At 37.6% G+C, this 107,193-nt stretch carries 107 protein-coding genes and 1 pseudogene; 72 read left to right on the forward strand and 36 right to left on the reverse strand.

Annotation, left to right across the window (positions count from 1 at the left end):
- The first annotated feature begins 47 nt into the window (after positions 1-47).
- The 4 genes and pseudogenes from hfq to AAV97_RS08110 all read left to right on the forward strand — a co-directional run bounded on the left by hfq (position 48) and on the right by AAV97_RS08110 (position 7,938).
- A complete protein-coding gene (hfq, locus tag AAV97_RS08095) occupies positions 48-560 on the forward strand; it encodes an RNA chaperone Hfq (RefSeq protein ID WP_046760348.1) in 513 nt (170 codons plus the stop codon).
- A 562-nt stretch (positions 561-1,122) separates the two neighbouring features.
- A complete protein-coding gene (tssI, locus tag AAV97_RS21575) occupies positions 1,123-6,339 on the forward strand; it encodes a type VI secretion system tip protein TssI/VgrG (protein WP_046760301.1) in 5,217 nt (1,738 codons plus the stop codon).
- Positions 6,339-7,106 (forward strand): hypothetical protein, encoded by a 768-nt coding sequence (locus tag AAV97_RS08105; protein WP_046760302.1) that lies wholly within the window; start codon positions 6,339-6,341, stop codon positions 7,104-7,106. The genes tssI and AAV97_RS08105 overlap by 1 nt, the downstream gene beginning before the upstream one ends.
- Positions 7,106-7,938: pseudogene (locus AAV97_RS08110) on the forward strand (hypothetical protein). Before AAV97_RS08105 ends, AAV97_RS08110 begins: the two are co-directional and overlap by 1 nt.
- Positions 7,939-8,188: 250 nt before the next feature.
- Here AAV97_RS08110 and AAV97_RS08115 read toward each other — a convergent pair.
- Positions 8,189-9,505, reverse strand: coding sequence for a peptidylprolyl isomerase (locus tag AAV97_RS08115; RefSeq protein WP_046760304.1), 1,317 nt, complete (start codon positions 9,503-9,505; stop codon positions 8,189-8,191).
- The gene (locus AAV97_RS08120) at positions 9,505-11,970 is read right to left on the reverse strand and encodes an LPS-assembly protein LptD (RefSeq protein WP_046760305.1); all 2,466 of its coding nucleotides are present in this window, start codon (positions 11,968-11,970) and stop codon (positions 9,505-9,507) included. The genes AAV97_RS08115 and AAV97_RS08120 overlap by 1 nt, the downstream gene beginning before the upstream one ends.
- Positions 11,971-12,089: 119 nt before the next feature.
- On the opposite strand from AAV97_RS08120, the gene AAV97_RS08125 reads away from it, so the two are divergent.
- The 27 genes from AAV97_RS08125 to AAV97_RS08255 all read left to right on the forward strand — a co-directional run bounded on the left by AAV97_RS08125 (position 12,090) and on the right by AAV97_RS08255 (position 33,408).
- On the forward strand, positions 12,090-13,106 hold the full coding sequence (locus AAV97_RS08125; RefSeq protein ID WP_046760306.1) for an aminoglycoside phosphotransferase family protein: 1,017 nt from the start codon (positions 12,090-12,092) through the stop codon (positions 13,104-13,106).
- Complete coding sequence (gene murU / locus AAV97_RS08130; protein ID WP_046760307.1) at positions 13,103-13,792, forward strand: N-acetylmuramate alpha-1-phosphate uridylyltransferase MurU; 690 nt, start codon at positions 13,103-13,105, stop codon at positions 13,790-13,792. Before AAV97_RS08125 ends, murU begins: the two co-directional genes overlap by 4 nt.
- Positions 13,793-13,878: 86 nt before the next feature.
- On the forward strand, positions 13,879-14,511 hold the full coding sequence (gene rsmG / locus AAV97_RS08135) for a 16S rRNA (guanine(527)-N(7))-methyltransferase RsmG (protein WP_004831002.1): 633 nt from the start codon (positions 13,879-13,881) through the stop codon (positions 14,509-14,511).
- Positions 14,512-14,535: 24 nt separating this feature from the next.
- Complete coding sequence (locus AAV97_RS08140; protein ID WP_004831001.1) at positions 14,536-15,318, forward strand: ParA family protein; 783 nt, start codon at positions 14,536-14,538, stop codon at positions 15,316-15,318.
- Positions 15,315-16,205 carry a ParB/RepB/Spo0J family partition protein gene (locus AAV97_RS08145; RefSeq protein ID WP_004831000.1) on the forward strand — a complete coding sequence of 297 codons (891 nt, stop codon included), beginning with the start codon at positions 15,315-15,317 and terminating at the stop codon, positions 16,203-16,205. The genes AAV97_RS08140 and AAV97_RS08145 overlap by 4 nt, the downstream gene beginning before the upstream one ends.
- A gap of 34 nt (positions 16,206-16,239) precedes the next feature.
- Complete coding sequence (locus AAV97_RS08150; RefSeq protein ID WP_004830999.1) at positions 16,240-16,872, forward strand: MotA/TolQ/ExbB proton channel family protein; 633 nt, start codon at positions 16,240-16,242, stop codon at positions 16,870-16,872.
- Between the two features lie 20 nt (positions 16,873-16,892).
- Positions 16,893-17,315 (forward strand): ExbD/TolR family protein, encoded by a 423-nt coding sequence (locus tag AAV97_RS08155; protein ID WP_004830997.1) that lies wholly within the window; start codon positions 16,893-16,895, stop codon positions 17,313-17,315.
- 3 nt (positions 17,316-17,318) lie between these two features.
- Positions 17,319-19,049: a lipid A export permease/ATP-binding protein MsbA gene (gene msbA, locus AAV97_RS08160; RefSeq protein ID WP_046760308.1), complete on the forward strand. Its 1,731-nt coding sequence runs from the start codon at positions 17,319-17,321 to the stop codon at positions 19,047-19,049.
- Between the two features lie 3 nt (positions 19,050-19,052).
- On the forward strand, positions 19,053-20,069 hold the full coding sequence (gene lpxK, locus AAV97_RS08165) for a tetraacyldisaccharide 4'-kinase (protein ID WP_046760309.1): 1,017 nt from the start codon (positions 19,053-19,055) through the stop codon (positions 20,067-20,069).
- 4 nt (positions 20,070-20,073) lie between these two features.
- Entirely contained in the window at positions 20,074-20,835 is a 762-nt protein-coding gene (kdsB, locus tag AAV97_RS08170; protein WP_046760310.1) for a 3-deoxy-manno-octulosonate cytidylyltransferase, read from the forward strand.
- 37 nt (positions 20,836-20,872) lie between these two features.
- On the forward strand, positions 20,873-21,853 hold the full coding sequence (locus AAV97_RS08175; protein WP_005029261.1) for a DNA polymerase III, delta' subunit: 981 nt from the start codon (positions 20,873-20,875) through the stop codon (positions 21,851-21,853).
- A 26-nt stretch (positions 21,854-21,879) separates the two neighbouring features.
- Positions 21,880-22,221: a PilZ domain-containing protein gene (locus AAV97_RS08180; RefSeq protein ID WP_004830992.1), complete on the forward strand. Its 342-nt coding sequence runs from the start codon at positions 21,880-21,882 to the stop codon at positions 22,219-22,221.
- A 27-nt stretch (positions 22,222-22,248) separates the two neighbouring features.
- The gene (locus tag AAV97_RS08185; RefSeq protein WP_046760311.1) at positions 22,249-23,022 is read left to right on the forward strand and encodes a TatD family hydrolase; all 774 of its coding nucleotides are present in this window, start codon (positions 22,249-22,251) and stop codon (positions 23,020-23,022) included.
- 84 nt (positions 23,023-23,106) lie between these two features.
- A complete protein-coding gene (locus tag AAV97_RS08190; protein ID WP_004830990.1) occupies positions 23,107-23,721 on the forward strand; it encodes a TetR/AcrR family transcriptional regulator in 615 nt (204 codons plus the stop codon).
- Between the two features lie 5 nt (positions 23,722-23,726).
- On the forward strand, positions 23,727-24,293 hold the full coding sequence (locus AAV97_RS08195; RefSeq protein ID WP_009586651.1) for a prepilin-type N-terminal cleavage/methylation domain-containing protein: 567 nt from the start codon (positions 23,727-23,729) through the stop codon (positions 24,291-24,293).
- Positions 24,280-24,663 carry a type II secretion system minor pseudopilin GspI gene (gspI, locus tag AAV97_RS08200; protein ID WP_009586653.1) on the forward strand — a complete coding sequence of 128 codons (384 nt, stop codon included), beginning with the start codon at positions 24,280-24,282 and terminating at the stop codon, positions 24,661-24,663. Before AAV97_RS08195 ends, gspI begins: the two co-directional genes overlap by 14 nt.
- Before the next feature lie 2 nt (positions 24,664-24,665).
- Entirely contained in the window at positions 24,666-25,319 is a 654-nt protein-coding gene (gene gspJ, locus AAV97_RS08205; RefSeq protein WP_081409729.1) for a type II secretion system minor pseudopilin GspJ, read from the forward strand.
- Positions 25,312-26,283: a type II secretion system minor pseudopilin GspK gene (gene gspK, locus AAV97_RS08210; protein WP_004830985.1), complete on the forward strand. Its 972-nt coding sequence runs from the start codon at positions 25,312-25,314 to the stop codon at positions 26,281-26,283. Before gspJ ends, gspK begins: the two co-directional genes overlap by 8 nt.
- 225 nt (positions 26,284-26,508) lie before the next feature.
- Entirely contained in the window at positions 26,509-27,105 is a 597-nt protein-coding gene (locus tag AAV97_RS08215; RefSeq protein WP_005029250.1) for a 6-pyruvoyl trahydropterin synthase family protein, read from the forward strand.
- A 74-nt stretch (positions 27,106-27,179) separates the two neighbouring features.
- The gene (gene ung, locus AAV97_RS08220; protein ID WP_004830983.1) at positions 27,180-27,893 is read left to right on the forward strand and encodes a uracil-DNA glycosylase; all 714 of its coding nucleotides are present in this window, start codon (positions 27,180-27,182) and stop codon (positions 27,891-27,893) included.
- Complete coding sequence (locus AAV97_RS08225) at positions 27,890-29,011, forward strand: enoyl-CoA hydratase/isomerase family protein (protein ID WP_004830982.1); 1,122 nt, start codon at positions 27,890-27,892, stop codon at positions 29,009-29,011. The genes ung and AAV97_RS08225 overlap by 4 nt, the downstream gene beginning before the upstream one ends.
- A gap of 6 nt (positions 29,012-29,017) precedes the next feature.
- Positions 29,018-29,542 (forward strand): tRNA adenosine(34) deaminase TadA, encoded by a 525-nt coding sequence (gene tadA, locus AAV97_RS08230; RefSeq protein ID WP_009586640.1) that lies wholly within the window; start codon positions 29,018-29,020, stop codon positions 29,540-29,542.
- A gap of 86 nt (positions 29,543-29,628) precedes the next feature.
- The gene (locus AAV97_RS08235; protein ID WP_004830980.1) at positions 29,629-30,063 is read left to right on the forward strand and encodes an SRPBCC family protein; all 435 of its coding nucleotides are present in this window, start codon (positions 29,629-29,631) and stop codon (positions 30,061-30,063) included.
- Between the two features lie 11 nt (positions 30,064-30,074).
- The gene (gene cmk / locus AAV97_RS08240) at positions 30,075-30,764 is read left to right on the forward strand and encodes a (d)CMP kinase (protein ID WP_046760312.1); all 690 of its coding nucleotides are present in this window, start codon (positions 30,075-30,077) and stop codon (positions 30,762-30,764) included.
- Between the two features lie 118 nt (positions 30,765-30,882).
- Positions 30,883-32,559 (forward strand): 30S ribosomal protein S1, encoded by a 1,677-nt coding sequence (rpsA, locus tag AAV97_RS08245; RefSeq protein WP_004830978.1) that lies wholly within the window; start codon positions 30,883-30,885, stop codon positions 32,557-32,559.
- A gap of 159 nt (positions 32,560-32,718) precedes the next feature.
- A complete protein-coding gene (locus tag AAV97_RS08250; RefSeq protein WP_004720793.1) occupies positions 32,719-33,021 on the forward strand; it encodes an integration host factor subunit beta in 303 nt (100 codons plus the stop codon).
- Between the two features lie 21 nt (positions 33,022-33,042).
- Positions 33,043-33,408 (forward strand): lipopolysaccharide assembly protein LapA domain-containing protein, encoded by a 366-nt coding sequence (locus tag AAV97_RS08255; RefSeq protein ID WP_004830977.1) that lies wholly within the window; start codon positions 33,043-33,045, stop codon positions 33,406-33,408.
- Positions 33,409-33,493: 85 nt separating this feature from the next.
- On the opposite strand, the gene AAV97_RS08260 is transcribed toward AAV97_RS08255, so the two are convergent.
- Positions 33,494-33,811, reverse strand: coding sequence for an AzlD domain-containing protein (locus AAV97_RS08260; RefSeq protein ID WP_005029240.1), 318 nt, complete (start codon positions 33,809-33,811; stop codon positions 33,494-33,496).
- A gap of 1 nt (position 33,812) precedes the next feature.
- Positions 33,813-34,475: an AzlC family ABC transporter permease gene (locus AAV97_RS08265; protein WP_046760313.1), complete on the reverse strand. Its 663-nt coding sequence runs from the start codon at positions 34,473-34,475 to the stop codon at positions 33,813-33,815.
- Positions 34,476-34,592: 117 nt separating this feature from the next.
- On the opposite strand from AAV97_RS08265, the gene AAV97_RS08270 reads away from it, so the two are divergent.
- Together AAV97_RS08270 and pyrF are read left to right on the forward strand one after the other, a co-directional pair.
- Positions 34,593-35,141: a helix-turn-helix domain-containing protein gene (locus AAV97_RS08270; RefSeq protein ID WP_004830974.1), complete on the forward strand. Its 549-nt coding sequence runs from the start codon at positions 34,593-34,595 to the stop codon at positions 35,139-35,141.
- Between the two features lie 103 nt (positions 35,142-35,244).
- Entirely contained in the window at positions 35,245-35,925 is a 681-nt protein-coding gene (gene pyrF, locus AAV97_RS08275; RefSeq protein ID WP_004830973.1) for an orotidine-5'-phosphate decarboxylase, read from the forward strand.
- A gap of 105 nt (positions 35,926-36,030) precedes the next feature.
- Here the strand turns inward: pyrF and AAV97_RS08280 are convergent, their stop codons facing one another.
- Together AAV97_RS08280 and AAV97_RS08285 are read right to left on the reverse strand one after the other, a co-directional pair.
- Positions 36,031-36,939 (reverse strand): lysine exporter LysO family protein, encoded by a 909-nt coding sequence (locus AAV97_RS08280; protein ID WP_004830971.1) that lies wholly within the window; start codon positions 36,937-36,939, stop codon positions 36,031-36,033.
- 86 nt (positions 36,940-37,025) lie between these two features.
- Entirely contained in the window at positions 37,026-38,543 is a 1,518-nt protein-coding gene (locus AAV97_RS08285; protein ID WP_046760314.1) for a flavin-containing monooxygenase, read from the reverse strand.
- A 154-nt stretch (positions 38,544-38,697) separates the two neighbouring features.
- On the opposite strand from AAV97_RS08285, the gene AAV97_RS08290 reads away from it, so the two are divergent.
- On the forward strand, positions 38,698-39,708 hold the full coding sequence (locus AAV97_RS08290; protein WP_046760315.1) for an AraC family transcriptional regulator: 1,011 nt from the start codon (positions 38,698-38,700) through the stop codon (positions 39,706-39,708).
- Positions 39,709-39,816: 108 nt separating this feature from the next.
- On the forward strand, positions 39,817-40,971 hold the full coding sequence (zapE, locus tag AAV97_RS08295; protein ID WP_046760316.1) for a cell division protein ZapE: 1,155 nt from the start codon (positions 39,817-39,819) through the stop codon (positions 40,969-40,971).
- A gap of 498 nt (positions 40,972-41,469) precedes the next feature.
- On the opposite strand, the gene AAV97_RS08300 is transcribed toward zapE, so the two are convergent.
- Complete coding sequence (locus tag AAV97_RS08300) at positions 41,470-42,822, reverse strand: TrkH family potassium uptake protein (RefSeq protein ID WP_046760317.1); 1,353 nt, start codon at positions 42,820-42,822, stop codon at positions 41,470-41,472.
- 8 nt (positions 42,823-42,830) lie between these two features.
- Positions 42,831-43,481, reverse strand: coding sequence for a potassium channel family protein (locus AAV97_RS08305; RefSeq protein ID WP_004830966.1), 651 nt, complete (start codon positions 43,479-43,481; stop codon positions 42,831-42,833).
- Positions 43,482-43,715: 234 nt separating this feature from the next.
- On the opposite strand from AAV97_RS08305, the gene AAV97_RS08310 reads away from it, so the two are divergent.
- Both AAV97_RS08310 and AAV97_RS08315 read left to right on the forward strand, forming a co-directional pair.
- On the forward strand, positions 43,716-44,261 hold the full coding sequence (locus tag AAV97_RS08310) for a hypothetical protein (RefSeq protein ID WP_046760318.1): 546 nt from the start codon (positions 43,716-43,718) through the stop codon (positions 44,259-44,261).
- A gap of 51 nt (positions 44,262-44,312) precedes the next feature.
- Positions 44,313-44,810 (forward strand): hypothetical protein, encoded by a 498-nt coding sequence (locus tag AAV97_RS08315; RefSeq protein ID WP_046760319.1) that lies wholly within the window; start codon positions 44,313-44,315, stop codon positions 44,808-44,810.
- Positions 44,811-45,081: 271 nt separating this feature from the next.
- Here AAV97_RS08315 and ilvA read toward each other — a convergent pair whose 3' ends face one another.
- Positions 45,082-46,620, reverse strand: a complete 1,539-nt coding sequence (gene ilvA, locus AAV97_RS08320; protein WP_004830962.1) for a threonine ammonia-lyase, biosynthetic — start codon at positions 46,618-46,620, stop codon at positions 45,082-45,084.
- Positions 46,621-46,735: 115 nt separating this feature from the next.
- Here ilvA and rpiA point away from each other — a divergent pair, with 115 nt between their 5' ends.
- The 5 genes from rpiA (at position 46,736) to AAV97_RS08345 (ending at position 49,498) form a co-directional block, all read left to right on the forward strand.
- Positions 46,736-47,407 carry a ribose-5-phosphate isomerase RpiA gene (gene rpiA, locus AAV97_RS08325; protein ID WP_004830961.1) on the forward strand — a complete coding sequence of 224 codons (672 nt, stop codon included), beginning with the start codon at positions 46,736-46,738 and terminating at the stop codon, positions 47,405-47,407.
- Positions 47,408-47,492: 85 nt separating this feature from the next.
- Positions 47,493-48,167, forward strand: a complete 675-nt coding sequence (locus tag AAV97_RS08330) for a M48 family metallopeptidase (RefSeq protein ID WP_046760320.1) — start codon at positions 47,493-47,495, stop codon at positions 48,165-48,167.
- A 52-nt stretch (positions 48,168-48,219) separates the two neighbouring features.
- The gene (locus tag AAV97_RS08335; protein ID WP_046760321.1) at positions 48,220-48,576 is read left to right on the forward strand and encodes a glyoxalase superfamily protein; all 357 of its coding nucleotides are present in this window, start codon (positions 48,220-48,222) and stop codon (positions 48,574-48,576) included.
- A 31-nt stretch (positions 48,577-48,607) separates the two neighbouring features.
- On the forward strand, positions 48,608-49,021 hold the full coding sequence (locus AAV97_RS08340) for a bleomycin resistance protein (RefSeq protein ID WP_004830958.1): 414 nt from the start codon (positions 48,608-48,610) through the stop codon (positions 49,019-49,021).
- Between the two features lie 42 nt (positions 49,022-49,063).
- Positions 49,064-49,498 (forward strand): GNAT family N-acetyltransferase, encoded by a 435-nt coding sequence (locus AAV97_RS08345; RefSeq protein ID WP_228129472.1) that lies wholly within the window; start codon positions 49,064-49,066, stop codon positions 49,496-49,498.
- Here AAV97_RS08345 and AAV97_RS08350 read toward each other — a convergent pair.
- Together AAV97_RS08350 and AAV97_RS08355 are read right to left on the reverse strand one after the other, a co-directional pair.
- A complete protein-coding gene (locus tag AAV97_RS08350; RefSeq protein ID WP_046760322.1) occupies positions 49,488-50,309 on the reverse strand; it encodes an alpha/beta fold hydrolase in 822 nt (273 codons plus the stop codon). The genes AAV97_RS08345 and AAV97_RS08350 overlap by 11 nt on opposite strands.
- Before the next feature lie 4 nt (positions 50,310-50,313).
- Positions 50,314-51,066, reverse strand: a complete 753-nt coding sequence (locus tag AAV97_RS08355; RefSeq protein ID WP_046760323.1) for a hypothetical protein — start codon at positions 51,064-51,066, stop codon at positions 50,314-50,316.
- A gap of 451 nt (positions 51,067-51,517) precedes the next feature.
- Between AAV97_RS08355 and AAV97_RS08360 the strand changes: the two genes are divergently transcribed.
- The 5 genes from AAV97_RS08360 to clpA all read left to right on the forward strand — a co-directional run bounded on the left by AAV97_RS08360 (position 51,518) and on the right by clpA (position 57,338).
- Positions 51,518-52,600 (forward strand): sensor domain-containing diguanylate cyclase, encoded by a 1,083-nt coding sequence (locus tag AAV97_RS08360; RefSeq protein ID WP_046760324.1) that lies wholly within the window; start codon positions 51,518-51,520, stop codon positions 52,598-52,600.
- 140 nt (positions 52,601-52,740) lie between these two features.
- Positions 52,741-53,790: an N-acetyl-gamma-glutamyl-phosphate reductase gene (argC, locus tag AAV97_RS08365; protein WP_046760325.1), complete on the forward strand. Its 1,050-nt coding sequence runs from the start codon at positions 52,741-52,743 to the stop codon at positions 53,788-53,790.
- A gap of 80 nt (positions 53,791-53,870) precedes the next feature.
- A complete protein-coding gene (locus tag AAV97_RS08370) occupies positions 53,871-54,614 on the forward strand; it encodes a DUF6776 family protein (protein WP_004830952.1) in 744 nt (247 codons plus the stop codon).
- Between the two features lie 21 nt (positions 54,615-54,635).
- The gene (gene clpS, locus AAV97_RS08375; protein WP_004830950.1) at positions 54,636-55,052 is read left to right on the forward strand and encodes an ATP-dependent Clp protease adapter ClpS; all 417 of its coding nucleotides are present in this window, start codon (positions 54,636-54,638) and stop codon (positions 55,050-55,052) included.
- Between the two features lie 9 nt (positions 55,053-55,061).
- Positions 55,062-57,338, forward strand: coding sequence for an ATP-dependent Clp protease ATP-binding subunit ClpA (gene clpA / locus AAV97_RS08380; protein WP_004830949.1), 2,277 nt, complete (start codon positions 55,062-55,064; stop codon positions 57,336-57,338).
- A 55-nt stretch (positions 57,339-57,393) separates the two neighbouring features.
- Here the strand turns inward: clpA and AAV97_RS08385 are convergent, their stop codons facing one another.
- Positions 57,394-58,320: an alpha/beta hydrolase gene (locus AAV97_RS08385; protein ID WP_046760326.1), complete on the reverse strand. Its 927-nt coding sequence runs from the start codon at positions 58,318-58,320 to the stop codon at positions 57,394-57,396.
- Positions 58,321-58,537: 217 nt separating this feature from the next.
- Between AAV97_RS08385 and AAV97_RS08390 the strand changes: the two genes are divergently transcribed.
- Entirely contained in the window at positions 58,538-58,891 is a 354-nt protein-coding gene (locus AAV97_RS08390; RefSeq protein ID WP_009585019.1) for a YnfA family protein, read from the forward strand.
- 28 nt (positions 58,892-58,919) lie between these two features.
- On the opposite strand, the gene AAV97_RS08395 is transcribed toward AAV97_RS08390, so the two are convergent.
- The 5 genes from AAV97_RS08395 to AAV97_RS08415 form a co-directional block, all read right to left on the reverse strand.
- Positions 58,920-59,981: a tetratricopeptide repeat protein gene (locus AAV97_RS08395; protein ID WP_046760327.1), complete on the reverse strand. Its 1,062-nt coding sequence runs from the start codon at positions 59,979-59,981 to the stop codon at positions 58,920-58,922.
- Between the two features lie 127 nt (positions 59,982-60,108).
- A complete protein-coding gene (locus AAV97_RS08400) occupies positions 60,109-60,339 on the reverse strand; it encodes a hypothetical protein (RefSeq protein WP_004830945.1) in 231 nt (76 codons plus the stop codon).
- A gap of 242 nt (positions 60,340-60,581) precedes the next feature.
- Positions 60,582-61,664, reverse strand: a complete 1,083-nt coding sequence (gene trmA / locus AAV97_RS08405; protein ID WP_046760328.1) for a tRNA (uridine(54)-C5)-methyltransferase TrmA — start codon at positions 61,662-61,664, stop codon at positions 60,582-60,584.
- Between the two features lie 153 nt (positions 61,665-61,817).
- Complete coding sequence (locus tag AAV97_RS08410; RefSeq protein ID WP_004830943.1) at positions 61,818-62,717, reverse strand: LysR family transcriptional regulator; 900 nt, start codon at positions 62,715-62,717, stop codon at positions 61,818-61,820.
- A 79-nt stretch (positions 62,718-62,796) separates the two neighbouring features.
- On the reverse strand, positions 62,797-63,225 hold the full coding sequence (locus tag AAV97_RS08415) for an HD domain-containing protein (protein ID WP_004830942.1): 429 nt from the start codon (positions 63,223-63,225) through the stop codon (positions 62,797-62,799).
- 135 nt (positions 63,226-63,360) lie between these two features.
- On the opposite strand from AAV97_RS08415, the gene AAV97_RS08420 reads away from it, so the two are divergent.
- Complete coding sequence (locus AAV97_RS08420; RefSeq protein WP_046760329.1) at positions 63,361-63,696, forward strand: hypothetical protein; 336 nt, start codon at positions 63,361-63,363, stop codon at positions 63,694-63,696.
- A gap of 41 nt (positions 63,697-63,737) precedes the next feature.
- Here AAV97_RS08420 and AAV97_RS08425 read toward each other — a convergent pair whose 3' ends face one another.
- Positions 63,738-64,691, reverse strand: coding sequence for a LysR substrate-binding domain-containing protein (locus AAV97_RS08425; protein WP_005029191.1), 954 nt, complete (start codon positions 64,689-64,691; stop codon positions 63,738-63,740).
- 308 nt (positions 64,692-64,999) lie between these two features.
- On the opposite strand from AAV97_RS08425, the gene AAV97_RS08430 reads away from it, so the two are divergent.
- The 3 genes from AAV97_RS08430 to AAV97_RS08440 all read left to right on the forward strand — a co-directional run bounded on the left by AAV97_RS08430 (position 65,000) and on the right by AAV97_RS08440 (position 69,144).
- Positions 65,000-66,223: an acyl-CoA dehydrogenase gene (locus AAV97_RS08430; RefSeq protein ID WP_046760330.1), complete on the forward strand. Its 1,224-nt coding sequence runs from the start codon at positions 65,000-65,002 to the stop codon at positions 66,221-66,223.
- A 253-nt stretch (positions 66,224-66,476) separates the two neighbouring features.
- Positions 66,477-67,793 (forward strand): MFS transporter, encoded by a 1,317-nt coding sequence (locus AAV97_RS08435; RefSeq protein ID WP_046760331.1) that lies wholly within the window; start codon positions 66,477-66,479, stop codon positions 67,791-67,793.
- Positions 67,794-67,914: 121 nt separating this feature from the next.
- Positions 67,915-69,144: a CaiB/BaiF CoA transferase family protein gene (locus tag AAV97_RS08440; RefSeq protein ID WP_046760332.1), complete on the forward strand. Its 1,230-nt coding sequence runs from the start codon at positions 67,915-67,917 to the stop codon at positions 69,142-69,144.
- A gap of 144 nt (positions 69,145-69,288) precedes the next feature.
- On the opposite strand, the gene ppk1 is transcribed toward AAV97_RS08440, so the two are convergent.
- From ppk1 to AAV97_RS08465, 5 genes are all read right to left on the reverse strand, one after another.
- Positions 69,289-71,394 carry a polyphosphate kinase 1 gene (gene ppk1 / locus AAV97_RS08445; RefSeq protein WP_046760333.1) on the reverse strand — a complete coding sequence of 702 codons (2,106 nt, stop codon included), beginning with the start codon at positions 71,392-71,394 and terminating at the stop codon, positions 69,289-69,291.
- A 201-nt stretch (positions 71,395-71,595) separates the two neighbouring features.
- Positions 71,596-72,066: a hypothetical protein gene (locus AAV97_RS08450; RefSeq protein WP_009585008.1), complete on the reverse strand. Its 471-nt coding sequence runs from the start codon at positions 72,064-72,066 to the stop codon at positions 71,596-71,598.
- A gap of 105 nt (positions 72,067-72,171) precedes the next feature.
- The gene (locus AAV97_RS08455; RefSeq protein WP_009585014.1) at positions 72,172-73,266 is read right to left on the reverse strand and encodes a hypothetical protein; all 1,095 of its coding nucleotides are present in this window, start codon (positions 73,264-73,266) and stop codon (positions 72,172-72,174) included.
- 218 nt (positions 73,267-73,484) lie between these two features.
- Positions 73,485-74,405 carry an ornithine carbamoyltransferase gene (gene argF, locus AAV97_RS08460; RefSeq protein WP_004830931.1) on the reverse strand — a complete coding sequence of 307 codons (921 nt, stop codon included), beginning with the start codon at positions 74,403-74,405 and terminating at the stop codon, positions 73,485-73,487.
- 124 nt (positions 74,406-74,529) lie between these two features.
- Complete coding sequence (locus AAV97_RS08465) at positions 74,530-75,183, reverse strand: TetR/AcrR family transcriptional regulator (protein WP_005029173.1); 654 nt, start codon at positions 75,181-75,183, stop codon at positions 74,530-74,532.
- Between the two features lie 236 nt (positions 75,184-75,419).
- On the opposite strand from AAV97_RS08465, the gene prpB reads away from it, so the two are divergent.
- Both prpB and prpC read left to right on the forward strand, forming a co-directional pair.
- Complete coding sequence (gene prpB / locus AAV97_RS08470) at positions 75,420-76,304, forward strand: methylisocitrate lyase (RefSeq protein ID WP_004830929.1); 885 nt, start codon at positions 75,420-75,422, stop codon at positions 76,302-76,304.
- 4 nt (positions 76,305-76,308) lie between these two features.
- On the forward strand, positions 76,309-77,445 hold the full coding sequence (prpC, locus tag AAV97_RS08475) for a 2-methylcitrate synthase (RefSeq protein WP_004830928.1): 1,137 nt from the start codon (positions 76,309-76,311) through the stop codon (positions 77,443-77,445).
- A 60-nt stretch (positions 77,446-77,505) separates the two neighbouring features.
- On the opposite strand, the gene AAV97_RS08480 is transcribed toward prpC, so the two are convergent.
- The 3 genes from AAV97_RS08480 to AAV97_RS08490 all read right to left on the reverse strand — a co-directional run bounded on the left by AAV97_RS08480 (position 77,506) and on the right by AAV97_RS08490 (position 79,741).
- Positions 77,506-78,141, reverse strand: a complete 636-nt coding sequence (locus AAV97_RS08480; protein WP_046760334.1) for an isochorismatase family protein — start codon at positions 78,139-78,141, stop codon at positions 77,506-77,508.
- A 378-nt stretch (positions 78,142-78,519) separates the two neighbouring features.
- Complete coding sequence (locus tag AAV97_RS08485; RefSeq protein WP_046760350.1) at positions 78,520-79,107, reverse strand: hypothetical protein; 588 nt, start codon at positions 79,105-79,107, stop codon at positions 78,520-78,522.
- Between the two features lie 10 nt (positions 79,108-79,117).
- Entirely contained in the window at positions 79,118-79,741 is a 624-nt protein-coding gene (locus tag AAV97_RS08490; protein ID WP_046760351.1) for a hypothetical protein, read from the reverse strand.
- Between the two features lie 434 nt (positions 79,742-80,175).
- On the opposite strand from AAV97_RS08490, the gene AAV97_RS08495 reads away from it, so the two are divergent.
- Positions 80,176-81,480, forward strand: coding sequence for a hypothetical protein (locus AAV97_RS08495; protein WP_046760335.1), 1,305 nt, complete (start codon positions 80,176-80,178; stop codon positions 81,478-81,480).
- A gap of 34 nt (positions 81,481-81,514) precedes the next feature.
- Here AAV97_RS08495 and AAV97_RS08500 read toward each other — a convergent pair whose 3' ends face one another.
- The gene (locus AAV97_RS08500) at positions 81,515-83,185 is read right to left on the reverse strand and encodes an FMN-binding glutamate synthase family protein (RefSeq protein ID WP_004830921.1); all 1,671 of its coding nucleotides are present in this window, start codon (positions 83,183-83,185) and stop codon (positions 81,515-81,517) included.
- A gap of 186 nt (positions 83,186-83,371) precedes the next feature.
- On the opposite strand from AAV97_RS08500, the gene AAV97_RS08505 reads away from it, so the two are divergent.
- Positions 83,372-83,587 (forward strand): hypothetical protein, encoded by a 216-nt coding sequence (locus AAV97_RS08505; RefSeq protein WP_042087111.1) that lies wholly within the window; start codon positions 83,372-83,374, stop codon positions 83,585-83,587.
- 88 nt (positions 83,588-83,675) lie between these two features.
- Here AAV97_RS08505 and AAV97_RS08510 read toward each other — a convergent pair whose 3' ends face one another.
- From AAV97_RS08510 to AAV97_RS08520, 3 genes are all read right to left on the reverse strand, one after another.
- Positions 83,676-84,839: a cupin domain-containing protein gene (locus tag AAV97_RS08510; RefSeq protein ID WP_046760336.1), complete on the reverse strand. Its 1,164-nt coding sequence runs from the start codon at positions 84,837-84,839 to the stop codon at positions 83,676-83,678.
- A gap of 425 nt (positions 84,840-85,264) precedes the next feature.
- Positions 85,265-85,858 (reverse strand): Maf family protein, encoded by a 594-nt coding sequence (locus AAV97_RS08515; RefSeq protein WP_046760337.1) that lies wholly within the window; start codon positions 85,856-85,858, stop codon positions 85,265-85,267.
- 20 nt (positions 85,859-85,878) lie between these two features.
- Positions 85,879-86,262: a DUF2237 family protein gene (locus AAV97_RS08520; RefSeq protein WP_004720680.1), complete on the reverse strand. Its 384-nt coding sequence runs from the start codon at positions 86,260-86,262 to the stop codon at positions 85,879-85,881.
- Positions 86,263-86,401: 139 nt separating this feature from the next.
- Here AAV97_RS08520 and AAV97_RS08525 point away from each other — a divergent pair, with 139 nt between their 5' ends.
- From AAV97_RS08525 to AAV97_RS08545, 5 genes are all read left to right on the forward strand, one after another.
- On the forward strand, positions 86,402-87,589 hold the full coding sequence (locus AAV97_RS08525; protein WP_046760338.1) for a phosphoglycerate kinase: 1,188 nt from the start codon (positions 86,402-86,404) through the stop codon (positions 87,587-87,589).
- A gap of 147 nt (positions 87,590-87,736) precedes the next feature.
- On the forward strand, positions 87,737-88,015 hold the full coding sequence (locus AAV97_RS08530) for a hypothetical protein (RefSeq protein ID WP_046760339.1): 279 nt from the start codon (positions 87,737-87,739) through the stop codon (positions 88,013-88,015).
- A 128-nt stretch (positions 88,016-88,143) separates the two neighbouring features.
- Complete coding sequence (gene fba, locus AAV97_RS08535; RefSeq protein WP_004830911.1) at positions 88,144-89,181, forward strand: class II fructose-bisphosphate aldolase; 1,038 nt, start codon at positions 88,144-88,146, stop codon at positions 89,179-89,181.
- Positions 89,182-89,315: 134 nt separating this feature from the next.
- Positions 89,316-90,167 (forward strand): DMT family transporter, encoded by an 852-nt coding sequence (locus AAV97_RS08540; RefSeq protein ID WP_046760340.1) that lies wholly within the window; start codon positions 89,316-89,318, stop codon positions 90,165-90,167.
- 195 nt (positions 90,168-90,362) lie between these two features.
- Positions 90,363-90,962, forward strand: coding sequence for a GNAT family N-acetyltransferase (locus tag AAV97_RS08545; protein WP_042087097.1), 600 nt, complete (start codon positions 90,363-90,365; stop codon positions 90,960-90,962).
- A gap of 55 nt (positions 90,963-91,017) precedes the next feature.
- On the opposite strand, the gene AAV97_RS08550 is transcribed toward AAV97_RS08545, so the two are convergent.
- The 5 genes from AAV97_RS08550 to AAV97_RS08570 all read right to left on the reverse strand — a co-directional run bounded on the left by AAV97_RS08550 (position 91,018) and on the right by AAV97_RS08570 (position 94,880).
- Positions 91,018-91,560, reverse strand: a complete 543-nt coding sequence (locus AAV97_RS08550) for a CbrC family protein (RefSeq protein WP_009584983.1) — start codon at positions 91,558-91,560, stop codon at positions 91,018-91,020.
- 38 nt (positions 91,561-91,598) lie between these two features.
- Positions 91,599-92,639: a helix-turn-helix domain-containing protein gene (locus AAV97_RS08555; protein ID WP_046760341.1), complete on the reverse strand. Its 1,041-nt coding sequence runs from the start codon at positions 92,637-92,639 to the stop codon at positions 91,599-91,601.
- 199 nt (positions 92,640-92,838) lie between these two features.
- Positions 92,839-93,477 carry a DUF4304 domain-containing protein gene (locus AAV97_RS08560; protein WP_009584998.1) on the reverse strand — a complete coding sequence of 213 codons (639 nt, stop codon included), beginning with the start codon at positions 93,475-93,477 and terminating at the stop codon, positions 92,839-92,841.
- 41 nt (positions 93,478-93,518) lie between these two features.
- Positions 93,519-94,202, reverse strand: coding sequence for a hypothetical protein (locus tag AAV97_RS08565; RefSeq protein WP_046760342.1), 684 nt, complete (start codon positions 94,200-94,202; stop codon positions 93,519-93,521).
- A 27-nt stretch (positions 94,203-94,229) separates the two neighbouring features.
- Positions 94,230-94,880 (reverse strand): hypothetical protein, encoded by a 651-nt coding sequence (locus AAV97_RS08570; protein WP_005029131.1) that lies wholly within the window; start codon positions 94,878-94,880, stop codon positions 94,230-94,232.
- A 102-nt stretch (positions 94,881-94,982) separates the two neighbouring features.
- On the opposite strand from AAV97_RS08570, the gene ispF reads away from it, so the two are divergent.
- A complete protein-coding gene (ispF, locus tag AAV97_RS08575; RefSeq protein ID WP_004830903.1) occupies positions 94,983-95,477 on the forward strand; it encodes a 2-C-methyl-D-erythritol 2,4-cyclodiphosphate synthase in 495 nt (164 codons plus the stop codon).
- Between the two features lie 327 nt (positions 95,478-95,804).
- Here ispF and rpsT read toward each other — a convergent pair whose 3' ends face one another.
- The gene (gene rpsT, locus AAV97_RS08580) at positions 95,805-96,071 is read right to left on the reverse strand and encodes a 30S ribosomal protein S20 (RefSeq protein ID WP_004720657.1); all 267 of its coding nucleotides are present in this window, start codon (positions 96,069-96,071) and stop codon (positions 95,805-95,807) included.
- 213 nt (positions 96,072-96,284) lie between these two features.
- Here rpsT and AAV97_RS08585 point away from each other — a divergent pair, with 213 nt between their 5' ends.
- The 10 genes from AAV97_RS08585 (at position 96,285) to AAV97_RS08630 (ending at position 107,064) form a co-directional block, all read left to right on the forward strand.
- On the forward strand, positions 96,285-96,947 hold the full coding sequence (locus AAV97_RS08585; RefSeq protein WP_009584994.1) for an NADH(P)-binding protein, PF13460 family: 663 nt from the start codon (positions 96,285-96,287) through the stop codon (positions 96,945-96,947).
- Positions 96,948-96,962: 15 nt separating this feature from the next.
- Complete coding sequence (gene rraA, locus AAV97_RS08590; protein WP_004830901.1) at positions 96,963-97,475, forward strand: ribonuclease E activity regulator RraA; 513 nt, start codon at positions 96,963-96,965, stop codon at positions 97,473-97,475.
- A gap of 43 nt (positions 97,476-97,518) precedes the next feature.
- The gene (locus AAV97_RS08595) at positions 97,519-98,313 is read left to right on the forward strand and encodes a glutathione S-transferase N-terminal domain-containing protein (RefSeq protein WP_046760343.1); all 795 of its coding nucleotides are present in this window, start codon (positions 97,519-97,521) and stop codon (positions 98,311-98,313) included.
- Between the two features lie 42 nt (positions 98,314-98,355).
- Positions 98,356-98,838, forward strand: coding sequence for a DUF6678 family protein (locus AAV97_RS08600; protein ID WP_046760344.1), 483 nt, complete (start codon positions 98,356-98,358; stop codon positions 98,836-98,838).
- A 200-nt stretch (positions 98,839-99,038) separates the two neighbouring features.
- Positions 99,039-99,980, forward strand: coding sequence for a Dyp-type peroxidase (locus tag AAV97_RS08605; RefSeq protein ID WP_046760345.1), 942 nt, complete (start codon positions 99,039-99,041; stop codon positions 99,978-99,980).
- 111 nt (positions 99,981-100,091) lie between these two features.
- Positions 100,092-100,448, forward strand: a complete 357-nt coding sequence (locus AAV97_RS08610; RefSeq protein ID WP_004830897.1) for a hypothetical protein — start codon at positions 100,092-100,094, stop codon at positions 100,446-100,448.
- A 402-nt stretch (positions 100,449-100,850) separates the two neighbouring features.
- Entirely contained in the window at positions 100,851-101,378 is a 528-nt protein-coding gene (locus tag AAV97_RS08615; RefSeq protein ID WP_046760346.1) for a hypothetical protein, read from the forward strand.
- A 66-nt stretch (positions 101,379-101,444) separates the two neighbouring features.
- Positions 101,445-104,906, forward strand: coding sequence for a transcription-repair coupling factor (gene mfd, locus AAV97_RS08620; RefSeq protein WP_046760347.1), 3,462 nt, complete (start codon positions 101,445-101,447; stop codon positions 104,904-104,906).
- Between the two features lie 229 nt (positions 104,907-105,135).
- Positions 105,136-105,570: an HIT domain-containing protein gene (locus tag AAV97_RS08625; RefSeq protein WP_004830893.1), complete on the forward strand. Its 435-nt coding sequence runs from the start codon at positions 105,136-105,138 to the stop codon at positions 105,568-105,570.
- A gap of 57 nt (positions 105,571-105,627) precedes the next feature.
- Positions 105,628-107,064 (forward strand): adenylate/guanylate cyclase domain-containing protein, encoded by a 1,437-nt coding sequence (locus AAV97_RS08630; RefSeq protein WP_004830892.1) that lies wholly within the window; start codon positions 105,628-105,630, stop codon positions 107,062-107,064.
- The last annotated feature ends 129 nt before the right edge of the window (positions 107,065-107,193 follow it).

The following is a 107,193-nucleotide window of genomic DNA, read 5'->3' on the forward strand; positions in this document are numbered from 1 at the left end:
TAAAGGCAGTTTTTGCGCTGATTTTAAATTTTTTTTTGGAGTATAAAATGTCTAAAGGTCAAACTTTACAAGATCCGTTCTTAAATTCTCTCCGTAAAGAACGTATTCCGGTTTCTATCTTTCTTGTAAACGGTATCAAATTACAAGGTCACATTGAATCTTTTGACCAGTATGTTGTTTTGTTGAAAAACACTGTAAGCCAAATGGTTTATAAGCATGCGATTTCTACTGTTGTACCTGCACGTAATCCACGTCCTGCTGGTGCTCCTGCTGGTGCTCAAGGCGCTGCTGGTGGTTTCGGTGGTGAAGCTGGTGGCTTCGGTGGTCAAGCTGGTGGTTTCGGTGGTCGAGGTGGCTGCGGTGGTCAAGGTGGCTTCGGTGGTCAAGGTGGCTTCGGCGGTCAAGGTGGCTGCGGCGGTCAAGGTGGCTTCGGTGGTCAACAAGGTGGCTTTGGTGGTCAAGGTGGCTTCGGCGGTCAAGGTGGCTTTGGTGGTCAAGGTTCTGACTTTGGCGGCGAAGGTAAATTTGAAGATTCACAAGAAGATGAAAACAATCGTTAATTTCTAAATGTAGAAATTGATTGTGAAAAAGAGACTGTTTTAACAGTCTCTTGATGCATTAAAAAAAACCGCAATATGATTGAATATTAATCATTTTGCGGTTTTTTATTTAGCGATTACTATTAGGGGCTGTAAATTAAATTTTGGCTCATGATTGTACTAAAATGTAGATTTTAATAATCATTTCATCATAATAAATTTAGAAATAGTTAAATATTCTGATCCTTAATAGCCTATGAACTTTATATTTTTTATATAAAGTATTAGAAGATTTTGGTCATTTATTTATTTGCACTTTTAAATGATTGATCATCTTTTTTATCGTGAAGCGGCATGAAAGTCATCATGTTGAGCGAAGATATCTGAGTAAAAATAAAGCGTTGCTTTGTTTGCTGTGAAAGAATGCAGTTTAATTACTTTCAAGTGTACTATTCTTATAAACTTATAAAAAAACCTGAAACACAAGGTGATATAGAAAATTATTTAGATAAAATTAAATATGGACAAAATATGATCTTTTTTGTAGAGTGTCTTTTAATTTAGAACAACTACACAATAACTCATGTTTAATAATATTTATTTTGCTTTGGAAAAATTGGGTCTTACTGCTCAAAAGCGTGCTATCCATGTGTCTTTTTCAAATACTGATCTTCATCAACTGGTATTTTTACAACGTGTTGATGGGATACATGCCATCAATGATGGGATGAACTTACAACTGATTTGTCTATCTACGCTGAACGATATTGCATTAAAACGCTTTATTGGCTGTCGTGTAGCCATTGATGTGGTCAATGATCGCTCCGAAATCAATCGTATTTCAGGAATTGTCACCAAAGCTGAGGTGGGTGCCTCAGATGGTGCTTTGACGATTTATCGCCTCACGGTTGAAGATCCAACCGCACTATGGAAACAGCGTAGAAACTCGCGCGTATTTATGAATATGTCTGCTTTACAGGTAGTCGAAGTTATATTTAATGAATGGCGAGACAGATCTCCACTGTTTGCTTCAAGTTTAACTTTGGATAAAAGCGGTCTAACTAAAGATTACGATGTCAGACCCTTCATTATGCAGAATAATGAACGAGATATAGATCTTATTCAAAGGCTTCTAGCATCGGAAGGCGTGACCAGTTTAATTGATGAAGCACAGCTTAAAGTCTCTCATTTTAATGAACCCATCCAGCCTCAAAAGCTTCGATTGATTGATGACAATACTCAATACGAAAGTTTAGAACGACGCACGATCCGCTTTCATCGAAGTTCATCTGTAGAGACTCGCGATTCGATTATCAATTTTACAGGACAACGTTCACTTCAACCGACGTCTGTACATATTCAACGTTGGCAAGCCGAGGTGTTGGAGATAGAAGAAGGCGCAGGTAATGTTTTAAGCAAATACAAGCAGAGTGAAAACTATGACAATGCCAGTCTAGCTTTAGAACAAGTATGGCACTTTAGCCCTGCATGGACTCAAGACTTAAATGGAGAAGATGGTGCAACGCCATCAGGCAACAGTCAGATCGAACGCTTTAACCAAAACCTCAGCAACTACTACGATGCCCAAGCCAAACAATTTATCGCAACTTCAACGGTACGAGATGCGCAGGTGGGTTATCACTTTGAGCTTGACCAACATCCAAGTTTAGAGCTAAAAGATGTTGCTGATCGGCAATTTCTGATCATCTCCAAAACCTTTTATCACCAAAATAACTTACCGAAAGACTTGAGCCATCAAGTCGAAGCACTCATCCGAGAAAGCCAATGGCAACGCACCCATCTCACCGTGAACAACAGCGAAGAACGCCAAGCCAATCAGTTGGTGCTACAACGACGTAATATTACGGTTGTTCCTGAATATAATCCCTTAACTCAAAGACCCGCAGCCCATCCAATGCGAGCGAGAGTGGTTGGTCCAAGTGGAGAAGAAATTCATGTGGATGAATGGGGACGCATCAAGGTTCGCTTCCTCTTTACCCGCAATGAAGACCACAGCCATGATGGTGGTGCAGGCGCGAACGACAATGATACCGACTCAGCTTGGGTCGATGTACTCACGACGTGGGCAGGTGAAGGCTATGGAGCACGCTTCTTACCGCGTATTGGAGAGTTGGTCGTGGTTGACTTCTTTGCGGGTGATATTGATAGACCTTTTGTGATGGGACGTATTCATGAAGGATACCGTTATCCAACCAAGTTTGATGACAAAGGCAAGTTACCAGATACCAAAAAGTTGGCAGGGATTAAAAGTCGAGAATACAAAGGCAATGGTTATAATCAATTACGTTTTGATGATACCAACAACCAGATCAGTAGTCAGTTACACAGCAGTCATGGCGCAACCCAACTGAATCTTGGCAATCTCAGCCATCCGAAAGAAACAGAGGCGAGTGAAGGGCGAGGAGAAGGCTTTGAGTTAAGAACAGATCAATGGGGCGCAATACGTGCAGGACAAGGCTTACTGCTGAGTACCCATGCACAAGATGGGGCATCAGGTAATCATCTAGATACAACCGAAGCCAAAAGTCAGTTAGAAAATAGTCTAGAGAATGCCAAAGCCTTAAGTGAAGTTGCCAAGCATCAACAAACTGATCCTTTGGAAGTTTTAAATAATTTAAAATACTTCCTTAATCAAATAGAAAAAGGTGAAAAAGACAAAGCTGATGCATTTAAACAAGCTTTAATGCTACTGGCTTCACCAAACTCTATCGCAATGTCGACCAATAGCGACCTTCATCTTTCAGCAGATGGGCAAATCAGCCAGAGCGCAGGCAACAGTATAAATCTGAGTAGCCAAAAGAATCTTATAGCACATGCAAAAAACAAGATCAGTTTATTTGCTGCGCAAGAAGGTGCAAGACTTTATGCTGCAAAAGGCAAGGTTGAAATAAAAGCGCATAGTGATGGTGCAGATTTGATTGCGCGTAAAGGTATTCAAATTATTTCGACTGAAGATACGATTTATATGATCAGTCCTAAAGAAATTGTATTTCGTGCGGATACATCTGAATTAAGACTGAATGGCTCAGGTATTTTTTCGACCACGCCAGGCTTGTTTGAAGTTAAATCTGGACAGCAGAAACTTAGCTCTGGGATGAAAGTGAGTGCTGGATTAACTTTGTTGCCGATCGTAAATTTTGCACCAGATCAGCCATTACCGACGCTAAAAAGTACCTATGCCCATGACCAACTTGTTGTATTGGCAAAGACCTTCTCTCAAGAAAGTTTTGTCAGTTTGGTTGCACCAATCTTTGGTTTTGATATTCCAGACAGTTTGTATTTAGCCCTGAAAACTGACTTGGAGAATGGTCTAATTCAACCGCCTGAACATACGGTGGTTGCTAAAAGTATCAACGGTCACGCAGCTGGGTTTAATCATCAGGACAAGAAAATCTATCTTGCTGCTGATACAGTGTTATCTGCGCTAGAAAATGACAGTAATTTGGAAAGACTTTATACAGTGCTTTTACATGAGTATGGGCATTACATCGATGATCATTTACGAATCAGTAGCAACTATTCATTAGACAATAGCTTTAATCTGTATGTGATTGTCAAAGGCAATGTGTTGGAAGAAATCGCGAAGAATTTTAATACCACTGTTGAAGAATTATGTTCACTTAATCAAATTTCTGACCCTAATCTTATTTATATTGGTGATATTTTAAAAATACCGGTAAAAATAGAAAAACTAGCACCTGATGCACCACGAGATGAAGGTGCGGTTTATGCATATAATTTAGGTCAGTTGACAGAAGGAAAAGACAAAGGTGTAAATACTGAGTTTGAGTTTGCAGAAATAAGCTCTGAAAAGTTTTCAGGAAAGCTGAAAATCACCCCAACATCGGGGAAAAGAGCCGCAAGAATGCATGCTGATTTCGAGTCGCAAATGGATGAAGTGGTAGATGTCCAATATGAATACTTTGGTGCAGGTGAAGGTAAGTTTTCTAAACAAACTAAAATACTGGCAAATAGGGGAACCATAGACCCCAAAACAGGTAAATATATTAAAAAAGATGACAATAAAGGTGTGCGGATTGAACATGGGCACCAATCTATTGAAAAAGAAGCTATTGGAGAAGATAACCCAAAAGGTGAAATATTTAATCGACTTACAGTTAATGCAATTTATGCAGGAAATTGGTTAAGAGATCATTCCCAACTGGTCTGTGGGGCTGTGCTGAATACAAGCATTGATGTTGCGATAGATAATCAAGGTAAAATTACTACCATAAAACCAACACGTAAGTTAATTTCCAATATATTGGCAGTCTTGGCGTATGATCATTTTTTTGATGAAAATGTCGCAAGTGATTTAATTAGATTAAAAAAGTACGAAAAAAGTGATAGCTATTCTTCAAAATACCGTTCTATCATGCAAGTAATTCTAAAAAAGGGAAATTACAGTAATTTAAGTGAAAAAAATCAGAGGCGTTATAAAGCGTTAGCTTTGAAGGCTTATTTACCTGAAAGCTCTTTACCACATCGTTTATTTCGTGATCTAAGAGGAAAAGATGGCGAGCGTATATTAGGTGTTTATCGTTTTGAAGAACATATCGACAATCCTTTTGGTGCTGATATTTATACCCATATAGACAAAGAATTAAACCCTAAACCGAATGATAAAACCTTTCAAACCAACAGTGATCAGAAATCTGCACAATTTAATTTAAAAAATTATATCGCTGACAATACCCCAAATAATATGCGTGATTCGGCATTTCCAACAGCATTAGAGTATATGTTGGGACAGTTAGAAGAAAGCATGAAACAAAGCAGTAGCTCGGATGCGCCTTTGCGGCATTTGGGCAATGCCTTTCATGTCTTGGAAGATTTTTTTTCACACAGTAATTTTGTTGAAATTACACTGATTAAGCATGGTTATACTGATGTTAGACACAATGTATTAAGAAAAAATAATTTTAGTCGCTATGAACAAATTCCTTTGGTGACAGGAACTTTTGACTCTTGGGATACCTTTGCCAGTATTGGTGGTACTTTGGCGAAGATGATTGATCCACTTAAAGAGTGGAGTGAATATAAAGGAATGGTCTCTGGCGAACGTAGTTTTTCTGATTTGATTATTCAAGAATTTATTTTTACCCTTGATGCGGTGTCTAAAGATAAGAATTTAACCAAAATTTGGTTTCGATACTTAGAGTTAAGGGATGAAATTTGTGCTTTATATGAAGCAGGTTATGTTGATTTGCTAAAAAAAGCAGCAAAAACCATCAGTGAGTTTAAAAAGCAAACCGCACTATTAGAAACACTGGTCACTTCACTGTTTAAATTTTTATTCAAATTTGGCGTGAATAATGTTTTAAAACACTCACATGAGATTGTGAGTGTAAAACAAGGGGTAAATCCTGTGATTCATGGTGATAACCCAAGTCATACACAATTGGGGAAAGACGAAGCACGAAACCCCTTACACTTACTTGCTGCCAATTTAGCGATTATTGCGGTACGTGATGTCGGGACAAAATGGAGGGATTGGTCTAAAAAGCCAACTGCGACAAATAAACAAGCGGTATTAGATACGGCAAAAAGTTATTTTAGACATCCAAGCCGTTGTAATTGGATGGATGAAAGCGTTAAACAATGGGCAAGACAAAATAAGGACAAAGTCAATCAGGCTAGTGATGGCATGCTGCAAAAAGGTTGGGATACGACCCGACAGGGTGCGTATAAAGGTGCTAAAGCGGCGCAAGAAAAAATTGATGAAGCAGCAGAATCGGTCCAAAAAGGTTTAGATATGATCAAGGGTGGGAAAAAGTAATGCATATATTTCAAAAAAAACTAGCGCTATTTCTCCCCCTTTTACTGTGTATCAGTTGTAGTAATGGTCAGTCTACGACAAAGCAAGATGCTGATAAAGAAGGTTTTATAAAGAAAATAAATCCACAACATCAGTTTAAGGTCCATGGTTGTGCGATTAATTATAATGGTACGGATTTATATATGAGTTCAGGCGTTGAGCCATGGCTTAAAGCATTAGGTAAAAACTATCGGGTTGTCGAAAGTGTAGATCCAATTAATCGAATTAATATTTATATATATGATGATATCGGTGTTCGTTTGGTTGAACGAATAGCGGATAAACAAATCGATAGTTTTAGGTTTCGTTTAGAGCGCCCATCACATGATATTCGTAAAGAAACAGATGCAGAAATCGAAGAAGAGTTAAAAAAACCAGATACTGAGCAAGTTAGAAGTATATTTAAAGATGCCATCGAGGTGGATGGTGTACTCGTGGGTGCTTATCCTATGCATGATGAGATCAGGGATAAGTTTCGTGCAGAAACAGGGGTGAGTTATAACTTTACAGCGGACTGTAATGACAATCAACAAGGTAAATATTTTTATATTGAGCTAAGTACCAGTTTTAATGATCCTGAAGTGATTGATCATATGTATTTTTATAATTATTTTGACATAATTAGTGATGAAGAAAAAGAAAGACAACGGAAAGAGTTTTGTGAAGGTCCGGATAGAGATGATCCTATTATTGGGGGAGGATGTGAAAATTATCCTTTAAAAAAATAATGCATATATTTCAAAAAAAACTAGCGCTATTTCTCCCCCTTTTACTGTGCATTAACTGTGCATTAGTTGTAGTAATGATCAGTCTTCGACAAAACAAGACGTTGAAACAGAAGGTTTTATAAAGAAAATAAATCCACAACATCAGTTTAAGGTCCATGGCTGTGCGATTAATTATAATGGTACGGATTTATATATGAGTTCAGGCGTTGAGCCATGGCTTAAAGCTTTAGGTAAAAACTATCGGGTTGTCGAAACTGTAGATCCAATTAATCGAATTAATCTCTATATTTATGATGATATCGGCGTAAGTTTAATGGAGCGCCAAGTAGATAAGAAGATATCAATGTTTGGATTTTACTTACCGAATCCAGCACATTCTATAGATTTAATTGAAACACCACAAAGTATCGAAAATAAGAAACTTATAGGTGATGAATCACCAAAAAAAAGATTCCAAGATGCAATAAGTATTAACGATATTTTGGTTGGCGCGTATCCCATGCATGATGAGATAAGAAGTTTGTTTCGTGCCAAGACCAGTGTGAGTTATGCCTATACCGCTGATTGTACTGAAGAACAAAAAGATAAAGGTGAATTGTTTTATGTAGACCTAGGTACTTCGTTCAATGAACCAGAAGTGATTGATAATCTATATTTTTATAATTATTTTGACATCATGACTTTGGAACAAAAGAAACAATTGTACCGTAGAACTGATGAAAATGGACGAGAAATTTGTGATGAATATTTTGACATACCAAAAATGAAAATTGTTCCGAGATATTGTACGCAAGAAGAATTAGACGATGAAAAGAAACAACAGTCAAAATAAAGGAAAAGAAGCCCCTATTTAATTAAGGCGTTCACATTGGCATTTATATGGGCATGGTAAGGTAGGAAGAAATCAGCGCTATGATTTCAAGATTTTACCTTTAACCATGATTGGTGGTTATCCAAAGAGTTAGATTTCATGATTCAGTAAGAAGTCTGTTTTAGCCACTGTAGGCAAACTTTATTTCACAGAATTGATTTTTCTTATGGCATAAAAAAACCAGTGCAAAGCACTGGTTTTTATTTGATACTTAATTTTGACTTTTCTTTGGATCTAAACTTGGATCTTTAATTTCAATATAAGTATTGGCACGCAACTCTCTTAACCAACTGTCATATTCTGATTCAAATTGGCGTTCCCCTAAAATTTGACGAGCCATACGTTTTTGATATTCAGAAGTCATATCTTGTTGACGTTTGCCAGTGACTTGCAGGATATGCCAACCAAATTGGGTTTCGAATGGCTTGCTGATTTCGTTGACTGTCGCGCTTTGCATCATTTTATCAAATTCAGGAACCATCATCCCTGGGCTGACCCATCCTAAACTACCACCATCACGTGCTGAACCAGGGTCATTCGAATATGTTGATGCAAGTGTTGCAAAATCTTCACCCGCTTTGAGACGGTTATAGATACTCTCAATCATTTGTTTAGCGTTTTCAGGGCTAACTACTTCGGAAGTTTTAATGAGAATATGACGAGTTTCAAACTGTGGAACAAGTGCTTTTTGCTCATTTGATTTCTTTTCAAGTAGTTTTAAAACATGAATACCATCTTTCGCTTGGACCAACTCAGTGGTTTGTCCTGGTTCAAGAGAGCTTACTCGGGCAGCAAGTTCAGTTGGGATTTCTGAAAGTGGGCGAAAGCCCATGTCCGCACCATCTACTTTGATTTGAGCCGTGCTGAATTTTTTCTCTAAACTTTTTACATCATCTGTGCCTTTTAAATCAGTACGAACAGATTTGGCAACTGCCTCAAGTTCATCCGCAGGGGCATTACCTGATATACGCATATGTAGGACATGTGCTTGGCTTCCAACAGCAGCTTGACCTTCAGGTGATTTTAAAAAGTTTTCAACATCAAGATCGGTAATTTTAATACGAGACATGACTTGTTGTTGACTGAGACGCTGAATCAATAAATCTTCGGAAACACGATCACGTAATAATTCATATGTTCCGGGTGCAACGCTATCTAGTTTTTGTTGGAAAGCTTCTAAAGAATTAGAGCCGGACTGTTGAGCGACTTTAAGAACAGCTTCATTTAAGCTTTTTTCATCAGCTTTTAAACCATATTTTTTAACTTGCTCAAGTTGTGCGTCATGGGTGATGAGCTGATTGAGCACTTGCTGTTGCAAAATAATTTGCGGCGGGAGTTCTTTTTTTTGTGCTTGGAACTTATGTGCAGCTTCAGCAACGCCTTGGTCTAAATCGCTTTTTAAAATTGCTGTAGAACCAACAATGGCAATGATTTGATCTTTAGGTGCTGCATAAACCGATAACGATGTAGAGATGAGTAAAGCTAAGGTTGATGCTTTAAATAGTTCTTTAAATTTTTGCGTCTTCATTAATGAGTCCAAGATTGATTAGCTTTATCAAAACCTAAAATACGATTTTGAAGTAATGAACTTAACTTGTTGTTCAAACCACCTAGTCCTTTGAGTGTGATTTCAGCCATAACTGCGCGTTTTGGCTTGGTATCTGGGAGAGAAACATCATCTAGATCATTGAAGTAAGAACGACCATAGACCGAAATTCCCCAACAACAAGATTCATAATTCACACCTAATAGATATTCGCGTGCAACATGGTTGTCAAGGTCATATTGAACATGACCCATAATACGCCAGTTATCTTTTACTGGTTGTATAAATGATGCAACTGCTTGATCGTATTCTCGTTGGCGATCAGGGAGGTTGTTTCTATAAAAATATCCAACGTTGTATAAATTTCCTTTTTCACCTGTGTAATACATTTGGAAGTCATGTTGTGCACTATCGCCATTGGACATCCAAGCTGAATTGGTGCTTACAGTAAAGTTTTGCGAAAGCTGACTCGAAATGCTGATCACAGGACCAGTGTGTTTTTCTTTATCCAACTCATCTGTATTGTTGAGTAAAGTAACTTTACGATCATCAAAATAATAACTTTGTCCAATACTGGCTCTTAAGCGTTCTAAACCAACCGTATCAAATAGACTATAACTTACCCCGAGTGACAAGAAGTTGTTATCTTCTAGGCGGTCATGACCGTAAAAACGGTAAGGGCTAAACAATTGATCATAACTGATTGATGCACTAGTCGAATCAAAGTTTGGATAACCCGTTTGATTTTTATACGGTGCATAAGCATAGAATGCGCGAGGAGTAATGGTTTGAAGGAACTTACCATCTTTTTCAAAGGTTAGCCCAGTGTCCAAAGTAAACTGAGGAACAACCACAGATTTATTTTTTGAATCTTGACTTTGGTTGTTGAGATTCAATTGATCCACTGTGGTTTGGTCATAGAATGTATTTAAACTACGGACAGAAACTTCTGGAATGACGAATGACCACGGATTACGGAAGTTATAACGTGTCGCAAACTGATTATACAAACGTGTACCGCTAGGTTGGTTGCTGTAATCAGCATCATTAATATCTTTTTTGAAATATGCAGTATCGTTGTTAAATTCGTATTCCCAGCCTTGATAATCGCCACCTACATAATTGAGTAGAAACTGCGGTAGACGAGCATAAGGTCTGTCTACATCTTTGACTGTTTTATCTAAGGTTTGGAAATCTTCAACTTTTAATTGAGCTTTTAAACCAGGAATACCGTGGTTGTAGTTGAGTTCCCAAGCGCGTCGTTGATTCAGTTCGGTACGCGAGTTTGGATTGCTGTCTAAGTCCGAAAAAAAGTCTTTATCAGACACATAGTTATATTCTAGATTGGTCGACCATTGTTTATCGATATTCCATCTATGTAGGAAATGTAAGTCCTTACGATCTTCATCATCGTAGCCACGATCTGAAGGCAAGTAACTCCCCCAAATACTACCCGCACCAAAATTCTCGGTTAAATAACGGAATTCGCCTTGAGCCATTAGACCACGGTCTGTAATGAGTCGAGGAGTGATGGTCGCATCATAATTCGGTGCTAAGTTTAAATAAACTGGAACCGCAAGTTCAAAGCCACCGTCGTTGGTAAACCCGAAGTTTGGACTAATGATGCCCGTGGTACGACGATCATCAATTGGGAAATTGAAGTAAGGAACAGCAAATACAGGAACATCTTTTACATATAATTTGGTACCACGCGTTACACCGCGCCCAGTTTCTTGATCGAGCTCAATCTTATTGGCTTGGATTTTCCAAGTTGGTTTCTGGTCAGGTGGGCATGTACTATAACTGGCATTTTCTAGTACGATATTTGTTGGTGATGTTCTTTCAATTTTTGCTGCATGACCATGCGCATGTGTTATTTCAGCAATATAAAAACTATTGTTTAATTGCCCAGTTTCATCTTTTAGGTTGTAATCAATCTGATCGCTTTGCGCAATGATACCGCCTTGCGCCATTTGTACATTGCCTTTTGCTTTTGCAAAAGTTTGTGTTTTATCAATGGTTACTTCATCTGCGCGAATCATTCGCCCAGATTGATCAATCATGACATCTCCAGACAACACAGAGTCGCCATTTGGATTGTAATAGGCTTGATCAGCAGTAATGACAGATGAAGCTTCTTGAGGGTCAACTGTTTTTGCCTGAGTGCTAAATGGAGTAACCCAAACCCCTTCACAGTAGCGATTACTTGCATTGTTTTCATCACGTACTTGTGCTTCAGGCGCGTTTTTGTCTACATAGTATTGTTCAAAAAAGTTTTGACCAGGGTAACTCTCTTTAATCGTAGCATTTAATTGCTTGTTATTCACTTTGGAGACAGCTGCTTCAGAAACAGAGGTTGTCGATTCAGCATAGCTGGATACAGAACTTCCACAAAGAAGTGTCAAAATAGCAGTCGCTAAAGGATTAAATTTAAACTGATGCTTCATTTGTCTCATTAACCAAATATGCTAATCGCAATTAATTATTGTCGCATCATAGAGAAAAAGTTGATAAGTAGCTACACTTAGCACTTCAAAAATTCAGCCTGAATTAGATTAAATTGCAAATGAATACACAACGTGAACACTTGATACAAACATGGATAACATCTGTACTCAGTTCAGATCAATTTGAAATCAATTTTTTAGCAGGCGATGCGAGTTTCCGTCGTTATGCACGAATTACTTTGAATAATAAAACATTTATGCTGATGGATGCACCTCCTGAGAAGGAAGATTGTCGTCCTTTTGTTGCGATTGATGAATTCTTTGACTCAAATGGTGTCAGAGTTCCGCATATTGTCGCAAAAGATCTACAACAAGGTCTGTTATTGCTTGAAGATTTTGGTGATGTTCTGCTGTCTACACAATTAAATGAACAAACAGTAGACGCACATTATGCGCAAAGTTTTAAACAGTTGGTGCAATTGCAATCAATTGAAGGTAAAGCGCATTTACCCGTATATGCTTATGAAAAGTTAATTTCAGAAATGGAGTTGTTGACGGATTGGTTATTGCCTGCTTTAAACATTCAAGTGAGTCAAGAAGAGCAAGCTTTAATCAAACGAACTTTTGCAATATTGGCAAATGCTGCTTTGGCACAGCCACAAGTGATCGTTCACCGAGACTTTCATAGTCGCAACTTGATGATTCTTGAAGGTGAGGTTGAACAGGGTATCATCGATTTCCAAGATGCTGTGATTGGTGCGGATACCTATGATTTGATTTCGATTACCCGTGATGCTTATGTGCAATGGAATCCTGAACGTGTGTATTCATGGTTTAAAATGTTCTATGCGCTTTTACCTGAATCAGCGAAACATGAGCGTAGTTTTGAGCAGTTTAAACAAGATGCCGATTTGATGGCAATTCAGCGTCATATCAAAATTTTGGGTATTTTTGTGCGTTTATTTGAGCGTGATGGAAAATCAGGTTATCTCAAAGATTTACCGCGCGTAATGTGGTATTTACTGGAAGAGTCTAAACCGTATGCGGAATTGCAACCGTTTATGAACTTTATACATACAAGAGTTTTGCCTAAATTTGAAGACAAATATGGCAAATATGAGGTGGTTGCAGCATGAAAGCAATGATTTTAGCTGCAGGGTTAGGCAATAGAATGCGTCCTTTAACCTTATATAAGCCAAAACCTTTATTGGAAGTGGGAGGCAAAGCACTTATTGTTTGGCATATTGAAAAATTAAAAAAAATAGGTGTGACTGAAATTATCATTAACTCTGCATGGTTGGCAGATATTTTGATTGGTACATTAGGAGATGGTGCTCAGTTTGGTGTAACAATTCGCTGGACCAGAGAGGATGAGGGTTTGGAAACCGCAGGAGGCATTATTAATGCTTTGCCTTTGTTGGGCGACGAGCCTTTTATTTTAATCAATGGTGATGTTTGGACCACATTTGATTTCTCTGCCTTACTTGATGTGAAACTTGATAAAGATTTAGCACATTTGGTTTTTGTTACAAATCCTGAACAGCATCCTGAGGGTGATTTCACTTTGTTAAATGGTCGAGCTTATACTTTTGAACAAGAACAGCTTGGAGAAAATTTAACCTATAGTGGTGTCGCTATCATCAATCCTAAAATGTTTGATGGTTTGGAACATGGTAAACGACCATTGGCTCCATTGCTCAAACAAGGCATGTTGGATGGCATGATTTCTGCAGAAAAGATGCAAGCGGCATGGGTTGATGTAGGGACTCCTGAGCGTTTAACCGCCTTAGATTTGCAAATTAGACAGGGTGTATATGCTTAACTGCATATTAACTCATCGTTAACTACTGTTCCACGAGCTAGAAATCGGTATACTTTCAGCTAATTTTTTAGAGATGTTATTCGATCATGCATCCATTTTTTCAAGAGTTAAAGCAAGGTAGCTTAAAGCTTGGCTTAGAACTGACTGATGAAGCTTTAGAATTGTTGTTGCGTTATCAAGATGCACTCGTCCTGTGGAACAAAGCATATAACTTAACCGCAATTCGTGATCCTAAAGAAATGTTGGTTAAACACTTGTTGGATAGTCTAAGTATTTTAAATGATTTACCTCAAGGTCGTTTGTTAGATATCGGAACAGGTGGTGGTATGCCTGGGATGATTATTGCATTGTGTCAGCCAGCGCGTCAGTGCGTGTTGCTTGATTCGAATGGTAAGAAAATTCGTTTTCTGAAACAGTTTATTGCAGATTTAAAATTAAAAAATGTTGTTGCGGTGCAGACGCGCGTAGAAAATGAAGACAGTATCAATGACCTTGGGCAGTTTGATGTGATTACCAGTCGTGCATTTGCTTCATTGACTGATTTTGTCGCTGCCTCAAAACCTTATATGCATGAGAAAAGCATTATTGCTTCAATGAAAGGATTAGTGCCTACAGAAGAAGTGGATGCACTGAAAGATCATTGGCAATGTGATATTGTAGAACTGCATGTGCCGCGACTGGATGAACAACGTCATTTACTTTTATTAAAACAGATCTAAAACAGACAAAGGATTGGGGTTACCATGGCTCAAATTATTGCTATCGCAAACCAAAAAGGTGGCGTCGGTAAAACCACAACAGCCGTAAATTTGGCTGCCTCTTTGGCAGTATTGAAAAAGCGTGTTTTATTGGTCGATATGGACTCTCAAGGCAATGCCACAATGGGGTCTGGAATTCAAAAAAATGATTTATTGTATTCAGTTACTGATGTGTTGCTGAGTGAAGTTCCAATTGAAACAGCGATTACTAAAGCTGAAGTCGGTTACAAAGTTTTAGGTTCAAATCGTGATTTGGCTGGTGTAGAGCTGGCAATTGCAGAACAAGAAGGGCGTGAATTTATTTTACGTAATGCTTTGCAACAGATTGAAAAAGACTTTGATTACATTATTGTCGATTGCGCTCCAAGTCTCAGTTTGATTACAGTAAATGCACTGGCTGCAGTTGATGCTGTCATTATTCCAATGCAATGTGAGTATTATGCACTGGAAGGTCTTGCAGATTTGACACAAACCATCGATAAAATTCAACAAGCGCTGAACCCTGAGTTGGAAATCATTGGGGTGCTTCGAACCATGTATGATGCACGTAATGCATTGACTCGTGATGTTTCTGCCGAACTTGAACAGTATTTTGGCAAAAAACTTTATGATACAGTGATTCCGCGTAATGTGCGTTTGGCTGAAGCGCCAGCACATGGTTTGCCGATTATTTATTTTGAGAAAAGCTCTAAAGGTGCAATTGCATATTTAAATTTAGCAGCTGAAATGTTGAAAAAGAGTAAAGTGAAAAAAGGAAATAAAGCATGACCGTTAAAAAAAGAGGCTTGGCTAAAGGTCGTGGCTTAGATGCATTATTAGGTTCAATCCAAAAAGAAAAATTACAGCTTGAAGTTCAAGCTTTGGATCATGGTCAGTTAAAACAGATTGATGTCAATCAATTAAAACGTGGTGCATATCAGCCGCGTCGCTTTATTGATGAGCAAGACCTACAAGAGCTTGCGGCTTCGATTAAAAAACACGGTGTTATGCAGCCGATAGTGATTCGTCCAATTGAGAGTGCTGAAACACCTTATGAAATTATTGCGGGTGAGCGACGTTGGCGAGCTGCACAGTTAGCGGGTTTAACAGAAATCCCCGCAATTGTTCGTGATTTGACTGATCAAGTTGCGATTGCATTGGCATTGATCGAAAACATTCAACGTCAAGATCTTAATCCTGTAGATCAAGCTTTGGCTTTACAGCGTTTCCATGATGAATTTGGTCTAAGCCATCAAGAAATTGCGGATACAGTAGGTAAGGCACGTACAACCGTGAGTAATTTATTACGCCTATTAAGTCTCGATGATGAAATTAAAAATCTGATGCAACAAGGCTTATTGGATATGGGACATGCGCGTGCCATATTGACCTTGAAAGCCAAAGATCAATTACAAATTGCCAAAATGGTAATTGATCGCAACTTATCAGTTCGTCAAACTGAACAGCTGGTACGTGATTGGAATACGCCTAAACAGGAAAAATCTAAAGACCCACTTGCACCTGATGTGCAGCAATTGACGCAAAAACTTTCGGAACGTTTCAGCGCCAGTGTAAAATTAGATTATAACAAGCAAGGCAAAGGGAAGTTGGTCATCAGTTATAACTCGCTTGATGAGTTGGATGGTATTTTAAATATCTGTTTAGCAGAACAATAATTTTTTCATGATTGATTAATTTGGGGAACTAAAGATGTGGGAACTTGTTAAAGCCGGCGGTTGGTTAATGCTGCCATTGGTTTTATGTTCGATTTTTACAGTTGCAATTTCGATCGAGAGATTTATAAGACTAAAACGATCTTTAGTTCTGCCTAAATCATTGATGCTGTATAAAGGACGAGATATTGATGAGGTTCTAGATGTTTTGGAACAGGATCAATCTGCGCGCCAATCAGCATTGGGGTATATTTTTAAAGATGCCGTGGATGCTTATTCGCAAGGTGAAGAATACGCGCGCGCGCAAATGGAAGTGACAGCTTCACGTGAAATCGGATATTTAGAAAAAAACATCAATTTCTTGGGGACTTTAAGTGCTGTTGCACCTTTGTTGGGTTTGTTGGGCACAGTGATCGGGATTATCGAGTCATTTTTAGTGATTGATTTGGGTTCAACTGCAAATCCAACCATGATGATTCCAGGTATATCAAAAGCGTTGATCACAACAGCCGCTGGGATGTTGATCGCAATTCCTGCTCTGTTTGCTTATCGTTATTTTCAACGTTTGGTACAGGAATATGTGGCTGAATTAGAACAACAATCAACATTATTTCATGCAGCATTATTTTTTCAAAAACACCTTGAAAGTGCACAACGAAAAGCAGGTTAAGGCTGAGCTGGAGGTGTTTTATGAAATTTAAACGAAGAACGGTTGAAGATATTCATATCAACCTTACCCCATTAATCGATTGTTTATTGTTTATCTTGGTGATTTTGTTATTGACCACCACTTTTAATCAACAGAGTCGTATCAATCTGTCTTTACCTGATGCGCAAGGTGTTCCGCCAAAAGAATACAAAAACAAGATTGAAGTCATGGTAGACTCGACAGGTCATTATGCGGTAAACGGTCAGGCACTTTCCAGTAAAGAGTCTGCTGATTTAAGTACTGCGATCAAACAGGCAGCCAATGATAAACGTGATTTAATGTTTGTCATTGCCGCTGATGCGAAAGCCACTCATCAAGATGTTATTCGAGTAATGGATGTCGCAGGACAGCTGGGTTTCGTCAATATCAATATCAGTACTAAAGTTCCATCTCGAGGTTATTAATTCGTGAATCAAGATTTTAAGGTTTATATTCGCCTATTGGCATATTTGAAGCCATATTGGGGGGCAGCCTTACTCGTTATTGTCGGATTTGGAATAAATGCAGCCACTGAAGTCTCAGTTGCTAAGTTACTCAAATATATTATTGATGCGATTCAAAGCGGTAGCCGTAGTGATCTCGATTGGTTTCCTGCATTAATTATTTTGCTTATTTTCTTTCGCGGTTTAGGTTTATTCATGGGCGGGTATTTCACCGCTGTGATTTCCAGAAGTTTGGTGTTTAGTATACGCCAAGAAATTTATGCCAAACTGCTCAAACTGCCTGCACAATATTATCTTGATAACTCATCAGGTCATATTACTGCAAAGATTATGTATAACGTAGAGCAGTTAACGGCAGCTTCATCAGAATCACTGAAAACATTGGTTCGAGACGGTACGATTACACTCGGTTTATTGGGCTATTTACTTTATACCAATTGGCGTTTAACACTGTGTATTTTTATCTTTATGCCCATTATTGGTCTGCTGGTACGTAAAGCATCTAAGCGTATGCGTAAACTATCGATTCAAGTGCAAAATACCATGGGTGATGTTAACCATATTGTGCACGAAACAGTAAACGGTAATGCTGTTGTTAAAAGCTTTGCTGGTGAGGATAGTGAACAAGCTCGTTTTTACAAGTCATCCCAAGAGAATTTAAGACGCGGCTTGAAAATGGTTGTGGTGCAGAATTTAAATAGCCCACTTGTGCAATTGGTGATGTCGTTTGCATTGGGGATTATTATTTGGTTGGCATTACGTCCGCAAATTTTGGGTGATACTTCAGCGGGCGAGTTTGTTGCTTATATCACTGCAGCAGGTTTGTTGGCAAAACCAATTAAAAACTTAACAGATATCAATGAGAAATTACAGCGTGGTATGGCTGCTGCATATTCAGTGTTTGAAGTTTTAGATTTACCACAAGAAGAAAACACGGGTACAAAGACTCCTGAGCTACAAGGCAATATTAAATTTGAGCATGTTGATTTAACCTATAAAAATAATGTCAAAGCAATTGATAATTTATCATTAGATATACAATCAGGACAAACTGTCGCACTGGTTGGTCGTTCTGGGGCTGGAAAATCATCACTTGTTAATATGTTGGTGCGTTTCCAAGAAAAAAGCGCAGGTGAAATCTATTTAGATGATTTACCGATTTGTGATATTGAATTGACATGTTTACGTTCGCAAGTTGCGATGGTCAACCAACAAGTGGTTTTGTTTGATCGAACTGTTCGTGAGAATATTGCCTATGGTCAGTTGGAAGCAGCCACAGAAGAGCAAGTGATTGCTGCCGCAAAAGCGGCTTATGCACATGATTTTATCATGGCATTGCCAAAAGGCTATGATACGCCATTGGGTGCGCAGGGGCTTAGCCTATCAGGAGGGCAACGTCAACGAATTGCGATTGCACGTGCACTTCTTAAGAATGCGCCTATTCTTATTCTGGATGAAGCGACCAGTGCTTTAGACAATGAATCTGAGCATTTCATTCAGAAAGCCTTTGATGAAGCAATTTTAGATAAAAATCGAACAACGATTGTAATTGCACACCGTCTTTCGACTATTGAAAATGCAGATAAGATTGTGGTTATGGATAAAGGGCGTATTATAGAACAAGGTAGCCATGCTGAATTGTTGGCAAAACACGGCGCTTACTATCAGTTACATGAACGCAATTTTGAGGAATAACGGATGTCTCTCGCGCAAATCATTCAAGATGCTTGGAATAAACAATCCAAGTGGTTGATTGTACTGCGTCCGTTGTCATGGCTATATCAATTTGGTTTTGTTCTCAATAAACAGTTGTATCAATTTGGACTCAAAGAAACGTATAAAGCTCCAGTCCCGGTGATGATCATTGGAAACATCACTGTAGGTGGAAGTGGGAAAACTCCACTTTTGATTCAGTTGGTCAAATATTTACAACTTAATCAGGTTCGTGTCGGTGTGATTAGTCGTGGTTATGGTGGTAAGGGACCATTTCCTGCACTGGTAACATTAGATTCCTTACCTGAAGTGGTCGGTGATGAGCCTTGTTTGATTGTGCAATCGACTGATGTGCCTATGGTGGTTGGCGCAAATCGCCGTGCAAGCATTGAGCTGTTGCTTCAGCGTTATGATTTGGATTTGATTATTAGTGATGATGGTTTGCAGCATTGGGCATTGCAACGACAGATTGAATGGATTGTTTTAGATAATAATCGAGGCTTAGGGAATAAAAAAATGCTTCCCGAAGGTTATCTGCGAGAACCAATCAGTCGTTTAAAGCAAAGTACAGTGATTGAACATGCGCAACAGCCACATTCACCATTGAACATGCATTTAGAGGTTGCCGAACCTTATTTGTTAAATCCTTTTTTTGATCAAGCTGAAGCTTTTGACCCCACGCTCGATTATTATGCGGTGGTGGGTATTGGGTTCCCACAGCGATTCTACAATACTCTGGAAAGTATTGGTGTGAGCCAATTTCAATGTCATGAGTTCCCAGACCATCATGATTATGAAATTGATGATTTACAATTTGAAGATGCAAATCCAATCATTACGACTGAAAAAGATGCGGTGAAATTACTGGCTTTATTAAAAGATCATCCTGAATTTAATCGCGAAATTTGGGTGGTTCCTGTCGGTGCAGTACTCTCAGAAGAATGTTATTTGCTCCTTAATCAACAACTCTCTCAGCTTGGTATTGATCTAATACAAGGTTAATTTGATGAAACATATTGTTATTCCTGCACGTTTTTCGAGTACACGTTTACCTGGAAAGCCACTTTTAGAAATTCATGGTCGTGCAATGATTCTGCGTGTCGTTGATCAAGCAAAAAAAGTTCAGGGGTTTGATGATCTGTGTGTAGCAACAGATGATCCACGTATTGCTGAGATTTGTCGTCAGGAGGGTGTGGATGTGGTGATTACAGATCCTAATCATCCATCGGGTACTGATCGTTTGAGTGAGGTTGCTCGAATCAAAGGTTGGGATGCAGATGATATCATTGTCAATGTGCAAGGCGATGAACCTTTACTCCCTGCACCATTGGTCATTCAAGTCGCAACACTGCTTGCCGAAAATCCACAATGTTCAATGTCAACGCTATGCGAACCCATTCATCAGCTTGAAGAGTTCCAGCGTGAAAGTATTGTTAAAGTGGTCATGTCAAAGCTTAAAGAAGCGCTTTATTTCAGTCGTTCACCGATTCCGTATGAACGTAAAGCAGAACAACTGAATGATCAAACATTACATCAATCTGCATATCGACATTTAGGTTTGTATGCGTATCGGGTGAAATTGTTACAAGAATATGTGACTTGGGATATGGGCACTTTGGAGCGTTTAGAGAGCCTTGAACAATTACGTGTTTTAGAGAATGGACATCGTATTGCCATAGATATTGCACAAGTCAATTTACCGCCAGGTGTGGATACACAAGCAGATTTAGATCGTTTAAATGCCTTAGATGTTTCTGTTTTTAAATAATTTATATTTAAGCTATTTATTTTTAGGTCTTTAATTTATGGATGCATCAAGTTCTCAGGTTTACCCTTGGCAACAACAAACATGGGATACACTGACTACACGTTTTCCCAAATTAGGACACGGTCTGCTATTTTATGGTAAAAAGGGCTGTGGCAAAGATGCTTTTGCACAGCATTTTTTGTCATGGGTTTTATGTTTAAATAAGACACCACAAGGTGCTTGTGGTGAGTGTAGCAGTTGTCAGTGGTTAAAATCGGATACCCATCCTAATTATGTCAATATCACGACCGATGAAGAGAATAAGAAACAAAACGCGAAAATTAAGATCGAGAAGATCCGTGATTTACTACCATTTGTGCAACAGACAGTAGATGGTTGGCGCGTTATTGTGATTGAACCCGCTGAAGCATTAAATATTGCTTCAGCAAATGCATTATTAAAAACACTCGAAGAGCCTGGTGAACGGGTTTTGATTATTTTGTTGGCGGATCATTATCTAAAGCTTCCAGCAACAATTCGTAGTCGATTACAGCATTTTGCGATGGATCGTATTACTCCTATACAAACAGAGCAGTATTTACAGCAACAACTTCCTGTAGAAAAACATGCTCAAATTCAGTTGTTGATGAACTTATCTAACAATATGCCTTTACAAGCACAGTCCCTTGCAGAATTGGATTGGCTGAATCGGCGTGGGGAATTTTTGCAAGATTGGTTCAAACTGGTCAGTCAAAAAAGCATGCCAATGCAGTTTGCTTCAAAATGGAATAAAGAACTGAGTTTTTATGATCTGATTCAAATGTTTGAATACTTGTTGTCGGATATAATTTGTGTCAAGCTGAATCAAGTTGTCAAAAATTCAGATTTAGTGTTTTCAGAGATTGTCATGCAATATGATTTACAAACACTGTTCTCGATTTATGAAAACTTACAACAAGCGAAACTCAAAGTTGATCAAAATGTACAAACAAATCTAATTATTGATCAACTCACCATTCAGTTAATGAATGTGACATAAAATTTGAATATTTAAGGGGAATAATCATGCAACCACGTATGGGCGGTTTGATTCAAGTGAACATCGCTGATCGAGCAACTTTGCAGGCAAGCTATATGCCATATATTTTAGGTGGTGGTTTGTTTGTACCTTCAAAAACCCCAGTCAAAATGGGTGATGAAGTTTTTGTGCTTGCGGGCTTGCCAGATCAATCACAAAAAATTCCTTTAACGGGTAAGGTGATTTGGATCACGCAAAAACAAAATGGTATGAAGCCTCAAGGTTTTGCAATTCAGTTAACTGGTGAAAAAGGCGTCTATTACAAAATGGAAGCAGAAAAACTACTCGCTGGGAGTATGTCTTTGGATCGTCCAAGCTTTACAATGTAAGCCAATTTAGAATATTTAGGAAAGCCTGTGTTTGTTGATACGCATTGTCATTTAACCATGTTAAATCTTGAACCTTATGCAGGCGATTTGGATCTAGCATTACAGCAGGCACGGGATGCAGGGGTCTCTAAATTTATGGGGATTTCTGTGGATTTAGATGACCATATTGTGCTTGCTGATATCGCCGCACGTCATGCCGATGTTGGTTATAGTGTTGGGGTGCATCCTTGTGAAGATCCAGAGATGATGCAGCGCGCAACTGTAGAAAAACTTGTGGAACTTGCACAAACTGAAAAAGTTTGGGCACTGGGTGAAACAGGGTTAGATTACTTTCACAGCACCGAATTTATAGAAGAACAAAAACAATGTTTCGCACGACATATTCATGCATCGCAAATCGTCAACAAACCTGTAGTTGTACATACCCGTTCTGCAAAGCATGAAACTGTCGATATTATACGCGCTGAAAAGTCGACGCATGGTATTTTGCACTGTTTTACTGAGGACTGGGAAACTGCCAAAGCTGTTTTGGATTGTGGCTATTACATTTCATTTTCTGGGATTGTATCCTTTAAAAATGCACAGGATTTAAGAGATGTGGCTAAACAAGTACCACTTGATCGTGTTCTAATTGAAACAGATAGTCCTTATTTAGCGCCGATGCCTTATAGAGGAAAGTCTAACGAACCTAAATACGTTCCCTATGTAGCCAAAGCCTTAAGTGATGTATATGATAAAACACTTGAGGAGATGGCTTTCATTACCACGCAAAATTTTGAAAATCTTCTTCGACAAAAGTAAAGCGCCACTGATTGATAAAATCATGACTAGAAGTGCGTCAATTTATTAACGGATAGAATTAACAAGAGAGTTTATCGGGTGAAGATGGATCGACAGGCTCAATTTAGAGCAAGAGAAGCTTTAATTTTTCAGGTTGCTGAACAATTGCTTTTAGAAAACGGTGAAGCGGGGATGACATTAGATGCACTCGCAGCGGAACTAGATCTAGCGAAGGGAACACTTTATAAACATTTTCAGAGTAAAGATGAACTTTACATGCTGCTGATTATTCGTAATGAACGCATGTTGTTAGAGATGGTGCGAGACACTGAAAAAGCTTTTCCTGAGCATTTGGCTTTTTTTATGCTGCACCATTTACATCATCCTGAAAGAGCGGTGTTATTTCATCAAATTGAAGAACGTTTATCGACTACAGGACAAGGGATTTATCACTTGTTTAATGAGCTTTATCAGGTTCGCAAACAACGCCTTCGTCTGATTATTCGGATGACGGAAAGTTATTTGGAGTCCATACATAGTTTGATGTCAGTACGTGATTATTTGGCTTCGATTTGGTCAATAACACATGGCGGTGCTGCAATACTGAATTCAAGTTTTTATCAACGTTATTTGGGTTGTCGAGATACTTTGCGTGTAGCTTTGATTGATCAAGCATTGGCGATTCCCAAACACCCACAAGCTTCAGAACAAGTGGCTTAACGGTTATGAAGCGTATGCCTACATCTCTCAACAATAAAGGTTTTACCTTGATTGAGGTGATGGTTGTCATTGTGATTATCAGCATTATCGCTTCATTGATTGTTTTAAATATTGACGGTGTTGATCAGCGTAAGGCGATGCAAGCACGTGAGATGCTATTGCTTGATTTAAAGCAAATCAATCGTGAAGCCAATGATCAATCCCGTATTTATGCTTTGGATTTTCATGCTGCAACCGATGTCGCTACCGCACAATATGGATTGGTCGAATATATTCCCATGCAGCAAGATCCAGTACAGCGTGTACGTGTGATTGATAACAAACCTTGGAAAGATGTTACAGATTTTACCCGCCGAAATTTGCCAGATCAGGTTTCATTTTCAATTCAGCCTCAAGAGCATCAGTTTCGAGATGCCAATAATGCGGATTTACTGGGAAATAATGCACCTAAATTGATTTGGTTTGGCAATGGAGAAGCAAAACCTGTCATGATTCAAATGTATTATCAACAAAAACCTGTAGGTGGTGTGATTCGGGTAGACTATTTAGGTAAAGTCGATGAAGAAAAATAAAGGCTTTACCCTTATCGAAGTGGTCGTGGCATTGGCGATCTTTGCTGTTGCAGCAATAGCTTTGACTAAAGTTGCGATGCAATATACCCAATCTACAGCCAATGCCATTTTACGGACCAAAGCACAATTTGTTGCACAAAATGAAATTTCAATGATGATGATTAACCGAGAGTGGTTAACTGGAACAGCTTCAAAACAGATCACGGCTCAAGGTGAAACATGGCAAGTGGATAAAAAAGCAGAGTCTACACTGAGTCCTGATGTGCAAAAAATCGATGTGCAGGTCAGTTTATTTAATACTGATACAGGTAAAGTGGAAGCAGGAATCACCAATATGGTGTTTTATAATTATCCAATCAAAGAAAAATAGTCATGAACGTCGTCCAAAATAAAAACAATAATACTGTCAAAATGCAGAAGAGATCAGGTTTTACTTTGATTGAGTTACTTGTCGCAATTGCTATTTTTGCGGTGCTTTCTGCCTTGGGTTGGAAGATATTTGATTATTTGATTAAGGTCAAAGATCGTAATGTGATGCACGAAGAGAATTTAGGGCAACTCCAAGGTGTATATCAACAAATTCAGCGTGATACATTGCAAATCGTGCCAATTTCAGCCCGAAGTGGTGAACAAGTTGAACCTGCATTGCGCTTAGATCGACAAAAACTATCATTTAGTAAAGCTGGTGTTACAGATCCTTTAAAGCAAGGTCTCTCACCTTATGAGCGAATAGAATACGGTTATGACCAGCAAGAGAAGAAACTATATCGATTAAAGTATTCCAATCTGAATAGAAATAGCTCGGAACAACCATTGTCGAGTGTCATGCTGACGGATGTAGATGCCTATCAAATTGAAATACTCAATCCAAATGAGTCAGATCATTGGCCAAATGACTTAACTAAAAATGATAGCCAATTACCGCGTGGAATTAAAATGAAAATCACGATTCATGAAGTAGAATATGAGTGGATTTTTAGTTTATTGAATACTGATTTTTTGATAAAGAATAATCAAAATGGATAAATCATTTATACAATTCAAACCACAGCAAGGGATTGCCTTAATTACTATTTTAGTAATGGTGGCTTTGGCAACTATTATTGCTGCATCAATTGCAAAACATCAAAGCTATACCAATGAAAGCACAGGCTTTTTAAAACGTCAAAGCCAAGCCTTGTTCTATGCCAAAAGTGCAGAAGCTTTTTATTCTGAGATATTGGTTCAGGATAGTGAGAATGGGAAAGAGGCTGACTACCTTCAAGAAACATGGGCAAAACCCATGCCAGCCTTTCCAGTGGAAGATGGTTATGTCTCAGGTGTTTTGGAAGATGAATCGGGTAAATTCAATCTCAATAGTTTATTAAACACTGAAGCTAAGCCGAATGAGGCAGCACAGAAATATTTCTCTAAATTGTTGGTGCGTGTTGGTTTACCCGCGGATAACGTTCAGGCGGTTATTGATTGGCAAGATCCTGATAATGAAACGATCGGCGCAATGGGAGCAGAAACAAGCTACTATCAAGGTCTCCCTAAACCTTATTCTGCTGCAAATCGTAAATTTGCCAGTATTGAAGAGTTAAAGTTGGTGCGTGGTTTTGAAGGTACCAAATATGATTTGATTGCGCCTTACATATCAGCTTTACCAGACATCAATACGCGAATTAATGTCAATACAGCACCTGCCATGGTTTTGGCAGCAATCAATGAAAAATTAGATGTCAATAGCATACAAACTGCATTAAATGCACGCCAAGAAAAACTTGAGTATTTTGCCAATGTGGGTGATTTGATGAAAATATCACCCTTTGATAGTTTGGATGCAACGGAAAAAACAGAAGCAGACAAAATTTTTGGCGTGAGATCGAATTATTTTAAAGCAAAAATCGAAGTCTTATTAAGCAACCGTAAGCGTCAATTTACCAGTCATTTGTTACGAAATGATCAGTCGCAAGTGTTTGTATACTCACGAAGTTTGGCACCTTTTTAATTAAAAGATAAAAATAATTATCTGTAAGTTTATTATTCTAAAAGGATTTTTAAGGTTGTAAAAAGGTTGGTTGAGATATTTTATTGAATTGGATAAGCTCAATCCAAGCCAAAAAAGGGGATTATCCTTTTAGCTAATTGTAATGAACGAGAAAATTAATGCTCAGGGTTCGAGTTTTGCTTTATAATCGAGTTTCTTAACCGCTTTGTTTATAAAATTTGGCTCATGTTAATTCGTAAGTTATTTAAGTTTGAAAATGCACATATTGTGCGTAATTGCACATCAGATCGTTGTAAGCGATCTATACATGGGCATAGCTATAAAGTTGAGTTATTACTGAAAGCTTCAAAACTTGATCATGGTCAAATGGTATATGATTTTGGATTGCTGAAAGGAATAATCAAAGAAATTTTTGATAGCTTTGATCATGCGATTTGTTTTTGGCAAGAAGATAGTCCTGAGTATATTCAAGCGTGTAAAACATTTAGTGCGCGTTGGGTGGCATTACCTGTTTCACCTTCAGCTGAGCAGTTTTCACGCGTATTTTTCTTTCTTGCGCAACAGGTTCTAAAATCAACCATTACCCAGAATGGTGAAGGTGATGTTGAGGTTTATTCTGTTATCGTGCATGAAACAGATACAGGATATGCGCAAAGCTTTCAGGAAGATATTGAAAACACACAAATGGGACTGCTAAGTTTGGATAAAATTATTTTTTCTGAACAAGTTCAAGTTGAGTGGACAGACCCTGAAATGTATGAAAAATTGAAACAAGGTGTTCAATTTCAAAACCCTGAAGTGGATTTACAGGTTAAAATATAAATTGCGGTTTCAATCAAGAAATCCATTGAGATATAGATACGTTTTTAGGAAATTAAAATTTAGGATGAAAGTTGATGCAATTGTCTGAACTCGAACAAACAAAACTAAATCAAGTTCGGTTAGATCAAAGTTGGAAAGAAGGCTTGGCTGATTTCCTATTAAGTCAGCAAATGGATGATTTGCGTTCTTTTTTAGTGGCTGAAAAAAATGCAAACAAAACCATATATCCACCAAGCTCGCTCATTTTCAATGCCTTAGACACGACGCCTCTTCCAAATGTGAAAGTGGTGATTCTTGGACAAGATCCTTATCATGGTCCTGATCAAGCGCATGGATTGAGTTTTTCTGTACAAAAAGGGGTGGCATTACCTCCGTCTTTACGCAATATTTTTCATGAACTGAATACCGATTTAGGTGTTCCAGTCTCACGACATGGTGATTTGAGTAAATGGGCGCAACAAGGTGTATTACTGCTTAATAGTGTATTGACTGTAGAGGCTGGGCAACCTACATCACATCAGAAACGTGGTTGGGAAAATTTTACCGATCATGTCATTGATGTACTCAATGAGCGAAGAGAGCATATTGTGTTTATCCTATGGGGTGCATATGCTCAGAAAAAAGGACAACGTATCGATCAGAACAAACACCTTGTATTAAAGGCTGCTCATCCATCTCCATTGGCAGCAAATCGTGGTGGTTTTTTTGGTTGTAAGGTTTTCTCTAAAACAAATAATTACCTGAAACAACATGGCATTGAGCCAATCGACTGGCAGCTGGACGCATGACAAATTCTCCCGAAATAAATAACTATCACCCTGATTTGATTATTGAAGAAGCGCAAAATGGTTGGCGCATTATTCGGTTAAATCGCCCTAAATCGCTTCATGCGCTGGATGAATCCATCGTTGCAGCACTATTGAAGCTGTTTGAAGATTTTCATGATGATGATGCGGTTAAGGCAATTTGGTTAGATTCAACTACACCTAAGGCATTTTGTGCTGGTGGTGATGTGCGTAAGCTTCGTCAATTGGTGATTAACAATGAAGTCGAAACTGCCAATCAATTCTTTGAAACTGAATACGCTTTAGATTTATTGCTACATAACTATGCCAAACCTATTGTTGTTTGGGGTGAAGGTTATGTTATGGGTGGTGGTTTAGGCTTATTTATGGCTGCACCATTCCGTTTAGTGACGCCTTACTCTCGTTTGGCGATGCCAGAAGTGAATATTGGACTTTATCCAGATGTTGGTGCGACGCGATTCTTGGCAGATCGTGGTCCTATCGGATTATTTACTGGTTTAACAGGATCCATCATGACTGCTGCAGGTGGTTATGGAATCGGTTGGGCAACCCACATTTGTGATGCGCAACGTGATGTAGTGTTGCAAAAACTACTCGATATTGATTGGGATCATTATCCTGCTGGTGATTTCCGTGCTTTGGATGACACGCTAAATAGTTTACATCGCCCGGTTTCACCGGGTCCTCTACAAAACTCATTGGATGTAATCCATAGTGTTTGTCGTGGTGTAAACTTTGAACAAGATTATGAAGCGATCATTGGTTTAAGCGATGCACGCAGTGACTGGTTGCGCCAAGCCAGTGAGAACTTACAAAAAGGTTCTCCAAGTACTGCTGCAATTACATGGTTATTATGGCAATGGGGACGCCAAGTTCATTCTTGGGCTGAAGTATTTGAATTGGAAAAGCAAATTTCTGACTGGAAAATTCGTCATCCAGATTTTGTTGAAGGTGTACGTGCGCGTTTAGTTGACAAAGATCTGTCTCCAGAGTGGGAAAAGGTTGAATCAAGAACGTTAAAAGGCATTCTTGGACACAATCCGCCGAAAACGACTATTGAAAGTTGGAATGTACTATTGACTCAATATGGCATTATCTAGTCTAAAATGACTGAATTGCCGCAGCAAAATGTTGATGAAAAATGGATGCAACTTGCTTTAGAGCAAGCTGCATTCGCAGCTTCCCTTGGTGAAATACCTGTAGGTGCAGTCTTGGTGAGTCAAGGTCAATTAATTGGCATGGGCTTTAACCAACCGATTGCACAACATGATCCTACTGCACATGCCGAGATTCAAGCACTCCGGCATGCTTGTCTCAATATTCAAAACTACCGACTTCCTGAAGATACCACTTTATATGTAACACTTGAACCTTGCACAATGTGTGTAGGTGCGTTAATACATGCTAGGGTACATCGGGTTGTATTTGGTGCAGAAGAACCCAAAGCTGGTTCACTCATCAGTAGCCGAAGGTTGTTGGAGACGGGTTACTACAATCATATATTTGAATATCAAGGTGGATGTTTGCAGCAACAATGTTCACTTCAATTGTCTAATTTTTTTAAAATGCGTCGTGAACAAAAAAAACAATTAAAGCAACAACAAAAGACCTTAAATGACACATTAAAATGATCTAGAATACGGGTGTTTTTAATGACAATTGATATTGTCAAAAATAAGTGCGACAAAATATATGACCAGCATAAAAGGGTACAATAATGAATTCTATTCAAGTAAAACAAGAGTTTGATGCACCAGTTGAACAGGTATTTGACTTACTGTCGAAACATGCAACCTACAATGTGGCATTTGCGCCTGTACAAGTGGTACGTGTAAAAGATGCGGCTGATCCTGAACGTCCAGATGGATTAGGGTCGATTCGTCGTATGGGATTTGGTCCGATTAAACCAATTCAAGAGCAAATCACGTATCTAGATGTCAATAAACGTATCGAATATAAGTTGATTAAGAATCCACTCATCAAACACCATATTGGAATTATTGAGTTTGAAGAGCTTTCACCAAATAAAACCCGTGTTAACTATACGATCGAATTACAAGCACGTGCACCTTTTGTGAGTAAATTAATACTTGCACAGCTTAAACTAGCGATTACACTTGGCTTTAAGAAACTTGCAAAGTCTGTAGCTTAATTGGAAATACAATGACAATTCAAATTATCACGATTGATGGACCGAGTGGTTCTGGTAAGGGAACACTGGCAGCAAAACTCGCAGATCATTATCAATTTCATCTCTTGGATTCTGGGGCGCTCTATCGTTTGCTTGGGTTGTCGTTACATCAAAAAGCATTGTTGGATACTTTGGATGATGTGGATACACTTCAACAAAGCGTTACAATTGCAACGCATTTGGATATTGTGTTTAAGACGACTGAAACGGGTACAACTATTTTACTCGACGGGGAAGATGTGACCCAAACCATCCGTACTGAACGGGTGGGGGAATTTGCTTCAAAAGTTGCTGCAATTCCAGCGCTTAGGGCGGCTTTGGTTGAACGTCAGCATGCATTTGCTCAAATGCCTGGTTTGGTTGCAGATGGTCGAGATATGGCGACTTCGATCTTTCCACAAGCGCAAGCTAAAATATATCTCACCGCATCGGCTGAGTCCCGTGCAGCACGTCGTGTAAAACAGTTGCAGGGAATGGGGCTGGATGTTAAAATAAGCGACATTTTAGCTAATATACAAGCTCGAGATAAGCGAGATATGGAACGCGCAGTCGCTCCACTCAAGCCAGCAGTAGATGCTTATATCATCGATAGTTCGGAATTGAACATTGATGAAGTATTTAAACTGATGACTGATTATGTCGATACTCATTTAGCTAAGTAACGAATATTTAATTAAATATTAGCAAAAGCATAGCTTGATCAGTTTCATATGGACTATGTAGATGCTTAACTAAACCGGCCTTGTCTGATCCAAGACCGCTGACTTTTCTAGGTATATCATGACCGAATCTTTTGCAGCCCTCTTTGAAGAAAGCGAATCAACTCTTAATATCGACAAAGGTGCCGTTATTAAAGGTATCGTTGTTAGCATCGACTCTGACTGGGTTACTGTTGACACTGGCCTTAAATCTGAAGGTGTTGTTGCACGCTCAGAATTCTTAAACGAACAACGTGAACTTGAAGTTCAAGTTGGCGACGAAGTTGATGTTGTTGTTGAAGCGCTTGACAACGGTATGGGTCAAACAGTTTTATCACGTGAAAAAGCGAAACGTGCTGAAACTTGGACTAAACTTGAAAAAATCTTTGAAGACGGCGAAATCGTTACTGGTGTTATCTCTGGTAAGGTTAAAGGCGGTTTCACTGTTGACATCGGTCCAGTTCGTGCATTCTTACCTGGTTCATTGGTAGACACTCGTCCTATCCGTGACACAACTCACCTTGAAGGTAAAGAGTTAGAATTCAAAGTAATCAAACTTGATGCTAAACGTAACAACGTTGTTGTATCTCGTCGTGCTGTTATGGAAGCTGAATCTTCAGCTGACCGTGAAGCGCTTCTTTCTCAATTGGAAGAAGGTCAAACAGTTACAGGTACAATCAAAAACCTTACTGATTACGGTGCATTCGTTGACCTTGGTGGTATTGATGGTCTTCTTCATATCACAGATATGGCTTGGAAACGTATCAAACACCCTTCAGAAGTTGTTGAAGTGGGTCAAGAAGTTACTGTTAAAGTACTTAAATTTGACAAAGAACGTAACCGTGTATCTTTAGGTCTTAAGCAATTAGGCGAAGATCCTTGGTTAGCGATCATGAACCGTTATCCTAAAGGTTCTATCGTTAAAGCGCGTGTAACGAACTTAACTGACTACGGTTGTTTCGCTGAAATCGCTGAAGGCGTTGAAGGTTTAGTTCACGTTTCTGAAATGGATCACACTAACAAAAACATCCACCCATCTAAAGTTGTTCAGATTGGTGATGAAGTTGATGTTATGGTTCTTGAAGTTGATGAAGAGCGTCGCCGCATTTCATTGGGTATCAAGCAAACTCGTGCGAACCCATGGGAAGAATTCTCTAAGTCACACGACAAAGGTGAAAAAGTTTCAGGTACGATCAAGTCAATCACTGACTTCGGTATCTTCATCGGTTTACCAGGCGGTATCGATGGTCTAGTTCACTTGTCTGATATTTCTTGGAACGAACAAGGCGAAGATGCCATCCGTCGTTACAAGAAAGGTGATACAGTTGAAGCTGTTATCTTGTCTGTAGATGCAGAAGGTAACCGTATCAGCCTTGGTATCAAGCAAATGAACAGCGATCCGTTCAATGACTTCTTAGCTGCTAACGAACGCGGTGCGTTGGTTAAAGGTACAGTAACTGCAGTTGACGCTAAAGGCGCTACTGTTAAGTTAGCTGACGAAGTTGAAGCTTCTTTGAAAGCATCTGAAATCAACCGCGATCGCGTTGAAGATGCAACTAAATTCTTAGAAGTTGGTCAAGAAGTTGAAGCTAAAATCATCAATGTAGATCGTAAATCACGTTCTATCAACTTGTCCATTAAAGCGAAAGACGAAGCTGAAGAGAAAGAAGCAGTAGCTAACTTGAAGACAGCTGCAAATGGTCAAGACAATGGTCCTAAGACTATTGGTGATTTGATCAAAGCGCAAATGAACCACTAAGTTATTGTTAAGAAGTATTATTTAATGTAATTAATTAATATTTTTTATTCAAATACTGTAAAAGGTAGCGTAGTATATGATGACTGCGCTACCTTTTTGTATTTAAAAAGGATATTATCTAGTGTATGTCAAATAGCATTAAAATTAATGAGGTCTTAAATGACAACTGAAGCACTTAATAAGTCTGACTTAATAGAAAGAATTGCTCTCAAGAACCCACATTTGGCAGAGCCATTGGTTGAAGAAGCAGTAAAAATTATGATTGATCAAATGATTGCATCATTGTCTTCAGATGATCGTATTGAAATTCGTGGTTTTGGTAGCTTTGCACTGCACCACCGTGAGCCGCGTGTAGGTCGTAATCCTAAAACAGGTAAGTCTGTAGAAGTTGCAGCGAAAGCAGTGCCGCACTTTAAGCCTGGTAAAGCATTGCGTGATGCAGTAAACGAATCTGCTAACTAATAAAATTCGAATGGGGTGATTATGCGCTATTTCTTAGTTGCATTACTGTTGGTGGTATTTGGTTATGCTTTAGCATTAGTCTTACAAAACCCTGCTGAGCTACCAGTAGACTTGTTGTTTACACAGGTTCCAGCAATGCGTTTAGGGCTATTACTATTATTGACTTTAGTCCTCGGAATTGTTCTTGGATTGTTGCTTGGTGTACAGGTTTTCCGTGTATTCCAAAATGCTTGGGAAGTTAAGCGTCTTCGTAAAGATATTGATCATCTCAGAAAGGAACAAATTCAGACTGCGCAATTGGCTGCTGCTGAAGCTGCTGCAAATGCTCGTCATGAAAAGACGGTATTAGATATTCAACCTGAAAACAAGAATTCTAATCCTCTTTAATCATTATGCTAAAAAAGCGCTTTATCTCACCGGTAAAGCGCTTTTTGTTTTGTTATTGATTCCATTTGTTTTAGTTAAAATCGCACTACTTGATCAAGCGAAACACAGTAGTAACAAGCGTAGATACGAGAATAATACTGATCAGCGAATAATTTTTCCAAATTAAATACAAACCGACAGCGACACCGATAATTTTAGCAAAATCAGTCGATTCGTTGCCTTCAAAAAAAGTACTCAAGATTGCAATCGAAAAAAGTAAAGTGGTTGCTGCATCATTAAACAATTGTTCTTGCTGTTTACTGATCGAAAAATAATGATTAAATGCCAAGCCTGAGTAGCGAATTAGGTATGTGCCACCTGCAAGAATCATAATACCAATTAAAATAATCATTTGTTGATTCATGTTATTTTCTTCCTGCAATTAGACCCAACAAGGACATGAGTATTGGGATTCCAGTTGGAAGAAAAGGAACTGTTGCTAAACTTATTATTGCACCTGTGATTGCGGATCTCCGTGTTGATCTTCGCTTTAATGCCTTGAATGTAAGTGCAAACAGCACTACAGGAAAAATCGTATCGATTCCTAAAAGTTTTGTATACTCTAGGTGGCTTCCCATAAGATAACCTATCAATACGCCTAAGGGCCAAGTCAGCAAAATTCCCATCCCACAAAGCCAATATGCACTACGTTTTAGAGTGTCTGATGATTGTGTAAGCCCGAATAATACACTCTCATCATTCATGATATGGCTTGCAAAAAACTTAAACTTATTATTTTCAATAAAATGGTGTACAGCTAAACCAAATGGGAGGTGGCGAAGATTGATTAAAAGCCCAGCAATTGCAGCAGTAATTGGGCTGCTCCCAGAAGCGATCATGCCAATAAATGTAAATTCAGCAGCGCCTGCCAGTACGCAACTTGATAGAAGCAATGGAATCCAGATTGGCAGGTGATAGTTGACGGCAAGTGAGCCTAAGGAAACACCAATTAATCCTGTGGCTATACAAATAATCACAATAGATTTGACAAGAGGTCTAGGTAAGCTTTTAATTTCTTTATACTTCATCAGAGTCAGCCTGAATTTAGAGTGTAGGATTGTTCGATATAATGAACAGTCATTTGTTATAATAGTTTGATTGTAATTGTTCGTCAAATCGAACGATCGTATTTTTTGAGTGAAATAATGACGATACCTATTGAAATCATTGCAACCAATTTACAAAGAGAACGAAAAAGTGCAGCCTTGTCTTTAGGAGAGGTTGCAAGACGTGCAGGCATCGCGAAATCTACACTCTCTCAGCTTGAGTCTGGGCAGGGTAATCCTAGTCTGGAAACATTATGGGCATTATGTGTGGCTTTAAATATTCCTTTTGCTAAACTGGTAGAAGTACAAACACAATCATCGCAAGTTATTCGCTATGGAGAAGGTGCTTCTGTAACTTCTGAAATATCGAACTATCAAGCAGTCTTGTTAGCGACATGTCCGCCGAATGCAAGACGTGATGTGTATATTTTAACGACTCAACCAGGAGAACCTCGTTGTAGTCAACCGCATCCTGTAGGGAGTGTAGAGCATATTATTATCATGCAGGGATCAGCGAAAGTGGGTTTGGTCAATGCTTATGAAGTTCTAAAAGCTGGTGATTATATGTCTTATCCAGCAGATCAAGCGCATATCTTTGAAGCACTCGAGCAAGATACACGCGCAATTCTAATTTCTGAACAGAGATAGTGCATTTTGCAATGTTAAAACTGGCTTTTTTAGTGAAGTCGGTTTTCTGCTTCTCCTAATCACTTTATAATGTGCCAAATTTTATGTGATGGAATGAAGATCCGTGAGTATTATTGTTGCCTTAGATGCAAAAAGCCAATATGACGCCCTAAAAATTGCTGATCAGCTCGATCCATCACTATGCCGTTTAAAGGTGGGTAAAGAACTATTTACTCATGAAGGTCCAAGTGTCGTTAAAGCATTGCATGATAAAGGCTTTGAAGTATTTTTGGACTTGAAATTTCATGATATTCCAAACACGACTGCTCAGGCTGTATGTGCTGCGGCTGACTTAGGGGTATGGATGGTGAATGTTCACGCTTCTGGTGGTCGTAAGATGATGGAGACCTGTGTAGAGCGTTTAAAAGCAGGTAATTATTCTACACAACTGATCGCTGTAACTGTTTTGACCTCAATGGGGCGTGAAGATTTACGAGATATTGGTTTAGATATTGAACCTTTTGAGCAAGTGAAGCGTCTTGCGAAACTCACTCAAGACAGTGGTTTGGATGGTGTAGTCTGTTCTGCGCAAGAAGCAAAAATGTTACGCCATGATCTAGGTGCAGAATTTGCGCTTGTTACACCTGGGATTCGCCCAGCAGGTGCAAATGCAGACGATCAAAAACGTATCGTTACACCTAAACAAGCGATGCTTGATGGTTCGACACATTTAGTCATTGGTCGACCGATTACTCAATCGGAAAATCCAAGCCAAACACTTCAAGATATTCTCGCAACGCTTTAAAAAGTAAACCCTCTTTCAATATTGAAAAGAGGGTTATTTTTGGTTGCATTATAAAGAACATTTTAATCTAACGATGTATGAAAAACATTCGAAATTATAAATCGTTTAAAGTGCTGCCAATATGCTGACCGCAATTGGAGCAAGTACAGATAGGACAAAACCACTGACCATCGCATGTGGAATAAAGTCATTGCCACAGGCTTGTTTTACCATGGGTAATGTGACATCCATTGCTGTTGCACCAGCTGAAGAAATTGCAGATCGTGGGTAACGCCATCCAATCAGATACATAAATAAAATTGCAAATATTTCTCTAAATAAATCATTCATTAAAGCCACACTACCTAAGTGGGCGTTCTTTAATTCTGTTACTACAATCCCTGTCATAGAATAGAAACCATAACCTTGCGATAACATGATTAAATCTCTCATACTGATGCCTTGTATCAAGAAAAATGAAGCAATTGCACCAAAGAGTGAACCGATTACACATGCCAAAGGAACCAGCATGATTTTCCAATTTAACCAAGAACGATCCAGTGGTGAATAAGCTAAATCCAAACCGATCAATAGCATATAAACTAAAAGTAGGTTCCATGTACTGATATGTAAAGGTAAATCAGCAGCATGTGCAAATTCAGCCAGTGCATAACCGATTGCCAAAGCGATAAAGGCATAACTAATATTTAATAACGAACCGAGCAATAATTCAGCAGAGACTTTACCTTGGGCGGGTTTAAATCCAATCGCTTTAAACACGATGTAGCAACAGATAAAAGCACCCAATGATGTGGTTAATGCGATCGTCAGGGCGCTGGTTAATATTTGTGCAGGACTGGCAATGTTGTGAATGGTCTGAGAAAATTCGATGGCAATCGCAATGAGTAAAATATAAGTGAAATAAGGTAATATCTTGAACGCGATTTTTTCAATAATTTGAGGAATTCTTCGAGCGAGAATAAATCCTAAAAACAAGCAAAATAATAGTTGGAAAATTAACCAAAGCGATTGCATAAAAAATAGATAGGCAGTGAAAACCTATCTATTATAGCGAAGCTTTTAAAAGCTGTTTGCAATATTATGACCTGATTATCAAAAAATTATGCAGCTTGAGATTTGGCTTGAAGTTTTTGTTTATTTCCTAACAGTCTAAAATCACTCGGATTAAGCTTGCGTGTTTCTAACCAAAACTTCCAAGTATATGTAGGCCAAAGCGCAAAGTTTTTACCGCCATCCTGTTGATACCAACTCACACAACCTGACTGCCAAACGGTACCTTCAAGTTGCTTTTGAACTTTTTCATTAAATTGATCTTGAATTTCTGCTTTAACGACTACAGCTTGCGTTTGGGTTTTTTGCACCATCTCAATCAACTGTAAAATATAATTGACTTGGGATTCGATCATGAAAATAACAGAGTTATGCCCTAATACAGTATTCGGTCCAAGTAATTGGAATAGATTTGGAAAGCCTTTGGTAATGACACCATAGTAGCTTTCTGCACCATCTTTCCAAGCTTGTTTTAATTCAAGACCATTTTCCCCATAGCAATCAAAAGATTTTAAGTAAATGCGTGGATCAGTAATAAAACCAGTACCATAGATTAAACAATCAATTTGGCGTGCTTTACCATCTTTCGTGATGATGCTGTCTTCCGTTATTTCTTGAATAGCATCAGTAATCAGTTCAACATTGTCACGATTGAAAGTTGGAAAATATTTATTTGAAATAAGGATGCGTTTACAGCCCATAACATAATCAGGAATGAGTTTTTTCGCTGTTTGTTGATCTTTGACTTGGAATTTAATGAAGGCTTCAGCAAGTTTTTGACCGTATTTCATGATTTGTGGTTTAACAATAGGTACTACACGCGACTCATTCGACCAATATAAACGGGCACGATGTAGTTTTCTAAACCATTCAAAGCGCTGAAATAGCTTTTTATCAAGCGTATTGTAGGCACGCTCATCACGTGGGATTACCCAAGCAGGTGTCCGTTGTAATACATAGAGATTTTTGACTTTGGCAGCGATTTCAGGAATGTACTGAATTGCACTTCCTCCAGTCCCAATGGAGGCAACATTCTTTTGATTTAGATTATATTTATGGTTCCATTGAGAGGAGTGAAACACTTCACCTTTAAATTTTTCAATGCCTTTAATCTGTGGAATTTGTGGAACATGCAGAGGACCAGATGCAAAAATAACAAATTGTGCATCAATTTGCTGACCATTTTTTAATGCTAAATGCCAATTAAACTGATCTTCGTCATATTGTGCAGAAATCACTTCTTGGTTAAATTGAATATATTTTTTTAAATCATATTCTTGAATCAAATCTTGGATATAATCAAAAATCTCAGGTGCTTCCGCATAACGTTTTGACCAATCAGTTTTGGGGGCGAATGAAAGTGAGTACATGTGTGATTGAACATCACAAGCAGCACCAGGGTACTGGTTTTCACGCCAAGTACCGCCCACATCATTGGCTTTTTCAAGGATAATGAAGTCATGGATATTGGCTTGTATTAAGCGAATTGCCATGGCTAATCCCCCAAAACCTGCTCCAATAATTGCAACTTGTGTTGATTTTGCTTTAACCGCAGATGTTGTACTCATTTTTCTTTACTCTGAGTTTTCCAGTTTTGCATAGAATATAGAAATTGTAGAATTTGAAATATGATTGCACTGACATGAAAATTGATATATTCGGCAATTTCCAAAAAGTTGACTTTGTAGTAAAAAGTTTGGGTGAAAATGAAATGATGATGAAATGAAGCGATCGATTCTCGGTTTAATGTATTTAATTCATGGTATGCGTAATGCGGGAATTGATGTTGACTCACGTCTTGCAAGTGTCGGGATTAAAGCTGATGCACTTGATCCGAGTTCAATTATTCATCCCAGTTTAGAGTGGGATATTCAGAAAATTATCGGTCATGGTGTACAACCTGAAACAGGCTTATTCATTGGTCAGCATTATTCTCTAGCGGGATATGGTCCCTTATTGATGCTATTGGTGACTTGCAGTAATGTCGGTGATGCAATTCAAAATGGGATTCGTTATCAAGGTTTGACCTATCTGTATGGAGCACTCGGGCTTGAAAAAGGTCATCATCAAATTGCACTGACTTATCAACCAGTGGATTTGGAAACCGAAATGGGTTTACTTCGGGCGCAATGTGAAATTTCTGGGACCTATAAATTTCTTGATGATATTTATAAAATGATGGGATTAACTGCACCAAGTGTCAGAATTGAATTACCGTTTCAGCAACCTCAAGATTCCGGTATTTTAAAACAATACCATGATTATTATGGTTCAGATTTACACTTTAATTGTGATAACGCTGCATTTTGGATTAATGAAGATGTGATGCAATTGTCCATACCTTCAGCTGATCCCATTACCCATCGGGTGTATGAGGCAAAATGTATTGCTGAAATTGAGCGTTTAAATGCTGAGGAACAGAAAGTTGCTCCGCTGATTCAACGTGTCAATGATTATTTGGAATTACAACAAGGTGTTATTCCATCGATGGCTGAGGTTGCACAGGCTTTAAATGTTCCTGAGCGTACCTTGCGCCATCAGTTGCAACAATTGAATACCAGCTATAAACAGATTCGAGAGCAGTTAATTAAACATAAAGCTTTACGTTTGATTGAATACAAAGAGTATTCGATTGAAGTGATTGCCGAATTGTTAGGCTATTCAGAACCCGCGGCATTTAATCATGCGTTTAAGCGTTGGTTTGGACAAAGCCCGCGACAGTACGGTAAATAAACAGGTGGTGTTAAAATGAAATACAGTATCGAAATTATGCCAAAGTTTTATTTATCAAAAATGAATCTTCGATATACTTCCTTTAGCCTTTAAAAGTAACAATACGATATGTTATTAGATCAGAATAGAACTTCTTCAACAGCATTTACTCCCGTTTCACCTGCTGAGCGTTATGCCAAAGCATTATCCTCTGGGCAATTTTTACCAGATGACGCTCAAGCACAAGCAGTACATGAGCTGGAACGTGTATGGCAAGAGCTGATTAATCGTTATAAAGCTTCAAAAAAGGCTTTTCGTCGTTTCCGTCGCCAAACAGCGCCAAAAGGGGTTTATATGTGGGGTGGCGTTGGACGAGGAAAAACATGGTTAATGGATCAATTCTACGATTCCATCCCATTTCGTCGTAAAACACGCATGCATTTTCATCACTTTATGCAATTTGTTCATAAAGAACTTAATAAATTATCTGGGCAGCGTAATCCTTTGGATATTGTGGCAGATCAGATTTACAAAGAAGCGGTTGTTATTTGCTTTGATGAATTTTTTGTGTCCAATGTGACTGATGCAATGATTTTGAGTGACTTGTTCCAGAAATTGTTCACTCGTGGCATTACTTTAGTAGCGACCTCAAATATTGCGCCAGATGGCTTATATAAAAATGGTATCCATCGAGATCGTTTTACCCCAACCATTGAAATGGTGAAAACCCATTGCGTCGTTTTAAATGTAGATGCTGGGGTAGATTATCGTTTACGGGTATTGAAACAGGCACAATTGTTTAAAGCGCCGCTGACCGATGATCATAAAGTGTGGATGGCAAAACGTTTTAGTGCTTTGACAGCTTCACAGACGGTGTCGGAAGAACCTATTACGATTAATAATCGTATTGTTGAAACTCTGGGACATACTGAAGATGTATTATGGTGTGATTTCAGAGAGCTATGTATGAAGCCGCGTAGCCCATCTGACTTTATTGAAATTGCAAATATTTATAATACTGTTCTTGTGAGTAATGTACCGCATTTGACTGATTTGCTTTCAGAAGGAACACGTCGTTTTATTTATTTGGTCGATGAGTTTTATGATCGTGGAGTAAAATTATTATTAACTTCTGAAGATTCAATTATTGAAATTTATCAAGGTGAAAAGCTTGCCTTTGAAATTGAGCGTACACGTTCGCGTTTGCTAGAAATGCAGTCTGATGAATATTTACAGTCTGAACATCGTCTGATTAAAGGCAACAGTGAATTAGAAGTTGAATAATTGATTTATGTATGTAAAAAGCGATCTTGGTCAACAAGATCGCTTTTTTATGAGATGCTCATAGTGCAAGCTATAGTCAAACCGCCTGATTATTCATACAAGTGATTTGGATGATTCATTTATTTTGTACTTTTGAATCATAAACAGTCTTGCTATCACGAGGCGACATGGATGTCGCCATGTTGAACGGGGGTATTAGGATGTACCCCTCGCTCAACGGAAGATTTTTTTTACTTTTCATCTCTGAAAAGTAGAGTATCGCCTACGCAAAACAATTTAAACTTTAGAGCTAAAGCGTGGCAGTGCAAGGCTTATATCATCAAACAATATATTGATCGTTTTAATTTTATTGATCAAGAGAAATGATATTCTACTGTATGAATTTTTCAACAGATTGAATATATAAATAAAACTTCAAGCTCAATATTTTCCCATCCGCATAAGCTGATGGGAATGTATTGAATGATTCTTTAGACACTTCGTCTGCAAAGATAGAAGTTAGCCCACTTGAATTTCTGTAGTAGGGTGGCGCACACGACTTTTATTCGGGGTTGCAATCAAATAAGCTAATGTAAGAGGACCTAGACGTCCAGCAAACATGAGACAAATTAAGGCAATTTGACTGCCTGCATGCAGATTTTCAGTTATCCCTCGCGATAAACCAACAGTGCATGCTGCGGAGACCGCTTCAAATAGTAAATCTAAAAACTTTTTATCTGGTTCAAGGATCAATAAAGTAAAAAAACCAATCAAAATCAAAAGAGAAGTGATGGCTATGACTGCAAGGGCTTTAAATGTAGCTTGATGAGAAACAGAATGACCAAAAACTGTAATTTCATCTGAACGTTTTAAAAAAGTGATGACACTTAAAATCATAATGATAAATGTACCCACTTTAATCCCACCCGCAGTACTGAGCGACCCACCACCAATAAACATTAGCACCATGGTGATTAAGGTAGAAGCATTGGTCATACTGCTGACTTCCAAACTGTTAAAGCCTGATGAGCGAGGAACAGTTGCATGAAACCATGCGTTAAGTGCTTGGTCACCAAAAGACATAGGTGCAAGTGTGAGTGGATTAGATGCTTCAATCGCCCAAATCACGATAAACGCAAACAGATTGAGCCCAGCAATGGTCGACAGAATTAGTTTGCTGTTGGTTGAAAGTTTCTTCCAGCGTTTGGCTTTCTTAATGTCCATCAATACAACAAAACCAATACCACCAATGATATATAGCATACTGATGGTAAAGGTCACCATGTACTGATCCGAGAAACTCATTAAGCTGTTGGGGAATAGTGAGAATCCACCGTTGTTAAAAGCAGAAATACTATAAAATAGGGCATAGAAGAAAGCGTGTTCTAGGTCGTAATGATGCGACCATGCCATGGTCAGAATACCCGTACCAATCGCTTCAAAAAATAATGAATAGAGAAAAACACCTTTAACAGTAAAAGTTGCTCTTGCTAAACTGGTTTGTCCAATGGTTTCTTGCGCCATAATTTGCTGTTTGAGCCCAATCTTGGACGATAGACTTAGTGCAGCGAGGATTGCGAAGGTCATAAATCCCAGACCACCACATTGAATCAAGATCATGACCACCACTTGACCGAAAGTGGTCAGTGATTCACCGATATTGACGACGGACAGCCCTGTGATCGTTACTGCGGATGTCGCCGTAAACAGAGCATCTACCCAAGTCAAATCACCTTGATGGGCAAAAGGAAGTTTGAGCAACACTGTTCCAATAATAATAAAACTCAGAAAACCTAAAGCGAGTAAGCTTGGAGGGCTGAGATTGATACTGTTGTGTTGCTTGTTGATCAGTTCTTTTTTAGATAAACGCATAGTTATAACTATAAGAAGCGAATCGAAAATTGTCTGAGCATTTCTACAGGTCCTTCAAGAATTAAAATGTCTTTTTCCTGTAAAATTGTGCCAGGTGCAATATCATAGAGGACATGAGATCCACGTTGTAACAATAAAGTGGTGAGTTCTGGGGTATTTTCCATGACAGTTTGAAACTGAGCGCCTTGTAAGTTCGCACCAATTTCAATTTTTACGATATAACGATCATTATTGAGCGCCATATAGCGTCTGACCATCGGATAGCTTAAAGACTGGGCAACACGGATTCCCATATCTTCTTCAGGGTGAATGATTTTACTGATTCCCAAATGCGATAAAATCATGTGGTGGGATTTAGATTTGGCTTTGACAAAAATCTTTTCAATACCCAGGTTTTTGAGATGAAGTACGCACAAAATACTGGCTTCAATATCTTCTCCAATTGCAACTACAACAGCATCACAATTTTTGATATTGAGTTCATCTAAAACATGTTCATCTGTTGCATCTGCAATGACGGCATGACTGATTTTATCTGCAATGTTTTCTACATTTTTCTTTAATGTATCAATACCAATCACATCATGGTTTAAGTTGGTGAGTTCAAGCGCAACAGCTTCACCAAAACTACCTAAACCGATAACAGCGAACTGCGCCATTCTACAAAATCCTTATCTCAGCACTGAAATTGTGTGAGCATTATCATCTTCAATTTTTATATATTTTATATTTAAAGTATTCAATCGCCAATCTCGAAACCTTGAATATAAACTGATATATGTAAATAAAACCTGAATTATGTCATAAAACCTTCAAATGAGTTAGCTATGCTCAGTCAAGGTATACAAAATTGATCTTCATCAAGATTTAGTTCTTTAAGTAAGTATAAGAAAATGGACGATAAAAAAATTTATAAAATACTCCAACATTGGTTCCCTGAATTGAAGCAAAGGGATATACCAAAAAAGAAGTATCGTAAAAGTTTTGAAGAGTTTCTGAATTGGATGGCTGCTGAAAAATTCGGTGGTCGTTTTCGTGCGTATTTGATGAAAATAGATCGCATGGAATTTCATGAAAATCAGATTGAGCGAAGTGCGGTATTTCATGAATATGCCGTTGATGGTCTAGGTATTCAAAGTACCATTCGTCAAAGAGCTCAACCTTTATTTGATCATTATGAATTGCATAAAGATGTTATTGGACGTTATTATAATGTGCAAGATCAAGTCTATGATATTGTATTTGAAGAAATATTAGCCGAAGCAAAACAGCATCAGCATGAGTTGCTTCTGATCTACGCTGAAGATTATTATTGGTTGATTGTTCCCAACCATGAGCATAAAATCGAAAAATTCTGTAAACATTTTAATAAACAATTTCATGATGAAGATGTCAGTATTGAGCACTATGCATTATTTGATTGTTCTAGATCGACTTGAGGTTTAAATTTGCTTTTCACTAAGCTAACAATAATATGATGAGAGATTATAATGCCACATAAAATATACCCACTTCTTCAAGCAACTGTTGCTGAATTAAAGACACAACCCATTCCTGTAGACGATGAATTCGATTCTTTTGATGAATGGATCAATGAACAGCATGATTTCCTACATTATTTTGAATTAAAAGATTATTATGATAATGGAATTGAAGATAACTTTTATTTTAAAAAGCACAATGTTGACACTGAACAATTGCAAAATGAAATTGAAAGAGCCGTTGGGGAACTCTTTGAACAATTTGAAGATGCTGATGATGTTTCATTTGAAGACCAAATGGATGTGATGGAACGTACAGAGGAAATCATTTTTGATGCGATTAAAAAAGTAGCCAACCAATACCAGTTATCATTATTAGTGGTTTATCGAGAGAATCCATATTGGATGTTGCTACCTACGCAAGATGAAGATCAATTAATTCAAATTGCAGATGCTTTTAATGAGGCATTTAATGATGATGGTGATTTAAATATGGTCGTATATTGAGTATAGGTCGCTTTATTGTATGATTGTTTTAAATATTTGATCTATACGTTTTAACTTCTTAAAACCCTTTCGACTCTTAAAAAGTAAACTACGTGAAATTATAGCGATATTGATAGTTCTATCTTGCATTGCAAAAGAAGGAGATTGAGTAACTATTTTTGCTGAATGACGGTTCGGGAAAGAGTGATGAATCAAGCAAGTCTATTATTTTTATAAAATGGATATAAATAGCCCGTAAAGTATTACGGGCTATTTATAGGCTTCATTAAATTTATTTCAAGAAACGTTGATAACCGAGATTATTGGTAATTTCTTGGTATGGATAATTGATATTTTCCAAAGTCTCAATTAAACCATCTGGGTTTTGTACGGCATCTTCTGCATCCAAGCCAACCAGAACACGACCTTCTGCTGCACCATGATTACGATAATGGAATAAGCTGATGTTATGTGTAGGACCCAAACGTTCAAGGAAAGTCAATAATGCGCCAGGGCGTTCAGGGAATTCAACTCGGAATAAACGTTCATTGGCAATATCTGCATGACCACCAATCAAATAACGAATATGCAGTTTTGCGACTTCATCATCAGATAGATCATCAACATCATAATGAACTTTCAATGCTTCATAGATGTCATGGCGTTCTTTTTCACCAAATTTCAAACTAATACCGACAAAAACCTGAGCTGCTGAAGCATCACTTGCGCGATAGTTAAATTCAGTGATATTACGACCTTGTAAAGCACGACAGAAGTTAAGGAAAGAACCTTTTTCTTCTGGGATCGTAACTGCAAAAATCGCTTCTTTACGTTCACCTAATTCAGTTCTTTCAGCAATATAGCGTAAACGGTCAAAGTTCATGTTTGCACCACAAACAATTGACACCATGTTCTTGCCTTCAAGCCCATGCATTTCTACATATTTTTTGATACCTGCCAAAGCCATTGCACCAGAAGGTTCTACGATACTGCGACATTCGTCATAAGTATCTTTAATCGCTGTACAGATTTCATCGGTGTTGACTAAAACAACCTCTGGCTCAACAATTGGTCCTGAAAGATCAGATTTTTGTAATTGAATAACTTCAAATGGTTTCTCACCAATTTGAGCCACAGCTGTGCCATCAGCGAATAAACCAACAGAAGGTAAAATCACGCGTTCTTTAGCTTCTAAAGCGGCTTTTAGACAGGCAGATTCATCATATTCTACAGGGATGACTTTGACATGTGGTGCGACATCTCCCAGATACGCTGCTACACCTGCAATAAGACCACCACCACCAACCGCAACGAATACATATTCAACATCGCGCCATTGACGTAAAATTTCATTGGCTATCGTTCCTTGCCCAGCCATCACCAGTTCATCATCATAAGGTGGAATAAAGGTCATGCCTTCATCTGCTGCACGTTGAATTGCATATTTATTGGCAACATCAAAAGAATCGCCGTGGAGAACCACTTCACCACCCAAACGTTTAACGGCTTGTACTTTAATATCGGGTGTGGTTTTGGGCATCACAATAATGGCGCGAATACCTAACTTTTGACCAGATAAAGCCACGCCTTGTGCATGGTTACCCGCAGAAGCAGTAATAACGCCACGTTCCAACTGAGATTTCGGTAATTGGCTGATACGGTTATAAGCACCGCGCAGCTTGAAAGAAAAGACAGGTTGTAAGTCTTCGCGTTTGAAGCGAATGTTATTGTTTAGTTTTTCACTAATTCGTGGCGCTGCTTCGAGTGGGGTTTCGATTGCAACGTCATAGACCGTTGCCTGTAATATTTGTCGAACCAAACGAGACAGCATGTTAATTTTCCATCTAACAGTTTAAAATGAGCATCCATTGTAACAAACCGTTGCACCTTTGCGTTTTAAAATTATGCAAAATGTGCAGGAAATTGAAATTTAATTGAGAGATGTCATGAGCCTTTATGCAACCCAGGATGAGAAAAAACAAGCTGCAGCCCAAGCCGCTTTAAAACACTTACCAAAAGGGGGCATTTTGGGTGTGGGAACTGGAAGTACAGTCAATTTTTTGATTGAGCTTTTGCCTCAACTTCAACTTGAAGCTGCGGTAGCAAGTTCTGAGGCGACTGCGCAACGCCTTAAAAAGTTAGGAATTGAGGTGGTTGATATGAACCATGTCGGTGGTTTAGATGCCTATGTGGATGGTGCGGATGAAATTGATCGTCATATGCATATGATCAAAGGTGGTGGTGCTGCACTGACACGCGAGAAAATTGTTGCTTCAATTGCAAAAAAGTTTGTATGTATTGTCGATGATTCAAAATGGGTTGAGCAATTAGGACGTGAATTTCCGTTACCAATTGAAGTGATTCCTATGGCACGCTCAGCAGTTGCACGCAAAATCGTCTCTTTAGGGGGTGATCCGACTTATCGTGAGGGTGTTGTTACTGATAACGGTAATGTGATTTTAGATGTTTTTAATTTGAATATTTTAAATGCGCTTGAATTGGAAAAGACCATCAACGATATTCCAGGTGTTGTATGCAACGGGATTTTTGCAATCAATAAAGCTGATGTTGCCATCGTTGCAACCAATAATGGTATTGAAGAGCGTACAGCGATCTAAATATTAGTTCTATTCCTGTTAAACCCTTCTTGGAGAAGGGTTTTCTTTCTTCTAGGGCATTGGGGTAAATTAAATTTAGAGTTATATGACAGCCACACTTCCTGAAATTAAAATTACTCATCATGCACGTGCCACACGTTTACGTTTACGTGTTGAACCATCTCAAATTCGATTAACTGTGCCCAAGTTTTGTACTCAACGTCAAATTGATGATTTTTTAAAACAGTCAGAACAATGGGTGATCGAAACATGGCAAAAACAGCAACAACATATTTCGCTTGTTGACCGAAGTTTACCATCTACATTGAAACTATTTAATCTGCAACAACCACTCAAGATTATTTATCAAAAGCAAAGGCAAGCCTATGTTTTTGATGAGCAATCACTTACCATTTTGATCAGAGATCATCAAGCTGAAGTTTATTTAAAAAAATTTGTAATTCATTATGCTCAACAGCATTTGCCCAAGTACTTACAACAAATCAGTGAACAAACAGGTTTAAAGTATAAACAGTGTACAATTAGACAACCTAAAACCCGTTGGGGAAGTTGTACTTCTCGACATGACATTATGTTGAATAGCGCATTGGTATTGTGTGATTTACAGATCACACGCTATGTATGCATACACGAATTAGCGCATACTCGATATTTTGATCACAGCGCTACATTTTGGTCGGAAGTTTCGAAATATGATCCGAATTATAAGCAACATCGTCAAATTTTAAAAAATGGAACTTTACCTTGGTGGTGGAGCTGATCCAATCGTAAAATAAAGTGTAAATTTTAAAAAAATAGCGTTGGAAAATAACATGGCAATAAAAAGAATCGTCAGTAATATTCAGGCTTTTGACCTGACCTTGGCGCAAAAATTTTATGCTGACTTTCTAGGCATGGATTTAGTCATGGATCATGGGTGGATCAAAACCTATGCTAATTATGAAATGATGCACCCTCAAATTAGCATTGCATCACAAGGTGGAAACTCAACAGTTGTACCTGATTTTTCAATCGAGGTAGATAATGTTGATGAACTGTATCATCAGGCAGTGAAGTTGAATTTGATCATCACGTACGCGTTGACTCAGGAAGAATGGGGCGTAAAGCGTTTTTATGTCAAAGACCCATTTGGAAAAATCATCAATATATTGCAACATATTGAATCTTAGATTTATAAAATGATAATAGGATAGGTGTTCAATGCAATGGAACAAATTGGTCCCCGAACTAATCGTAAAAGATTTGCATAAAAGTTATCAGTTTTGGGTGGAACTTTTGGGTTTTACTGTTATGTATCAGCGAAAAGAAGAACAATTTATCTACCTTGATCTGGATGGTGTACAGTTTATGCTGGAACAACAACAGGAAGGGCAATGGCTTACTGCAGAGTTAGATTATCCATTGGGACGAGGGATAAACTTTCAAATCGAAGTTGAACAGCTTGATGAGATTTTAAGTCGTTTAACTTTGGCTCAATGGTCACTGTTCAGTGAGTTGGAAGAATGCTGGTATCGTGCAGATGATGTAGAGCATGGTCAAAAACAATTTTTAGTCCAAGATCCAGATGGCTATTTATTACGTATTGTTGAGGTGCTTGGGGAAAGACCAATTTAACTTGATAAAGAGTGAAATGCCATAAAAAAGATGCTTGGAACGATGATGAAGATCCGATATTTTCAACCACAAGATATGCTGCCATTGAGTGAACTTTTTTTAGAGAGTCGAAAGAAGAGTTGGTCATGGCTGGATTCTTCGAAATGGCAACTTGGAGATTTTGAGGTATCTACGCAAAATGAAATTGTTCTCGTTGCTGAAAATAATCAACAATATTTGGGCTTTGCTTCTATTTATCTTCAAGATAATTTTTTACACCATCTCTTTGTTGCTCCAAGTGTACAAAATCAAGGCGTAGGCAGCACTTTGTTAGCGTCGGCAGAAAAACTGTTTAATGACACAGGCTATCTCAAATGTTTATCTGAGAATAAAACTGCGCTGGCTTTTTATAAACACCATGATTGGAAAGCAGTCAGTACAGGTGAAAGTGATGATGGCGCTTATGTATTGATGTCTAAAGAAAAAATTATAAAGTAGTCCTATTCACCCATTGTTTAATTTTATTGACTATTTGTTCGGGTTGCTTAATCCAAGCACTATGTTGATTTCCCTTGATGGTTTGGGTGAGATCTAAAGTTTCGACAATTGGCTGTTTGAAATAATGACTTAAACCCAACATCGATGACATTGGTGCAAAGTCATCATCCTTTAGAGCAATAAATAAGGCTGCATTTTCAACAATCTTTTGCTGAGTGATGATGTGTTTATAATTTCCTGTAAAGACAACTTTTGACCAATCTCGCATTAAAGATTTGGCTTCTCGATTGCCAAAGGCAATTTTATACCCAGCAAAATAACCATCTTTTAAAATCATGGCATTGATAACACTAACCGCTTTTAAAATATTGATTTTGCCTTTTAAGTCCCAGTTTTTTAGCCCGATATTGCCTGCTGCTATACCAATAACTGTATTGTCATGGCTTTGGGCATACAATGTCGCCAAATGCCCACCTAAACTATGACCCAATAAAATAGGTGATTGAAGATTTGCGTCTAAGGCAACCTGTTCAAGTTGTGGAATAAAATCACGAATAAGATCGGCATAACCATAGTCAATTTGAGCAGATACATGAGGTGTGTTGCGTCCACAATATGGATAATCTGCAACAACGAGATTAAAACCATGATTTGTGAGCAAAGAAATTAACTTTTCGTATTTATTTATAGCTACGCCTAAAGCAGCCAATATAATAATGGTGTGTTTATTTTGTGGGTGAAAATAAAGCTCAACAAGGATAGGATGTTGTTGAAAATATATCGTTTTTTTGGTTAAGGTGTTATTCAACATTTGATTATTCCTTAAAAATATTGAGCTGAATCATATAGGGCAATCCTAATCTAGAAACCAAAGCTGTGCGGGATTGAGGATGATTAAGCGATTCCTTATGTAAAAGTTTTTTGAAATGCGAATTAAATTGAGTTCGAGGATGCTGTATCAACACATCTTCAGCATATGTTTTTGAGAATCGTGCATAATCAGTGCCAATCACATCGCATGAAGTCGCTTGTTGTAGCAAGAGAGCCTCTATCGGTAAATCTTGATTAGATTCATCTAAATACCCATTCATATGTAGACAAATAGCTTCAGAAATAATCTTTGTTCTTGATGCATCATACTGATGTTTTAGACATAAACTTTCCGAACGTAAGGCGCTTTCATAAGTAAAGCAGTTACAAGAATATTGATCCAAATGCTCAACTAAACCTAAATCGTGCATTAAGCAGGCAATGACAAAACTCTCTTGGTCAAAATGCCAGTCTTTGCTATGTGCTATACCGACTCCCCAAAAAAAGCTACGCCAGGAATGGTGGAAAATTACTCGATCTTGTGTGTTTTCTAGCTCAGCCATTGCCTCTTTAACCATAGGTGTATCAGGGATTTGAACATCGTGTAATGCAAAATGAGTATGATTAACATGAGACTGTATAAAGGTTTTGGCGTACTTATACGTGGTTGGAAGTAAAGTCTGTTTGAGCAGGTTGATTTTTTCTTTAAAGCTTAGACTTCCTTGGTTGATTTCCATCCATTTTCGGGATCCGATCATAACAAGATATTCCTATTGTTAATAATTAGAGTAATTGCTCTAATTTATTCTCTCTGAATTTATTGAGGAATACAAGAAGCTTTAAATCAATAGTGAGTGAAGCTGAGCTTTGTTCCTTGTGTGGATAAGCAACTTCTAATGGTTTTTAATAGAGTTGGTGATATAAAATAGATGAGTTGTCTGATTAGAATAGGCTTGAATTGAATCAAAGGTGTGATAAAAAAGAGTATAAAATTTAGATTTTCATCGCATGGAGGAAATGAAACTCTTAAAAACAAATCAAATTACAAAATAATATGACTATTTTTAAGCATTAATTGGGCGTGTGAAAAAAAATACTCTAAACTTGTCGACTTTCCGATATTTCCTATTTCTTATCATAAAGATATCAGACGTGAATTTTGCAGATACTCATTACTTTATTTTAATTGTACCCATCTGCCTGATATTAATGGGTAGTTTACTTCTGATTTGTCACTTCTTTTTTAAAGCACCTACATATTTATTTTGGTTGGGGATTGGTTATATTGTGCCGTCATTTTCTTTGGCTTCACAAAGCTTTATGACCAACCAACAGTTGACATTAACAGCACCACTTTTAGGCTGTTTCTATTTACTCGGAGCTTGGGCAAGTGCTTATGCCATGGCATTACGCAAAGATGGCAACGCTCACAATCTATTGGCATTTGCTTTAATTGCTTTAACACTGCCGTTCATGATTTACTTTTCATATGTTGATGAACAGCTTTGGATTAGAATGCTGATTTTAAATCTAGCCATTGCGACGATTGAGTCTTTGGTTTTGCCCTCACTTTTTAAAGATTATCAGCATCGTGACTGGCTTAATAAATTAGTAGATTATTCTTATCTTTTCATTGTTTTATATACTTTTTCCCGTAGCATTATTGTTTACTTCTGTCTGCAAAATATTCAATCGAATATGCTTGTAGATTCTGCTTGGTGGCTCATGATGTTAGCTGCAAGTATTCTGTTGAGCTTGTGGTTTGCGATTATTGTTGTTGGAACACTGGTTCGGGATATCATTTTAAAACTGAATGATGATCGTTCAAGAGATCCACTGACACATTTGCTTAATCGCCGTGGGTTCTATGATGCTGCAAAAACAAGCTTAATTGATTTATCTCAAACACAATATTTTGTATTGATGTGTGATGTTGATCATTTTAAAAAAATTAATGACACCCACGGGCATTTGATTGGTGATCAAATTTTACAGAGAGTCAGTGATTTGGTCAGTCAAAATGTTGGAGAAGAAGACTTGGTTGGGCGTTTTGGAGGAGAAGAATTCATTGTTCTATTACAGGCTGCCGATGCTGAACTTGCCTATAAAATTGCTGAGAAAATACGTATAAGTATTGAAAAGGAGGTTTTTTCTTCTAAAAATATCTTATTAACAGCCAGTTTCTGGCTTGTTCAGTTACAGTATCGAAATTTAGCACTCGGTATAGAATCTGCAGATAAATGCTTATATGCCGCCAAACGTGCTGGTCGTAATTGTATTATCCAGGGCTAATGAATGCACGGATAGTTAGAAATTAAGATTTGCAATGATATTAAAAATGATAAAAACCAAGTAAAACAGTTTAGAAAGCATAAACTTCCTGTCATACTACTGTCCAACAGAATGGATACTTTTAAATCGAGGTAAAAAACGTGATTTCAGTGGGTATTGTCGGTGGAACGGGTTATACAGGCGTTGAATTGTTGCGTCTTTTACTGCGACATCCAAATGTTCAAGTGAATGTACTGACATCGCGTACTGAAGATGGTCGTCGAGTAGATGATATGTTTCCTAGTTTACGTGGACATACGTCACTTCACTATTCAGATTTAAAAATTGATGAACTAAAAAAATGTGATGTAGTATTTTTCGCGACGCCGCATGGTGTTGCAATGCAACATGCCAAAGAGTTATTAGCATCAAACACCAAAGTTATTGATTTAGCAGCTGATTTTCGTTTGCATAATTTAGCTCAATTTGAAAAATGGTACGGTATGCAGCATGCTTGTCCCGACATTTTAAAAGATTCAGTATACGGTTTGTCTGAGCTTAATCGTGAACAAATTAAACAAGCCAAGGTGGTTGGGAATCCGGGTTGTTATCCTACAACTGTACAACTGGGTTTAGCGCCTTTGTTCAAACAAGCTGCAACATTGGTTAAACCTGAAAGTATTATTATTGATGCAAAATCAGGTGTTTCTGGTGCGGGACGTAAAGCCAGTCTAGGTATGATCTATTCTGAAAATGCCGATAACTTCAAGGCTTATGGGGTTGCAGGACATCGACATCATCCGGAGATTGTCGAAGCACTTGAAAATATTTCAGGTCAACAAGGTGTATTTGATCACATCCTCTTTGTACCTCATCTGGTGCCGATGATTCGTGGTATGCTCAGTACAATTTATATTGATCTGACTGATGAAGGTGAGCAGGCTGATTTACAAACACTTTATGAGCAGTTTTATGCTGATGAAGCCTTTGTCGATGTAATGCCAGCCAACAGTTCACCAGAAACACGTTCAGTACGTGGTGCAAACCAACTAAGAATTGCGTTGTACAAACCACAACCGAAAAAGTTGATTGTATTATCGGTGCAAGATAATTTAGTTAAAGGGGCTGCAGGTCAGGCAGTACAAAATATGAATTTAATGTTTGGTTTTGCTGAAGATGCCGGTTTACAAGGTATCGGATTATTACCATAAAAAACGCTTTATAACTTCACACACATTTAACTTTGCGGTTAAATGTGTGTTTTGATGCGATCAATACTTTAGAGATGACGATGCAGAACACAGAAACAAATACCGCGTCACAACCAGCTCAAACACCAAAAAAACCTTTTCTAAAAGGCAATATGCCGTTGGTGATCGGGGGTGTCGTATTATGTGCGGGTAGTGTACTTTTAGGCTATACAGTTGGACACCGCCAAGGACTGACGGTTGTTGGTTTTGATGCAGACGCAGAACAATTGGTAGAAGTGGTTAAACAACAAAAAACGACACTGGCTACGTTAAATAAAAACTTAAATGCGACTGTACAAGAACGTGATGTGGCTGTTTCTAATGCCAATGATTTATTAGAAGCATTGAATAAAGCCAATGCAGAAAAATCACAAGTCGATGTGATGAGTGCAATCTACCGTGAAGTGTTAAAACAACGCGGTGGTTTAAGTTTAACGATTCAAAATCTCGCAGTTAAACCTTTGCCTGAAAATGCTTATGAATATCAACTTGATCTGATTCAAGTGAGTCCAAGACGTGCAACAGGTACAGTGGAAATTCGCTTAATTAGTGGTACAGAAGTGTTGACTGTGCCAATGAGTGATGCGAACTACAATTTTACGGATTATGAGCGTTTAACAGGTCGCTGGACGATGCCGAAAGGTTTCAACCCACAATTTATCGAAGTGCGTTTAAATGGTGCTACGCCAGTCATTAAGCGATTCAGTTGGTCACGCGGAAAGGCTGTGGATAGTGCAGCCGCATTTGCTGCTGAGGTACCTCAAGCAGAAGCCAATTCTCAATAAATCATAAGTATTTTGGAAAATATGCGAACTAATAAGCGTCAAATGAGTTTAAATGAAGTGAAATCATCGTTCCGTGATTCAGGATATGTAGATTGGCATTTGAATATTCGTGCAAGCCAATCTGAAGATCCTCATCACGAACAGGGGGATGTTGCTGTCCAAACAGCGCCCCCTGAAGTAAAAAGACCACCGATGTATTCAGTCATTTTACTAAACGATGACTATACGCCAATGGACTTTGTTATTGAAATTTTACAACAATACTTTGCTTTGAATCTTGACCAAGCCACTCAAGTAATGTTAACAGTACATTATGAAGGCAAAGGTGAAGCTGGCGTATATCCGAGAGATATTGCGGAAACAAAAGCCAACCAAGTAAATAACTACGCTCGATCTCAAGGTCATCCATTACTTTGTCAGATTGAGCCAAAAGAATAAGGGGGTTTCATGCTCAGTCGTCAATTAGAAGTTTCACTCCGTTTGGCTGTTAGCATGGCTCGTCAAAAGAGACATGAGTTTCTTACGGTTGAACATTTATTATTAGCTTTACTCGATAACGACTCAGCGGTAAATGCTTTGAAAGCATGTGGTGCTGAAATTATCAGTTTGCGTAAAGAATTAGAGGAGTATGTTGAGCAACATACGCCTAAACTCGGAGAAAACAACGACCAAGCCCCTCATCCAACTGAAAGTTTTGATCGTATATTGCAACGTGCAATTTTCCATGTTCAATCGAGTGGTGGTGATCGTACTGTAGAAGGTGCGGATGTTTTGGTTGCAATGTACTCTGAACGTGACTCTTTTGCTGTGTATTTGCTCAAACGTCATCAAATCAATCGTTTAACGCTGACTCAATATTTATCGCATGGTGCGCGTAAAGAAGAGATTCAGGTTGAAGAAGAATCTGATGATCTTGAAGGTGAATCAAGCGCTTCAGCAAATGCAGGTCCACTTGAGCTATATACCTTAAATTTGAATATTGAAGCGCAAAAAGGCAAAACTGATCCTTTGATTGGTCGTGAGAAAGAAATTGAGCGCGCTGCTCAAATTCTCTGCCGCCGTCGGAAAAATAACCCTTTATTGGTCGGTGACCCTGGTGTGGGTAAAACTTCAATTGCTGAAGGTCTTGCTTGGTTAATCGTGAATGGTAAAGCGCCTAAACCACTTGCCAATGCTGAAGTGTTTAGTCTAGACATAGGGGCTTTAGTTGCAGGTACTAAATATCGTGGTGACTTTGAGAAACGTTTAAAACAACTACTGAACGCTTTGAAAAAGAAACCCGATGCGATTTTGTTTATTGACGAAATACATATGATTATTGGCGCTGGCTCAAGTATGGGCAGCACGATGGATGCATCCAATTTGATCAAACCTGCATTGGCAAATGGGACTTTACGTTGCATTGGTTCAACGACTTTCCAAGAATATCGTCAAGTTTTTGAAAAAGATCATGCTTTATCACGTCGTTTCCAAAAAATTGATGTGAATGAGCCATCTATCTCAGAAACAATCGATATTTTACGTGGGTTGAAAAGCAAATTTGAAGATTTTCATCATGTCAAATATGAAGATTCAGCTTTAGTGTCAGCGGTTGAGCTTTCTGCTAAATTTATCAATGATCGTTTCTTACCGGACAAAGCAATTGATGTGATTGATGAAGCAGGTGCGCAACGCCGTTTGAAAGCAGAACAAGATGATACATTGATCACGGTTGAAAATATCGAAGATATTATTTCTAAGATTGCACGTATCCCGCCTAAAACTGTTTCTAAAGATGATAAATCTGTATTGGAATATTTGGAGCGTGATCTTAAGCGTGTTGTATTTGGTCAAGATGAAGCGATTAGTGCATTAGCATCTGCGATTAAATTGTCACGTGCTGGTTTAAAAGCACCAGATAAACCAGTCGGTAGTTTTGTGTTTGCTGGTCCTACAGGTGTGGGTAAAACCGAAGTCACCAAACAATTGGCAAAATTACTGGGTGTTGAACTTGTGCGTTTCGACATGTCTGAATATATGGAACGTCATGCGGTATCTCGATTGATCGGTGCGCCTCCTGGTTATGTGGGTTATGATCAAGGTGGTTTGCTGACGGATGCCATCCATAAAAATCCGCATTGCGTATTGTTATTGGATGAAATTGAAAAAGCGCATCCAGATGTATTCAATTTGTTATTACAAGTCATGGATCATGGGGCGTTAACTGATAATAATGGGCGTAAGTCTGATTTCCGCAATGTGATTATTGTGCTTACCACCAATATTGGAGCCGAAAGTATTTCTCGTACCAGTATTGGATTTACAGAGCAAGACAACAGTAATGACAATCAGGAAGCAATGAAGCGTGCATTTGCTCCAGAATTCCGAAATCGTTTGGATGGCGTGATTCAGTTTAAAGCTTTACCTACAACCGTGATTGAATCTGTGGTAGATAAGTTCTTAACTGAGCTTCAAGCACAGCTTGATGACAAGAAAGTTGTACTTGAAGTTGATCAATCTGCGCGTGATTGGATGGCTGAAAATGGTTATGACCGTTTGATGGGCGCTCGTCCGATGCAACGTTTAATTCAAGAACATCTCAAGAAACCGCTTGCTGAAATGATCCTCTTCGGTGAGCTAGCAGATCATGGCGGTAATGTTGCAGTGTCTGTGAAAAAAGAGAATGGCAAAGCTGTTGGCTTAACACTTGAGGTTTTTGAGGACCAAACTGCTGAACCAGCATAATGATGGACGATGCTTAGCCTTAGTGATTTAGAAAATAACCCGCATTGATTGCGGGTTATTTTTTATTTGAATAATCTGTTTCTACAATCTTCATATTTTGCAGCCATGTTAAGAATAATGTTGGCCATTGCGTTGTTTCTGTATTTGCCTTTCCTAAACCCCAGCCATGTCCACCATTTTTAAATAAATGTAATTCATAAGGGATTTTGTTTTTATCTAAAGCCATTTGCATATCTAAACTATGTTGAACAGATGCAATGTGATCATCAAGCGCATGTGCTAAAAATATTGGAGGAGTATGTTGATTCACCTGTAAATTGACTGAAAAAAATGCTTGTTTCACTGAATCATGATTTTTCCCCATTAAACTTTTATAAGCATGCGTATGGTCTAAGGGGGCTTGCATACTAATCACAGGATAAAGTAATGCGACAAAGTTGGGTTGAGCTGATACTTGATCGATTGAATCATGAAGTGTTGAAAATTGATGTGACCATTGGGTAGCAAGCATACCTGCTAAATGTGCGCCAGCAGAAAATCCCAATACACCAATTTTTTCTGGATCAATATTAAATCGTTCTGCTTGAGCCCGAATGATGCGTATGGCTCTTTGTCCATCTTGAAAGGGCGCAAGAGTATCATTAGCATCCTGATTGGGCAGTCGATAGATTAATTCAAATACTGTAAAGCCGTGTTGTTGTAGAAACTCTGATGTAGGTGTACTTTCTTTGGCAAGTTCTTCTCGGGCATATCCACCACCGCTGATCGTCATAACTGCAACATGGTTATTATATTTTGGTGTATATAAGTTGAGATAGGGGGAGTCAATGTGGCTGACAGCACCATGTTTAATAACTGTATTTGGATTTTGTGTTGTGATGGATGTGTTTGTCCAAAGCGGAAGCGTAAATATTGCTGCTTTAATTTGTTGGCTGAAAAAAAAGATCAGTAAGAAACCACATAAGGTATAGTGGATGTTCATTTAAGACGACAAGATTTTAGAGATTATTATTTTATCGTATTTGTTGGCGTATAAAATAATCGATGGATGCTTTAATGTAAGATTTTCTTTTTTTTGTTCAACATAGGCAATAGTTGAATACTAAAAATTGAATCAGTCATCAAGGAAAATAAATTTATTGCAGATATTCTGTGAAAATCACCTATACTTTTACAATATCAATTACGCTTGAGTAGAAATGGATATTGCATTTAATAAACTGTTCACCACGATTTTATTATTTTTAGTCACGGCAGTTGCTGAAATTCTAGGTTGTTATTTTCCTTATCTCATTTTAAATCAAAACAAAAGCCATTGGTTATGGATACCTACTGCCTTAAGCTTAGCCGTATTTGTTTGGCTTTTAACTTTACATCCAGCAGCATCTGGGCGGATTTATGCAGCATATGGCGGAATCTATATTTTTTCGGCCTTAATGTGGCTGAGATTTGTTGATCAAGTTAGTCTCAGCCGTTGGGATTTACTTGGAGGATGTATCGTCATCATCGGAGCTTTGGTGATTATTTTACAGCCACAAGGGTTGATTCGCTAAAGACGTCCCGAATAGTTTCAATTTAAGATTAATGCGAACCCAATATTTCTAACTGAGTTATTTTACAAACTTCAGGTAACGCTTTCCGGTATTCTTGGTAATCTTGAGTATATTTTTTAAACCATTTTTGATATTCAGGGTTCAATCTTAAATTTGCTAGATTGGGCTCATCTTCAAAAGACGAGGGTTCAGTGCTGTTCTCATCTGAAAATTCTAATTGCTTTAAATACGAGAGTGCTTTTGCGGGTTGATTTAATAAGGCATAAAATTCAGCTAAAAATTCATTTTCACGCTGAGTATGCTTACGATTTTTATTGACCACTGTTTCAATTTTTTGTTGATTATCCCTTAACCATCTTTCAGCTGCTTTGGGGTTCTCTCTATTCAAGCCTTGGTAGTATTGCTGCGCAAGAATGATAAAGTTTCCAGAGTCAAAGGCTTGTTCAGGATTGGATAGATACTCAAATAAAGGCTTTTTGAGGATGTTCACTAAACGTTTCTGTTCTTCTATATCTCGATGATACTTGTATAGCAACATTAATTTATCACTTAATACAGCATAATAGTTCCTTTGATATTCTTCATCGTCAGGTTCAATTTGAATCAAGGTTTCAAACAATTGCTCCGCTTTAAGTAAATAAGTTAAACGAGGAGTTGGATCACTATTTTTTCGATAATATACAGACATTTGTGCATAGAAAAGTCCAAAATTATTCAATGCAATGGCATCTTTCGGGTCACGTTTCTTTAATGCAAGATAGGCTTGTTCTGTGAGTTCTTGAATAGGATGAGACTGCTCTGTGCAATGTTGATCAAGTAAATATTCAGCATAGCCAGAAGTAATGATCGCATAATTGTGTAAATAAACTGAATCGTTATAATCAATTTCTTCAGCTTTGAATAATTGTTGCACAGTGGGCTGTGATTTTTTGATTTGAGCTTTGATCTGAGGTTCTAGTTTGGCTAGTTTTTTATTTCCCAAAACCTGATCACTTAAATTTTCAATGCTTTCAATATCATTGTCACTGATCTCAGCGTAGACGATTGTGCAACTCAATGATAATAATAATAAGAGATTTTTTATTTTCAAGATGAATTCTTCACATTTATATTATTACAAATAATTGTATAGAAGCTCAGTTAAAACAGCAAAATTTGTTGTATTTGAATTAAAAAAGCATCCAGTAAACTGAATGCTTTTTATCGGTCATCCATGACTATTGAATAGGTGGATGCTGTAATTGGTTTAACTCTTTTTTACTGAAACCTCTTGAGATCAGTACTTTCTTAATTCCAGTAATCACATCTTGATCTGTAGTGTTCATCAACGCGGATAAGAGTTGATCATTGGATTTACAAGAGCAATCATTTTCAACACATGCAATCTGATTTTTATGTTCATTTTGCACAGTATCTTTAGCCATAAACAGCTTTTGCCAAAAACTCATAGAGCCTTCATACGCAACCTAACATAGTTCGAAATATAGACGTTTTTTTATAAAATTCAAGATGGCTGCTAAGGTAAATGGTCGAGTTATAGACTAAATTTGCCAACCATTGAAAATTTTCTAAGTTGCTTTTTTGACTTTAAATATAAGAAAATATGATATGTTGTTGATATAAATAAAAATTATTAAGAAAAAAAATGCCATGAAATCTGTCATGGCATGTCATGGTTGTAATAAATTGTTTAAATCTTTTTAAGCAAAACCCCAGATTCAACATGATGCGTGTAGGGGAATTGATCAAACATTGCAAATTTAACAATTTTATGGGTCTTTGTGAGGGTTTCCAAATTGCTGTAAAGTGTATCTGGATTACATGAGATATAAAGAATCGTCTCGAAACCTTGCAATAATTTTAGCGTATCGTCATCAATCCCTGCACGAGGCGGATCGACAAAAACCGTATCAAATTGATAGCTTTGCACATCAATTTCTGCTTCTTGCAAACGACGGAATTCACGTTCACCATTATAAGCTTGGGTAAATTCTTCAGCAGATAGTCGTGCTACTTGAATATTATCAATCTTGTTTTGCTCAATATTCCATTGCGCTGCATAAACAGAAGACTTCGCTAACTCAGTTGCCAAAACACGATTAAAATTTAATGACAATGGAAGGGTGAAGTTACCATTACCACAATAGAGTTCAAGCAAGTCTTGATTGTCGCCATTCACTGCTTGGCAAGCCCACTGCAACATTTTTTGGCAAACTTGCGCATTAGGTTGAGTAAAACTACTTTCAATTTGTTTATACTGAAATTTTCTTTCAAATACCTGTAATTCTTCAACAACAAACTCATCGCTCAATACTAATTTTTGACCGCGGCTACGTCCAATAATTTTAATATTGAGTTTCTCAGCCAATTGTTTTGCTAAAACTTCCCATTCTTCATTCAAAGGTGCACGATAAATTAATGAGACCAGCATTTCGCCTTTCAGTGTTGCAAGAAAGTGCACTTCAAAAAGACGTTTGGATAAGATCGGATTGACTTTTAGTTCAGCCAATAAAATTGGCATAAGTTGATTGATACTAAGATCTGCTATAGGAAATTCATCAATACGTGCAACTGTTTTTTGTTGATTTTCATCCCGTTCAAACATGGCATAGAACATATCGTCTTCTGTATGCCAAATACGGAATTCTGCACGCATACGAAAGTTTTGTTCTGGTGAAGCAAAAACTTCAAGTGATGGTGGATTAAATTCAGCAAACTGCGTTTGAATACGTTCAATTTTGGCATCAAGTTGTTGTTGATAAGATGAAGTCATATAAATCAGAAAAACGTTGGAATTAAGCAGTGATGATGGTATCAAAAATAGCTATAGATGGACACCAAATAACAGCCCATCTTACTTAATTTATTCTGCCTATAGATCAGACTCCGTGGATCATTTATTTTCAACACAGGAGTGAAATGCGGACTAACGATTGCTAAGGTGTTCAACCAAATAGTCAATAAACACCCTTACAGCAGGGAGTAAACCACGGCGTGAAGGATAAACTGCGTGAAAAATACCATGAGGTGCTTTCCAATCTGGCAATACACGGACCAATTCACCTGATGCAACAAAATCATTGGCAATCGTATCTGGAAGAAGTGCAATCCCACAGTTTTGACTGGCTAATTTTGCCAGCATCATCAAATCTGATCCCATAAGAACAGGATTGACTTTAATTTTTTTCTGTTGGTTCTGACCATCATGCAAAATCATTTGTTGATCCAAATGTTCATCGACCATACTTAAAATACGATGTTCAGTTAAATCTTCTGGTTTTTTTAGCATCCCAAATTCATTTAAGTAGGCTTGGCTTGCAAGAAGATGTTGCTCAATATTACCAAATTTTCTTAATACTAAACTTGGGTCATCATCTAAATTTGCACGTACGCGCAAAGCAAGATCAAAGCCTTCATTGATAATATCGACGCGGCGGTTACTGACCAACAGTTGAACTTTAATTTCAGGGTAGGCTTTTAAGAAAGCAGGTAAAATTTTGGATAATTCACTTTGGGCAACAGTAACGGGTACACTGACTTTAATCAGTCCACGTGGTTGTTCGCTGAGATGATCGACCAAATCATGTGCAGATTGAGCTGCATTCATCATGACTTGTGCGTGGCGATATATGTTCATACCAATATCAGTCACAGCAAAATGACGAGAACTACGCTGAATCAGACGAACGCCTAATTTTTCTTCAAGATTATACACTCGGCGACTCAGCTTAGACTTTGGAATATCGGTCGCACGTTCAGCAGCACTAAATCCGCCATGTTCAACCACCAAACCAAAACAGTAAAAATCATCCAAATCAGTCAGCATGAGCCATTCCATTAATACAACAATCTGGCATTTTTAACCTTAATTATTGCATTGAGTCAATTGTGAAAAAACAAAGAGTTTAAGCCGTACCCGCCATCAGAATAAATTGAACCTGTTTATATTCTTCCAATCTTAAAAGATCTTTGGTCGTTGGATGCGGAATACGAGAAAGATCCATATTGTCTGCCACATCAGCTAATTTGACAATTCTTGCAATTGGATTTTTTACAGCACGATAAGCCGCTTCGATGCGTGATTCATTTTCTTTTTTGGTCAAGGCAAGGATGGCATCAACAATTTCTTGACTAAAACCCAGGGAAATTAAATCGACCACAGTTGTATCAGTGTCTTCTAAAATATCATGCAATACAGCCACAATCTGCTGTTCAGAAGTTTTAACTTTAAACATTAATCTCAATGGATGGAAAATGTAGGGTTGTTGTCCTTTATCTTTTTGACCTGCGTGTTTACGAGCTGCTAAAGCAATCGCTTTTTCAATCGTTGACATAGTATCCTTATCTATCTTTTCTGTATTTATAAAAGGTTTTAACCCGTAATTTTTAACCTGCGATAGCATCGTCTAAATTCAGTGTTTAATTTTGCTAACTGGTTTAAAATACAATTTTATTTTGTTCTAAAGCGTATGCCATTTCAACTGATCACTCTAGAAAATTCTCAAGAAAATGTTACATGCCCCCATTGCAGACATCCAGTTATTGATTGGAATGAAGAGCAATATCTTCAACCCTGTGAACATACTTTGTTTATTGCGATGGATTTAGGTTTTGAATATATCTCAGATGTGTTTGAACAGACAATGCAACGCAGCGTGGATGAAATTCATCAACATGATGATCAAGGGCTTAACATCTTCAATGAATTGAGTCAAAGTACCTATGCAGATTATATCATTTTCAAAACCAGTCTAGGTGTCGTCGGTGCACAAGAAATTTATCGCTATATCGGCTTTAATGCTTAAATCTAATTTAAAAATACTCGATGTAGATCCAGATGAGCTGATTATTTCATAAATGTATGTTGGGAGATTTCTACTTCATCAAGCAGCCACTCAACAAATTTCGCAATCAATGGCGATTGTTGTTGTTCTGCATAGACAAAGTAATAGGCACGTGAGCCTTTGAGTTTAATATCAGAGGCAATCACTAAATCACCTGAGCGTAGTTCTTTTTCCAGCAATTTCTGTGGAATAAGTGCAACACCCATATGATGTGTAGCTGCTACAGCAAGCATAGAAAACAATTCATGCCTTTGTCCCTCTAAGGCAAAGGGATGTTCATAGCCATTCACTTCAAACCATTCTTTCCAAATATAGGGGCGTGTGGTTTGTTGTAGTAAAGGTAAAGTTGCTATTTCTTCCGCAGTCAAGCTACGACTTAAATGTCCTGAAGGTGCTTTTAATTCGGGGAAGTACTTAAAAATTAAATCAGCTGAACAGACAGGTACCACATCTTCATTCATTAAAAAATGAATTTTTGCACCAGGCCAATTTTCGATTTGTTCGGGTGTTCCCGTATAAATGGCGGCATCAAAAATATGTTCACTGAATAAAAAGGGTTTGGTGCTGGTTTCAAGGTGAATGGTGATTTCTGGATAGACTGCATTGAACTTATATAGTCGGGGTAACAACCAACGTGTGGCAAATGTCGGAACCACACCAAGCTTTAATGTACCGCCTAAACCTTTATGACTGATTAAATCAAGCGTACTTTGTTCAATACCCAATAAATGAGATTTTATATTTTTATAATAGTGTTCACCTGCTTGGGTCAGTTCAACGCCATGTCGAGTTCGATTGAATAAATGTAGTCCCAAAAAATCTTCTAATTGCTGGACTTGACGAGAGATTGCGCTTTGTGTGAGATGCAATTCTTGTGCAGCAAAGGTATAACTCAAATGTTTCGCAGCAGCTTCAAAACAAATTAAAGATTGTAATGAGGGAATCATTCTACGCATATTCTTTCCTTGAATATCTTGGTTTATTTCGAAGTCACACTGAACATCTGCAGATGTCGTTTTAGCAAAAATAAATCATCAACAATAGTTCCATAATTTTTAATATTTCTAAAAAGCCTATAAAAATACAGCAAGATGAGCAGTTGTATGGATTATTTCAACAATAAAATATGATTTATCCTTAGATTTATAAGAACATAAGATATGCATAAATGGAATATCTGAATGAGAATTTATCGTTTGAAAGAATGATTTTTCACACATAACATCAAGGACAAGAACACAAAATACATCAAGCAGAGGATGCGATGAATCAAATGGTCAATTCAGCAAAAAAACCACGTGTACAGTTTAATTGGCAAGATCCCTTTTTATTGGAACAGCAACTCACTGAAGAAGAGCGTATGATCCGTGATGCTGCCTATGCCTATTCACAAGATAAATTGATGCCTAGAGTGCTTGAGCAGTTCCGCCATGAACAGACAGATATTTCAATTTTTCGTGAAATGGGGGAATTGGGGTTATTAGGGCCTACAATTCCTGAGCAATATGGCGGTGCAGGGCTTAATTATGTAAGTTATGGTCTGATTGCCCGTGAAATCGAGCGTGTGGATTCGGGCTATCGTTCAATGGCGAGTGTACAAAGTTCATTGGTGATGGTACCTATTAATGAATTTGGCTCAGAACAACAGAAGCAGAAATATTTACCAAAACTGGCATCAGGTGAGTTCATTGGCTGTTTTGGTTTAACCGAACCTGATCATGGATCTGACCCAGGAAGTATGATTACACGGGCAAAAAAAGTTGCAGGTGGTTATCGTCTGACGGGTTCTAAAATGTGGATTACCAATAGTCCAATTGCAGATATATTTGTGGTTTGGGCAAAGGAAGTTTCAGCGGAAGGTCATGTCGGTGAGATTCGGGGCTTTATTTTAGAAAAAGGTTGGGAAGGACTTTCAGCACCTGCAATTCATGGCAAGGTGGGTTTGCGTGCCTCGATTACTGGCGAAATTGTCATGGACAATGTTTTTGTTCCTGAAGAAAATGCATTTCCTGAAATTCGTGGTTTAAGAGGTCCTTTTACTTGCTTAAACAGCGCTCGTTATGGAATAGCATGGGGTGCAATGGGCGCTGCTGAGTTCTGTTGGCATACTGCTCATCAATATACAATGGATCGCAAACAGTTTGGTCGTCCTTTGGCAGCAAACCAATTGGTGCAAAAGAAGTTGGCAGATATGCAAACCGAAATTGCACTAGGTTTACAAATTGCTTTGCGCTTTGGACGTCTGAAAGATGAGGGAATTGCTTCAGTGGAAGGAACTTCCTTAATTAAACGTAATAACTGCGGTAAAGCCTTAGATATTGCTCGTGTCGCTCGAGACATGATGGGTGGAAATGGTATCAGTGATGAATTTGGGGTTGCTCGCCATCTGGTCAATCTTGAAGTGGTTAATACCTATGAAGGTACACATGATGTCCACGCCTTGATTCTTGGACGCGCCCAAACGGGTATCGCTGCTTTTTCTAATTAATTTATAAGTTTTAAAACAGGGATGTTGAATCAGCATCCCTTTAGGCTTTTTTTACCTTAAATTTCAAAAAAATAAGGTAAACATATAAACGATAGAAGGATTCATCGTGAAAATATCTCATTATCTTTAACTATTCTACTTAAATACCCTAACTTCACTCCTAGATGGTACTCAATAAAAATAATAAAGAAAGCAGTAGAGTAAAGATGAAAGATAAGCGATGACTCATTTGGGAAAATGAGGTAAAGGAAAAATGAACAATGAGGTTCAATCTGTTGCAATTACAGCAAAAGGCACAATGCCTTCGAATATTGGGACTTATGAAAAAATAGGACCCAACACATGGAAATGGGCATTGTTATTTGCATATTTTGCCATGGTGGTTGATGGCGTAGATATTATGTTGTTGTCCTATAGTTTAACCAGTTTAAAGGGTGAGTTTGCATTATCTACTTTTCAAGCGGGTGCTCTAGGGAGTGCATCATTAGCAGGAATGGGGATTGGTGGAATCTTGGGAGGGTGGTCTTGTGATAAGTTTGGTCGGGTGCGCACCATTGCAAATTCGGTGACCTTCTTTTCTGTAGCAACATGTCTATTAGGTTTTACGCAAAGCTTTGAGCAATTTATGGCATTGCGTTTTATTGGTGCATTAGGAATCGGTGCGTTATATATGGCATGTAATACCTTAATGGCTGAGTATGTGCCTACTACTTATCGCACAACTGTATTGGGTACATTACAGACTGGGCAAACAGTAGGATACATTGTAGCAACACTTTTGGCGGGTGCGATTATTCCTGAACATGGTTGGCGGGTATTATTTTTCATTACGGTCATTCCTGCGTTTATCAATATTTTCTTACAACGATTTGTTCCAGAACCAAAATCTTGGCAGTTGACCAAAATTGATCAAATGCAAACGAAAAAGACGCCTGAAGTTGTAATTCGAGAAAAACCAAAAAGTGGCAGCATCTACAAGCAGATTTTTGCCAACTTTAAACATCGTAAAATGTTTTTACTATGGATGACGACGGCATTCTTTTTACAATTTGGTTATTACGGTATCAATAACTGGATGCCAAGCTATCTTGAAACTGAAGTGCATATGAATTTTAAAAATCTAACCAGCTATATGGTAGGTTCATATACAGCGATGATTCTAGGCAAAATATTGGCAGGTTATCTCGCAGATAAATTTAATCGTCGAGCAGTATTTGTATTTGGTACGCTTGCCAGTGCGATTTTCCTTCCAGTCATTATTTTCTTTAATACACCAGAGAACATTTTGTATTTATTGGTCACGTTTGGCTTCCTGTATGGAATTCCTTACGGTGTGAATGCAACCTATATGGCAGAATCATTCTCGACTGACGTTCGAGGTACAGCAATTGGTGGTGCATATAACATTGGACGTGTTGGTGCTGCAATTGCGCCAGCAACCATCGGATTTTTAGCCTCAGGAGGGACTTTTATGACTGCCTTTATTGTTATGGGGGCTGCATATTTTGTCGCAGGCGTACTTCCTGGATTATTTATTAAAGACCGTCAATATGATCCACAACAACAATAGTTATTGATCTAAGCATATTAAGCGCTTATGGCATATCGTAAATATGACGAATTGTTTGTAAGTCCGATTCAATCATGAGTTTGAGGGAGTGTTCATCACTCCTCGAATAGAGGCAAAATAAATGAGTGCATTAAAAGGAATTCGAGTTTTAGATCTCAGTAGAGTACTTGCAGGTCCGTGGTGTGGGCAAGTGTTGGCAGACTTAGGTGCAGAAGTCATTAAAATCGAACGCCCTAAAGTGGGAGATGATACCCGTATGTGGGGACCACCTTGGATGCTGAATCAACATGGTCAAACTACTCGGGAGTCAGGTTATTACCAATCTGCAAATCGTAATAAATCTTCTGTTGCCATTGATATTGCAACTGTAGAAGGTCAAAAACTGGTACAACATATTGCTCAAACCGCGGATGTGGTCATCGAAAATTTTAAAGCCGGATCATTAAAAAAATATGGTTTGGATTACGCAACCTTGAGCCAGATTAATCCAAAGCTAATTTACTGCTCAATTACAGGCTTTGGTCAAGATGGACCACGTGCTGAAGAGCCAGGCTATGATTTTATCATCCAAGGCATGTCAGGATTGATGAGTATCACGGGAGAACAAGAAGGTGAGTTGGGCGCAAGTTCACAAAAAGTCGGTGTAGCGGTTGTGGATATTCAAACAGGTTTATATGCAACCATTGCGATTCAAGCTGCGATTATTGCTCGCCAGCAAACAGGAGTAGGTCAGTACATTGATTTAGCACTACTCGATGTACAGGTTGCTGGTTTAGCGAATCAAGGAATGAATTATTTAAGTTCAGGTTGTACACCTAAACGGATGGGCAATAGTCATCCTAATATCGTGCCATATCAAACTTTTAAAGCGCGAGACAAAGAATTTATTATTGCCTGTGGAAATGACAAGCAATTTAAAGATTTGTGTATTGCGATAGGTAAACCTGAATTATTGGATAATTCAAATTACCTTCGTAATCAAGATCGGGTGAAATATCGGCATGAATTAATAGCGATTTTGTCTGAATATTTCCTGACGCATGATGCTAGACATTGGGTAGATGCCATTCATGCTGTCAAAGTGCCTGTAGGTGTGATTAATTCTGTTGCAGATGCTTTACAAGAGCCGCAAATCCAATCTCGTAACATGGTTGTCAATATTCCACATGCGGATAATACTGACTTTAAAATGATTGGTTCACCGATCAAAATGTCAGGAACACCGATTCAATATCGCAATGCTCCCCCACGTTTGGGAGAGCATACAAAAGAGATTTTAGGGCAACTCTATACTGATAATGAATTAGAAGCATTTAAACAACAGGGCATCATTGATGGAATCGGTCTTTAAACACAGTTAAAAATACACAAATATTGAATGCACTTCGTGGTACATGATCAGCACTTCATCTGAGTATCAAAATAGCCTTTCTTCTAAAAGATAAAAGAAAGGCTGGAGCATACATATGATTTTGCTAAGTGATGTAATTGTTGTTTAAGCTGTGGTTGGAAGTGTACGTTGTTGCATTAACACTTGTTGTGCAATATGTACTTCTTCTGCAGCTTTTGGGTTTATTGCATGCCATTGATCATTTGCATCTAATTCCCAAGCGCGAACATTGTCTTTTAGATAGCTGAGTAAACCATAGTCAATGATTTGCTTTTTAAGCTTTTTATCTTCGATTGGGAAGCAGGTTTCAACACGTGAAAACAGATTTCTGCCCATCCAGTCTGCACTGGCACAATACAACTCATCCTGACCATCGTTATAGAAATAATAAACTCGGGTGTGTTCCAGGTAGCGTCCTACAATCGAACGCACGCGAATATTTTCGGAAAGCCCTTGTATTTGCGGTCTTAAACAGCAGATTGAACGTATGATCAAATCTATCTGAACACCAGCTTGAGAGGCTGTATACAATGCTGAGATGAGTTTTGGTTCAGTTAAAGCATTTACTTTAATGATAATTCTGGCTTTTTTACCTGCTTTGGCATGTGCTGTTTCTTGTTCAATCAAATGTAAAAGCTGTGCATGTAAGGTGAAGGGTGCATGAAATAATTTTTTCAGCTTTAACAGTTTCCCCATACCAGTTAGTTCTTGGAAGATTTTATGAACGTCCTCACAGATTTCTTCATGTGTCGTGAGTAAACCGTAATCGGTGTACATACGCGCATTTCCAGCATGATAGTTTCCCGTGCCAAGATGAACATAACGTTTTAGTTTTCCAGCTTCTCGCCGTACAATTAAAATCATTTTGGCGTGGGTTTTGTAGCCAACAATTCCATAAACCACAACTGCACCAGCTTCTTGCAAAATATTAGCCACTGTAATATTGGATTCTTCATCAAAGCGAGCACGCAATTCAATGATTGCCGTAACTTCTTTGCCATTGCGAGCAGCTTCTGCCAACACTTGTACAATTTCTGAATCAGGTCCACTACGGTACAAGGTTTGCTTGATGGCAAGTACGTTTGGATCTTGTGCCGATTCACGCAATAAGTTAATGACGGGTTTAAATGAATCAAACGGATGGTGTAAAAGTACATCTTGCTTAGTCAGTACTTCAAAGATTTTATTCGAATTTCGAAGTGCTTTAGGAATAACAGCTTGATAAGGTTTAAAACGTAATTCAGGAATATCAAAGTTGGTGATTAATCGGGTCAAATTAACAGGACCATTCACTTGATATAGGTGTTGTGGATCAAGATCAAACTGTTCTAAAAGATAATGATTGATTGAATGAGGACAATTGTCAGCAATTTCTAATCGAACCGCACGACCAAAACGCCGTGAGGATAACTCGTCTTTCAAAGCAACAGCGAGGTCATCAACATCTTCTGCGAGTGTCAAATCAGCATTCCGTGTCACGCGAAATTGGTAACAGCCCGTTGCAGTCATTCCTGGGAATAAATCGCTGATATGTTGTTGGATGATTGCAGACAGCAAAATATAATGTTCTTCGCCACCTGTCAGTTCATCAGGTAGACGCACCACACGCGGTAATGAACGTGGAGCAGGAACAATTGCCAATTCAATTTGTCGACCAAATGCGTCTTTTCCTTCTAAGGTGACAATAAAATTTAAGCTTTTATTGACCAGTCGAGGAAATGGATGTGCTGGATCCAAGCTGATAGGGGTAACGACAGGCTGAACTTGTTTAAAGAAGTAGTGCTTAATCCAATCCAGATGTTTTTCTAAGATATTGTGATATTGGATGAATTTAACGCCATAGTTTTCAAGTTCTGGTAACAGTATGTGGTTTAGAGTGTCATATTGCTCTTGAATCGCAAGGTGAGCACTTGCTGAGATTTGTTCAATGATCACTTCATTGGGAATACCATCAGGCGCACTAGTAATGGTTTTGAAGTCAATTTGCTTCATGAGTCCAGCTACACGAATTTCAAAAAATTCATCCAAATTACGTGAAAAAATAATTAAGAAATTTAAACGTTCAAGTAAGGGATGATTTTTATCTTTGGCTTGTGCCAATACGCGTTTATGAAATTCTAGCAATGAAATTTCACGATTGATGTAGCTACTTGAACTGTGTTGAAATTCAGTTGAGGATAAATTTTTTGAAGCGGGCATGATCTGCGTCATTTGAAACTGTCTTAACGACCTTGATGGGCATAGTAAGTATTCTACATGACAAAATTGTTACAGTTAGCTAAAATATTGAAAATTATTTCAATTTTAACATATTTGTAAATTATTTTTTAAAACATAGATAAACAGGGTTTCTTGGGAATATCGCTTCAACATCTTGTTCTATCAAACTGTTGAAGCGTGGAAATGTCAATTTTAAAATTGACATTGATCATTTTTAAGTTTTAGCTCATATACTTTTTCTGCTGAACTTAGTTTCATTTTCACATAATAGGGATTTCGTCTTTGGAATTCATTTTCAAAAATTAAACCACAGTTTTCAAGCATACCTTGCATGAGAAATTGCTGAGTTTTTTCTTTCCCCATACTATCAGCAAACTGTTTGAAATTTTCGGATGTAATAAGTCCTTCGAGATCAATGTGATCATGATACAAACGTATTTTTTCGATCACAGTATTTTGGTCAATTTGAACGGGTAGTACACGTGAATCCTCATCACTTAAGGCATTTAAAACATCATCTAAATTTTTTGAATCCTTAATTTTGTAATTTTGTTCAATAAGTTGATTTTGAATTAAATAGTCATCCAATTCAGTTGCATAACTTGGGATCGATTGAGTGAGTAAAAAAGTAGTGATCGATAAAGATATTATTTTGAAATTCATTTGAATAATACACTTATTAAAAATATGGATTTATTATACTCAATCAAACAATATGTACCAGTGTTGTGACTTACTTTTATCAAAAGCTTACATCATTCACCTATGTTAAGGTATTGGGAAAAAATGCAGAACTCGATTTGCTTCTTTTTCAAAATGCTTTAAAGCGTGTTGATCAGGTGGTTGTATATTGCAAAAACCAATATTTGAATTGTTTTCTATATTGCATGTATTCCGCCATCCTCCATATTGAAATGGTTGGGCACTTGAAGATTTATGTACTTGATAATCATATACTTCACCATGCTCATTCCAAATCGCTGTGGTATAGCGAGTTTCACATGTCCTCATGTCAGCGAGAGTTGTACTGTAATAGCTGAGCTGTCCATCAATAAAAAATAACGTGTATTTGTAATCCCCAAAAGTACTTTTACATTTGAGATCCTTTTTTTGCTTGGCACTTATTTCTACAGCAGTAAATTGATGACCGTCTAGCTGAGCATCAAAGCGCTTTGCTGAGTAGATTTTTTCCAAATTTGCAATTTCCGCTGGATAAGGTGATTTTAGATCACTCGAAATATAGTTTGGAATTGCTCTGATATTTTGGTTGGTAAAATACCCTAAATATGGATGTGTTTTAAAAAACTGGTAGGGCGGCGTCTGATTTGGATCTATCGCGCCTGCAACAGTATCAAGAGTTGAAAATCCAGATTGACTAAAACTGAGCGTTCCCTTTAAACCTTCAAAGCCATTACCTATAGAGACTGGTTGAATCAACCGATGATGCTCAGATCCGCTTGCACGAATAACAAGTCCATCAGATGAACTTATATTATGTTTAAATGGAATTATCACAGTAAAGCTTTCTAATTTATATAGAGTACCAGTAGAAAGTGGAACCTGAAAGGTCAGCGTATTTGTTGCTAAGTTTTTGACTGCATTAATTTGAATTTGCTTGGATTTCTTTTTAAAACAGGGAAAGCTTAAAAAACCACATTTTTTTATGCTACCAGTGACACCCACAATACTATGTCGAGGCAGATAAAATGCTTCACCTACAATTGGACGATTAAATAAGCTGTTTTTTTGTTCTTGATTCATTGTGCCATAACTTTCATACAGATCAAGCGTAATGGTCAAGTTCTTAGCGTTTAAAGGAAAAGCGACACTAACCAACAAACTACACAGTATTAATTTTTTCATGGCGATGTTGTTATCCTTATGATCATATAATTTACATCTATCGTATTGGAAAAATAAAATCTAGTTAATTTCTTTTCAATCAGGCATTTCTAGGTGTATTCAAGCGATTTAGTGGATATTAAAATTTGAAGTTTATTGATTAGCATCGATAGATAAAAAAATAAGCACCGATTGAGGTGCTTATTTTATAGATATGATTTGATCATAACTTTAGAAAACTAATCTTTTTTTAAGTTTTCATTGATCAAGAATTCAACCAATGCTTTTTGTGCATGTAAGCGATTTTCTGCTTCATCCCACACCACTGCATTTTTATGATCCAACATATTTTCAGAAACTTCCTCACCACGATGTGCAGGAAGACAATGCATAAATAAACAATCAGGATGTGCTAAATCCATCAATTTTTCATTGACCTGATAAGCAGCGAAAGCTTTTTCACGAATTTTTTGTTCTTCCTCTTGTCCCATACTTGCCCAAACATCGGTGACTATGAGGTCTGCATTTACAGCAGCATCTTCAGCAGATTCAAACAGTTCAACACAATGGGCAAACTCAGAAAGAAATTCTGGTTTTGGTTCATAACCTTTTGGCGAAGCAATTTTTAATTTAAAACCCCACATATGTGCTGCTTCAATATAGGAGTTACACATATTATTGCCATCCCCAATCCAAGCCACTGTCTTTCCTTCAATTGAACCACGATGTTCAACAAAGGTCTGTACATCAGCCAATAACTGGCATGGGTGATGGTCATCGGTCAATGCATTGATCACAGGCACAGAAGAATATTCAGCAAAACGTTCGACAATATCATGACCAAAAGTACGAATCATGACGATATCAAGCATGCTAGAAATGACACGAGCTGAATCTTCAATCGGCTCACCACGTCCAAGCTGTGTATCACGAGATGATAGAAAAATTGCACTGCCACCAAACTGGCTCATACCAGCTTCAAAGGAGACACGAGTACGGGTGCTCGACTTTTCAAAAATCATCCCCATGACTTTTCCAACAAAAGGTTGGAATACTTCGTTATTGTGCTGTTTTCGCTTTAACTCTATAGCGCGTTCGATGATGCGATTCAGTTCAGCAGTGGATAAGTCACGTAAAGTAAGAAAATGTCGTAGAGCCATGGTTACTCCACAATAATTGTCTAGTCAAAGCCAATAGCGAATTGACCAACAATTCATTGTTGGTTGATGAAAATAAAAAGGAGAATCATCTAATATACTATATGAATATGAAAACGCAAAAAAATTAGACCTTTTGATGCCCTTGTAGGAAGCGATCTACGCAATAACTGATGCAATCGAGTATTTCTTGATCAGAATCTTTAATCTCAATCCCCATCAAGATTCGCCATTCTAAATTTCTAAGGATGCCAAAATAGAATTGTGCTGAATAAAGTGGATTTTCACAGACCAGTTTTTGGTTTTCTGCATAACGTTCTAAAGCACTGGCAATCGAAAGTTGGACTTGTTTGGGACCCTTTTCATGAATATAGAGTGCCAATTGTGGATCTTTTTGTGAGCGTTCAAAGATCAGACGTATAAATGCAATGTTATCGGGCATGATCATATGCTTATAGAAGGTGATTAAGGTGGTAATTAGATAAGCACGAAGATCATTACATGATGGGTTGAACGGTCGGCAGATATCTTTAAAAAAAAGATCACGGCGATAATCGCAAATTGCGGTAAATAGACCTTCTTTATTGCCGAAATACTTATAAATCGACGCCTTTGAACCACCCGCATGATTGACAATGTCATCGAGTGACACCGCATCATAACCATGTTCCAAAAAAAGTTGATTTGCACTAATCAATAATGCCAAACGACGTTCATGACCACGTTTTGTTTGTGGAAAATCACATCCAGAGGCTTCAATATGTGCTAAATCTTGGTTCATAAATTGCGAATAAAAAGTACGTTGTAATTATTATAGCAAAAATGTCAATAAATTTCTTTGTCAGTATTGATTTGTCTTGTTTGGTTAGAAATTGTGCATTAAATTGAAAAAATGAATCAAAATTCATTTTTCTTTGACTAAAGTTTTAGAGTAATATACCTAAATGGTCATATGCGATTTACAAATTATGGCTATACTCAAAACTCAATAAACAAGTGACCACTGTGGAAGGGAATATGACACAACAAACGTCTGCAGGCTTAAGATTTAGACAAGCGCTAGAAGTGGAAAAACCATTACAAATCATTGGTACAGTCAATGCCTATGCCGCAATGATGGCGAAACAAGTGGGTTATAAAGCAATCTATGTTTCAGGTGCTGGGGTAGCCAATTATTCATATGGTTTACCAGATTTAGGGATGACGAGCTTAGACAATGTATTGGAAGATGTTCGCCGTATTACAGAACGTGTAGACACACCATTATTGGTCGATATTGATACAGGTTGGGGCGGTGCTTTTAATATTGCACGTACAATAAAACAAATGATTAGTGCAGGTGCTGCTGCTGTTCATATTGAAGATCAAGTGGCGCAAAAGCGTTGCGGGCACCGTCCAAATAAAGAAATCGTTTCTCAGCAAGAAATGGTCGATCGTATTAAAGCAGCAGTCGATGCTAAAACCGATTCAAACTTTGTCGTAATGGCACGTACAGATGCCTTACAAAAAGAAGGATTACAAGCGGTTATTGACCGTGCATGTGCCTGTGTTGAAGCGGGTGCTGACGCAATATTTGCTGAAGCCATGACGGACATCACTATGTATAAAACCGTATGTGATGCAGTAGGTGTACCTGTACTTGCCAATATCACCGAATTTGGTGATACCCCGTATTACACCACTGAAGAGTTAGGTGAGCAGGGCATTAGCATGGTGCTATATCCATTATCTGCAACACGTGCAATGCAAAAAGCTGCACTCGAAGTTTTTCGATCTATTCGTGAAAATGGTACTCAAGTCAATGTATTGGATACCATGCAACAACGTAAAGAGCTTTACGAATTCCTTGATTATCACACTTTTGAAAATACTCTAGACAAGCTGTTCACGCAGGAGAAATAATAAAATGGCTGAAGGAAAAGTACTCACAGGCGCAGGACTGCGCGGTCAAGTTGCTGGTAAAACAGCACTTTCTACTGTAGGTAAAAGTGGCGCAGGTTTAACCTATCGTGGTTACGATGTGCAAGACCTTGCAGAAAATTGCCAATTTGAAGAAGTTGCTTATCTGATTTTCTTTGGTGAATTACCGACCGCAGAACAATTGGCTACATATAAGGCAAAATTAAAATCTTTGCGTCAATTACCACAAGCGTTAAAAGAAGTCTTGGAACGTATTCCTGCTGACTCACACCCAATGGATGTGATGCGTACAGGCGTTTCAATGTTAGGTAATCTTGAAACAGAAAAGTCATTTGAACAACAGCAAGATGTTGCAGATCGTATTCTAGCGACTTTGCCAGCAATCATTTGTTATTGGTATCGTTTTAGCCATGATGGCGTGCGTATTGAAGAAAATACCGATGATGATTCAATTGGCGCTCAATTCCTGCATTTACTTCGTGGTGAGAAACCGAATGAATTGCATGAACAAGTGATGAATGTTTCGTTAATTCTTTATGCTGAGCATGAGTTTAATGCATCTACATTCACAGCACGTGTTTGTGCATCAACCTTGTCTGATATGCATTCATGTATTACAGGTGCAATTGGTTCACTTCGTGGTCCATTGCATGGTGGTGCAAATGAAGCGGCTATGGAAATGATTGAAAACTGGACCTCTCCTGAAGAAGCTGAGCGTGAAATGCTGGGCAAGCTTGAGCGTAAAGAAAAAATCATGGGCTTTGGTCATGCGATCTATAAAGACAACGATCCTCGTAACGGCATTATCAAAATTTGGTCTGAGCGTTTAGCAAAAGATGTAGGTGATACAGTACTTTATCCAGTATCTGTTCGTTGTGAAGAAGTGATGTGGCGTGAGAAGAAATTGTTCTGTAATGCAGACTTCTTCCATGCATCTGCTTATCACTTTATGGATATTGCGACTAAATTGTTTACCCCAATTTTTGTGATGTCTCGTGTTACTGGTTGGGCTGCACATGTCATGGAACAACGTGCAGACAATCGTATTATTCGTCCAAGTGCGGATTATACAGGACCAGAACTTCGTAAAGTTGTTCCAATCGCTGAACGTTCAGCTGCCTAATTTTCAATTATTCGCATGTTTATAGATAAAGCCTGAATTCAGGCTTTATCTATGTATTGTTCAACGAAAAAACGATAATCTTTTTATCACCTCATGTGTTGATGCAATTTCTGCAACACAGAGTGAAAGGCTTGTTAGAGTCGCTTTTTGAACCGCTTGTGCACTCATTGCTCCAGCACCCAGATCGGGATGATCCATAGTGGCTGTACCATCAGATACAAAAATCACTTTATAATTTCTAAAATGTGCATCACGGGCAGTCGATTCACAGCACATATTTGTTACTGTTCCTGTAATAATAAGCGTCTCAATTCCTAATTTTTTTAGATACTGATCTAAATCGGTGTTGTAGAAAGCACTGTAACGATTTTTTTTAATAACAATCTCATCTTTTTGCGGTGCAAGATCAGGGTAAATTTCAACACCTTCAGTGTCATCTACCAAAGCTGATTGTTGATCTATCGTAGACCAAAAATCTGACATCAGCCCCATATCGCTTCGGTCTTTTTGATGTACATAAGTTGTATAGATTATTGTTAACCCTTTTTCTCTGCTTATCGTAGCTAAACTTTTTATATTGGGAACAATTTCTGTTGCCATTGGGACCCACATGGATGCATCAGGTTTAACAAAATCGTTTTCCATGTCTATGATCAACAGTGCAGTTTTTTTAGGGTTGTTGATTTCAAATTTCATAACTTTTCCTTAATTTATAAAGTGATTGCGGTTTCACATCATTGGATCGAGAACAGATAAAAAGCATATAAAACGTTTATTTTTTATTTAAACTTAATTATTAGATCATGATTTTTAAAGGTAAATGATACTTTGTTAGTATAATTTTATACTTGATAACGTTCATCTAGGGGCGAGATGTAATGAGTTTTAAATATGAATTTTAGAAAATTAAAAGCATATTCCTTGAGTAATCATGAGGGTTCAATCCTTAACAACTTACAGGAAAGAAAGATGGATATTGATTTATTGTATGTTAAGAATGTTTTAATGACGCCAAATAAAATTGATGGATGATGATATGTTTATTTTATAGTAGAGCCTCCTAGGAGGCTTTACTTATTGAGGAAGCTGACCATTAGGGAAAAGAATGACCGCTTCTTCACGTGTATATCCGTCATCAAAAGGTAGACTAAGGGATTCGAATGTAATCAGAGTGCCTTTGTTTTTTGGCAGTTCAAAAGCTTGTTTCAGTTTAATGTCAGTGTTGTAACTAGTTAAATTCATTGCTTTACTTTGATTTTCGGCATTCAGAACTGTGAATATTGAGCTGTATACTTTACTCAATGATTCTGTACCTTGTGCTGATGAGACATTTTGTTCAAGTAAATTAAGCTTAAAATCACGCACATCTAATGCTTTAAGTGGCTTAAGTTGGGTATGAATCTTGACTAATGCTTGATTAAATGTGGCTTGGTCTTTAATTGCAGAGAATCTTTCATCATATTTTGGCAAATCATACTTTTTCTCGTTTAGGGGATAATAGTAAACTTTAGGAACGGAATAACTTTTTGAATTTTCAACAACAAATACATGTTTAGTCTTTGAATCATAACCGAGAACTTGCAGCGTAATATTGCTGTAATCATTTGCGAAAGCTGCACAACTGAACATCAGTAAAATGCTTGATGCGATTATTTTTGACATTTTTGCCTCATCATTTTGCAGGTAATAATAAAACAGGATCTTCAATATCATAACCTGTTTCTTCAGGAATACCGTAATATTTGACAATCACTAACATCTTATTCTGATTAGGTATGACATAATTTTGTGTGATTTTTATTGTTTGTGCATACTGTAGTGCTTGTTGATTGCTACTTTTTAACGTAGCAGTGCTAACCCTATATAATGTTTTATACTGAGGAATCTTTTCTGATTGATCATGCCAAGCAGGAACGTATTGTGTTTGACTTTTCACGATCTGAATTTTTGCCGTATTGGCATTGCCAGTGAGCAGAGGTATCAATCGCTTTTTTATTTTCGCGAGGTCTTTTTCAAATCGAGTACCATCTTGATCATAATCAATTTGGTGAGTTTTAGGATGAACATAGAGGGATTTAACTTCAATCAAACGATCTGGTGATTTGCTATTTAATTGGTAATAATATAATTGTGCTAGGCGTCCACGTTCATCTTCAAAATGTCTGAGTAAATAAAGTTTTTGTTCTTTTGTTTCATAGCCGAGTACTTCAATATGTTGACCCCCTCCTACAGTAGCATAACAATGTAATGACATTGTAAGAGTCATGCCGATGGATAAGTATTTTAAAAAGTACATGAGTTGATATTCTTTTGATACGTGATTGTTATTTTGCATAATTTTCATCCAATTAAACGTAGTCTTTAAGTAATTCATGTGTTGTATAACTACAGACATTATTTGTTCACTTTTTTCAACACCTGATTAAATATAAAATTCGTTCTTTCTCTGCTTTGTTATAGAGTGAGGAATCTGTGAAAATGTCGATATTTTTTAACCATTTATCCTCCTGTTTGGATGATGAAATGTGATAGGTGAGCATTTACTTGTAGATGTAAAATGATCAGATACAGATGTTTTAAACTTAAATGTAATGTGTTGAAAAATGATGATTTAAAACTTTATTTTGTTATCAGTATCCATCAATATTCGGGTTATAATCAATTGCTGTTTTTAATATGAAAAAGATATGGTTAAACAATATCTTTAGATAGAATTTAAGCTTATAAGAAATGATGCATATAGATAATCTTGCTGAAGAAAGTGGAAATATTAGTTTTGTAGAATATACAGCAACAGGGATATTCATCTTAAAAATTGAAAAAAGAAAATATCGTGGGACGAAAATACAATCACAAGTTTTTGAATTACACGATGATGTCCAGGTAATTTTTAATTCTTTGGATAAGGATATATATGCGGTATTCAATAAAACCAAGCAAATACTTTATTTAAATGATCAGATTCAATCAGTTGATCACTTTGATGCAGTATTGAATTTGCGTAAATCATTCAGTTTTAGCATGGCTGTTTTGTTGTTTGCTGTCGTTGTATATCCTTTTTATCAATATTTTATGGATGGAACTATTTATTATTTCGATACGTTTATGCATTTGGCAATACTGACTTTGGTCAGTTGCTTTGTTTACTTTATTTTTGAATGTCTAAAATTAAATCGACAAAAAACCAGCAATATTGAAGCTTTGTTTCATATGTTAAAGCTACCTGTCTTGAGTAAAAGAACTTTAGACAGTTTAAAACTCACGAATTCATATTTCTATGAGTTCGATCAATTGTATGATTTAAGCTTAATCAATCAGTTGAGGCATGGTCGAAATGATAGAGAATTAAAAACTCAATTAGCGCAGCACACTCAAAAATTGGTCCAGTTTGGTTTAACTCAACATGAACTTGCCAAATTTAAAGTGGAATCCATTTCTGGAAGATTGGATCAATATATAATAGAAAAGAGGGAATCAACCACTGCATATCCTGATGCTTTAACTGAAGTGAGATTTAATCTGCAAGGAACAAATTTCTATAGCTATTTGGATGACTTTCACTTTGTTCAAGATACTGATGTAAAGATGATCATTTCACAACAAGGTGATTCAATAGGTCAATATGCTTGGTTGATTTATGATTATCATCAGTATTTAACCATAGATGAGGAGTTGTTACAGGCACTGCAAAGACCGAAATTCCCGCTACGTGACCACGAAAAATATATAGAAACTTTAAGATTAATATTAGGTTTTATTGTTTTAGTTAGCTTTATCTTATTTGATATTTTTGTAGCCTGTGTTGCATTTATTATCAGTATAGCAGGCTATTATTATTTTCAATTTTGTTATGCTGTTTTCTTAAAATTTTCATTCAGCAAAGATATTTATGCTTATTTGGGATATCAATCCGTTGAATTATTTCAAATGGTAAATCTTAAAGAATTGAAGCAAGGCAATTTTAAACCCGTACATCTAGCTGCAATTGCACGACCAAGTCGTACAGGATTTAACATCGAAAAAAGGAGATCATGATGATCTCCTTAATCAGATGCTTAGTTCTGGTTGTTTAAAAGCGTTCAGCGCTTGCTAAATTCCACATTCTAAAATAGAAATTTTCTTCATCTTTATCTTCACAACACAATAACTCACCATCTTTCATCCAAAAGTGCAATTGAGCATAATTCTTGATTTCACGGTCATTAATACGTTGCGCAAGATGATGTGCTTTGATTTCAGCTGGGTGTTGTAAGCCTGCTGCAGCAATCATTTCAGCCAGTGCTTTTAAGGTATTTTTTTGAAAGTTGAATACACGATCTGCTTTTGATGGAACATCAAGTGCTTTTTGACGTTCTTTATTTTGTGTTGCGACACCTACTGGGCATTGGTTGGTATGGCAGCTTTGAGCTTGGATACAGCCAACTGCAAACATAAAGCCTCGAGCGGAATTAACCCAATCTGCACCCATTGCCATCGTACTTGCAATATCAAAGGCGCTGATAATCTTACCACTTGCCCCGATTTTAACTTGGGAGCGTAAACCTGCGCCGACGAGGGTATTGTGAACAAACAGTAGACCTTCACGCAAAGGTGTTCCCATATGATCAATTAACTCAATTGGAGCTGCACCTGTACCACCTTCTGAACCATCCACAACGATAAAGTCAGGTACAATTTTGGTTTGTAACATTGCTTTGACAATACTCATAAACTGCCAAGGCTGACCAATACATAGTTTAAATCCGACAGGCTTACCATTCGATAATTCACGTAATTGCTGAATAAAGTACATCATTTCAATCGGTGTACTAAATGCTGAATGCGACGCTGGTGAAACACAGTCAACATCCATTGAAACACCACGTATTTCAGCGATTTCTTTAGTAATTTTATCTTTTGGAAGGATTCCGCCATGACCCGGTTTTGCGCCTTGTGACAGTTTAATTTCAATCATTTTGATTTGGGGCAAAGCCGCTTGTTGCTTAAATTTTTCAGGATCAAATTTACCATCAAGAGTACGGCAGCCAAAGTAACCACTGGCAATTTCCCAAACAATATCACCACCTGGTTTGAGGTGATAAGGGCTTAGACTTCCTTCACCAGTATCATGATAAAAGTTGCCTTTTTTTGCGCCTGTATTCAAAGCCAAAATAGCGTTAGCACTTAAACTACCAAAGCTCATTGCAGAGATATTCATGATAGATGCACTGTAAGGTTGCGTACATTGATCATTACCAATACTGATTCGAAAAGTATTAAAGTCGGCTGGAGTTTTTGGCGTCATAGAGTGGGTTAAAAAGCGATAATCTTCTTGATATACATCGATAATTGAACCAAAGGGTTTATCTGCATTTTCATTTTTGGCACGTTGATAAACAAGACTTCGTTGTGCTCTTGAAAAAGGCAGGGCATCATTATCAGACTCGATAAAGTATTGGCGGATTTCAGGGCGTATATCTTCAAAGAAAAAGCGAAAATGTCCCATCAAAGGGTAATTTCTTAGAATAGAATGTTGTGTTTGAATAATATCTGCAAAACCTATTGCAGCAAGGATCGAGAAAACAACCCATGCTAAATTCAGAACGGTGTCTGAAAAGAAATAATAGATATAATGACCTTCATTAAAAAAAATAATCCAAGTTAAAAATAACGAGAGAAAAATACAAATAAACCAAACGGAATAACGGGAGAAAAATGTATTTAAAAGTTGATGTCGAATTGCTTGCGCAGGGCTTGCCATGTTGGAATATCTCTTTCATTATCTGGTGTTAAGTTGCCTAAATTTACAAAAGAGCTCAAGTAACGATTTGTTAGACTTGAGAATGGTTCTAGATTAATACAGGAATGATTTCTTTTTTTGAAGATTTGAGGTACTTTGCCTATATTGTGTGTCGAATAATGTATCGAAAATAAAAAGGAATCGAAAATGTTTGAAGAGTTTCTGACAAAATTGTTAAACCCTAGTATCAGTTTTTTAGCCATTTATGTTTCTGTGATTGTTGTTATTGCTTATATCGGGCTATTGTTCCAGTTTTTTAAAATAAAGAACCTAAAGCAGGAAAACGAGACATTAAAGCATCAGTTAAGTTCCCAAGCTCACTCAAAAATCAGCTTAAGCAAACATGAGGGAATTATTTCTTAAAATTATGCTGAAAGTAAATTGATAGAAATAAAGCCTGAATTTTCAGGCTTTATCTAAGCGTTGCATTGTTAGAGCTAGATTGCGAATTTTATTCGTCAGTGGGAACAAGCATCAAGATAGATTCATTTAATAAACCTGCAATATCTTCTAAAATTTCTTGTTCAGATAAATGCTGGTCTAAAGGCATAGCGAGTCCATCTGCAATCTGTTTTAAAAATGGTGTAAATACAGTAGAAATACAGATAGATTCACCATTTGCCCAGAACAATAGTTCATTGTTTTGTTCAAGATAGATCAATCGTGATGCAGGTTCGATTTGGAGTAAGTAACCTTGCTCAAGTACTTCTTCCAAATCACCCGTCCCAATCGCTTCCGCATCTGGAATATTTTCAGGATATTTAGGTTCAGCCATTAAACTCATAATCGCGTCTTCTAATACATCAGATTGATTTAATTGAGCCAATAATTCTGTTTTTAAATACTCGAGTTCAGCTTGAGTCACTTGCCCAATTGGGTTTTGCTTATGTCGTAATACATCTAGTAAGGGATTACGTAAGCGTTGGTCTTCTACAAATTTATCACTTACACGATCCATCATGTCGGCAATATTTGGCATACGGAAACCAAAAGAGTAGGTGAGGCATTCGTCCTCTGCAACACCATAATGTGCTAAGCCTGGAGGTACGTAAAGCAAATCTCCGGGTGCTAAAACTTCATCAAAATTGATCTCTATATTGGGTAGCAACTTTAAAGGTTGTCCTTCGACAAACTCAGACTCAGCATCACACATTTGCCCCAACTGCCAACGTCGATGTCCAAAGCCTTGTACGAGAAAAACATCATAAAAGTCAAAATGCTGACCGACTGAACCACCTTTCGGTGCGTAAGAGACCATGATGTCATCACGGCGCCATTGAGGAATAAAAGGAAATTTCTTCCAAAGTTCTGCCAAGTCGAAAGAGTAGTGATCAACTGCTTGGACCAATAAGGTCCAAAGTTTAGGCATTTTTTGAAAATCACCTTTGATGAGAGGGGAGGTTTTTACTGACCATTGATTTGGGTCTTTGTCTTTTTGTTTGATTAGACGTGCAGTGATGTTTTCATCAAGTGCAAGCTCAATCACGTCATCAGGTACTAAAATCTCTGCAATTTCGGGAAGTGCGTTGCGGACCAATAATGGTTTTTTTTGCCAATATTCTGTGAGAAATTGTTCAGCAGTAATTCCACCAAGAACATCTAAAGGAAGTGACATGAAAATAGCCTAAGCAAATTTGAATCTATAATGTGCTATTGTCTTATGAGATGAAAGTCGGCGCAAGTATTTGTAATTTTATTCAAAATATATGGATATAAAATGAGAGTTATCCATACTTTCCTAAAGTAAAAAGTCTGTTATCAGCTATGATAAAAAAACTTCAATATCTTTGAAAAGTCTTTCGATTTAAAAGAAAGTTTTCAATTGGATTGATGGATGTGGATTTGTTCTGATTTCTTATTATTTTGATCCCAAAAAGTAATAGCGCACAAAACGCTTTCAGTATTATGCGCATATCGGCAACTTATTATCATAGGCAAGCATGTGTCTTTGCCAGCTTGAGTAGTCGATGAAACACAAGTGAATGACCTAAGCGAAGCTGAATTAAATAAAAGATAGTAATAATTTCATCACAGCATTAATTAAGGTAATGCTAGTCCCAACTTTCTTAAAATTCTACATAGCTGAATCATGGGCATACCCATCAAGGTTGTTTGGTCTTGCCCAATCATTTGTTCAAACAAACTGATGCCTAGACTTTCACATTTAAAACTACCAGCACAATGTAAAGGTTGGTCGATTTCAATATACCGCTCAATTTCTGCAAGCGTTAAATCGCGAAATTTCACATGATAATGTTCGACCAAAGTATGTTCAAAGCCTGTAGCTAAGTGATGAACACTTAAAGCAGTACTAAAAAAGACATTTTTACCAGAATTTGCTTGAAGTTGTTGAATTGCCTTATCTATGGCTAAGGGTTTTCCAATAAATTCTTGAGGGGCATTTTCACGCCATGCGACTTGATCTGACCCGATCACAATTGCATTGGGATGAGCCTTTGCAATAAGACGTGCTTTTTCAAAAGCCAAGCGTTTCGCCAGATCATCTGCATGAGATTCATTTTTTGGAGACTCATCAATATCAGGCGAAATACAACGATACTCCAAGCCTAAACGATTCATTAAATCTTTACGGGTTTGACTGGAAGATGCCAAAATAATTTCAGAATGAGTCATGTTTTGTCTTATCAGCCCAGTTATACTGCGTATTCCATTAAAAGATCTAAAGGCACATACGCCAGAACAGCTTGATGGCATGCTTGTAGTTTCACTCGAGGCGCCATGTCATTTTGGTAAGCTTCAACCCAACGAGTCACACACAAGCACCAGAAATCTCCAGGTTGAAGTCCAGGAAAGCCGTGTTCAGGAAGAGGTGTAATTAAATCATTACCCACTTTTTGAGAAAAATTGAGAAATTCAGAAGTCATTTCAGCACATACGGTATGTTGACCTAAATCCGTTGTGGCTGTGTGACAAAAACCATTACGAAAATAACCTGTGATGGGTGAAAAGCAACAACTTGCTAAAGGCTCACCTAAAACATTTAAACCATTGATTTTAGGATCTGGATGAAAAGACATAAGCGTATAAAATTAAAAAGTTTGTCCTATAATAATCAAATCTCAACATTTCTACAGCTTTTCTACAAAAGTATCTAACCTTTTTTTGTGTAATCATTTAGAATCTACGCGATTTTTAATATCTATAAGAGAGCTATACATGAATTTTCAGCGTATGACTGACCTCGATTTAACAGGCAAGCGTGTACTTATTCGTGAAGACTTAAACGTACCTGTTAAAAATGGTGTGATTACCAGTGATGCACGTTTACGCGCTGCGTTACCAACTATTAAATTAGCCCTTGAGAAAGGGGCTGCGGTAATGGTTTATTCTCACCTTGGTCGTCCAGTTGAAGGTGAACCAAAAGAAGAACAATCATTGGCTCCTGTAGCAGCTTATTTGACTGAGGCATTGGGTCAGGAAGTTAAATTATTTGCAGAATATTTAGATGGTGTTGAGGTTGCAGCAGGTCAAGTTGTTTTACTTGAAAACTGTCGTTTCAATGTCGGTGAAAAGAAAAATAATGCTGATCTTGCAGCAAAATATGCGGCACTTTGCGATGTATTTGTCATGGATGCATTTGGTACTGCGCACCGTGCGGAAGCTTCAACTGAAGGTGTTGCTCGTTTAGCAAAAGTTGCAGCAGCAGGTCCATTGCTTGCAGCAGAATTAGATGCTTTAGGTCGTGCGCTTCAAACACCTGAAAAGCCAATGGTTGCAATTGTTGCAGGTTCAAAAGTTTCAACCAAGCTTGATGTTTTAACATCACTTTCAGACATTTGCGATCAATTGATTGTCGGTGGCGGAATTGCCAATACTTTCTTAGCCGCAGCAGGTTTCAATGTCGGCAAGTCATTATGTGAAAATGATTTAATTGATACCGCTAAAGCAATCGCTGCTAAAGTATCCGTTCCACTTCCTACAGATGTTGTGGTTGCGGATGCTGGAGAAATCGATTTTGCAGACTTCTTAGGTTCATTGGCAAAAGCGAAAGCAGTGATTAAAAAGGTTGAAGATGTTGCTGACAATGACATGATTTTAGATGTTGGTCCAGAAACAGCGCAAATGTTTGCAGAGATTTTAAAGACGTCGAAAACAATTCTTTGGAATGGTCCAGTTGGCGTTTTTGAAGTTGATCAATTTGGTGAAGGTACAAAGACACTTTCATTGGCAATTGCTGAATCTGCAGGATTCTCGATTGCAGGTGGTGGTGATACTTTGGCTGCTATTGATAAATATGAAGTTGCTGACAAAATTGGTTATATTTCAACAGGTGGTGGTGCATTCCTTGAGTTTGTTGAAGGAAAAACCCTTCCAGCAGTTGCGGTTTTGCTTGAACGTGCGTAATTGATATTTAAGTAATGATGACGTTTTGATGAAGGGCTGACCATGTGTCAGCCTTTTTTCATAAAGTTGATTCACTTTAAAGTAATAAAAATGAAATATAACTGCAATAAACTAAGATAAATCCAATCACCAACACTGGGAAATGTGATGAAATTAAAATTTGCACTTATCGCTCTTATTCTTGCTCCTTTGGCTCTTACAGCATGTTCTAAAAAAGAACAAGCGCCAGCTTCGGAACAAACTTCTACTTCTGAAGCTGTTGCAACTGAATCAGCAAATACGACTCCAGAACAACAAGCTGCGATTGATGCAATTGATCAACCTGTTTTGGATGAAAAAAATACTGATGTTCCTGCTGAGAAAGCCAATGCACCTGCTGATGCAGCAACTCCAGCGACAGAAGAAGAAGCGCCTAAAGCTCAATAATCTTTTTAAATGTTGTTATTTGTTAAAAGTCCTCGCAAACGCGGGGATTTTTTATGAAATAGTCAATATTGTTGCTGAATTGAAATAAATCAGCATGTAGAATATGGGGCATTACTTGGGAGGATATTATGGCTCTTATTTCATTGCGCCAACTCTTGGATCATGCCGGTGAGCATAGCTACGGTGTTCCAGCGTTTAATGTAAACAACTTAGAACAAATGCGCGCAATTATGTTAGCCGCTGACGAAACAAATTCGCCTGTAATCGTGCAAGCTTCTGCTGGTGCGCGTAAGTATGCAGGTGCACCGTTTTTACGTCATCTAATTCTAGCTGCGATCGAAGAGTGGCCGCATATTCCAGTGGTGATGCACCAAGATCATGGTACAAGCCCAGACGTTTGCCAACGCTCAATCCAACTAGGCTTTTCATCAGTGATGATGGATGGTTCATTGGGTGCTGATGGTAAAACACCAACCTCTTATGAATATAATGTCGATGTAACTCGCCGTACTGTTGAAATGGCACATGCTTGTGGTGTTTCAGTAGAAGGTGAAATTGGTTGTTTAGGTAGCCTTGAAACAGGTATGGCTGGCGAAGAAGATGGCGTGGGTGCTGAAGGCGTTCTTGATCATTCTCAATTACTAACTTCTGTTGAAGAAGCTCGTCAATTTGTATCTGATACTAATGTTGATGCTTTAGCTATTGCTGTTGGTACTTCGCATGGTGCTTACAAATTTACACGTCCACCTACAGGCGACATCTTAGCAATTGACCGTATTAAAGAAATTCATGCGGCACTACCAAATACTCACCTTGTTATGCATGGTTCAAGCTCTGTACCACAAGAGTGGTTGGCTGTGATTAACCAATATGGCGGCGACATCAAAGAAACTTATGGTGTTCCTGTTGAGCAATTGGTTGAAGCCATCAAACATGGTGTACGTAAAATCAATATTGATACAGATTTACGTTTAGCTTCTACAGGTGCAATGCGTCGTATGATGGCTGAAAAACCAAGTGAATTTGATCCACGTAAATTCTTTGGTGAAACTGTCGAAGCAATGAAACAAATTTGTGTAGATCGTTACACAGCATTTGGTACTGCGGGTAATGCAGACAAAATTCGCCCAATTTCTTTAGAAAAAATGGTTGATCGTTATAAATAATCTTTAAAGATGATTGAACATAGAAAGCCCACTCTAGTGTAGTGGGCTTTTTGCTGGCTAAATGTTAGACAACGTTATTCTGGGATAAATTTTTCGAAAATTTCTCCAACAAACTGATCGGATGAAACTCAATTATGGAACTCATATTTTCAGCAGCTTTATGTAGTGTGTTGGTCTCAATGCTTTTAAAATTTACCAAACAAAAAGGCTTTGATGCATTACAGATGATTGCTTGGAATTATGCGATTGCAAGTTTATTGAGTTATCTTTGGTTTAAGCCAGATTTGGTGCATATTTCAATTTCAAATACACCTTGGTGGTTGATTGTTGCGCTTGGGGTTGTATTACCGAGTATTTTCTTTTGTTTGTCTAAATCATTACAAAGTGCAGGAATACTGAGAACTGAAATCGCTCAGCGTTTATCGGTTGTTTTATCACTTTTGGCTGCATATTTTTTATTTCAAGAACAGTTCAACCAATTAAAAATAATTGGTATTGGTTTAGGGATTTTTGCAGTTTTATGTATTGTACTTTCACATTCGGATGCATCAAATCAATCTATTAATAAAAAGGGCATGCTTTACTTACTCAGTGTATGGGGAGGCTATGCCTTAGTTGATATTTTATTAAAATATACAACCAGTTTGGGGCTTCAATTTCCAGTCACACTCACCCTGATGTTTATCTGTTCTTTTGTCTTATCAATAGGCTATTTAGTACTTCAAAAGACACAATGGAAAATCCAAAATTTATGTGCAGGACTGGTGTTAGGCGTTTTAAATTTTGCCAATATTGCATTGTATGTCAAAGCTCATCTTTTACTCAAAGATTCTCCTGCAGTTGTTTTTGCTGGAATGAATATTTTGGTGGTCTTAATGGGGGTGATGGCAGGTTTGGTAATTTTTAAAGAAAAACTCAAAGTTGTTACAGCTTTAGGTTTAGTTTTGGGTTTACTCGGTGTGATTTGCCTAGCGTTGGCGATTTAGATTCTAAAATTAACCTGTGGCTTTAGCGTTTTAAATTTTCAAATTTTTAACGAATTGCGTTGTGGAATCATGGTCTAAAAAATAATCTCTGGCCTTCGTTTGAAAAGTTGTCATGAGAACTTCATATTTTGATCATAAAAGATTCAAAAATATAGCGGACAATCGGGGAGCTTCCTCTACATCGGTGTAACTGCTATGAATCAAGATATTTTTTCGCCGCTTTATGCAGCCTTGCAAACACCGCATGTACAGCTGTTGCCCTTGCAGGTTGAGCACGAAAAGGCGCTAATCGAGGTATGTAAAGATGGAAAACTATGGCAGCTAGAATATACTTCGGTGCCACATTACACGCAGATTCAGACTTATATCGCTAAAGCGCTTGAGCAAAAGTCACAAGGTTTACGTGTTCCATTTGTAGTTTTAGATCAACATACACATCGTATCGTCGGTACAACCAGTTTTAGAGATTTTGTTTGGGATGTACGTCGGGTTGAGATTGGTTATACCTGGTATGCCCAATCTGCTCAACGTAGCCACATCAATACCAGTTGTAAATTTTTACTTCTTCAATATGCTTTTGAGACTTTGCACGCCAATTCAGTTGCCTTACGTACGGATATACGCAATGTAAAGAGTCAAAAAGCAATTGAACGATTGGGTGCTCAACGTGATGGTATTCTACGTCAAGATGCCCTAAGAAAAGATGGCTCTGTTCGAGATACGGTGATGTATAGTATTTTGAAAGAAGAATGGCTAGAGATTAAACAGCATTTGATTCAATTATTATCTCGCTAGATGATTGACAACATTATATTTATTGAGCCACAAGTATGCTGTTTTATTTCTCTTTTTAACTACAATCGATATGTAAGCGATGTTGTTGGCAATGAAGGCATTGAAACAGATAACCTGTTAAATCACCATCGATCCTGAGGTGATCCTGGATAAGCTCTACTGGATAACCATTTTCTTCGATATCGGCTTGGACTTCTTCCCAAATCGGTTTAAGCATTTCACTATCTGCATAAGCGATAAACTGGCATGGCTCATTGCAATGTACCAACCAAACTTCTTGTTGCCAACTATGATAACTTGGTGTTCGGGTACAGATTTCATTTAAAAATTCAGGATCGATTTTCGGGGATGCATCATCTGGGTTTGAAGAAACGCCTTCAATGCCGCAGTAATCATTGTATTCACCATCATATTTTTGTGCTGCTGCACCATTGGCAATACACCACGGACAGATATAATCGGGTTCATCTACGCTATAGAAAGAACATACGTACTTTAAATCACGTTGTTCATTGCAAATCGAACAAATACCATTTTCTTTTTCAAACAGATTCAGTTTGTATGCATTGGGATGATATTTAAACTGGGGATAATTCATATTTTAATTCTTCTCGATCAATGTTTTAAGTAACGAGGCTAACAATAAAATTCTACACGAAAACTTTCGATAAGTTCAGGTGGGACACGTGTTGTTTGTCCATTGGTTCGCATAAATAATTCACCTTTATAGTATAAAGGGCGATCGGACTTATTACATTTGAACACCAATATAGTTTTTCCTTGAATCTGTATTTCTTCCAAAGTCGTGTAAATATTTGAGATTTTATTGCTTTCATGGGCAAGTTTATCAATCAAACTTCTTTTCATTAAATCAAGTGAATCATTAAAATGTTCAGCAAGTTCCTGTTCAACCCCCACGATTTTTAGATCATCAGCTACCCCAATAAACACATAACCATTTCTTGTATTCATAAAGGCAAAACAGGCTTTCACCCATTTGTCAGATTTACGATTGGTGAGTAAATCTGTAGTGCGCTCTTTAAATTCGACCCTTTGATTTTCACCCAGTTGTATCAGATTCAAATAGAAGTCAGAGTGAGCAATCTGTTGATAATTTTTTAAAGTATTTTTAATTTTTTCTAATGATTTATAAGCCGTTACGGTTTCTAAATTATGAATATCTTGCCATTGATAAATCAGTTTGGTTTTTAGCTCATTTGCAACTTTGGGGTCTGCAATATATTCAAAGCTCGCGCTAAGTTGCTGCAAAATGTCTCTATAAATGTCATGGCTTGAAACAGGAATGGAAATTTTATTGAAGGTATCTCTAATTTTTTCTAATTTTTTATGAACCTCAAAAGAGTCCTGATAAAAACTCAAGTATTTTAATTCATTTAAAATGTGTTCATAAGGGCGATGAAATGAGCTTGGAAAAAGTTGCTTCGGCGGAGTATTAATATATTTTTCAATTAGTTGGAAATAATATCTAAGTGTTGGATATTTTAAAGCTTGGTAAATGTTGATTTCAAATTTATCAGAAAATGGGGTAGTGGTGTAAGCCTGAAAAAAAAGTAAGGTTTGAATCTCTTTGTATTTATTGGGGTAGTCGTGCCAATGAGTTTCTAGAAACTCATTGAAATTCTTAAACTTATTGGTGATATACATGTTCAAATCCATAGCAACACCTTTTATCCTCTATCATTTGGTGTTCGGTATTTACAACAAATATGTCATCAGACTATTTATATATACTTATATATAAGTGAAATGGGGCGGGAAATAAAGTGTAATGATTTAAATCGTATATTTAAAGTTGTTAGAAAATATAACAAATATTTCAATTTGATGAATAAACACTGAGTTTGAATTTAGAGATTCATTGGGTAATTTGCGGAATAGCCAAACTTGGATCTTGAAGGAAAGCTTCTAAACGGGCTTTTAAGGATGTTGCACGCTCAGGGACAGAGGGAAGTGCAACTTCTGCTAAATCTTTTACCAGTTCCAAATCACCTGCTGCAGCAGAGACATAGCATAAAGTACACATTTCACTTGGATGTAAAGGTTCTTTGATTGCCTGTGTTGCCTTTTTGATGAAATCTTCTGGCCATTGTGCCATTTCTCCAAAAAAAAGCTGACTTTGGCGATTCCATTCAGAAACTAAAAATTCAACCATTTGAATCGCATCTTGCTCTGATTGGGTATATGACCAATCACTATCATAGTCATTCACTAAACCAGAAATAATTGAACCACGCCATGCACAGTCATAATCACGCATTTTTTCAAACTCTAAGCGTCTCCCCGTACAACCCATTACATATTCACCTAATGGAATAAGATGTATGCCTAGATTAATTTGAAAACAGTGTCTTTTTTTGAAATGCTGAATATCAACAATTCGAATCACTTCACCATCCACTTGCCAGAATACATCAGCTTTTTTGGTAAAGCCTTGTGCTTTTAAAAGTGGATAGAATTGATTACGTAATAGTAGCGAAATAAATTTTTTATCCATGTTAAATATCGCCCAAGTTTGGTTGAATATGTTAGAAAAAACTAAGTTTGGACAACATAACCAAACAACCCTATTAAGCTCCCATTGGTTGTTAAACCTAAGGCAAGCCTTGGTAATACACAACCCGTAATCACTGTTCCTTTGGGATAGTTTTTATCATCAATTTGCTCTAATAATGTGGCATCACCGATACGGATAAAGGCGGAGTCAATAAAATCTTGTTGTTGAGCAAACCAAGCTCGCATATTTTGCCAAGGTTCAAAATAACTTTCAGGTGATCCTTCACCATCTTGCTCAACTTCATTCCACCATATTGTATTCGTAGTGAATGGTTCTACCGTAATTGTTGCAAGCGGAAAAATCGTATTGGCAAATGCGTGTTGAATGAGCTCAGCGCTAATTGTCTTATTGCTTAAACCATTTGCATAGGCGATATAAAATGCTTGAAAATAATCACCAGAATTTGATCCCATGCCAACTTCTACATTTGCCATAATCTTGGTAATTTGAGTACTGAGCTTTTGGCACAACGCTAATTCGTTCTCATCAATTATGTGATTTAGACGTGTTGGATGTTTTGTAATCGTTCCATCATTATAGACTTGGGTAAAACGTGAAAGAATATTATTCGGCCATTCATCTTGGTCTGAACCCACATCATAGTTTTGTATGCATTCTGATAATATCGCTAATTTTTCTGGATCAAGCTCAAGTTTTATATTCATTATTTTCTCCTGATCGTGTTTTAATTGCTAATCATAAAGGCGATAGATACCACTAAAACGTTCACAACCTTTTTGTTGTGTGGAAACAGATAAAATCGCTTTTTGGAAGTTTAATGTGTATTTACAGTCGTGTTCGTTGTCTAAGATTTCATTCTTTTTTTCAGGGGTCGTATATGCCAGCAATGAAACGGTTTGAGCTTCTTTGCGATTATTGGGATTGCGGTATGCAATCCCTTCAACTTTAATGCGATCCTTACTTAATTGGTGTATTTGCAAATGAATCGGTTGTTTTGCAATTTTTCCATGTTCATATTTAATAAAGTGCTGTGTAAGGCTTTGATTCATTGATGTGTAAAAGTTTAAATCTTCAAGGCGAATATCAAACTGTTGTTTGAGGCAATCTGAAGTTTTACATTGGCTTAAACGGTTAAGCCATAATTGATGGGTATCATTGACTAAGCGTACAGGCGCATCAGTGACCAGATAGGTGGTGAGGTAACTTTCATTAAGCTGACCACGAAGTTCTTTGTAGGGTGTACTACACAGTTTCTTTAATAAAGCAGAGTCTTCATGTTTGCAGTCAATCGGGAGTGCATAAACAGCAGACGTGCTGATACAGCTCAAAATGAGACCAGATAAAAGTGTTTTAATTTGATTAAATTCTGTATTCAACAGCATGATCGCTTATACTTTCACAATGTTTGCATACGTACTATAGCGAAAGAGAAAGTACGAATACAAGATTTTTACAACTTAAAAACTGCATAAAGGGAGTTGAAAATGAGCATACCGATTCGTATAGGGCAAGGAATGGATGTACACGCCTTTGAAGAAGGTAACTTTGTCACTTTGGCAGGTATTCAAATTCCTCATACTCATGGCTTAAAAGCACATTCAGATGGTGATGTGGTACTTCATGCATTGTGTGATGCCTTGTTAGGCGCGTTGGCGCTTGGTGATATTGGGCAGCATTTTCCTGATACGGATGCAGAATTTAAGGGGGCAGATAGCCGAAAATTATTAAAACACGTTTATCAATTGGTTTTGGATCGTGGCTATGTGTTGAATAATGCCGATATTACGGTTGCTTGTGAGCGTCCAAAATTAGCCAAGCACAATTTGGAAATGCGTCAAAGTATCGCTGATGTGTTGGATGTTGAAGTAACTCAAATTAGTGTGAAAGCAACAACCACAGAAAAATTAGGTTTTACAGGGCGTCAGGAAGGAATATTGTCAACAGCAACAGTTTTGATTTCACATCATGTTAAGGCGTGAGTAGAAATAATAATTGCCTTTTTTAAAGAGAATGTGATAGCTCTCAGAGATAGAAAAGCTAATAAGCTTTAATTTAGATAAATGGCTTATAAGGTGGGGGCTTGAGTTTTGCAGAAGGAAATATGTCAAAGTTCACTGCAGAGCAACAAGCATTTATTGAAGAACATTTAATTGACCTAAATGCTATATAAGCAGATAGTCAATACCTGATCTTGAAAAAAATAAAGTCCATTTGATTTATTCAAAAATATTGTAGATACCTTGTGTAAGTTATTGAGTTTTAGGTACAAAAAAAGCCCTGTAAAGGGCTTTTTTTACATGCATAAATTAGTTAGCTAAAGCTTTAACTTGTGCATTTAAACGGCTCTTATGACGAGCAGCTTTGTTTTTATGGATGATACCTTTATCAGCCATACGGTCAATTACTGGAACTGCAGCTTTATAAGCTTCAGTTGCAGCAGCATATTCACCAGTAGCGATTGCAGCGATTGTGCGTTTGATATAAGTACGTACCATAGAACGCAAGCTTGCGTTGTGTTTACGTGCTTTAACGTTTTGACGAGCACGTTTTTTTGCTTGAGCAGAGTTTGCCACTCGTGCACTCCTTGATTAGATTGGTCTGGGCGGGCTGAAATCACATCTGAAAACCAACATCAGAGGATTATCACCAGCCCGTAAACAAGTGCCATATTGTGATTAAAGAGGTCGGCAAAGTCAAGTCTTGACATGCTTTGACAACATTTTTGTTGAAGAAAAATTTGAAATAAAACGTTAGATTAGTAGTAAATCTAGGAGATTGTTTAAAAAATGACTAATTCGATAAAAAATGCGATTGTGATTGGAGCAACAGGTTTAGTCGGTCAATGTTTAATTGAGCAACTTAATTCGCTTGCAGAATGTGAAAAAATTACCGTGATTGTTCGTCGACAAATTGCTGAATTTAACCCATACAAAAAAGTTGAGCAATTCGTCTTAGAGGATTTTCTGTTATTAAATGATCAAGATGTGAATGGCTATAGTCATGCCTTTAGTTGCTTAGGGTCTACCATCAAAAAAGCAGGCTCTAAAGAAGCTTTTTACAATATTGATTTTGAAATTAATGCGCACTTTGCAGATTTATTTGAAACAACAGAAACACATTTAATTTTAGTCAGTGCTATGGGCGCAAATGCGGGTTCACCAATTTTTTATAACAGGGTAAAGGGCGAACTTGAGACCTATATTCAGAAACTAGATTTATATCGCTTTTCAATTATTCGACCATCTTTATTGTTGGGTGAAAGAAATGAAAAAAGATTTTTTGAGGATGTGTCACAAAAGCTTTATAGACGATTTTCACACTGGGTACCTAATTCTTTTAAATATAAGCCAGTGACAGCACAGCAAGTGGCTCATACTATGGTCGAGGCTGCACAAACGCAAACTCAGAAAATTGAAATTTATGATAATTTACACATACAAAATGCCTAATTAGGGAGAACTAACGTGACAACAGTACCTTTTGTAACTTGTGATTTACTTGATGACAATCCAGATAAAGAAATTCAAACGCTGATCCCTTCATTAGATGGCAAGTTCTTTAAAAGTTATGGGGCACGCAAAACGTTTGGCGGTCAAATCGTAACAGTGAAATGCTTTGAAGATAATTCTCGTGTAAAAGAGTTATTGGCGACAGAGGGCGCTGGTAAAGTCTTGGTTGTGGATGGCGGTGCATCCATGCGTTGTGCATTAATGGGCGATATGATTGCTGAATCTGCGGTAAAACATCACTGGAATGGCGTCATTATTTATGGCTGTGTTCGTGATGTAGATGCCCTTGCTGAGCTTGATTTGGGGGTGCATGCATTGGCTTCAATTCCGCAAAAAAGTCATCGTAAGGGCATAGGCGAAGTTGATCTTCCACTATATTTTGGCAGTGTAAGCTTTAATTCTGGTGATTATGTTTATGCAGACAACAACGGAATTGTGGTTTCAAAAGAAAAACTATTGGATTTATAGGCGCTCTATAAAAAATATAGAGTGACTGCTCGAGGGTAGCAAAATGGTGCATCATCAAATTAAAGTTGTACAAGCATTAGCTTCAACGCTGACTGCTGGAGGACGCGGAGTGACTGGAACAGCATTTCCGAATCAACCTCAAAAAGCCTTAAAGCTCTATGAGTTTGAAGGTTCTCCATTTTGCCGCCGTGTGCGAGAAGTTCTAACTTTGCTGAACTTGGACTATGAAGTTTATCCATGTCCTAAAGGTGGAAATAAATACCGTAAGATTGTCAAAGAAAATGGTGGCAAGTTACGTTTTCCTTATTTTGTGGATGAAAATACTGGAACAGCCATGTATGAATCAGTGGCTATTATTGATTACTTATTCAAACATTATGGTAAAAGTGGTAAAACTCCAAAGAAATACGCACATTATCCGAAATATCCAGTGCTTGCTTTGGTGGGAACCGTTATTAATGGCGCACGTGGTGTATGGGTAAATCCAAAAATTATTGATCGTGCTGCGCCTGAAAAATTACTCGACTTGTGGGGTTTTGAAGCAAGCCCATACACGCGTATCGTGCGGGGGGTATTAACAGAACTGGAAATTCCATTTGTATTCCACAATGTTGCAAAAGAATGTTGGCAAGACCAAGGTCCAGCAGCTTTACGTTTAAAACCAGGTAAATATGTACCACTAAAGGGTGGAAAGCGTGAAAAAATTGTTCCTGTCATGGGCAGAGTTAAGCAGGACATTCAAGTACCTTATTTGGAAGATCCAAATACAGGCGCAAAATTGTTTGAATCTGAGTCAATTGTGAATTATTTGCAAAAGCAATATGGCGAGTTAACATAACTAAAGCACCTGATTTAAGCTGCTTTGTGTAAAGAGTGTAATGTGGGTATCCCTGAAAATTATATCGAATATCAGTATCATATAGATGCATTGAAAAATGATTCTAATTATAAAAAGCAGGTTTTGAAGATCCGAGAAATTGTACAGCAGCGACAGTTGGCATCCTATATGAGTGATTCAAAATGGATCAGACTTCTAGATGCCATCAATCGCTTGGATTTTCCACCTGCTTTTATGACGAAACTGCTCAAAGATCCAATTGATCAAAATACGGAAACACAATTCTTAAATACAGTCCCGTGGTACTTTGGGGATTGGCAATCATTTTATCAAGAAGGCATGCCTATTTTTAACAGTATTGAATATCTGATTGTAAAACCGATGTTAAGTGAACATCAAGGACATTTAATTGCTGACAAAATTTTAGATCAGACTGATCAATTTCGAAATATTTTGAAAAGTTTGAATGTGATGTATCAGGAATATGAACACAACGGTAGTTTTAAGATTTATGCATACCGATAGCAAAAGGATTGAAAACACCATTCATCAGCATCTTATGTGATTAGCGAGTTGTTTTTGTTTTTAAATATGTGAACTATGCTTTTTTGTTGTTGTCTAAACCATCAATTCCATAGAAAAATATCATGATTACACGGATAAAACTTAAGCTTAAAATCAGTCTATGATAGATTGTCACTAATAAAATATACATGAGAACTGGAATGACTTTAACTCGAATTCAACCTGTGATAAATCGCCCAGGAGAAAATGCTTTATTTATTGTATTGGGTTTAAAACAAGGGGCTGAGGTTGTCGATACGGTGATTGATTTCGCAGCTAACTTTTCTGCATTAACACGTAGTTTAAGCAACCGTTATCCTGATGAACAATTTAGTGCTGTATTAGGATTTGGTGCACGTGCTTGGGATTGTTTATTTCCAAATCACCCTAAGCCACAAGAATTAGAGACGTTTAAAGAAATACAAGGACCTAAATACACTGCGGTATCTACTGATGGAGACTTATTCTTTCATATCCGTGCAAATCGCCAAGCATTATGTTTTGAACTGGCGGATATCATCAATACTGAATTAAAAGAGGTGAGTTATCCGATTGATGAGGTGAATGGTTTTCGATATTTTGATGGTCGTGCGATTATTGGCTTTGTGGATGGTACTGAAAATCCTGAAACGGAAATTTCCGCAGAATACGCTTTAGTGGGTAATGAAGATCCATTATTTAAAGGTGGCAGTTATGCCTTCATTCAAAAATATATGCACGATATGGATAAGTGGCGAGAGCTAAGTGATGAAGAACAAGAAAAAGTGATTGGACGGAAAAAGTTTAACGATGTTGAGTTGGGGGATGATGTCAAACCCAAAACAGCACACAATGTGGTCAGTAAGGCGCATGATGAACAAGGCAATGAATTAAAAATCATGCGTGCAAATATGCCTTTTTCCAATCCATCTAAGAACGAATATGGTACTTTCTTTATTGGTTATGCCCGAAAATTTAGCGTCACTCGACAAATGTTGGAGCATATGTTTCAAGGGGATGATGAAGGAAATTTAGATCGTCTGCTTGATTTTAGTACGGCTGTAACAGGAACACTTTTCTTTGTACCTACCGTAGATTTCTTAGATGACTTGGGAGATGAATAAATCATTAATTGGTATGAGCAAAGAAGGGCGTGAAAACGTCCTTCTTACAGCGATTTCTAGCTGAATTTGTTAAGATACTGGTTTGTATTGTTTATGGGTTGAGTTTTAAACATGTTAACGAAGATAGCAGCTTTATTTAAAAACAATAGAAACTCAGCGGAACAAGCTTTTTTACAACAACATCATATTCAAATTGATGCTGAAAATGGTTTTGTTGTTGATGGTATAGTTTTAAATACAGAATTGGCGGAACGACTTGAATACTTTTCTAATCGTAAACTGAATAATTTTGATGATTTGCAGGCACTGTTTTATAAAGCAATCTTGATCAATGAAAAGATTGATTTAGAAATTGCCTCTGGTCGTTATGTCGCTAGATTAGGCAATACTGAAGAAAATCTAAAGCAGTTTAAAGAAATTGTTCGGAAACTAAATGATTACTATAAAGAATTTAAAAGAGAAAAATAAATCATTATACAAATGTTAGGCTCCATGACGATTATTAACTTTTCGCAAAATGTATATTCATAGATACAGATAAATGATTTGAAGTATGTGCGGAAAGTTTTTTTAATGATGACAAGAACCGGAAAAGATTGATAGGGTCTGTGGACATTTCATAAATGGCTTGCGTTGTAGGTTAAAATTGAGCAGGCAAGGCATGAAATGAAGAGAATAGCGAGACTATTTTTAAGTTTCATAACGTAGCCTGAGATAATTTTAGCCACAACCCTTCGGGACTAGCGTGTTTTTTGTAGCTTCGTCGTTACGAACTACTTATTTAGAATGACTAAATTTCGTATTTCGCGCCTAGAATCGTCTAAAAAACACACATAGTCGCAAACATAGACGAATTGTCCACAGACCCTAATGTTAATTGCAAATAATTGGGTTGAAGTTGTTGAGCTAGCTGGAGAATTTATTCAATTTCTAGAGGGTGATAATTTTTTTAGTCAACCTTATACATCGAATAAAGATTATTTTATTACTTCAGACATTAGCTTAGCGATGGATTTTGCAACGGACAATAGTTGGGAGAAATTTACAGATTGGGAAACAGTCATTGACTCACAGTTTCCAGAAGATTTTGATTGGAAATTGAATTCAAGAATTGATTATCAATTACAGCAAAATAACTATTACGATTTGTTCACAAAAAATTTGAATGGATTACTTGAAAAGTGGACAACATTTGATGGAATAGGAATAGCTCACGAATTAATCATGCATGATATCGGTTATATTTTTAATTGTTATGCAAATGGCTATTTTCCACCGATTTGGCAAGAGATTTTACAGGTTTATTATGCAGGCGGTCTGCCTTGTGGTTGGCGTGGGTTTTATCCTGATGGGAAATTAGTCGTATTTAGTCATCAGCCAAATAAATTGAACAAATAAAATCACTGAACTCAACAAAGTCATCATGTTAAACTATTGCTTATGTCTTTTAGACCCGATACAAATATGTTTAAACAAGAAATCTCTGACCTTAATTTAAAACAATTGAAAGCAGGCGAAAAGCGCTGGATTGGTACAATGCTGGGTTCTTCTGCTGCCTTACTTTTTAAGGAAATAACGGAGAAGTATGAGCAACTGTTTGTGCTGGTCGCGCGTAATAATCAGCACTTAACACAACTTGAAAGTGAACTTGAATTTTATGGTGTTAAACCGACAATTTTTCCGGATTGGGAAATATTGCCATATGATCGTTTATCACCTCATCAAGATATTGTGTCTGAACGGCTGTCTATTCTTGCCAATATGCCCCCAAAAGGTATTTTATTGGTGTCTGCTACAACTTTGGCACAGCGTGTTGCACCCACATCATGGATTTTAGGGGAACATTTCGATATTAAGGTTGGTCAGAAGTTTGATTTAGAACAACAAAAATTAAAACTAGTTCAAGCAGGTTACCATTTGGTCGATACGGTTTATGATCACGGTGAGTTTGCGGTACGCGGTAGCATCATGGATATCTATGCATCTGGGCAAAGTGCACCGATTCGTATAGATCTGTTTGATGATGAAATCGACAGTTTAAAATTTTTTGATCCTGAGACCCAAAGAACCACAACAAAACTTGAGCATTTCACTGTATTACCCGCAAAAGAATTTCCTTTAAAAGAAGCACGCTCTATATTTAGAGATCGCTATGCGGAAAGCTTTCCAACAGCAAATCCTAAGAAAAATCCAATTTATCAAGATGTATTAGAGGGAATTGCATCGCCAGGATTAGACTTTTATTTTCCATTATTTTTTACCCAAACTGCAATGCAGACACAAAGTTGTTTGACATCGTACTTACCAAGCAATGCAATTGTCATTACAGATAAGTATATTGAGGACGGTTTAATTCAGTTTTGGGCAGATGTCATGCGTCGTTATGAAGATAGACGGCACAATATTGATCAGCCATTGCTGCCACCTGAAGAAATTTTTATACAACCCAATCAGCTGTTTGAACAGTTGAATCAATTTGCAAGAATTATTGCGTCTACAGAGCAGATTGAATTAAAAGCAGGCTGTATTAATTTATCTGTTGAAATACCGCCAAAATTACCTGTTGATCCGAAGCAAGAGCAACCTTTTAAGGTCGTCAAGCAATATGTCGATGATGCCAATCATCCTGTGTTATTGGTGGCCGAAAGTGCTGGACGTCGTGAAACCTTAAAAGATGCGTTAAGAGCAAGTTTAGGGGAAATTCCTGTTGTAGAGAATTTCCAAATTTTTCAGCAATCAAATTTTTCCGTTGCGATCACTAACGCGCCTTTAGACCGTGGTCTAGTGATTAGTGATGAGTTGTCGGTAATTTCTGAAAATCAGCTTTATGAACATCGCGTTGTACAGCGCCGTCGTAAGCGTCAACAGGAAGTTTCAGAAGAGTTTTTGATTCGAAGTTTGACTGAACTGAATATTGGGGCACCTGTGGTTCATATCGATCATGGTGTTGGTCGTTATGCGGGTTTGGTTACACTGAATATCGATGATCAGGATTATGAGTTTTTGCAACTCAACTATGCAGATGATGCAAAAGTTTATGTGCCTGTGACAAATCTACATCTTATTAGTCGTTTTAGTGGTGGTGATCCAGACTTAGCACCTTTGCATAAGCTTGGAACTGATGCATGGAACAAAGCGAAACGAAAAGCCCTCGAACAAATTCACGATGTCGCTGCTGAATTATTACATATTCAAGCGAGACGCCAGTCAAAACCGGGTATCAGTTTTGAATTAGATCAAAGTGCATATATGCAGTTTTCCAGTGGCTTTGCCTATGAAGAAACGCTAGATCAAGCCAATGCAATTGAAGCAACATTGTATGATATGCAACAAGCCAAACCGATGGATCGCTTGGTCTGTGGTGATGTGGGATTTGGTAAAACAGAAGTTGCGATGCGAGCAGCCTTTGTTGCCGTTCAGAACAATCGACAAGTGGCGGTTCTTGTTCCAACCACATTGTTGGCACAACAACATTATGAATCCTTTAAAGACCGATTTGCTGATTGGCCCATCCGTGTTGAAGTACTTTCACGTTTTGGTACCAGTAAAAGTCATGTCAAAACAATTGAGGATTTGGTCGAGGGAAAAGTTGATATTGTCATTGGAACCCACAAAATTCTTCAGGAAAATGTGCAATTCAAAAACTTAGGTTTGATGATTGTGGATGAAGAGCATCGTTTTGGTGTGCGAGATAAAGAGCGCATTAAAGCCATGCGTGCTGATGTGGATATGCTGACATTGACAGCTACACCGATTCCGCGGACGCTGAATATGGCATTTGGGGGAATGCGTGATCTTTCGATCATTGCAACGCCACCCGCACGCCGTTTAGCTGTGAAAACTTTTGTCAATGAGCAAACTAATGAAACCATGAAGGAAGCAATTTTGCGTGAATTGCTTCGTGGCGGTCAGGTCTACATCTTACATAATGAAGTAGATACCATTGAACGTGCTGCAGAGAATATTCGTCAATTGGTTCCTGAGGCACGTGTCGCTGTTGCACATGGTCAAATGCGTGAGCGTGAATTAGAACAAGTCATGCAGCAGTTTTATCATAAAGAATATAATGTCTTGGTGTGTTCGACCATTATTGAAACGGGAATTGATGTCCCGAATGCCAATACGATTATCATTGAACGTGCTGACAAGCTAGGGCTTGCACAATTACATCAGCTGCGTGGTCGTGTAGGGCGCTCACATCATCAAGCGTATGCATATTTGATGGTACCTTCGCTTAAAGGTCTAAAAGGTGATGCAGAAAAACGTTTAGACGCAATTTCAAGAGCATCAAATCTTGGTGCTGGTTTTATGTTAGCGACTGAGGATTTAGAAATACGTGGCGCTGGTGAGTTACTGGGTGAACAACAAAGTGGTTCAATGAATGCTATCGGTTATAGTTTATATATGGAAATGTTGGCCAAAGCGACGAAAGCAATTCAACAAGGTAAAACGCCTAATTTTGATACACCACTTTCGCTCACCTCTGAAATTACTTTACACATGCCAGCATTAATACCTGATGAATACTTAGGTGATGTACATCAACGACTGATGTTCTACAAACGGATCAGTAATACAGATACAGCCGACAAATTAGACAATATTCGGATGGAGCTGATAGACCGTTTCGGTGTGCCACCACAGCCCGTCAAGCAGTTATTTAGTGTGCATCAAATCCGTATCAAGGCAGAGCAGTTAGAAATCACCAAAATTGATATCGGGGCACATGGTGGGGTGATTGAATTTTCACCTGATACACCCGTGCAAGCAATCAGTATCATTCAAATGATGCAAAAACATCCGACCTGGTACCGTATGGAAGGTGGTCAACGTCTGAAAGTGATGGTGATGTTGGAAGAATATGAGAAGCGCATTCAGTTTGTGCAAGATTTATTGAATAACTTGCTTGCTGAATTAAAGCGTTAATTTATCAATATGTTGAAGATGAATAATCTTTATTCAGAACTGAGAAAAAATCATGAAATTTTTTCAGAGATGATCTTGAAAAAAAACAATGATTCTATAAAGTGTAATTGTGATCAGGTTCAAAGCAAACTGTGTTTATTTGTACCGAAACACGAGATAACCAATATTCACACGAAAACCGATGTGTTAGTATTAGCCATCCTTTTAATTTTGCGTCATTTATAAAGATATGTTTAGTTTGCATCCACAACTTGCTCAAGATACTTTTTTTGTAGGCGACTTTCCGCTTTCAACATGTCGTTTAATGAATGATATGCAATTTCCGTGGTTAATTCTTATTCCACGTGTACCTGGTATCACTGAATTATATGAATTGAGTCAAGCTGATCAAGAACAGTTTTTGCGTGAGTCGAGCTGGTTATCTAGTCAACTGTCACGTGTTTTCCGCGCTGACAAGATGAATGTGGCTGCATTGGGTAATATGGTCCCACAATTGCATTTTCATCATGTCGTGCGTTATCAAAATGATGTAGCTTGGCCTAAGCCTGTATTTGGTTTACAAGCTGTTCCATATACCAATGAAGTGTTGGCACATATGCGTCAGACATTAATGTTGGCATTGCGTGGTCAAGGTGATATGCCGTTTGATTGGCGTATGGACTAAGTTTTTAAAACAGCACAAGGGAAGTGTTTAATAAAATGACATTCGAGGTAAAATATTTTGCCATTTGAACGTATGTTAGATAAAGAGCCTAAGCAATTTGAAATATTCCAGCGCTTTATGGGATATTTGATTATTGCACTGCTTGTTATCATTTATTATTTTACTTCTCCTGTTGCTAACTATCAGTTCTATGTTCCCTTTTTTATTGGTTTTATTTTCTTAGCCAGCCCCAAATTTTCTCGATGGCTGGAATATTCATACGGCTCAAAAATCCGTAAAAATATCTATTTTTTGGTGGATGTTATTGTTGTTTCGACAGCACTAGCAGCAGTACATTTAAGCCTAGTTGTTTCTTTTGTACTTTTATTTGCGCTGATCTATACCGCCATCAACAGTAAAATTTCTTTCATGATGGCTTCTTTGGCTATCTTGATTGCTTTTATTGTTTTCTATACCAATATTATTTTCATTTTTGGCTTTTACGATTATTTCCAGCAAACCAGCCCTGAACTTTCTGTGCTGTCTTTTATTGGAATTATTTTGTTTGTTAATATCGGTAATTATTATCAAAATCGTCGTATTAAAAGTGTAGAAATCAAAAAAAATACCTATTTTAATGAAATGAATCGCTATATTGAGTTGTCAAATCAACTCAGTCGCTATGCTCCATTGCAGCTTTGGCAAGCGATCATGCGTGGCGATACCGAAGCGAAAATTGAATATAAACGTAAAAAGATCACTGTTTTCTTTTCAGATATTCAGGGCTTTACTGAGCTATCAGAAACATTAATTCCTGATGATTTGGCATTTGTACTCAATGATTATCTTAGTCATATGACTGAAATTGCCAAGCAATATGGTGCGACCATTGATAAATTCATGGGCGATGCGATTCTGATTTTCTTTGGTGATCCAGATTCACAAGGTGTGGAACAGGATGCTAAAAACTGCATCGATATGGCAATTGCCATGCGACAGCAAATGAAGTTTCTACGTGAACGTTGGGTGAAAATGGGCTATGCGCCATTGCATATTCGTATGGGGGTAAGTACAGGCTATTGTCACGTTGGAAATTACGGTGCTGTACATCGTATGGCTTATACAATTGTTGGTCGCGATGCAAATTTGGCAGCGCGTTTACAGTACGCTGCGGATATTGATGAAATTCTTGTTTCAGATGAAACCTATAAATTGATTAAAAATGATTATCTCTGTGCGCCAAAATCACCAATTGAATTAAAAGGTATTCAAGGTAAAGTGAGAACTTGGCAGGTCATGGAGAAATACTCAGCCAGTAAAAATGAAAATCAGCAATGGTTTGACTATGAATATAAAGGTTTTCATTTGGTGCTTAATTTAGAAGAAGTGCAAAACTTTGAGTATCCAGAGCTGGTTGAAGTACTTGAAAAAATGGTCGATCGTATTAAAGTTCAGCAGCGACTGACCAATGCGCAAGGTGTTGCAAGACTAAATGCTGAAGATGAAATTCGCTAGGCAGGTTTAAAATTTTACATTGAACATTCAAGTCTGTTGTTATCACTTAAAGACTGAGCAATAAGTAAAAGCAAATCACAACCACTCATGTTGATTGGTTTTTATTTGCTTTTTATTCATGACTTTTAA

Source organism: Acinetobacter sp. Ag2 (assembly GCF_001005515.1).
Lineage (GTDB): Bacteria > Pseudomonadota > Gammaproteobacteria > Pseudomonadales > Moraxellaceae > Acinetobacter > Acinetobacter bereziniae.

Excerpts from the sequence above, each read along its gene's own strand:
- AAV97_RS08125 (WP_046760306.1), top strand. The coding sequence starts at position 12,090 with ATGAATACACAACGTGAACACTTGATACAAACATGGATAACATCTGTA.
- AAV97_RS08555 (WP_046760341.1), bottom strand. The coding sequence starts at position 92,639 with ATGGATTTGAACATGTATATCACCAATAAGTTTAAGAATTTCAATGAG.
- AAV97_RS08430 (WP_046760330.1), top strand. The coding sequence starts at position 65,000 with ATGAATCAAATGGTCAATTCAGCAAAAAAACCACGTGTACAGTTTAAT.
- AAV97_RS08385 (WP_046760326.1), bottom strand. The coding sequence starts at position 58,320 with ATGAACATCCACTATACCTTATGTGGTTTCTTACTGATCTTTTTTTTC.
- AAV97_RS08615 (WP_046760346.1), top strand. The coding sequence starts at position 100,851 with ATGTTAATTGCAAATAATTGGGTTGAAGTTGTTGAGCTAGCTGGAGAA.
- AAV97_RS08145 (WP_004831000.1), top strand. The coding sequence starts at position 15,315 with ATGACCGTTAAAAAAAGAGGCTTGGCTAAAGGTCGTGGCTTAGATGCA.
- AAV97_RS08605 (WP_046760345.1), top strand. The coding sequence starts at position 99,039 with ATGACTTTAACTCGAATTCAACCTGTGATAAATCGCCCAGGAGAAAAT.
- lpxK (WP_046760309.1), top strand. The coding sequence starts at position 19,053 with ATGTCTCTCGCGCAAATCATTCAAGATGCTTGGAATAAACAATCCAAG.
- fba (WP_004830911.1), top strand. The coding sequence starts at position 88,144 with ATGGCTCTTATTTCATTGCGCCAACTCTTGGATCATGCCGGTGAGCAT.
- AAV97_RS08520 (WP_004720680.1), bottom strand. The coding sequence starts at position 86,262 with ATGTCTTTTCATCCAGATCCTAAAATCAATGGTTTAAATGTTTTAGGT.
- mfd (WP_046760347.1), top strand. The coding sequence starts at position 101,445 with ATGTTTAAACAAGAAATCTCTGACCTTAATTTAAAACAATTGAAAGCA.
- AAV97_RS08495 (WP_046760335.1), top strand. The coding sequence starts at position 80,176 with ATGATGCATATAGATAATCTTGCTGAAGAAAGTGGAAATATTAGTTTT.
- AAV97_RS08180 (WP_004830992.1), top strand. The coding sequence starts at position 21,880 with ATGCAACCACGTATGGGCGGTTTGATTCAAGTGAACATCGCTGATCGA.
- AAV97_RS08455 (WP_009585014.1), bottom strand. The coding sequence starts at position 73,266 with ATGAAAAAATTAATACTGTGTAGTTTGTTGGTTAGTGTCGCTTTTCCT.
- ppk1 (WP_046760333.1), bottom strand. The coding sequence starts at position 71,394 with ATGACGCAGATCATGCCCGCTTCAAAAAATTTATCCTCAACTGAATTT.
- prpC (WP_004830928.1), top strand. The coding sequence starts at position 76,309 with ATGGCTGAAGGAAAAGTACTCACAGGCGCAGGACTGCGCGGTCAAGTT.
- AAV97_RS08560 (WP_009584998.1), bottom strand. The coding sequence starts at position 93,477 with ATGGATAAAAAATTTATTTCGCTACTATTACGTAATCAATTCTATCCA.
- zapE (WP_046760316.1), top strand. The coding sequence starts at position 39,817 with ATGTTATTAGATCAGAATAGAACTTCTTCAACAGCATTTACTCCCGTT.
- AAV97_RS08610 (WP_004830897.1), top strand. The coding sequence starts at position 100,092 with ATGTTAACGAAGATAGCAGCTTTATTTAAAAACAATAGAAACTCAGCG.
- trmA (WP_046760328.1), bottom strand. The coding sequence starts at position 61,664 with ATGACTTCATCTTATCAACAACAACTTGATGCCAAAATTGAACGTATT.
- AAV97_RS08140 (WP_004831001.1), top strand. The coding sequence starts at position 14,536 with ATGGCTCAAATTATTGCTATCGCAAACCAAAAAGGTGGCGTCGGTAAA.
- AAV97_RS08585 (WP_009584994.1), top strand. The coding sequence starts at position 96,285 with ATGACTAATTCGATAAAAAATGCGATTGTGATTGGAGCAACAGGTTTA.
- ung (WP_004830983.1), top strand. The coding sequence starts at position 27,180 with ATGCAATTGTCTGAACTCGAACAAACAAAACTAAATCAAGTTCGGTTA.
- AAV97_RS08335 (WP_046760321.1), top strand. The coding sequence starts at position 48,220 with ATGGCAATAAAAAGAATCGTCAGTAATATTCAGGCTTTTGACCTGACC.
- AAV97_RS08550 (WP_009584983.1), bottom strand. The coding sequence starts at position 91,560 with ATGAATTATCCCCAGTTTAAATATCATCCCAATGCATACAAACTGAAT.
- AAV97_RS08500 (WP_004830921.1), bottom strand. The coding sequence starts at position 83,185 with ATGGCAAGCCCTGCGCAAGCAATTCGACATCAACTTTTAAATACATTT.
- ilvA (WP_004830962.1), bottom strand. The coding sequence starts at position 46,620 with ATGCTGTCTCGTTTGGTTCGACAAATATTACAGGCAACGGTCTATGAC.
- AAV97_RS08485 (WP_046760350.1), bottom strand. The coding sequence starts at position 79,107 with ATGTCAAAAATAATCGCATCAAGCATTTTACTGATGTTCAGTTGTGCA.
- AAV97_RS08150 (WP_004830999.1), top strand. The coding sequence starts at position 16,240 with ATGTGGGAACTTGTTAAAGCCGGCGGTTGGTTAATGCTGCCATTGGTT.
- AAV97_RS08305 (WP_004830966.1), bottom strand. The coding sequence starts at position 43,481 with ATGGCGCAGTTCGCTGTTATCGGTTTAGGTAGTTTTGGTGAAGCTGTT.
- AAV97_RS08530 (WP_046760339.1), top strand. The coding sequence starts at position 87,737 with ATGAAATTAAAATTTGCACTTATCGCTCTTATTCTTGCTCCTTTGGCT.
- AAV97_RS08175 (WP_005029261.1), top strand. The coding sequence starts at position 20,873 with ATGGATGCATCAAGTTCTCAGGTTTACCCTTGGCAACAACAAACATGG.
- AAV97_RS08270 (WP_004830974.1), top strand. The coding sequence starts at position 34,593 with ATGACGATACCTATTGAAATCATTGCAACCAATTTACAAAGAGAACGA.
- AAV97_RS08540 (WP_046760340.1), top strand. The coding sequence starts at position 89,316 with ATGGAACTCATATTTTCAGCAGCTTTATGTAGTGTGTTGGTCTCAATG.
- murU (WP_046760307.1), top strand. The coding sequence starts at position 13,103 with ATGAAAGCAATGATTTTAGCTGCAGGGTTAGGCAATAGAATGCGTCCT.
- AAV97_RS08390 (WP_009585019.1), top strand. The coding sequence starts at position 58,538 with ATGGATATTGCATTTAATAAACTGTTCACCACGATTTTATTATTTTTA.
- AAV97_RS08425 (WP_005029191.1), bottom strand. The coding sequence starts at position 64,691 with ATGCGTAGAATGATTCCCTCATTACAATCTTTAATTTGTTTTGAAGCT.
- AAV97_RS08360 (WP_046760324.1), top strand. The coding sequence starts at position 51,518 with ATGGGTAGTTTACTTCTGATTTGTCACTTCTTTTTTAAAGCACCTACA.
- AAV97_RS08280 (WP_004830971.1), bottom strand. The coding sequence starts at position 36,939 with ATGCAATCGCTTTGGTTAATTTTCCAACTATTATTTTGCTTGTTTTTA.
- AAV97_RS08515 (WP_046760337.1), bottom strand. The coding sequence starts at position 85,858 with ATGACTCATTCTGAAATTATTTTGGCATCTTCCAGTCAAACCCGTAAA.
- argF (WP_004830931.1), bottom strand. The coding sequence starts at position 74,405 with ATGGCTCTACGACATTTTCTTACTTTACGTGACTTATCCACTGCTGAA.
- clpS (WP_004830950.1), top strand. The coding sequence starts at position 54,636 with ATGCGAACTAATAAGCGTCAAATGAGTTTAAATGAAGTGAAATCATCG.
- rpsA (WP_004830978.1), top strand. The coding sequence starts at position 30,883 with ATGACCGAATCTTTTGCAGCCCTCTTTGAAGAAAGCGAATCAACTCTT.
- AAV97_RS08255 (WP_004830977.1), top strand. The coding sequence starts at position 33,043 with ATGCGCTATTTCTTAGTTGCATTACTGTTGGTGGTATTTGGTTATGCT.
- AAV97_RS08350 (WP_046760322.1), bottom strand. The coding sequence starts at position 50,309 with ATGTTGAATAACACCTTAACCAAAAAAACGATATATTTTCAACAACAT.
- AAV97_RS08490 (WP_046760351.1), bottom strand. The coding sequence starts at position 79,741 with ATGTACTTTTTAAAATACTTATCCATCGGCATGACTCTTACAATGTCA.
- AAV97_RS08265 (WP_046760313.1), bottom strand. The coding sequence starts at position 34,475 with ATGAAGTATAAAGAAATTAAAAGCTTACCTAGACCTCTTGTCAAATCT.
- tadA (WP_009586640.1), top strand. The coding sequence starts at position 29,018 with ATGACTGAATTGCCGCAGCAAAATGTTGATGAAAAATGGATGCAACTT.
- AAV97_RS08465 (WP_005029173.1), bottom strand. The coding sequence starts at position 75,183 with ATGAACCAAGATTTAGCACATATTGAAGCCTCTGGATGTGATTTTCCA.
- AAV97_RS08545 (WP_042087097.1), top strand. The coding sequence starts at position 90,363 with ATGAATCAAGATATTTTTTCGCCGCTTTATGCAGCCTTGCAAACACCG.
- AAV97_RS08225 (WP_004830982.1), top strand. The coding sequence starts at position 27,890 with ATGACAAATTCTCCCGAAATAAATAACTATCACCCTGATTTGATTATT.
- AAV97_RS08315 (WP_046760319.1), top strand. The coding sequence starts at position 44,313 with ATGCCACATAAAATATACCCACTTCTTCAAGCAACTGTTGCTGAATTA.
- AAV97_RS08235 (WP_004830980.1), top strand. The coding sequence starts at position 29,629 with ATGAATTCTATTCAAGTAAAACAAGAGTTTGATGCACCAGTTGAACAG.
- gspK (WP_004830985.1), top strand. The coding sequence starts at position 25,312 with ATGGATAAATCATTTATACAATTCAAACCACAGCAAGGGATTGCCTTA.
- AAV97_RS08195 (WP_009586651.1), top strand. The coding sequence starts at position 23,727 with ATGAAGCGTATGCCTACATCTCTCAACAATAAAGGTTTTACCTTGATT.
- AAV97_RS08370 (WP_004830952.1), top strand. The coding sequence starts at position 53,871 with ATGCAGAACACAGAAACAAATACCGCGTCACAACCAGCTCAAACACCA.
- AAV97_RS08105 (WP_046760302.1), top strand. The coding sequence starts at position 6,339 with ATGCATATATTTCAAAAAAAACTAGCGCTATTTCTCCCCCTTTTACTG.
- AAV97_RS08420 (WP_046760329.1), top strand. The coding sequence starts at position 63,361 with ATGCCATTTCAACTGATCACTCTAGAAAATTCTCAAGAAAATGTTACA.
- rpiA (WP_004830961.1), top strand. The coding sequence starts at position 46,736 with ATGAGCCTTTATGCAACCCAGGATGAGAAAAAACAAGCTGCAGCCCAA.
- gspI (WP_009586653.1), top strand. The coding sequence starts at position 24,280 with ATGAAGAAAAATAAAGGCTTTACCCTTATCGAAGTGGTCGTGGCATTG.
- AAV97_RS08595 (WP_046760343.1), top strand. The coding sequence starts at position 97,519 with ATGGTGCATCATCAAATTAAAGTTGTACAAGCATTAGCTTCAACGCTG.
- AAV97_RS08440 (WP_046760332.1), top strand. The coding sequence starts at position 67,915 with ATGAGTGCATTAAAAGGAATTCGAGTTTTAGATCTCAGTAGAGTACTT.
- AAV97_RS08340 (WP_004830958.1), top strand. The coding sequence starts at position 48,608 with ATGCAATGGAACAAATTGGTCCCCGAACTAATCGTAAAAGATTTGCAT.
- AAV97_RS08120 (WP_046760305.1), bottom strand. The coding sequence starts at position 11,970 with ATGAAGCATCAGTTTAAATTTAATCCTTTAGCGACTGCTATTTTGACA.
- AAV97_RS08250 (WP_004720793.1), top strand. The coding sequence starts at position 32,719 with ATGACAACTGAAGCACTTAATAAGTCTGACTTAATAGAAAGAATTGCT.
- AAV97_RS08410 (WP_004830943.1), bottom strand. The coding sequence starts at position 62,717 with ATGCTGACTGATTTGGATGATTTTTACTGTTTTGGTTTGGTGGTTGAA.
- AAV97_RS08505 (WP_042087111.1), top strand. The coding sequence starts at position 83,372 with ATGTTTGAAGAGTTTCTGACAAAATTGTTAAACCCTAGTATCAGTTTT.
- clpA (WP_004830949.1), top strand. The coding sequence starts at position 55,062 with ATGCTCAGTCGTCAATTAGAAGTTTCACTCCGTTTGGCTGTTAGCATG.
- tssI (WP_046760301.1), top strand. The coding sequence starts at position 1,123 with ATGTTTAATAATATTTATTTTGCTTTGGAAAAATTGGGTCTTACTGCT.
- AAV97_RS08285 (WP_046760314.1), bottom strand. The coding sequence starts at position 38,543 with ATGAGTACAACATCTGCGGTTAAAGCAAAATCAACACAAGTTGCAATT.
- AAV97_RS08290 (WP_046760315.1), top strand. The coding sequence starts at position 38,698 with ATGAAGCGATCGATTCTCGGTTTAATGTATTTAATTCATGGTATGCGT.
- AAV97_RS08310 (WP_046760318.1), top strand. The coding sequence starts at position 43,716 with ATGGACGATAAAAAAATTTATAAAATACTCCAACATTGGTTCCCTGAA.
- AAV97_RS08215 (WP_005029250.1), top strand. The coding sequence starts at position 26,509 with ATGTTAATTCGTAAGTTATTTAAGTTTGAAAATGCACATATTGTGCGT.
- AAV97_RS08330 (WP_046760320.1), top strand. The coding sequence starts at position 47,493 with ATGACAGCCACACTTCCTGAAATTAAAATTACTCATCATGCACGTGCC.
- AAV97_RS08480 (WP_046760334.1), bottom strand. The coding sequence starts at position 78,141 with ATGAAATTTGAAATCAACAACCCTAAAAAAACTGCACTGTTGATCATA.
- AAV97_RS08525 (WP_046760338.1), top strand. The coding sequence starts at position 86,402 with ATGAATTTTCAGCGTATGACTGACCTCGATTTAACAGGCAAGCGTGTA.
- AAV97_RS08345 (WP_228129472.1), top strand. The coding sequence starts at position 49,064 with ATGATGAAGATCCGATATTTTCAACCACAAGATATGCTGCCATTGAGT.
- AAV97_RS08260 (WP_005029240.1), bottom strand. The coding sequence starts at position 33,811 with ATGAATCAACAAATGATTATTTTAATTGGTATTATGATTCTTGCAGGT.
- AAV97_RS08450 (WP_009585008.1), bottom strand. The coding sequence starts at position 72,066 with ATGAATTTCAAAATAATATCTTTATCGATCACTACTTTTTTACTCACT.
- kdsB (WP_046760310.1), top strand. The coding sequence starts at position 20,074 with ATGAAACATATTGTTATTCCTGCACGTTTTTCGAGTACACGTTTACCT.
- gspJ (WP_081409729.1), top strand. The coding sequence starts at position 24,666 with ATGAACGTCGTCCAAAATAAAAACAATAATACTGTCAAAATGCAGAAG.
- prpB (WP_004830929.1), top strand. The coding sequence starts at position 75,420 with ATGACACAACAAACGTCTGCAGGCTTAAGATTTAGACAAGCGCTAGAA.
- AAV97_RS08510 (WP_046760336.1), bottom strand. The coding sequence starts at position 84,839 with ATGTCACTTCCTTTAGATGTTCTTGGTGGAATTACTGCTGAACAATTT.
- AAV97_RS08400 (WP_004830945.1), bottom strand. The coding sequence starts at position 60,339 with ATGAGTTTTTGGCAAAAGCTGTTTATGGCTAAAGATACTGTGCAAAAT.
- AAV97_RS08565 (WP_046760342.1), bottom strand. The coding sequence starts at position 94,202 with ATGAATATAAAACTTGAGCTTGATCCAGAAAAATTAGCGATATTATCA.
- hfq (WP_046760348.1), top strand. The coding sequence starts at position 48 with ATGTCTAAAGGTCAAACTTTACAAGATCCGTTCTTAAATTCTCTCCGT.
- AAV97_RS08115 (WP_046760304.1), bottom strand. The coding sequence starts at position 9,505 with ATGAAGACGCAAAAATTTAAAGAACTATTTAAAGCATCAACCTTAGCT.
- AAV97_RS08415 (WP_004830942.1), bottom strand. The coding sequence starts at position 63,225 with ATGTCAACGATTGAAAAAGCGATTGCTTTAGCAGCTCGTAAACACGCA.
- AAV97_RS08625 (WP_004830893.1), top strand. The coding sequence starts at position 105,136 with ATGTTTAGTTTGCATCCACAACTTGCTCAAGATACTTTTTTTGTAGGC.
- AAV97_RS08155 (WP_004830997.1), top strand. The coding sequence starts at position 16,893 with ATGAAATTTAAACGAAGAACGGTTGAAGATATTCATATCAACCTTACC.
- AAV97_RS08300 (WP_046760317.1), bottom strand. The coding sequence starts at position 42,822 with ATGCGTTTATCTAAAAAAGAACTGATCAACAAGCAACACAACAGTATC.
- AAV97_RS08355 (WP_046760323.1), bottom strand. The coding sequence starts at position 51,066 with ATGATCGGATCCCGAAAATGGATGGAAATCAACCAAGGAAGTCTAAGC.
- ispF (WP_004830903.1), top strand. The coding sequence starts at position 94,983 with ATGAGCATACCGATTCGTATAGGGCAAGGAATGGATGTACACGCCTTT.
- AAV97_RS08570 (WP_005029131.1), bottom strand. The coding sequence starts at position 94,880 with ATGCTGTTGAATACAGAATTTAATCAAATTAAAACACTTTTATCTGGT.
- AAV97_RS08190 (WP_004830990.1), top strand. The coding sequence starts at position 23,107 with ATGGATCGACAGGCTCAATTTAGAGCAAGAGAAGCTTTAATTTTTCAG.
- rsmG (WP_004831002.1), top strand. The coding sequence starts at position 13,879 with ATGCATCCATTTTTTCAAGAGTTAAAGCAAGGTAGCTTAAAGCTTGGC.
- AAV97_RS08435 (WP_046760331.1), top strand. The coding sequence starts at position 66,477 with ATGAACAATGAGGTTCAATCTGTTGCAATTACAGCAAAAGGCACAATG.
- cmk (WP_046760312.1), top strand. The coding sequence starts at position 30,075 with ATGACAATTCAAATTATCACGATTGATGGACCGAGTGGTTCTGGTAAG.